We start from the raw sequence: 115343 nt of genomic DNA on the forward strand, positions 1-115343 counted from the left end.
TCGATTCCGCCTCTGGGCACCACTCTTTTTCCCATTATTCTGTTACTCAGCTCAGCACATTTTGCATTGCACAAAACACTCGTATGCCGGCGATAGCAAACGCGTATGGCATGTATTGTTGTGTGGTCGTTTAAGGCCGGGATGCAAGAACTTCGGAGAACAGCCAGCCATAGGTTAGGCTGGCACCCAGCCATAACATCAGGCTGGCCCACATTCCCGCCAGCGCGAGCAGCACACCAGGCACCAGCATTGCGGTGAGTAGCCATCTACGCTGACGTTGCGGAAGTGGCGAAAAGCCTTTGGCGGGGCTTGCGCCATGGCGTGCTAATTTTTGACGCCAACGCAATCGCTTTGGGTCGCGCAGGGCGAGCGCTGTTACGCTAAGCGCGCTGACGACGATGCTAAGCAGCAACATCATGGAGTGTTAACCTCCATGTCGCCGGTATCAATGAGGGGTTCCTCAGGCAACGCCTGGGTTTGACGCCATTCACGGCGAAGCAGCCAGGCCCCGCCAAGCAGTAGAGCAACATCCAAAACCACAACGGCCGTTAAACCAGCTGTGACTGCGCTTACCCAGCCCGGGCCGCCTAGCAACAAACGCAGCGCTACCAAGGCGCAAAGTCCTAGCCCCAAACTGATGACGAGTATACGCCGCACGCTGGTAACACAGCGAACGATGCCGGCAAGAATGCCGCTTAGCGCGAGGCAAAGACCGAAGGCCTTGAACATCAGCGGCTCAACTGCCCCAGCCAGCACACCAGCCTGCTGCAGCAAATAGACCGCCGCGGCGGCGACCAGTGCAAGGGGAAGCCCCCAAGCACTCCATAGTGTTGCCCGCAATAAATACTGCCATGTTTTCTGCTGCGCTCGGCGCTTAACCCATAGGGTCAGGCCACTAATACAGACATAGGCACCGGCAAACCCCAGAGCGAACCAGACCGTTTTCGACAACCAACCGGCAAAATTTCCAAAATGCAGCGGCCCCATTAGCGCAACCAGGTCACTGCCCAGCGAGGGCGATTGCCCCAAGGCCGGTTTTTCACCAAGATTTTCACCAGTCTGGGCGTCGAAGGAATAGCCTTTGGGTAGCAGCTCGCCCTCTGCTTGCCAGGGAAATACGCTAATGCGTGCGTCTTGCCTTCCCCAGTGGTCGACGGTTAAAAACCGCGTGCGATGCCCCGCCGCCCGAACGTCTTCCAACATGGTGTCGATATTCGCCATTTCGGCAGGGCGCGGGTCCTCGGCCGGAGGTAAGCCCTGAACAGTTTCGATAAGTTTTTCCTGGTCGCCGCCGAACGCCACCATGGCAATGGCGGGAATGGCAAAAGCGCCGGCCAGGCTATAGAAGCTGCCGGTAAACGCCAAAATAAACGCAAACGGCAGGTTCCAGGTGCTCGCCATCACATGGGCGTCTTTGTGACTGAGCACATCTCCACCGCGCCGGCGACGTAAAAACGCATCTTTAATAAGATGGCGGTGCATGGCAAAACCGGTGACGCAGGCGACTAATAAACTCAGACCAAGAATACCGGTTAACATCAGCCCCCAGGGCGAGGGCACATGCAGTTGCACATGCCATTCGACCAGAAAGTGTCCGAGCTTGCCGTAGTGGCTTTGCGCTTCGATCTCGCTCTGGGTGCCCTCAAAGCGCTGCAGTATGTCTCCACTTGCCGGGTCAAATACGAATAACACCCCCTCCTCTTCCGGGTGCTCTCCATCCTCTGCCTCAGCATGAGTGTGGAAAAAAGCACGGATACGACCGCCTGCGGTTGCAAAGACAATGAGCTCGTCGAGATATTCAGGCGCCACATCGGCGGCGGCCTTTCTCAACATAGCATCAGTGCCCAGTGGAAAGGTTTCAGGTATAGCGGCCGGCAGCGGCGAGGCCCAGTCATTTATGTCGTCGGCGAATACCGCGATCGTGCCGGTTAAGATCACCCAGTAGAGCAGCAGGCCGAAAATCACCGCGCCCCAGCCGTGAAGCGCCAGCATCGTTTGAGTCGTTTTTTGCTGTAGCTTTAGCATCGATTTCTCGCCGTTTATTGCTGCGCTTGCAGTAGGTGCTGCGCAATCAACGCCGCGTGCACGGCAGTCAATATGAAGATCACTACCGAAGCGCGGCCCAGCCGATCCAATACGCTATAAAAGAACAGCACTGCCCAGATCGCAGGCAGCAGCACTACCGGAATAACGAAGTTATTAACCTGTGCTTGCCCCTCGGGCAGCCAGAGAGAACTGCCAGCCATAATAATGAGCGTGGCAAGTAGTACCAGCGGCCCAGCCAACACAAACCGCCAGATTTTTTCAGTGCGCGTTCCCGCCATCACTCCCGTCTCTCTGCTTTTTCATCCCTAATTTGTCAGCGCGATGACTACGCCGCGCAGGCGCGAGTTGGCGCTGCAGCGCATTATAACGAGAACGATTTTCATTTGCCATTGAGGGGCGCGCATTTTCTTGCGCCTGCGCAGAAGTAGCAGTAACGGCACCACACCGCAGCCCTTTCGGCGTGGGAGAAAGGAAAATTCGATTAGTGGGATAGGGTTGGCGAGCGCCGTTTATTTAACTTGCTGCTTAGCCAGTTTTCTCGCCAGTGTGCGGCGATGCATACCGAGGCGGCGTGCGGTCTCAGAGATGTTAAAGTCGGTTTCAGCCAGCGTCTGGTGGATGCGTTCCCACTCCAGGGTTTTGATGGAGGTCGCACGCCCCGTCACTTTTATATCGGCGTTGCCTTCGGCATTGTTGAAAGCCGCTTCAATGTCATCGGTATTTGAGGGCTTGGCTAAGTAGTGGCAGGCGCCAAGTTTCACCGCCTCAACCGCCGTGGCAATGCTTGCATAGCCGGTGAGCACCACAATGAGCATATCGCTGTCGTGTTTGTGCAGGGCCTGTACACAGGCAAGACCCGAGGCCTCGCCGTCGAGCTTTAAGTCCACCACGGCGTAACCGGGAGAGACCTCTGCCAGCAGCGCTTCCACCTGTTCCAGGCGGGTGGCGTGGTGAACCTTATAGCCGCGGCGCTCAAATGAACGGCGGAGCGTGCGCGCAAACGCCTCGTCGTCTTCGACGAGCAACAAGGTTTTCTGATCGTGCTCGGCCTCAGCCATTGCATTAGTCCTCTTTTAACACCAGCGCATCGAGGGGGAGGCGAAGCATAACCTCCGCACCGCCCTCGTCAAGGTTGCGCGCCGCAAATACACCGCCCAACATCCTCGCTACGTTAAACACCAGAAACAGTCCCAATCCGCTACCTGGCCGCCCTTTAGTGGATTGATAGGGCTGGCCGAGGCGCTGGTAAACTTCTGCAGCAAAACCGGGGCCGTGGTCGCGCACCGCAATAATTAAGGTGTCGGCGTCGCGCTGTACGGTCAGCGCAATCCACTGCGGCGACGCTTCTAAAGCGTTATCCAGCAAATTACACACGGTTTGCTTGAGCACCGAGTCTGAGGCGATATCGACATCCTCGCCAAACTGGTTGTCGAAGCGCAACTCTCGGCTATTGCGTGTGCTGCGCCATTCATCGACCAGCTCATCAAAAAACTCACAAACGGTTGTCTCTACCGAGACTTCACCGCGCGTTTCGCCCGCCGACATGAGTATCCCGCTAACAATCTCCTTGCAGCGCTTAACCTGGGTTTGCATTTCGCCGATGTCATCACCCAGGTCAGCGGAATCGCGGAACACCGGCATGTGGCGCCAGTCGCCCAAAATAACGTCGATGGTCGCCAGCGGCGTTCCCAACTCGTGAGCCGCGCCGGAGGCGAGCAAACCCATTCGCAGAATATGCTCTTCCTCGGCGGCCCGCTGCCGCAAGTCGGCAAGGCGGGCGTCGTGTTCTCTATGAGTACGGGTAATACGGTTAACAAAGATCACCAACAAGGCTGCCGTCAGTACCACACAGATAAACATGCCCTGCACGTAAACGCTGTCGACACCGAGGTGGTAGTCCAGTGGCAAGCCAGCCAGTGGGTGGCCAACTTCCGCCAACCACAAAAAACACAGTGCGGCGACGCCCGCCAGTGTCCAGGCCAGTGGTGCCACCATCAGCACCGCCGCCAACCCCACTTGCAGTACATAAAGAAAGGCAAAGGGGTTGCTGACGCCGCCGCTCAGGTAGAGCTGAGCCGTGAGGGTGAACATGTCGACCAGCAGTCCGACAAATAACTCGCCGGCGTAGAGCTCGCGACCGAGACGCAAACTGATTTCGTACACCAGGTTGTAGGCCGCCAGACCCGCCAATACCCCACACATTTTTGCCAACGGCAGATCGACCCCCAAACTAAAATGAGTGACCAATATGGTAAATAGCTGCCCGAGCACCGCCAACCAGCGCAGCTGCACCAGTTGGCGCATATGTTTGCTGAGGGTTTCATTGTTGCGATAGCTGAGTAGCGACATGGCGGCCAACAGAGCGCCTGCCCTGGCCCGGGGGTGTGACATTCTAGGGTTTCTCCCACGCGGTGATAGCGGTCGTTATTATACGTAAGAGACGGCCATCCAGCTCTAGAGCGCGCCGGCCTGCTTAGCGGCGGCGCTTCGCCTCTCGATACAGCATAGCAGCCGCAGCCAAAACCATGGCGGCTAGCGCATACCAGGTCAAGGCGTACACCATGTGAGAGTTGTGAAAGGTGACAACCGTTAGCCCACTGACCGGGGCATTGGCGCCGGATTCCGCCGTTTTTGCATCGACGAAGTATGGCGCCAGCGGCACGTTCAAGGCGCTTGCCATTGCCTCGACATCCCGCGAATACCAGCGCTGTTGTTCGGGGAGGTTATCGCGCAGAAATGCGCCCTCCGGCTCAGTGAGCCTGAGCAAGCCCGTCACTTCCTGAGGCCCTTCCGGTGGTAAAGGTGCGCTCACGCCTTGATCGATATAGCCGCGATTCACCATCACCGTGCCGGCGTGCTCAGTGCGCAGCGGCGTCATCACCCAGTAGCCGCTGCCCAGTTCGGTTACAGCTTTGGCGAGCAGTGTCGCATCGCTAAGGTATTCGCCGCGAAGGCGAATGTGGCGGTATTCATCGCGGTCTCGATTGATGCCGGGCCAATCTGCAATGCCTGGCGCCGCTTGCGCAGCGGCGTCCACGCGAGCAGTGACGCGCTCAATCAGCCCAAGCTTCCATACCCGTCGCTCCAGTTGCCAGTTACCCAAGGCCACCAAGCCCGCCGCCGTTGCCAATGCAACCAGCATGGCAACGGAAAGAAAGAACTGATGGCGGCGCGACGTGGGGGAGGCAGCCATAAGCGCCTTACATCATCCCCGGCATCATGCGGACGTTCATGTTGTACATGACCCACAATGAGCCGAACAAAGTGATGAACAGCAGCACCGCTGTAAATAGTAGCGACAGCATATTCCAGCCGCCTTCGGACTGAAAATTCATGTGCAGGAAGTACACCATGTGCACCAGAATCTGCACAACGGCGAACCCGAGGATCACCATGGCAGTCGTGCTATTGGAGTCGAAGACATTGCCCATAACCAGCCAGAACGGAATGGCCGTGAGAAACACCGACGCCAAAAAGCCAATCATATAGCCGCTAAAGGACGCGTGCGGCAGCTCTTCGTGGTGTTCGTGATCGTGATGATCGCTCATGACATAGACCCCATCAGATAGACAAAGGTAAAGACACCAATCCAAATGACATCAAGGAAGTGCCAGAACATCGACAGACAAAATACCCGGCGGCGATTCGTTAAGGTCAGGCCGTGCTTAGACAGCTGCAGCAATAGCGTTACCAACCAAATCACACCAATGGTTACGTGCAAGCCGTGGGTACCGACCAATGCAAAGAAGGCGGTTAGAAACGCACTGCGCTGTGGGCCCGCTCCCTGATGAATCAGGTGGTAGAACTCATACAGCTCAACGCTTAAAAACGCCGTGCCCAACACGCCGGTGAGTGCCAGCCAAAGCAGTGTGCCCTGCAGCTTGTTCTGCTGCATTTGCAGCAGCGCAAAGCCGTAGGTGATCGACGACAGCAACAAGAAGGCGGTGTTGATCGCCACCAGCGGCAGGTCGAACAAGTCGGCACCAGTGGGGCCACCGGCAAAGCTTTGGCTCAGTACCCCATAGGTTGCAAACAGTGCCGCAAAGATGAGGCAGTCGCTCATCAGGTACAACCAGAAACCCAGCAGCGTACCGTTAGGCGCGTGGTGATCGCCGCGCACGAAAAACTCCAAGTCGCCGTTTTTCGTCGCAGCTGTGGCAGTGGGATGTGACATTAGGCTTTCACCTCACTTGCTTGCGTTTCGATGCGCGCCACCTCATCAGCGGGGATGTGGTAGTCGCGGTCGTAGTTAAAGGTATGCACGATGGTCGCCAGAATCAGCGCCACCAGCGACAGCGCCGCGGGCAGCCACATGTGCCAGATCAGGGTAAAGCCCAGCACCGTGCTGATACCGGCAATCACCACCCCTGCCGCCGTATTTTTCGGCATATGGATCGGTAAGAAGCCGTCTTGAGGCCGCTTCACACCGTTGGCCTTCATTTGCCACCAGGCGTCGTTGTCATGCACGCGCGGGGTAAAGGCAAAGTTGTACTGCGGCGGGGGCGACGTAGTCGACCACTCCAGCGTACGGCCATCCCAGGGGTCACCGGTTTCGTCGCGCAGTTGGTCGCGCTTGCGGTAGCTGAAATAGAACTGCAGCAGGAAGCAGATAATACCGATGCCGACTAACACGGCGCCCACCAGCGCGATCTGGAACCAGATCTGCAGCGACGGGTCGTCGAAGTGGCTCATGCGACGTGTGACACCCATCAGGCCCAATACGTACAGCGGCATAAAGGCCAGATAGAAACCGATAATCCAGAACCAGAAGGTCATCTTGCCCCAGAAGGGGTCCAGCTTGTATCCCGTTACTTTCGGGTACCAGTAGGCGATAGCCGCAAACACACCGAAGACCACACCACCGATAATCACATTGTGGAAGTGAGCAATCAGGAACAGGCTGTTGTGCAGTACAAAGTCAGCGGAAGGCACAGCCAACAGTACGCCCGTCATACCGCCGATAACAAAGGTCACCATAAAGCCGACCGTCCACAGCATGGGCACGTCAAACTTGATACGACCGCGATACATGGTAAACAGCCAGTTGAACACCTTGGCACCGGTCGGGATCGAGATGATCATGGTGGTGATGCCGAAGAAGCTATTCACCGTTGCCCCGCTTCCCATGGTGAAGAAGTGGTGCAGCCATACCAGGTAGGACAGGATGGTAATGACGACTGTCGCGTAGACCATCGACGAGTAACCGAACAGACGCTTGCCGCTGTAGGTCGCCACAATTTCTGAGAACACACCAAACAGTGGCAGGATCAGGATATAGACTTCGGGGTGACCCCAAATCCAGATTAGGTTCACGTACATCATGGCGTTACCGCCAAGGTCGTTGGTGAAGAAGTTAGTGTCGAGGTAGCGATCCATCGACAGCATCGCCAGCACCGCAGTCAGCACGGGGAAAGCCGCCACAATCAGGACGTTAGTGCACAGCGCTGTCCAGGTGAATACCGGCATTTTCATCATCGACATGCCCGGTGCCCGCATCTTCACGATAGTAACCACGAAGTTGACGCCCGACAGCAGTGTACCGACCCCGGCAATCTGCAGGGCCCAAATATAGTAGTCCACCCCCACGCCCGGGCTTTGCAGTATCCCGGTCAATGGCGGGTAGGCCAGCCAGCCCGATTTCGCGAACTCACCCACGAACAGTGACATCATCACCAGAATCGCGCCCGAGGCCGTCATCCAGAAGCTGAAGTTGTTAAGGAAGGGGAAGGCGACATCGCGGGCACCGATTTGCAGCGGCACGATGTAGTTCATAATGCCGACCACGAAGGGCATGGCCACGAAGAAGATCATAATCACGCCGTGGGCGGTGAAGATCTGGTCGTAGTGATCCGGCGGCAAATAGCCCATGGAATCACCAAACGCGATGGCCTGCTGGATACGCATCATGATCGCGTCGGCAAAGCCGCGCAGCATCATCACAATACCCAGAATCATATACATCACACCGATGCGTTTATGATCGATACTGGTAAACCATTCGGTCCACAAGTAGCCCCACAGCTTGGCGCGAGTAACCGCAACCAGCAGGGCAACACCACCAATCGCTACCATGGCGAAAGTCGCCACAATAATTGGGTCGTGGTAAGGAATGGCCTCCAGACTGAGTCGGCCAAAAATCATTTTACCTAGGTCGAACGTGTCAGACATGGGAATTACCGGCGCCCCAGGCGCTGTTCGGGTGAATGGAAGGGCTGCGCTGCAACCCGCTCAAAATGTGAGGCATCAATGCGCATGGTGATCTGCCTCGTGTTGACTGTGATCCTGATGACCGCTGTGGCCGCCCATCATGTCCTTCATGCACAGCGTGCCGGGATCAACGCAACGGTTAAGAATGGCGTCGTAGAGGCCAGGCATCACCGTGTTGAAGTAGCGAACCGGGTCATACTGACTGGGTTTCTCCAGCTCTTTGTACGCGGTACGGCTCAACTCGGTGCCCTCGTTTTTAACGGTGTCCAGCCACTGAGCAAAGCCTTCATCGGTCTTGCCGTGGAATTTAAAGCGCATACCGTTAAAGCCGGCACCGGAGTAGTTAGCGGAGAAACCGTCGTAGACGCCTTCCTCGTTAATAACCGCGTGCAACTGCGTTTCCATGCCGCCCATTGCGTAGATCTGGCCCGCCAGGGCCGGGATGAAAAACGAGTTCATCATCGTTGTTGCGGTGATCTTAAATTTGATCGGACGATCCAGAGGTGCCACCAGCTCGTTAACCGCCGCCACATCGTACTCGGGGTAGAAGAACAACCACTTCCAATCCATCGCGACCACTTCCACGATCAGCGGCTCCACACCGGCCGGGACCGGCTTGCCTTCATCCACGCGATCGAGCGGGCGGTAAGGGTCGAGTTGGTGAGTACTCACCCAGGTCATCGCGCCCAGGGCAATAATGATTGCCAGCGGCGCCGCCCAGATCACTAACTCCAAGTGCGTTGAGTGATCCCAGTCGGGCTGGTATGTTGCTTTTTTGTTCGACGCGCGATAGCGCCAAGCAAACAGCAGTGTCAGTGCAATGACGGGCACAACGATAATTAACATAAGTACCGTTGCCCAAATAATCAGATCAGCCTGCTGAGCGGCGATATCGCCCGAGGGCGACATAACAACCCAGTCGCAGCCACTGATCATTGCGACGCCCGCCGTCGCAGCTAATGATTTGATAAGGGTTTTGAACACTGTCATCGCTACACGCTTGTCCAGTTATTGCATTGGGTTGTGGACTGTACGTGAACGAATAGGGAGTGAGAATTGGACAATTTGTCCTATGTTCGCTTTCAAACAAAGCCGTTAGGCTTCGTGTCACTCAGAGTACTACGGGCGGAAAACACCTTCTGACTATGGCAAATTTAACAGCAAATACCTCAACAGCTGAGGACATGAAAACCCCAGCGGGACACTCTCCAGTCGCCCCCAGCGAGATAGCAGTGGGCGTCATTATTGGCAGAGCTTCCGAGCATTTTGACTTCTTCGTGTTCGGTATCGCCTGCGTGCTGGTCTTCCCGCATGTCTTCTTTCCTTTTACTGACTCGCTAAATGGCATGCTCTATGGCTTTGCCATTTTCGCTATGGCCTTCGTTGCTCGCCCCTTCGGCACCGCACTATTCATGGCCATTCAGCGCCGCTGGGGCCGAAGCGTTAAGCTAACCGTATCGCTCTTCCTGTTGGGAACCGCGACGGCGGGCATCGCCTTTTTGCCAAGCTACGCCAGCCTCGGTGGCAGCGCCATCTTCCTGCTTGCCGTGTTTCGAATCTTGCAGGGTTTTGCGTTGGGCGGCTCATGGGACGGCCTACCATCGCTGCTCGCATTGAATGCGCCCCCGGCTAAGCGCAACTGGTATACCATGTTCGGTCAGCTGGGTGCGCCTATCGGCTTCCTGCTTGCCAATGCATTGTTCTTGTACCTAACACTCAGCGTAAGCCAGGAAGATTTCCAAAACTGGGCGTGGCGCTACCCCTTCTTTGTCGCCTTCGCAATTAACGTTGTCGCCCTGTTCGCACGGCTGCGCCTAGTGCTCACCGAAGAGTACACACTGGCGATGGAAGAGAAAGAACTGGAGCCCGTCAGCACCAAGAAAATGCTCGATGAAGAAGGCCCAACGATCTTCCTCGGCGCCTTCGCCGCACTGGCCAGCTATGCCCTGTTCCACATTGTGACGATTTTCCCGCTGTCGTGGATCTCGCTGCAGAACTCTCAGGTCATCACCAATGTGCTGACCGTGCAAATCTTCGGTGGTGTGATCGGCGTTGTCGCAACCCTCGCCTCGGGCCTGATTGCCAGCCGCCTCGGTAAGCGAGCATTGGTTGCCTCGATGGCGGTGCTGATCGCTGCCTTCGCCGCCTTTGCCCCCGCACTACTTGGCGGCTCGGCGGGTGCGCAAAACGCCTTTATCCTGATCGGCTTTGCGCTGCTCGGTTTGTCATACGGCCAATCGTCGGGAACCGTTACCGACAACTTTGCCCCGCGCTTCCGCTATGCCGGTGCGGCACTGACTTCTGACTTCGCCTGGTTGTTCGGCGCAGCCTTTGCCCCGCTGATCGCCCTGGGGCTGTCTGTGCACTTCGGTTTGACCGCCGTGTCCGGCTACCTGCTCTCCGGTGCGCTAAGCACCCTGCTGGCACTTTATATCCTGCGCCGCCTCGCGACGAAGTAAGCCAGCTCCCTTTTAGGCTCTCGCCCCACTCCCCCGGGGTGGGGGCCTTGTTTAATATAGATAGCGCATTAAATATTCGCACTAGCCTGTATACACAGTAACAACTGCGGCTCCGCCCAAACCTATATTGTGTTGCAAGGCCGCTCGGGCATGGCTAACTTGTCGGCTACCCGCGCGACGGCGAAGCTGAGTTACAACTTCATAGCATTGCGCCAGTCCCGTCGCGCCAATGGGATGCCCCTTGGACATCAGGCCACCGGACGGATTAACGACCACGCTCCCGCCATAGCTGTTTTGCCCGTCGGCAACGAAGCGACTGGCTTCGCCCTCTCCGCACAAGCCCAGCGCCTCATAGCTGATGACTTCGTTAGTGGTAAAGCAGTCGTGCAACTCAACCAGATCCAGATCGTCTGGCCCGACGCCCGCCTGCTCATAGGCCAGCTGGCTGGCGGCCCGACTCATGCCCGCACCGACCAACTGCATGGGATCGTCCCAACTGCTGGCGGTATCCGTCGCCATGCCCTGCCCGGCAATTTCAATGGCCTGATCCACACCCCGCTGGCGGAGAAATTCGTCACTGCACAACAATGCTGCCGCCGCGCCGCAGGTCGGCGGGCAACACATCAACCGCGTCAGGTAGTTCATATACAGCGGCGGTCCGGCCATCACCTCATCTACGGTCAGCGGGGCATTGAACAGGGCAAGTGGATTCTTCGCGGCGTGACGCCGGGTCTTCACGGCCACCTCGGCGAACAGGCTGGGCTCGGCGCCGTATTTCTCAACATAGTGGTGCCCCGCCGCGCCAAAGCAACGCAGCGCCAACGGCCCGGTGGGATAGCCCATGGTATCGAGCGCATCGTCAAAGCGCTTGAACGGCGATTCGTGCTGGTCCCACTGGGAACTGATCGCACCGGGGAACATCTCCTCAAAGCCGAGCACCAGCACACATTCCGCACTGCCGGACTGGATCGCCTGCCGCGCCAGATAGAGCGCCGTCGAACCCGAAGCACAGTTATTGTTCACGTTAAAAATGGGGATGCCGCTCATGCCCGCATCGTAAATGGCGTGCTGTCCGCAGCAGCTATCGCCGTAGATATATCCGGCAAATGCCTGGTCAACATCGGCAAAACTGAATCCGGCATCCGTCAACGCCTTTTCGATAGCGGCTTTGGCCATCTGGCGATACGGTTGCTGACTGCCCGGTTTGGCAAACTTCACCATACCGACTCCGGCTACATAGGTTCTGGACACAGTGCCTCCTGTCGTCTGTAAAGAAAAAAGCGGCTCGACCGAGCCGCATCAATCACCACGAAAAGGGGAGTCTCCGTTGTGAATCAATAGTTGTAATCGAGCGCAATCGCCCAGGTTTTTGGCGCCGACACATAGCGGGTCACAATATCGCTGACCACCTGAGCGTGGGCGGTTGTTGCGTACTCATTGAAAATATTGCGACCGTAGAAGGTAAGCATCCACTCGCCGTCCGAACGCCCGAAGCGCAGCCGCGCATTGGTAATACCGAAGTCGTCGTGGGCAAAGAATGGATCGCCATCCAGTGTAGAGTTGGTCTCGTCCTTATAGCTGTAGTCCACCCCCACACCGGCCTCGTAGTTGCTGGCGACCGGCAGGCTGTAATCGACCAGGAAGGTATAGGTCAACTCAGGCGAGTAGTTAAACGACTGCCCCGTCACGTCGGTGGGTTCGCCCCGGGTATTAAAGGCGTTGGGAAATTCCTTTACCTCGGTTTCGATATACGCCGCCGCGGCCGACAGATACAGACCGTCGATGGGCGCGCCGGAGATATCAAATTCAATACCTCGCACCTCAGACGATGGGGCGTTCTGCAGCTGCGGCAGCGAGCCGAACAGCGGGTCCTGAATCCGCGAGAAAAGTTGCTTATCGCTGTAATCGTAGTAGAACAACGCTGTATTGAACTGCAAGCGTCGTTCGAAGTAATTCAGTTTCACCCCGATCTCATACGCGTCCACCTGCTCCTGCTTGGCTGGCTGGTACTGTCCCTGGTCGGTGGTATTGGTCACAGGGAAGCTACCGGATTTAAAACCGCGAGACCGCGAAAGATAAATCAATGTGTTGTCACTGGGTTCCCAGTCGAGCACTGCCCGCCAGGACAGACTATGTTCTTCCAACGTATCAGCGTAGGGCTCCAGGCTGCCGTCCTCAGCCAGTGAAATACACTCCCCCGGCGAGGTGGTATCAGGCAGCGTTCCCGCCAGCAACGCACGCTGCAAAGACAGCGCGGTAAACACCAGATTCACATTGATATTGTTGTCGCGTGCATCGTCGCCCAGACAGCCGGTAAAGTCGCGCTCCTCATCGGTATAGCGCGCACCCAGGCTCAGGCGGAAGGCGTTGCTGAGCTGCCATTCCATGTTGCCGAATGCCGACTGCGACTGATAATCCATATAGCCATAGCTGTAGTAGTAACTGCCCAGCAGGCTGATGTCGTCCAGCCCCGGCAAAGCCCCCACCAGCGGTACCACATAAAACACGCTGTTGTTATCGCTGGCGCCAAACAGGCGTACATCGCTGCCCTCTTCCTGCGGCGTGGTATGAACACCCGCGGTCCATTTAATGTCCCGCGAGAACAGCTCGCCGGTGCCGCTCAGGCGAAACTCAACATCCAGGTTTTCAATTTCGGAAAAAATGGTCGTTTCAATATGACGCTTATTATAAGACGATGAGGGAATTTCGGTGCCATCCGACTCAAACTTGTTGTACGAGACCAATAAAATCGCTTCCAGAGACTCAGTAAAAAAGGTCGATAATCTCAGGGCCGCCTGATAGAAGCTCTCATCGTTTTTAAAATCATAAGGTTTGCCGGTCACATCCACACAGGACGGATCCCCCTTACAGAATTCCATCACCCGCGGGTCGTCAGTATCCGGAATGTAGGGGTAGTTCTGCACATTAATCGAAGTGAGCAATTCACTCTGCGGGTTCTGAGCATTGAAATACACCGGCTGCCCCGCCTGTGCATCACTATTGTCTTTCCAGCCAGCCAGCATTAAACGTGCGTTGGTGTTATCGCTGAGATCCCAGTCCAGAATCCCCCGCAGCGAAAACTTGTCTTCTTCACCGTGGCGGTTGTCATGCTGGGTATTACTGTACTGCCAGGGTTCTTCCTGAAGAATATAACGACCTGCCAGCCGGTATTTGAAACTGTCGGTAATCGGCCCACTGACATAGGCTTCCAGGTCTTTTCTGTCCCAACGACCATACGAAGCGGTAAAACCTGTGGCGAATTCATCCGTGGGTTTTTCAGCAATATAGTTAATGGCGCCGCCAGTGGTGCTGCGCCCGTACAGCGTTCCCTGAGGACCTTTCAGTACTTCCACCCGCTGTACATCGAGGTTGGGGCCCTTCGACATAATGGAATACGGCATGCTGACTTCGTCGATATACACACCGGTTGTCGGGCTGGCAAAATAGGTGGAATCCGGAAAACCGACACCGCGAAGGGTGTATACCGGTGTTCCATAACCGCCATTGGACGCCGAGAATCCGGGTACAACGATATTCAGATCGCGGGTGTCGGTCACACCCAGCGTGTCGAGCTGCTCCCCATTGAGCGCCGTCACCGCAATCGGCACATCATTGAGGTTCTGCTCCCGGCGCTGTGCCGTGACCACCACTTCCTCCAGCAGACTGTTACGTGTTCTTGAGCGAGCTTCTCCGGCACCGTCCTGTGCCATCACCAGCAGAGGCTCTGCCAGCGCAAGCATTCCCGTTGTCAGTGTTATGGCTTTTGTCAGTTCTTTTTTATTTTTCAATGTTAACCATCCCGTTCTTATTAATATTATGAAAAATCGGGCGTACTACGATTCAACAGAATTCATGGGACTGTGTATCATCACCCAGCTTTTATAAGGACTGAAAGAGTAGCGCTAGAAAAGCTCGGCTTTTAACTACCCATTCGGGGAGTCCTTAAAAGCCCATAAGCAAACTCATATCCAGTGCTTCTTTTCTCGATAAAAATCGACAAAGAAATCGAGGCTGTCAGGGTTTCGCATGGAGCCACGGCTGGCGACCTCGTCGGCTTTGGCCCCCTTTAGAATTTTACGCACCGGCACCTCCAGTTTTTTGCCGGTCAGCGTGTAGGGAATGTCGGGGGCGGGAATAATCTCGTCGGGGACATGGCGGGGCGAGCAGGTAGTTTTCAGCTTGCGGGTGATCTCTTGCTTCAGCGCCTCATCACAGCGTTGCTGCGCAGTCATACTGATAAACAAGGGCATATAAAAACCGCCGTCTGCAGTTTCAATACACACCACCAGACTGTCGCTGACACCGTCCAGGGATTCCACTGCCTGATAGATCTCTGAGGTGCCAATGCGCACCCCAAAGCGGTTCAAGGTGGCATCGGAGCGACCGTAGATATAACAGCCACCGCGTTCATTGATTTTGATAAAGTCGCCGTGCCGCCAGACACCGGGAATCTCTTCAAAATACGAAGACCAGTAACGGCTGTTGTCGTCATCGCCAAGGAAGTACAGCGGCATAGACGGAAATGGTGTATCGCAGATCAGTTCGCCCACTTCATCAATCACCGGCTCTCCGCTGTCATTCAAGGCTTTTACCGACATGCCCAACGCCCGCGCCTGTATCTCGGCAGCGTAGACGGGCTGCGTCGGTGTGGCGGCAACAAAGGCACTGGCGATTTCAGTGCCGCCGCTCTGGGAGGTCACCCAAAGCTCGTTCTTCACATTCTGATAGAACCACGCAAAGGTTGAGGGGATGGACGGTGAGCCGCCGACCAGCACGGTGGTGAGCTTGTCCAGCGCATAGTGTTGTTTCGGCACCACCTGATTGCTCTCCATCAGTTGTACATAGGTCGGACTGGCACCGAAGTGACTGGCCTGACTCTGCTCTGCCAGCTTCCACAACATATCGGTTTGCGGATACACGGGGCTGCCATCGTAGAGAATGGCACCGGCACCGGTCAGCATCATCCCCACCACCAGATTGAACATGACCCAACCCGTGGTGGTGTAGAAGAAACTGTTATCGCCGGTCTTCAGGTTCATGTGGAAAGTCATGAACTTGAGCATTTCAATCAGCACGCCCACATGGGAGTGAGCGATGGCCTTGGGCAGGCCCGTTGTGCCGGAGGAAAACACAAACCACAGCGGGTGATCACAGGCGACCCGCTCAAACTGAAACACGGCCTCTCCCGGATCAGCGGCCGCCATCAAACCCGGCCAGTCGCTGACCTCGGCATCGGCTGTAAACGCGGGGCAGTCACCCAGCACATCCAGCCGCACTACCCGCTCCACAGAGGGCAACATCGCCAGCAGCTCAGACAGCATGGCCGTGCGATCAAAGCGTTTGCCGCCAAACTCATAACCGTCGCCAAAAAAGACCAGCCTGGGCTCAACCTGGCCCAGGCGGTCAAGAATCGCCTGAGTACCAAACTCAGGCGCCGCATTACTCCACACACCGCCAATGCTGATCACCGCCAACATGGCGACAACGGTCTCCGGTCGATTGGGCATCACCGCACTCACGCGGTCGCCGGGGCGAATCCCCCACTCGCGCAGCCTCGTTGCCACGCGGCGCACCTGCGATGCCAGCTCATCCCAACTCGTGACCTCCAGATCACGAGTTTCGGCCATAGCCGAAATTGCCGCATGGCTGCCCTTGTGGCGCAGGATATGTTCGGCAAAATTTACCCGACTGCCTTCAAACCAACGCACTCCGGGGCGAATCTGGCGATCGCTGAGTACGCGCTCGTAAGGCGTATCGCTGATCACCTCGAAGTAGTCCCACATCGCCGCCCAGAACGCCTCGGGCTGGGTGACCGACCACTGCCACAGTTCCTTATAGTTCTTGCACTGCAGGTGTTGCCGCTCGCCGAGCCAGTGCATCAGCGCGGTCATATTGCTGCTTTCAACAAACGCCGCGGACGGCTCCCAGAGTTTTCGCCCTTCGACAATCATGGGCACCTCCTAGGCCAAACCGCGCAGTTGCGTCAGCTTCTCCCGAACCTGCTCGGGCTCGACAAAGGCGGGCAGCTCCGCGTAATACCACGGCGCGTCACCAAGCTCATCCGAGGCCTCGGCAGACCAGAACGCCGCAGGCAGCGAGATAAGGTCCTTGCGCTGGCTGCTCATATCACCGCCGAGGCAATGCCAGTCACCTGCAGAGAAGCGCTCTGCAGTGGCCGTCACCGGGCAACGGAAAGCAAACTGCCAGTGATAGTTCGCCGCCACATTCATCAACGGCTGGTATAGCTCCACGGTCGCCCCCGCCGCCATGTCGGCATCAGACAGCGTGCTCACCACCCCCGCGATACCGGCCGCCTTGAGCTGTCGCACCGTATCAGCCAGGTAGACCGAGGTAGAGTCGATATCCAGATCGCTCAGCCCAGACACTTCTTCGCCGGGATTGGCGAGACCGTGGGCCCAAGCGATGAGCGCCGCATTGGACGGCAGTTCAATCAACAATTCGCAGGGCACCATCGCGCAGCAGGCGGCCACCAGTTCGCGCAGTTCCTGACGCATGTCTTCATTGGTCAGCAATTTCTTGATGGCATAGCGCACCCGGCGTTTGCCGGTCATGGTCTGCAGGACATGGGGATGGGCATCGACCCAGTAGTCGAGAAACCCCATCAGCGGCAGACTGAGGCGGTCAGCCGAAACAATGCCCTGGATTTTTTTGTAGTTCTCGGCAAATTCAATCGGGTTGTGCCATTGCAGCACCCGCCCCTGATTCAGAACATTTTCGGCAAATGCATGGGCATTCAGCCAGAGTTGGTGTGTATTCATGGCGTTGGATTCCAGCATGTTCATCCCGTCATTATTGTGATTGGCGTTGCGGTGCCCTGGGGCACCGACCGGACTAGCCCTGCAAAGCGTTTAGCTTCGCTTTCAATTCCTGAATCTCCACGTCTTTGGGATCAGGCAAAATAATCGGCGGCAGTTCACCGGGAAGCGCCTTGCCGAAAGGCCCGCAGTAGAGTTCCTTGGAGTCGTTCCAGGCACCGAAGAACGGCACGCCCTCGGGTGGCTGCGCCTTGACGCGGGTCGCCATAAACGCATCCCAACTGAGGCCCTTCTCAATACGCGCACGGCGTATGGCGTCGCGGCGCTCAGCCGTGGCGTCCAGGTCGGCAGCCAGGGTCTTCTCGTCGTAGACCAGCCCGTAAAGCGAACTGGCTGTGGTGTGACTGATCAGGCCTTCTTCAAGGTCTTTCACCACCAGCTCCGGATCGCGGTCCAGCACATCGCCGTAGCCGCCACCGCCGCCCTGACTGGTCATGAACAGCTCACCTTCCGGATACAGTTCAAAAGCCACCGCCATCGAATGACTGGTGTATTCGGCGCCTTCGATGGGCCGCTCATTCATGATGGTGGCCATGGACGCCTCGAACAGCTCCGGGGTTTCTTTCATCGTCTTGAACAGGTTTTTGCCACGTACCCGCGCCGTGCCATAGGTCGGACAGGCATAGCCGCCGAACAGCCCGAAGGTCGACGGGAAGTAGGACCCAGCGGTAAAGGTCTGGAAGCCGAAAGGCTGTTCACCGTAGCGCATCAGGCCGTATTCGTAGGCCGCGCCGCCGCGGAATTTGCCAAAGCCACAGTTGCCCGGCCAGATGCGTTTGGAAATTGCATAGATAAATGGCAGTTGCTCTTCCGCTTCTTCGCTCTCGCCGATATCCACATTGGCACCGAAACAGGGGGCGATGCTGTGTTCGCCGTCCTCATCGCACTTTGCGCCCCCGGCCATGCCGTTCAGGTCGCCGCACATATTGCCGCAGGAATCCTGATGCTGGTTGATGCCGCCGTAGATAATGGCGGCGGGCTGGTTAAACCATCCTGCCTTGGTTTTGCCGTACTGCTTGGGCGCACCGAAGTAGAGTTTGGCGAAGGCCAGTTCGGCAGCCGTCATGATTTTGAACATGGGCTGCACACACAGCGCCACCGGCACCTGATCGCTACAGTCGGGAATGGTGCCCGGATCGGTGATGAACTCGAAGCAGTCGATAATGGCCTGCGCACAAGGCATATCCGGCCAGATATGGTGGGCCAGGGTGATTGCCACACCCAGCACCTGCGTGCTGAGCAGACTGTTGATGGGACGGTTAAACAGCTCGGGCGAGCTGCCACGCAGATCGACGATGACCTTGTCACCCTTCACCGTGAAGTTGTACACCACCTTCATCAGCGCGGGTTCGCGCATGGTGTCATCAATGTAGAACTGGGTGCGCACAGTGCCGTCCGGCAGCTCGGCAATACGTCGACGCCCTTCGTCACGCATGAATTCCACATTGCTGCGCAGAAAGCCGATAACCGAATCAACGCCATAGCGAGCGATGTGTTCCTTGCCCCGGCGCTCGAGTCGGCAGCAGGCCGCCAGCCGCGCCTTGAGGTCGGCCAGCATGGTCTGAGGCTCGCGACAACTGTTCTGCAGAAAGGTCACCAGATCGGTTTTCAGCGCGTAATTTTCCACCACTTTCATGGGTGAACCGCGCAACCCTTCGTCCCAGGGAGATTCAATCATCGGCCCCATACCCCCGGGCACCCGCGCGCCGATTTCCCCTTCGTGCATCGCGCAGACACACCAGCTAACGATTTCGCCCTGATCAAAAATCGGCATGAACAGGTGCTGATCCGGGCTGTGAATACCACCGTAGTGGGCGTCGTTCAGCAGGAAACCATCGCCCTCTTTAATGCCCACGGTTTCATCCTGCTCGAAATATTTGCGAATGAAACGAATGGGGTAATGCAGACTTACGGTGAAGCCGGCCACACCGCGGGTCGAGGCCAGTGACAGGTCACCCGAGGCGGTGAAGTAACCGGTAGACATATCCGCGCACTGCGCCGCAGGTGAGGCCACCGTCATCTCGGCAATCTTGAAAGTCTCGTCCAGCGCGGCCCGCAAACCGGAGCGGATCTCGGCAAACAGATTATTGTCGACCTCGCCGGAGAGGACGCGCTCTTCGCGCTCGCTGCGCGGCGCCACATGGTGGTTGCGCTGAATTTCCGGATCGGGGCCGAGAAACGCCCGGTTCTTGCTGAGAAAGGTATTGACCAGCGTGCTCTCGTCGGCGGTATCCGGATTCAATGCGGGGGTATTCGTTGTCATGATGTTCTCCTGAGCCGACGGGCGACCGCCGGCTTCTTGTTGTTATTCGTCAGAGGGGGTATTGCGCAGAAACCACACCGCGCCCTGTGCTGCCGCGACATAGGTCCAGCCGGGCTCGACCAGGTACGTGGTTTCGCCGGGATTGACGATGGCGGGTCCATCGATCTGCACGCCGGGCTGCAGGGCCTCGATACCGTAGATCGGGGTGGCTACCGCACCGTCGGCGGCCTGGAAGTGACACTCCCGATGTGCCACCGGCGTCGGCGGCGCGATACGCTGCGCAGGAGGCGCAAGATCATCAAAGGTGACCGTGCCCAAATCCACCCGTGATACGACGCGAATGGTGGTGACCCACACTCCCGACTCGGGCGATACGATCTCCTTGCCGTAGCGTTTGCCGAAGTCGTCGTTCATCTGCTCAATGGCGGCCAGCACTTCGCCCGGTTTGCTCAGTCGGCGATTGTCCAGCGCGATACTGATTTCCATTTTCTGAATGCCATAGCGCATATCCAGTTCGAGCACGTACTGAATGTCCTCGTCCTTGAAGCCCTGACGCAGCAGATCCTGTCGCCCCTTTTCTTCCAGATCGGCAACCAGCGCGTTGAAAGCGTCGTACTGGTTGTACAACGAGCGAGTGTGCTTGTTGTAAAAACCCAGTGAGACGTTCTTCTCGTGGATGTGCATCTGGTCCAGCCCGGCACCACCACAGGCGGAGAACACGCTGCTGTATGGCGGCGCCAGAATGCGGCGAATGCCCGCCTTGTCGGCAATGCCGCAGCAGTGCAGCGGACCATTGCCGCCGTAGGCCAGAAAGACAAAGTCGCTGGCCTGATAACCGCCGCCATTGAGTTCGCGCACCAGTCCCGCCGCCATTTCGCTGTCGGCCATGGACTTGATCAGCAGAGCCGCGTCCACCTCGTCGATATCCATCTCGTCGCAGATATCTTCCAGCGCCTGATACGAGCGACGCTTATTCAACGGAATCGCGCCCTTGGCATAGTTCTCCGGATCGAGGTAGCCGAGGATCAGGTCGGCATCACTGACGGTGGGGTTCATACCGCCGCGGTCGTAGCAGGCCGGACCGGGGTCACTCCCCGCACTTTCCGGGCCGATGCGCACGGTGTCGAAGATGGGGTCGTAGCTGGCAATAGAGCCGCCCCCGGCCCCCAATGTCACCAGGTGCACCATCGGCAAGGTGACTCGCCAGCGATCAACCACCGGGCTGAAATCGTAGTGCTTGGTGCCGCCCTCGGTAATCAGACCGATATCGAAGGAAGTACCGCCCATATCGCCGCAGACAATATTCTGTACATCGCCCTGCAGGGCGAGCTGACCGGCGGCATGAATGCCGGCAACGGGGCCCGAGTGCAGGGTTTTCAGCGCATCGGTGGAGTTCAACTGCGCCATACCGCCGGAGTTATGCACCAACAGCATCGGCCGGTCGTAACCGTTTTCCCGCAGGTTCTGCTCCAGCGCGTTCATTGCGAAATACATGGCGGAATGCAGGAAGGCGTCGATAATGGCCGACGAGGTCCGCACGTATTCGCCCTTGCGCCCGACCACCTGATGGGAGAGCACCATGGGAATCGCGCCGAGCATTGAGGAGGGAAACTCCTCTTCGAAGATCTCCTGAATACGCAGCTCGTGCTCGGGGTTTTCCACCGAGTTGATCATGTTCACCACGATGGCCTGCACACCGGCATCCACCAGCTCCTTGAGCTTGTTGCGCACATCTTGCTCATCGAGGTCCATCAACACCTCGCCACGGTAGTTCATCCGCTGTTTGACGGTGCGAATCCGCGCAATGGGAACAATGGGATCGGGGCGCCGGGCACGGGACAGGTCGCGCGCTTTCTCATCCGGCAGACCATCGCCGTACCCGCGACCGCGTGAGATGGGAATGGTGCTATCGAAGCCGCTGGTGATCAGCAGGCCGACCTTGGGACCACGGCGCTCGATCAGCGCGTTAGTGCCCAGAGTGGTGGCGTAGCGCACAGAATCCACCGCCTGCAACAACTCGCGCCGGTCGACGTTAAGAATTTCGCAGGACTGATCCAGCGCATCATTAAAGCCCAATGCCAGATTGTGGTGACTGGTCAGTGCCTTGGTCTGTACAAAGCGGGAATCCCAACTGACAAAGCAGTCGGTGAAGGTACCGCCGATATCTACTGCAATACGTCTCATCTGCTCACCCCCTTATGCCTTGACGCTGCCAGCACTGCTGTCAGGCACACCGCGCCATTTCTCCCGCAGCGAGTCGATGTCCAACTCCAGATCGTGCAGGGGAGCGTGGCCGGGAACGGTGTATTCCACATCCATCATCACGCCACAGTTGGGGCAGTAAAATTCATAGATCACGCAGACTTCAGGGTCTGGCGAGAAGCAAAAACGATAGCGCTCTGGATCCAGCAGCGGCTCGTGAACTTCGCGGGGGTTGCGGTCGTGGATCAGCAAAAAATGCTTGTAGTTTTCTCGCGCAGAACCCAGCACATGATCACAGCGATTGCATTCCCACTGCTCTTCATTGAGGTCGACCCTGAGGTATTCGGTTGCCTGAACTTTCATTATTTTTCTCCTTATTCAGCTCGTCTGACGCTGGCTGGTCACGTTCAGCAAAATGTCGCGGTTGGCGGTGAAGCGGAAATCCCAGCCATCGGGCACGGCGCAGGTCCAGAAGGCTTCTTCCAGTACCGCCGGGCCACTGGCCTGTGCGCCGGCCTGCTGCTGTTCGACGCGATACACCGGCACCGCTTGTGTACTCTCTTGCGCGACCAGCAGTGAACGCTCGCCCTCGGGCACCGCTGTCATGGCCTGCAGGTCGGCCTGGTCGGCCAGACGGGCATGGTGAATCGCCTTCACGGCTCGCACGTTCAGCAACAGCCGCTCATCGGTCAGGGAGACATCAGCCAGTGACAACTCCGCCGTTATCGGCAGGTCTACCGCCCCCTGCTCGGTGTCGCACCAGGCTTCCAGGCGGCACTCTTCCGCCTCGTAACCCTCGGTGCGCATATCCCTGAGCACCCGGTCTTTGAGCACGTCAAAGGCACGGCTCAGAGCATCGCCGTCGCCACCATCAACGGTTTCAGAGGCGATATGCGCAATGTCGCTGAAGCCGATGCCATGCGCGCTGAACACAGCCGATAAGCGCGGAATCAGCACACTGGCAATGCCGGCACTTCTGGCGATGGCCGCCACGCCCATGGGGCCGCCGCCGCCAAAGGCCATGAGCACGGAGTCGTCGGTAATGTCGGTGTAGTCGCGAATGCCGTCGGCAATTTTTCCCGCCCAGGCATCCAGCATTTGCAGACAGGCGGAGGGCACATCCAGCCCCAGCGGCTCGGCAACGTGTTTGCGCACAGCGGCCTCGGCCTTGTCGGCGCGCAATGCCAGCTTGCCGCCGAAGTACGTCTTGGGATCGAGCAGCCCCATCAGTAGCAGCGCATCCGTGATGGTGGCCAGCTCGCCGCCCATGCCAAAGCAGGCCGGACCAGGCGCACCACCGACCGATTCCGGCCCGACACAAATCGCGCCGTTCTCCGCCCGAATAATCGAGCCACCGCCAACGCCGACGCTGACAATTTCCGCCAGCGGGTCGGCACAGCGCACGCCTTCAACCAGCCCGTAGCGGTTGTCGACAATGCGGTCGTTTTCAATCAGGCCGATATCGGTGGTAGTGCCGCCCACATCGATGGTGATTACCCGTTTGGCCTGGTAGTAGCGACTGTAAGCCAGCGCCCCCTCTGCACCGCCGCGGGGACCAGAGCTGTAGGTTTTCAGCGCCACCGTTTTTGCCACCCGCCCCGAGTAGCCATCGTTGCGATAGACCAACAGAGGGTTGCGCATGCGGTACTGAGAGAGATCGCCTTCGGTGTTGTAGAGAAAGCGCTCCATCGCCGGATGCAGAAACGCATTGAACAGCGAGGTCCACAGGCGGGTATTCGGATTGCTGTGACGGCACAGCGCACTGGCGTACAGGACGGGTACCGAGCCCAGCAGATGCCGGGGATAGGCGCGCAGCATCGCCTTGCGCAAAGCGCTCTCCTGCGCGGCATAATCCTCTCCGGTGTAGGCCACCACAATACGGCTGGCACCGCTTGCAGACAGACTGTTCACCGCATCGGTCAACGCCCGCTGAAAAACTTCACTTTCCGCATCGGCAGGGAGCACGGCTATGCGGTCACCCAGCAGCCCATCGAACAAGGCACGCTGCTGATCGTCGTCGCAGCACCAACTGCGGTCACCGCCGTTGAGCAACAGACCAAGCTTTGGCCCCTTACGTTCGACCAGCGCGTTTGTCCCCTGAGTAGTGGAGTAGCGGATATGGTCGGTGGATTGCAGCAGCGCCCGCAGATCTTCCTTGCCGTAAATGTCTTCCGAGACTTTTTTCAAGCCTTCAAAGAAGCACTTGCTGAGGTCATACGGCGTGGTAATGGTTTTGGTGTGATACGAGTTCTCACCATCCAGAACCCAGATATCGGTCAGGGTGCCGCCGTTATCAATATTGATGAGTTTTCCCATGCCATTTCTCTTTTTATTGGTTTATGTGGCCATTCTGGTGAAGCAGCCCATAGCGGACTACTACCCATACGAGCAGTTCTTGCTGCTGACGTTGCGGGAAATTATGCGAAGTCTAAAAAGGAACGAGCACTACCCTAACGGGTAGATGATTGCTCCCGACCTTTTGGGGTACAAAGGGGTATTCCTATAAATAATAATGAGTCACGAAAGGAGTCAAAGGCATGAGCCGACCCCAGTCCAGCCGTTACTGGCGCTTCGACACCCGCCCCGAATCTCTGGTCAATGCCCAAACATTCAGCCTGCAGGAGCGTGCCGTTGCGACTCCCGAAGAAGGTGAGCTGCTGGTCAGAAACCTGCTGATTTCCATGGATGCCACCAACCGCCTGTGGCTGGGGGAGCGCGAAGAGTTGTATATGGAGCCGATCGCCCTTGGCGACTGCATGAAGGCATTCTCCCTCTGCCAGGTGGTGGAATCGCGCAGCCGACTCTACCAGCCCGGGCAGCTCGTCACCGCACTGGGAGAATGGGCGGACTACTCCGTTCTGGACGCCACTCAGGTACAGCCGTTCACCGCGCCCGACGGACTGGCGCTGGACATGGCCTTTGGCATCATGGCCATCGCCGGACCAACGGCCTATCACGGGCTGCTCAATGTCGGCCAGCCCCGCCCCGGAGAAACCGTAGTGGTCACCGCGGCTTCTGGCGCGGTGGGTTGCCTCGCGGGGCAAATCGCCAAACTGAGTGGCTGTCGCGTTGTCGGCACTGCTGGCAGCGACGCCAAATGCCAGTGGCTGACCGATACCCTAGGCTTCGATGCTGCCGTGAACTACAAGCTCGATGACTTCGAGGCGCAACTCGCGGAAGCCTGTCCAAACGGCATCGACGTGCAGTTTGAAAATGTGGGCGGCGCCGTATTGGACAGCTGCCTGAAGCTGATGAACAACAACGGCCGGGTGGTCATTTGTGGTCTGATCTCCATGTATAACTCGGCAGAGAATGTTCCCGGCCCCTATATGTTTCACAACAGCATTATGAAGCGCCTGAAAATTGAGGGCTTTGTGATTCTGGACCACGCGGCCGATTTTCCGCGCATGCAGAGCTATCTGGCCCAGTGGCTACGTGACGGGCAGCTCAAGTTCCGGCTCAACTGTCAGCATGGGCTCGAAAAAGCGCCCGAGGCGCTGCGTTCGCTGTACACTGGGGATAATGACGGCAAAGTGATGGTGCAAATCGCCGAACCGGCGTAGTCGCCCCGTCCTCAGCCCCCGGTAAAAACAATAAAAAAGATCGCATTGCCATGTCCGCAAAGCCCAGCAGTCAACGCACACCCGTGTTCCAGCAAAAGTTTCAGGTCCCCGGCGGGGACCGCAAGCTGGTTTCCCGTGACGCCCTGATTCGCCGTATCCGTGACAACCCCTCTGTGCACTGTTTTCTGGTGCAGGCGCCGGCCGGACATGGCAAATCCACCCTCTTGCAGCAATTACTGCGCGACAGTGTGCAACGCGACATTCAAACCGCCTGGCTGAAACTCGACGACGCCGACAACGATCTCACCCGCTTGATGAACCACCTCAATCATCTGCTTTCTCAGCTTGAGGACGCCTGCCCCCCCACACACGAACAGGCGGCCGCCGCAACATCGCTGCCCAAGGGGCTCGCGGACCAGTTCAATAACCGGCTGCTGGAAATGGACCGGGATATTCACCTGTTTTTTGACGATTTTCAGGTCATCGATGAAGGCGAGGTCGAGGCCTTGTTTCGCAATATCATCATCAACCTGCCCGCCCGCGTTTGCGTGTTTATCGGCTCCCGCTCGCTGCCGCGTATCGGCATTCCGGAAATGCAGGTCAATCAGCAGGTCGAACTGATCCGCTACGACGAGCTCAAATTTTCACTGGACGAAACCCGCGAGTTTTTCACTACCGAGCAACGGCTTTCGCTGAGCAAGGAGGAGCTGTCGACGATATACAGCCGGACCGAAGGCTGGCCCGCGGCCCTGCAACTGTTTCGTCTGACACTTTCACGAATGCCGGTAAGGGAATCACTGAACAACCTCGAGTCTTACACGCCGTTCCAAATCACGGAATACCTGTCAAGCAATGTGCTTGCAAAGCAACCCAAAGATACCCAAGACTTCCTGCTAAGCTGTGCAATGCTTCCAAGACTGAATGCTGAGCTCTGCGAATACATAACTGGTAGAGCCGACAGTCAGTCACTATTGGAGCAAATAGAACAACAAGGCTTATTTCTTAATAACATTGACAATGAACGCTATTGGTTCCAGTTTCACTCGCTGTTTGCTCATTACCTGCATGAACTGATGCTAAAACGGTCGGTGAGCAGATACCGCAAGATTCACACTCGTGCAGCAGAATGGTCGATGGAGCACGGGCTATATGAAGATGCGATGCGTCACGCCCTCAATGCCAACAACTACCATCTTGCAACTCAGGCAATGGACACTTGGGCCAGTGAACAAATTACCAACGCCTTTCTGCATAGCGTCGAACGCTGGGCAGCACGACTACCCATTGATCACATTCGCGACTACCCGCAGCTAGCAGTAAAAATCACCTGGGCGCTGACGTTTCTGCGCCGCCGCAACAAGGTGCTGCCCTATCTGGAAATACTGCGCAATCTCGATGAGTCGCAGCTCGACAGCCAGTTCCGCACCGAGCGGCAGATAACCATGGCAGTGGTAGAAATGGCTTTAGACAATTTAGACCGTTGCTTTGCCGACGCCAGCATTATCAATACCGAGAATCACGAGGCGGAAGGCTTCTGGGCCTTCGAACTCGGCGCTGCCGCCAACATCCAGGCATTCAACGACATTGCCCATGGCAATTATACAGCCGCTCGCTACCATATCGCGCTGGGTCGCAACCACAGTCATGAGGGCAAAGCCCCGTTTCTCGCAGGTTACAATACCGCGTTGACCATCTTCAGTTGCTACCTGCAAGGGCGTGTCGGCGAAGCCTGCGAGCGCAGCATATCGGCACTAAAAGCAAGAGGGCTCGATATCGAGGACTCGTACGCACCGGTCGCGTCCGTTTGCTGCACTCTTTACCCATTGTATGAATGTGGCGACACAGACACAGCATTAAAAGTGTTCACGCAATATCGCAAAGAGATCGATACCGGTTTACTTTTAGATTTCGTAGCGGCAGCTTACCTTCCTATGATTCGACTTTACGATGCCGTCGGAGAAAAAACTGAGGCAGAGGCATTGCTGGAGTCGCTCGAAGACATCGGTATCACTGCAAACTGGCCCCGAGTAATTCAGCTTTGCCACTGGGAGTCTGTTCGCAGAGCTATTATTTTTGGCGACATTCAGAAAGCCAAACGTATCGCAGATAACATCATCCAGATAGAACAATCACAAAAACCTCGACCCTATCTAACATTTTCTGAAGCTTGTGAAGATCCCGGGCTGGGACGTTTGCGATTAGCCGTTTATCTCGGAGAGGACGATGCACTTGTTTCAAAACTGAATGACGCTATTGAAGAAGCTCAAGACAAAACACGAATTCCCAGAGAGCTAAAGTTACGGCTCTTGAAAGCGCTATGGAAATCTCGACAAGGAAAAAGTGATCTCGCCTATCAAGAGCTGAAAATAGCGCTCACTTTGGCATCAGACTATGGCTTCGTTCGCACCATTTTAGATGAGGGCCCCGAGTTAGTAGCTCTTATAAAATCGCACGAGGACATGCCCTGGCCTAGTAATATTAGGCAATATATAAACACAATCCTCTGCCACTGTACTCAAGCAAAAGGTCTCACGAAGGTAGAATCAGCGCCAATAAAAATTAAGGAACCACTAACTGAGAGAGAAATGCAAATACTCTTACTGCTATCAAAAGGTCAAACCAACAAGGGCATAGCACGCCAGCTATTCGTTTCCGAGAACACGGTTAAATTCCATCTTAAAAATATCTTCCACAAGCTACATGCAAAGACCCGCACCCAAGCGATCAGCAACGCATCGGCACTTGGCCTAACCTAAATACGTAATCAGACAGCTTCTCGCGTCAAATACTTAGCATCGTGATGTCAGTATTAAAAATCTGGAATCTAGTTGCTCGTAATTCCCATATAAGAATTAAACATACAACATCAGTGGAATATGCGCCGAGGACTATTTTTATTCAGTAACGACCTTCGTCTGCACGACAATGCAGCGCTGCGGCGCATTGCCAGTCAAGTAGACGAGTTGTTGCTCGTATATTGCCTGGACCCAGAGTTATTCCGGCCTCGGTTCTGTCAGACCCCGGCTCTGGGTAGCCACCGTCTGAAATTTATCCAGGAGAGTCTGCGCGACCTACAGGCGCAACTGGCCTCATTGGGCCAGCGGCTTACCATTGTCGAGGCGTCGGCAGGGCGCACGATTCCGGCGCTGGTCGAGCGCTACGACGTTGCAGTCATCGCGCAGGCGCAGGCCATCGGGCTGGATGAGCGCCGACAGTGGCAAGCCCTGCAACAACAGCTCCCCGACTGCCGTTTTATCGAGGCCAATAATCACTGTTTGTTTGAAGTCGACGATCTGCCGTTTTCCCTGGGCGGCCTGCCAGAAAGCTTTTCAAAATTTCGCCGCAAACTCGGCGACCAGCTTCCCAGCCCCGCGCTCGCCGCACCCGCTTCGCTTCCGCCGCCACCTGCCGATTGGCGCACCGAGAGCCACGCAGGTTACAGCGCCGCTGGTGAACAACGATTTATTGGCGGTGAAACGGCCGCCATCGCTCACTTGAAAAACTATTTTTCAACAGAGCTTCCCACCCAGTACAAAGCAACACGCAATGCACTGTGGGGGTGGGAGACCTCGACCAAGTTTTCTGCCTGGCTGGCAAACGGCTGCCTGTCGCCCAGGCGACTGCTCGATACGCTGATCGACTACGAGCAAAGCGTGCAGCGCAATGGCTCCACCGAGTGGATTTACGTTGAGTTGCTTTGGCGGGAGTACTTCCAGTTCTATGCCCTGCGCCACGGCGCAGACCTGTTTTCATTTTCAGGCATTAAGCACCAAAAACCGCTAACGAGCTTTTACCCACAACGCTTTCGCCAGTGGTGCGAGGGCACAACGCCCTACCCCATCGTTAATGCGTGTATGCGCGAGCTAAATGCCAGCGGCTATATGAGTAACCGAGGGCGGCAGATCGTCGCGAGTTGCTTCGTCCATGAGATGGGGCTGGACTGGCGCTACGGCGCGGCTTATTTTCAGCGCCAGCTTATCGATTACGACGTCGCCAGCAATTGGGGGAATTGGCAGTATCTGGCAGGTGTTGGCGCTGATCCGCGCGGACACCGACACTTTGATTTAACTAAGCAAACCGAACAGTTCGACCCCGATGGTGAATTCCGCCGTCACTGGCTCGGCGAGGACACCACCGCCGTCGAGCTCGACCATATCGATATCGTTGACTGGCCCATCCTGAGAGAGAGGCAATGAGCCGCGCCATTCAACTGGTGTGGTTAAAGCGCGACCTTCGCCTCAGCGACCACGCCCCCCTTGCCAACGCCTGCGCAGTGGGCGGGCCGGTACTACTTCTATACATTTTCGAACCGGAATTACTGGACGACCCGCACTATGATGAACGTCATTGGCGCTTTGTGTGGCAATCACTGGAATCCATGCAAACTGCGCTGAAACCCTTTGGCGGACACGTTCAGGTATTGTACGGCGAGCCACTGGCGATTTTTTCCGCTCTGCAGCAGCGCCTTACCATCGACACCGTTTTCAGCCACCAGGAAATCGGGCTGGCCTCCACGTTTGCTCGCGACCGTCGGCTTGCCGCGTTCTTCACCGCATCAAACATACACTGGCAGCAAAGCCCTAGCGGCGCTGTTCAGCGCGGCGCAACGCATCGGCACGGTTGGGACAGTCGATGGCAGAAAGTCATGCGCGCATCACCGGCCGCGCCGTCACTGAATAGCACCACATTTGCAGAACCACTGCAGCCAAACGGCTTTGACATGCAGCCACCGGCAGGCTGGACAAGCCCAAATGTCGCCTTTCAGCAGGGCGGTGCTGATGCCGCCTGGCAAACCCTGCACAGCTTCTTTGCGCACCGTGGCAAGGACTACTACCGCTCACTGTCCAGCCCTGAGCTGAGTCGCGCCGCCTGTTCCCGTCTGTCGCCATACTTGGCGTGGGGCTGCATTAGCCTGCGCGAGGTCTATCAATATTTACTCGCGCGCTGGCGCACGCCTGGCTGGTCTCGCAGCCATGTCGCCTTTTCCTCACGGCTTCACTGGCACTGCCACTTTATGCAGAAATTTGAAAGTGAATGTGAAATGGAGACGCGGCCACTCAATCGCGCCTACGAGGCGTTTCCATGGCGGGAGGGGGAAGACGCGGAGCGCGACCTGATCGCCTGGCAATCAGGTAAAACCGGCTATCCTTTAGTGGATGCCTGCATGCGCTGCCTGCAGGCCACCGGTTACATCAATTTTCGGATGCGCGCCATGTTAGTGAGCTTTCTCTGCCATCACCTACGGATCAATTGGACGCGGGGTAGCCAGCATTTGGCGTCACTCTTTCTGGATTTTGAGCCCGGCATTCACTACCCACAAATGCAAATGCAAGCTGGCGTTACCGGGATCAATACGCTGCGTATCTACAACCCTGTTAAACAATCCCAGGAGCACGACCCCGAGGGAACCTTTATTCGCCAGTGGTTGCCAGAGCTGGCAAACCTGCCCAGTCCCGTCATCCATCAACCGTGGCATATTCCACCGCTGGAGGCGGCCATGTATCACTTCACACCGGGCAAGGATTACCCACTACCCATCGTCGATATTAGCGTCAGCGGGAAAACAGCACGAAGCGTGTTCTGGCAGTGGCGCGCCCGTCCCGATGTTAAGCAAGAAGCCCAGCGTATCTTGGCCACGCATGTGCGCCCCAAACTCAACACCACCCCGACGAAGCGAGCCGGATAATGCGCCAGTATCAACGCCTGCGATTGATTCTCGGTGACCAACTGAACGCCAGCCACAGCTGGTACCGAGAGTATGACGATCAAACCCTTTACGTTATTACCGAGCTGCATCAGGAAGCCAGCTACTGCCGACACCACATTCAGAAACTGTGCGGCTTTTTCGCCGCCATGGAGCAGTTTGCCAATGCGCTAAAAAAAGCGGGCCACCATGTCCTGCACCTGAGCCTGGATGACACTGCAGAAGACGCCGATCTCAACGCCCTGCTGCAACGCTTATGCCGCCACTACGCGGTTTCACAGCTGGAGTATCAGCAACCTGACGAGTACCGGGTGCATCAGCAGTTACAAGCGCTGACACTAGAAAATGGCGTGCAGCATCACTGCGTAGACAGCGAGCACTTCATGCTGCCCTTTGCGGAACTGGGGCAGTATTTTACGGCAGGCAAAGCCCAGAAAATGGAATTTTTCTATCGTAAAATGCGCAAACGCTTTCACGTGTTAATGGACGGGGAAAACGGCGGTGAGCCCCGTGGCGGGCGGTGGAATTACGATGCAGATAACCGCAACAAGCTCAGCGCTGAGGACCTCGACGGTATCCCCGAGGCGCTGTGTTTTGCCAACCCCGTTGGGCCGATTCGCGAGCGCATTGCCCGCCATAACATCGCCAGCATCGGCCAGGGCGGTGACGAGCTTCCCTGGCCGATTACCCGCCAGCAGGCCCTGCAACTGCTCACGTATTTTTGTGAGCAGCTGCTGCCGAACTTCGGGCGCTTTCAAGACGCCATGACTGCACGTAGCGAGCACCGGTGGAGCCTTTACCACTCGCGCCTCGCCTTTGCGATGAACAGCAAGCTGTTGTCGCCAAAGCAGGTGATTGATGCATCTCTGAATGCCTTTGAGCGAAGCGATGGCGCGATAGACATTGCGCAAATCGAGGGTTTTATCCGCCAAATTTTAGGCTGGCGAGAATTTGTGCGCGGCGTTTATTGGGCAAATATGCCCGACTACGGCGAGCGCAATGCCCTGAATGCCCAGCGACCGCTGCCGCGTTGGTATTGGAACGGCGAGACACACATGCACTGCCTGAAGCAGGCAATAGACCAGTCGCTGACGCACGCCTACGCCCATCATATCCAACGCCTAATGGTCACCGGGAACTTTGCGCTGCTGGCTGGCATTCATCCCGATGCGGTCGACAGCTGGTACCTGGGCATTTATATCGATGCCCTGGAGTGGGTGGAAATGCCCAATACTCGCGGCATGAGCCAGTACGCCGATGGCGGCTTGGTGGCCAGTAAAGCCTACGCCGCAAGCGGTAACTATATGAACAAAATGAGCGACTACTGCGGCGACTGCCACTACAAGGTAAAAGAAAAGACGGGCGAGCGAAGCTGCCCTTTAAATAGCCTGTACTGGCATTTTATGCTGCGCCACCGCGAGAATTTTGCGCGCAACCCGAGGGTGGGCATGGTTTACAAAAGCTGGGATAAGATGGCTGATGACAAGCAACAAGCCGTGTTGCAACGCGCCGACTGGTGCCTGGAGAATATCGACACGCTATAGTGTTTGCACCTTTACACAGGAGCGCCACATGGAAGACAGCCAAGTACGCGACCAGCTCGCCTTAGAGCGCACCCTTCTCGCCAATGAACGCACGCTGCTTGCCTATTTGCGCAGCGCCCTCGCCTTCGCCGCTGCTGGTGCAGCCATCCTTCATTTCTACGCTCAACAAGCGCTGCTGGTCACCTTGGCATGGGGCTTAGTCGCCGCCGGCGCGGCCATCGGCATTTGGGGCGCCTACCGCTTTGCTCAAGTTCGCAGGCGCCTGCGCAATTAAACCAGGCGAACAATGAACAGCCCGGCGAGCAAGCAGGCGATCGCAACGCTGCTAAGGCAGCAGCGCAAACTGATATACCAGCTGGGTAAGCCATAGCGGTAATAGCGAAACAAGTCATAACACCAGAGAATACCGAGCAGAATGGCCAACGTAAGGTAGGCTTGCGCCATTGGCATCCACACCGTAAATGCCACCGCGATCGCCGCCGCCATTCCCAGCAAGGCATCGTTAAAGCGCGGCGCCGAAAAGGTCCCTCCCCAAAGCGTTCCCGCCATAAAAGCGGTGATAGCCACGCCATAACTGTGCAACGCCACCTGGCCGGTCAGGCCAGCCCAACTGCCGCCGACATACACTGCCCACAGCGCTGCAATAAACGGTATCGCACCCAGCGCACCTGCCAGCAGATAGCTGCGTTGCGCAATGCCTGTTGTCGCCATAAATCTTCTCCTCTTTCGTCAGTGATACGAAAAACAAGAAAAGCCCGGATTTATCGGCCAGAAACAAAAAAGCGCCCGAGGGCGGGCGCAAGCTGTGAAACGACCACCCGGGAGAGTGGTCACGCACTAATAGTGTTAGCGGTAGGGGACGGTCTGAAACAGCACATCGGTCAACTGAAAGGTGCCCGCGGGCTTTTGGTCAAAGGCTAATTTAATTGACGACAGCGCACTGAGGTCGACACCGGCATCGTGAATCACTTTGGCATCCAGTCGGAACGGCAGCATATTAATGACCGTCTTGGCTCCGGTATCGCGCGCCGATACCGTCAGCCCCGGCGGAAAATACAGCGCGTCGCTGTAGTCACTGGCGAGCAAGGTCACGGCGTTGCCAGACACATCGCTGAGCGTGAGATGCAGGTCCTGGCCGGTGGCATTTTCCGGCGTAACACTCACCCCCATACGCAGCGTCAGAAAGTCTGCCGCGCTGGCGTCCAGCCCCTCGGCGGGCAGGGCAAATTCAATACTGGCGCCCGTTCCCAGATAATTGGCAAACACCTGCGGCGCTTTAGAGATGGTTGACGGCGACGGGCAACGGTCTTCATTCATGCCCAGTAAGTCTTCCAAGCTACCGCCATTTGGCGCGCACCAGCCAGTAAAGGTGAAGCCGTCAAAAGTATTGGCGCCAAACTCGTTCATCAGTAACGAATCCTCACTGAGCGTCTTGTCGACGACGATCAGGTTTTCTGACGACTGATGAAAGGACAAATGCAGTCGCTCGTCACAGGTATCAACCCCCTCTGGACAGGCACTGGCGGGCGCGCTGTCCAAAGCGCTCCAATACCCGGCGAATTGCTCTTCACCGCCAGCGAAAAGGCGCAGGAAGCTGCTGATCAAAAACTCGCCATGGCGGCGTTGGTCACTGCGGCTAAAGCGGCCGCTTACCGGCGAGGCTTCCGTGCAATAGGGGTCAAAGCCATTCAGGGTGGCGTCATCGTTAAACCAAAAGTCGTTGTAGTAATTGTGGTTGGCGCCCATCGCGGTAAGCATGAACTGCGGCTGCGACACATCGTCGGCGTTGTAGCGAACATTGTCATACATATATACGCCGTGGAGGGTCGATACGTCGCCGTCACAGTAAGGTGACAGAGTGGCCCAGGCGGTATTGAGCGGCAGTTCGGAGTCAAAATCAGTAGGTGCTAGGGAGAACACCGCCTTTATGTCGTGGGGCTGGTCAAAATCGCTAGTGCGGCGAAATTGCGGGTCTTGGTTGTAGGTGATGGTTTTGGCAACCCCATTACCGCCCCGGGAGTGCCCCATCAGGCCGATGCGGCTGAGGTCTATGCTGTCGAGCAAAACGCTAAAGTCATTACCGGCCTCATCCTGGTGGTAGGCCGAGTCGGGCTGGGTGGCGATATCGCGGAAAATATCCAAGTGGTGCAATATCACTTCCGCTCGGGCGGTGATGCCCTGGTCGTTGGAACCGGAGTCCTGGGCGTTGATGTCATTCACATCCACCGACAGTACTACATAGCCGTGGGAGGCCATGGTGTCGGCGATATAGTCATAGCCTTTATCCGAGCGGATAGGCACTAAACCGTTTGCTTCGCAGTCCGTGCCAGAAGATTCGTCGCCACTGGCATCGCCAGTAGTCGAACACGTTGAGTGGCGGCCGTGCTGGAACAAAATCAGCGGAAAGCCGTCTTCGGGTATGTCACTGGCGCTGTCTACCACCGGGTAGTGAATCACGCCGAGAATATCCACCGGGTCGGCAAACTGGTCGACGCTGCTGCCGTCGCTATCATCAATATTGCGGGTGGCCATCACCGCGGCATATTGGTAATCGATGGGGCCGGCAATCTGGTAGGGGCCCTCCGTGTCAGCATCTGGCGCGGCACCATCAAAGCGGCTTTCAGAGAAAACCGGTGTTTCAACCACAGGTGGGGTGGGATCATCGACTACGCCTCCCTCTCCCCCTGCGCCCGATGAGCTTCCCGATCCGCCACAGGCGGTCAGTAACATCAGTGCACTACCTACGATCCACTTGCGAGGCGAATCAAAAGACGACGAATAAACCATGACACCACTCCTTACTGCTTTAAAGGATGACTTGCATCGGTGCCCTCCTGGCTTACGCTGCAAAAGTAGCCGCTGCATAACTCACTATCGCAGCGACGAATAACAACGTCGTTGCAGCTTTAATGCCAGCTTTTCAAAAATTAGTATTGCAGTGAAAGTCGGTGTTTTTTCGATCAATCGCGCATCTAACGCCCTTTTATAGGGCGCTGCGGGATGCATTCAGCGCGTAGTGCACCAGTAATGACCTCGCCAGTGCGCTCACTGGAAGCGGGTTTTCAACTTGCGGCCAACACCACATCAAGCTATAAGAAGCCGCCATTTTCATTGCAAACTCCGGTACACTTGAGCGCATGGATTCAAAACCTCAAAACGCAGAACTCCCCTTCGGCAGCGCGCCGCAATTTCGCTTGAAAGCGGGCTTGTTCCCGCTGACGCAACTCGATATCAGCGACTATGAGCACAGCTGCTTTGAGCAGCAGTTGCGCGCCAAAGCCGCTGAAGCGCCGGCCTTTTTCCAGCACACCCCGGTCGTGCTCAACCTAGAGCCCTACCAGGGCACGCTGGCGCCGCCCGTGCAGGAAATGGCCGCACTGTGCCGCGAGCATGGCTTGATTCCCGTCGCCCTGCGCAGCCCGGATGATGCAATACAGGAACAGGCGCGCGCTTGCGGCCTGGCCATCATGCCCGCTGGTCGCCCCGCTCGCGAAACTGCCGATACATCTGACACCTCCGGGGCTTCCGAGACCGCGGCGGCCAAAGCAGAGCCAGAGACCGCCGCGCCAACCAGCGAGGCACCCACCGCGCGGCCCAGCAAAGTGATCGACACGCCGATTCGCTCCGGCCAACAGGTTTACGCCGCCGGCGGCGACTTAATTGTGCTGTCGTCGGTATCAGCCGGCGCGGAAGTACTCGCCGATGGCAATATTCATGTTTACGGCGCACTCCGCGGACGCGCTCTGGCAGGTGTACGCGGTGACACTTCTGCACGAATATTTTGTCAGAGTTTGGAGGCCGAACTGGTATCTATCGCCGGAACCTTTAAGCTGGATGAAGATTTTCGCGGCCAGCATTGGAAGTCCGCCGCAAAGATTCGCCTCGACGAGCAAACATTAGAGATTCAACCACTCAGTTAATTGAAAGAAGGGCGCAACCCGCCCTGCCAACATATAAGGGAGCCTTGCTTTGGCCAAAATTATTGTCGTGACCTCCGGGAAGGGCGGCGTGGGTAAAACCACCAGCAGTGCCGCAATCAGCAGTGGCTTGGCGCTACGCGGCCACAAAACTGCCGTTATCGATTTTGATATTGGTTTGCGCAACCTCGACATTGTGATGAACTGCGAGCGCCGCGTTGTCTATGACTTTGTCAATGTGATCAACGGTGACGCAACGCTGCGCCAGGCACTGATTAAAGATAAGCGCGTCGACAATTTGTATATTCTCCCCGCCTCGCAAACCCGCGACAAAGATGCGCTGAGCATGGACGGTGTAGAGCGCGTACTTAAAGAGCTCGCCGACGACGGTTTTGAATACATTATTTGCGACTCACCCGCGGGCATTGAGCACGGTGCCTTTATGGCGCTGTACTTCGCCGACACCGCGATCGTGGTTGCCAACCCCGAGGTAAGCTCAGTGCGAGACTCCGACCGCATTCTCGGTATTCTGCAGAGCAAATCCCGCCGCGCTGAAAACGGCGAGCGCGTGGAAGAATACCTGCTACTCACCCGCTACAACCCGGAGCGCGTGGCCAAGGGCGAAATGCTGGCGGTGGAAGATGTCGAAGAAATTCTGGCAACCAAACTGCTGGGTGTTATCCCCGAGTCAGAAACCGTATTGAAGGCGTCAAACCAGGGTATTCCGGTTATTCACGACGACCAGAGCACGGCGGGGCAAGCCTATAGCGACGCCGTGGCACGCTTACTCGGCGAAGAGGTGGAGCAACGTTTTATTCACGCGGAACAAAAAGGCCTGTTCAAGCGCCTGTTCGGGAGGACTGCATGAGCATCCTGGACTTTTTCCGCAACAACAAAAAAGATACCGCCGCCGTCGCCAAAGAGCGGCTGCAAATCATTGTTGCTCACGAACGCAATCAACGGAACCAGCCCGACTATTTGCCAAAACTTCAGCAAGAGCTGCTGGAAGTGATACGCAAGTATGTTGATGTGAACCAGGATCAGGTCGAAGTGGCCTTGGACAATGCCGGCAACTGCTCGGTACTTGAGCTAAACATCACCCTGCCTGACCGCTAAGCCGTGCTGCGGGAATGACCAGCGCATTCCCGCCGCCGCTAACGTGGTGCAAAGGACTGCATATACGGATTCGCGCTGCTGCGCTGCACATGGATGTATCCGTGCTCGGTGAGTTCGTGACAGCTATTGCAGCCATCAATCAACTTATCAAACGCCGTGCTGGCTCGGCTGACATCGCCGCTATCGATTGCCGTTTCCAGCTTTAACACCAGCGGTTTAAGCGTACTGGCCGACAAGCGCCCTACCGGATAGTCGCCATAGCTTTCAATGTCACTGGCCTGCTTCACCGCCGCTTCCAGCTCGTGGGCATAAAAATCTGCCAGCGTCAGGTTGCTCGCATCCAGCGACAGCTGCAGTTTGTGCGCAAAGCGCTGCATATCGCCCATCACGGCAATCAGGTCAGGGCTTTCATTTGCCTGCAATAGCGAACTTCCCGACATAACCGTGCCGACGCACAGCCCTACTATCCATTTCTTCATTGGGCGCTTGTATCCTAAAAAATAAACGGCTGATGTTATACCAAAACGCGCAGAGGCGACTCCACTACTGCGGCGATTTGTCGCTATCGCCATGGGCCAACTCATCGTGTAGGAAGCCCATCTGCCGCGCGCGCTGCTCCCAGCGCTGACGCGCAAATACCTGCATATCGACCACTTCATCGGTTTCGTCGGTAATTTCAAAGCCCAGCAAGGTTTCCACCAAATCCTCGGTTGTTACCAAGCCGTGCAACTCGCCGTACTCGCCCACGGCCAATGCCATTTGTTTACCGGGTACCAGCATCTTTTGAATCATGCCGCGCAGCGGCAAGTTGTCGGGCACAATTAACAGTGGGCGCTGAAGGGTGTGCAGCACTGTGCCCGGCGCCTCGATCGCAGCGCGTAGAATTTCGTCTTTGCGCACGAAGGCGTATACGTTATCGGCCTGGTCGCGATAAATCGGAATACGGGAGAACGGCAGGCTGGGGTTTTCAGCCAGAACCTGCTCGGCGGTTTTGTCACCATCCAAACTAAAAATTACCGGCCGCGGGCTCATCACGTCGCGCACTTTTAGGCGACTGAAATGCAGCAAGCTGCGCACGGCGCGCGCTTCGCGCGGCGAGAACACTCCTTCCTCAACACCCAGCTCGGCAAGGGCGGCAAACTCGGCACGACTAACGGATGCAGCTTCTTCTTTCTGACTGAAAAAGATGGTTATCCACTGAGTAAGCCAGACCAGCGGCGACATCAAGCGCTGCACCCATTTCAAAATAAGCGCGCAGGCGGGTGCCAGCTGACGCCAGTAACGCGCGCCCAGCGTTTTGGGAATAATCTCGGAAAAGACCAGAATCAACAGGGTGAGTACCGCGGAGATCACCCCGAAATACACTTCGCCAAACAGTGCCGTGGCCTGCGCGCCCGCCCCCGCCGCGCCCACGGTGTGGGCGATGGTATTCAAACTGAGAATGGCCGCCAGAGGTTTGTCGATATCTTCTTTGCAGCGCTGCCACCAGGTCGCGGTGCGCTGACCACTGGCCAAGCCCGCCGCAATATAGGAGGAGTTAACACTTAACAACACAGCTTCGAGCAGTGAGCAGAGAAAAGACACGCCCAACGCCAAAAAAACATACAGCGCCAATATGGCCATTACGCTTACGCCTCATCGTGGTATCGATAGCGCTAACTGTGTCACAGCTTTCGCCGGACTTAAATCCTCTGCGCGAACAAAGTCGGCAAACAGCAGAGCCGTGCTTTAGCCATTCGCCGCCGGGCGCTGACCACCGCACAGAATGTCACTCACCAACTCGGTGTCCATATATTCCTTCAGCTCGATAATGCGCCCGTCTTTGAAACGAAAGAGAAAGTGGTAACGGTTGTGATAATGCTGACCAGAGCTGTGGTCGCCGCGACTCTCTGCCTCCACCGCAACGCGCTCACCCTCGGCAGTGGTCGCGGTGATCGTGAATTTAAGGCCATTCGGGAAGGCATCCAGTACGCCCACAGCGGACGTCGAGATTTCTTTCAGATTATAACGGCCGGAAATCAACGTTCGGCCCGAGGTCCACAGGGTCGCATCAGGGTGATAAAAGGCTAAAAAACCATCGGTGTCGCCCGCCGACAAACACTCAATAAAGCGGATGGCCCGCTGACGATTCTGTTCACTTAGCGACGTGTCTGCCACGCTACTCGCCCTCCTGTTTCTTTATTTTGGCCATTAGCCCCATCAGTGCCATGCGCATTTTAGAGGCTCTTGGGTAGCCAATATACTGGGTTAGAAACAGTACGGCCTCCTCCAATTGGGCCTCGTCCAGCTCCCCGCGTGTAAACGCCGACTGCGCCTGAATGGTGAAGGTCATGTCCTCTCCCTGGGCCGCTATTGCCCCCAGCAGCAACAGCCTGCGGTCGCGAATGCTTAGGGTATCGTTGTCCCACAGGTCGCCAAACAGCGAACCCAACATGAAGTCGAAAAAGCGGTCTTCACCTTCCTTGGGGGGCTCGGGCAGGGCATTGCAATACACTTCTTTAAACTTTTCGATACCGCGTTCACGTTTTGACTCTGTCATAGCAGCGCTCCTACACCCGCATAAACTGACCGCCGTCCACGTTTAATATGTGGCCGGTGATCCAAGAGGCTTTGTCGGACAACAAAAACAGTGCCGCATCGGCCATATCATCAGGCGTGCCGAGGCGACTCAGTGGCATTTGTTTGACCAGCTCGTCGGCATAGTCACCTGCGGTATTGCGCAAGCCCTGGGTCTCGGTGGGGCCGGGAGCGATGGCGTTGATGCGAATTTTTCGCCAGCCCAGCTCGTTGGCTAGCGAGCAGGTCAGGCCATTGAGTGCCAGTTTGGCAACGCCGTAAAAACCGATATTCATCCACGCCGCCGTGGAGGACTGGTTTACTATCGCCGAGCCTTCCGGCATGTGCGGGACGCAGGCACGCGCCATTAACAGGCTGCCGTGGACATTCACGCGCATGAAGGTATCGAGGTAGTCCATATCAACATTCATATAACCTTCGATCTTCATGTCGCCAAAGATCGCCGCATTGTTAATGAGGTAGTCGATCTCGCCGTAGGCAGATTTCGCTGCCTCCGCACAGGCAATACACGAGGCCTCATCACCTACGTCGGTGCGCACAAACATCGCCTCACCGCCGCCCTGCTGAATGTCGGCCACAACCCGCTCGCCTTGCTCGGCATTTAGCTCAGCGACCACGACCCGCATGCCCTCAGCGGCGCAGCGTTTGGCATAGCCTTCGCCAATTCCTTGCCCCGCCCCCGTAACCACCACTACTTTGTTGTGAAAACTCATTATTATTTTCTCGTTTTAATTGTAAATGCAGGGCCTAGGCCTGTTCTTCCGGTAGCTCTACACGCATGCCTTCAAGCGCGGGCGTCACCGGAATCTGGCAGCCCAGACGGCTGTTGGCGCGGCGATCAATCGCATTCTCCAACATGCTGTTTTCGCCATCACTGAGCGCCGGCATCTGGCTTTGCCATTCCTCGGGAATATAGCAGTGGCAGGTTGCACAGGAGCAAATCCCACCACACATCCCCTCGACACCGGGCACCATGTTCAAAGTGGCGCCCTCCATCAAACTCATCTGTTCATCGACATCGACTGCGTGTTCGGTGCCGTCGTGCTCAACATAGGTGATAGCAACCATTTCTCTCTCCTTTACAGGGTGACTTTTTCAACTGGCGTGCAAGGGCGAATTTCCAGCAAGTCCACCGACACCCCGCGCGGCATCGACAAACAGAACAGCAGTGCCTGTGCGACATGCTCCGCCTGCATACCGCTATCCATCCACGGCCCCTGACGGTGCCATTGCTGCACCGCCGCCTGCAGGCGCTCAAACGTCCAACCTGCAGCGAAATCCGTCATCGCGGCACCGGGGCGCAAAATACTGACGCCGACACCCGCCGGAGCAAGCTCACGGCGCAGGTCTCGGCTCAGCCGCTCAACAGCGGCCTTGCTGGCCGCGTAAAGCGACAGGCCCGCCATTTCGTCATGGTGCTGGGCACTAGCGCTGCTCACATTGATCAACCGGGGGTTGGCAGACTGCTTTAACAGGTGGGCGGCTGCGCGACTGCAATAAAGCGTCGCGGCAATATTGAGCTGCAACTGTTGATGAATCTCGTCGTCTTGCCAGTCTTCAACAAAGCCGGGGCGCGCCAGACCGGCGTTGTTCACCAACGCGTCCAGACCACCAAAATGGTGAGCGACCGTTTCTATTGCCGATTGCGCTTGCGCGCTGTCGGTAATATCGGCAGCAACCGCCAAGCTGCGCTCGCCCAGCTCATCACAGTGCTGCTGCAATAGGGCTTCACGGCGCGCGATCATACCCACCTTCGCACCGGCAGCAATCAGCGCCCGCGCCATCGCCAGGCCAAAGCCCGAGGAAGCCCCTGTTACCGCAACGACCCGACCGTTCAGAGAATTATTCATAGCCCCCTCCTACACGGCGATGGCAATGGTTTTGGTTTGCAGGTATTCCTCAAAGCCCTCCGGCCCCATTTCTCGCCCGACCCCGCTTTGCTTATAGCCGCCAAAAGGCGCATCGGGGCCGAGGAAGTTGCCACCATTGACATTGACCGTGCCACTGCGGATTTTCCGCGCAAACGCCAGGGCACGCTCTTCGCTGGCTGAGTACACCGAGCCCGATAAGCCGTAGATGGAGTCGTTGCACAAGTGCAGCGCCTCGGCTTCGTCGTCATAGGGGATGACCACCAATACCGGCCCGAATATTTCCTCTTGCGCGATACGCATATCATTGCGCACATCGCTGAATATGGTCGGCTCAACAAAGTAGCCAGCGCGTGTATGCGCGGGAATACCGCCCCCCAGTATCAGCCTCGCGCCTTCCTGTTTGCCCAGCTCAATATATTCCAACACCCGCTGACGCTGGCGCTCGCTAATCAGCGGCCCCTGCATTTCGCCACTGGTGTCATCACTGCCGTAAGACATGCCGCCTACATAGGCGCACAACAGTTCTTCGGCTTCGGCAAGACGACTGCGGGGCACTAACAAGCGAGTGGTAATCGCGCAGCCCTGACCACTGTGCGCGCAGATAGCCAGCGAGCCAAACAAGGCAGTGGGCAGGTCGGCGTCCTCGAGCAGCACCATTGCAGACTTGCCGCCCAGCTCCAAAAACACCCGTTTAACCGTATCCGCGGCATTGCGCATAACCTGCCTGCCCACCGCTGTGGAGCCAGTAAACGACACCACGTCGACACGCGGATCTCGGGTCATTGCATTGCCAATTTCGGCGGGGTCGCTAGCGGTGAGCACATTGAACACGCCGGGGGGCAGCTCGGCCTCGGCGGCAATGCGGCCAAGCAGAGATGCCGTCCACGGCGTTTCGGCAGCGGCTTTAAGTACCACCGTACAGCCCGCGGCCAGAGCCGGCAGGCACTTAGCCAGGTTAATTTGAATGGGAAAATTCCACGGTGAAATAGCCGCCACCACGCCCGCGGCCTCCTTCACCACAAGGCGCCGACTGCGAACGCCCATCACCTCGTATTCGCCGATATCCCGCTGCCAGGGGAAGGAAGCCATATACTCCACCGGCCAATTCGCCATCGCAATTGGCCCGTCGCACTGCGGGCCGTGAACGAAGAACTGGGTCGCCCCGGTTTCGTCGGCAACTGCTGCGCGCAGGGCGTCGCGATGGCGATTTAGGCCGTCCACAAAGCGCTGTAAACAGGCGCGGCGTGCGGCGTGATCCGTCGACCAGTCGCTGTGATCAAAGGCCCGCCGCGCGGCGTCAATCGCCTCATCGGCATCGCGCAAGCTGGCATCGGCGGCAACCCCGAGCACCGTCTCGGTCAAGGGGCTGATGTTCTCATACTGACGACCGCCCTCAGCGGGGCGCAGCTCGCCATTGATATACAAGCGGCTCTCGCCGTGACCTGGCTGCCGGGTATCAGCAACGCTCATGGTGACCTCCTATTATTGTTATTCGACGTCCGAGCGCGATATCGCCATAAAGACATCGTCGATATCGCGGCGCACCCTTTCAGTGAGCGGCAACGACACATTAAGCTGCGCCGCCAAGCTGAGGGCGTGATCCAGGTCTTTCTCCGCCAGCGCCGCGAAAGGGCCAAACACCGCTCGCATATCCTCATCACTGCAGGCGGCGCGCACGCCGTCACGACCGTCGATAAACTGCTTCATCATGGCGGTAATCACGCCATTGGCCTGCCCTACCTGATGCAGCGCATCGAGATCGGCACCGGCGCATTTGACCAATTGCGCCGCTTCAGAGATCGCCGAAAAAGCGGCATAGTTCATCAGGTTATTTGCCAGCTTCAGCACGGTTGCCTGCCCCGCCTCACCGGCATACACCACCGTTTTACTCGTACACGCAAACATCGCCTGACAGCGCGATACTGCCGCTTTACTGCCGCCGGCCATAATGCATAGCGTGGCATCCGCCGCTCCCGCCGCACCGCCGGTGATAGGGGCATCGACCAGCGCCAGCCCTCGCTCAGCGGCATCCGCGGCCCAGCGCACAACACCGTCTCGGGTAACAGTGCTGTGAATGGCAATAACGGTTTCGGGTGCAGCCACCGCAAAAATACCGGCCTCGCCATAGAGCAGTTGCTCAACGTCCGCGTCATCGCGCACGCACAGCGCGATCAGCGAGCAATTGCGAGCCAGTTCCTCCGCGCTTTCAACAACGCGGGCGCCCAGCGCCTGCATTTCTGCCAGGGGCGCGGGGTCGAGATCGAATACCGATAAGGCAAGATGCTGTGACGAGGCCTTGCGGGCAATATTGGCGCACATCGGTTTGCCAATATTCCCCAGACCAATAAAGCCGCACTGCACGGCGCTCATAGCTCGCCCGCCTGCCGCGGGCGAAAGCGCATTGGCAAAGTAGTAAAGCCGCGCACATTAGGGTTGTGAGTGCGGTCACTGCGCGACAGGTCCAATTCGTAATCGGGAATCGCCTTTAGCAGCTCCTCGAAGCATACCCTGACCTCCAAGCGCGCCAACGCCGAACCCAGGCAGGCGTGAATACCCACGCCGAAGGCCATGTGGTCGCGCGCTCCCCGGCATACATCGTAGACATCGGCATTTTCATAGCGCTCTTCGTCACGACTGGCGGAAATAATGCACAGCCCCACGCGCGCGCCAGCGGCAATCTTTTGTCCGCGAATCTCGATATCTTTCGTTACCGTTCGGCCGATCATTTGCGTGGATCCATCGAAACGCAGAGTCTCCTCTACCGCGTCGGCGATGCGGCTGGGATCGTCAATCAACAACTGGCGCTGCTGCGGGTGCTGCCACAAGCGGTAGCCCATATTGCCGATCAACTTGGTGGTGGTTTCGTTGCCGGCAACCGCCAGCAAAATGCCAAAACCAATGACATCGTCGTGAGTCATTTTGCCGTCTTTCTCAGCCTGTAAAACGCAGCTGAACATATCGTCGGGATCGAAGGGCTGCTCAGCCAATTGTCGGGACAGGTCGTCAAAATACTGGGCCAATTTAAAATAGGCGTTGACGTTCGCTTCGCTGATCTCGAACTGGCCATCTTCCCGGTAGATCAGCTCATCTGCCCAGGTGCGCACCGCGGCTTGATCCGCCTCGGGCACATGAATCATGGTAGAGATCACGTCCATTGGCAGAATGGCGCTGAAGTCCTGAATCAGGTCCATCTCCCCGCGCGCCAGATGAGACGCAATCAGCGAGCGGGCCTTTTGCCGCGTGTAGTCTTCAAGAGCAGCAATACGCTGGGGCACCATCAGCCCCGATAGCAGCTTGCGAATACGCGTATGGTCCGGCGGGTCCATATTAATAAACATGGGGTAGCCCGCCGACGCGCTTTGGTCTGACTCCAAGGCCGGGCCATTGATGCTGCTAAAGGTTTTAAAATCGCGGAATGCGTTAAAACAGTCTTCCCATTTGCTCAGCAGCCAAAAGCCATGCTCGGCGTTGTAGTAAACCGGCGCTTCGGCCCGCAAACGCTGGTAGTAGGGATAGGGATCTTCATGAACCGCATGGGAATAGGGATTGAACTCCACCGCCGCCATCGCGCACTCCTTATCATTATTATTGCCAAGTACGCTAGCACAGCCCTACACAAAAGGTAAATACACTAAATATATTTTAATAAATATGTGTTACATTAATTGACGCTACAGAATTCACAGGCGCCCAGGCCATGCCACAGACTTCAGCCGCACTCGAGCGGTTTCGCAACAACCCGCTAAAACAACTCAATGCCCTCAGCAATGACTGTGAACAAGCCACCATGCAGGGCTTAGCCGCCCAGGGGTTCACGAAATTAGCCATGCACTTCGCTGCGCCGATGAGCTTGCTGGGCCAACGCCCACACCGGCTCACCGAGCTAGCCCAGCGACTGGCAATGAGTAAACAGCTTTGCCTACAGAGCCTGCGCCCTTTGAGCGAGGCCGGGTATATCGCGCGCCAAGCCGACCCGCTCGACAAGCGCGCAAAGCTGATTGCCCTTAGCCCGCGCGGCAATCAGCTTATTGCTGCAGCAAACCAACAGTTGGCCGACGTCAATGAGCATTATGTGGCGCAGCTCGGCAGCACTGAGATGGCGTTTTTGAGCCGCTATGCTCAGCGGGTTTGCATTGAGATGGCCGTGCCCGGCTTTGAACCGAACCGGACTGACATTGATGAACAACTGCCTTTTTCGATGCTGATCGGCATGATCAACCGAAGCCTGCAGCGTCACCTGATGCAGGGCACCATTGCCCGCGGCCACCCACATTTGCAAATGACTCACGGCCAGGTGCTCGCCTGCCTGGCCCCAGAGGGCAGCAGTGTTGGCGAACTGGCACAGGCCAATGGCGTATCCAGCCAGGCCATTTCTCGCGTCGCACGCCAGCTTGATGAATTGGGCTATGTCGAGCGCCACAGTGACCCCACTGACGGACGCAGCCAGCGCCTTCACCTGACTGAAACGGGCGTTGAGTTAATAGACGATGCGGTATCAGTTATGACGGAACTAGAGCGACGCCTGCAACACCGCCTGGGTGACGGCGACTTCCAGCGCTTCTGCAAGGCCCTACAGACGCTTAGCGGCGCCGAACCGCAGGCTAGGGTGAATGTGGCGGCGCCGCTAAGCGTCCCCGAGTTGCTGACTTACGCGGCGGACTTACTGAATAAGGGCCGGCCGAGCGCCGACCTGAATGCCGCCGTCGAAAAACGCCTGGGAGGCGAAGCGCAAACGCAGCTGAATGAATTACTCCGCCTTGCTGTCGGGACTCCCGTAGGGTGAGAGTTTGTGCAATTGATCCAGGTAGACAAAGATTTTCGCGAAGTGGCGCGATGAGCGCCGCTGCCAGCGCAGCGCATCCAGATACAAATCGCCATTAACGGTATTCTCATTACCCGACGCAATTTCTGCCATCAGCGCTTCGCGGGCGGATTCGGTCTCGTCCTCGCAGCGCTCAGCAAACGCCGATGCAGCGCCGGCCACGTCATCAGACTCGTCTGTTAAGCGTTTTACGAGCTGCCGGCAACCGTCTTCAAAAACCACACCGGAGTGCAGTGGCGGCCCTTTTTTCTGCCAGCGCTGAGCCGTTTCCCGATCTGCCAAGCGCAGGTGCAGGCGCTGCATATGGTCAATGACGTGCATACACGCCAACAGGCGCTGCCAGCTGTCCGGCGTGTCGGGCCGCAAGTGAATATCGTCTACATAGCGTTGGCAGCGCTCAATGGCATCGTCAAGCTCGCGATGGCGCTCGGGCTTGGCTGATGGCTGGTCGCGCAGCAAACCAATGCAATATTGCAGCTGCGCTTCAACCAGTGAGCGCAAGCTGCGCCGTACAGCCTCCAGGGCAATCGCGGGGTCTTTCAATAATTGCTTATCCAAATGCCCAGTGAACTGCTCCTGTGCCTCCGGCACCAGCCAGAGCATGAACCGCGCAAACTGGCCCGCCAGTGGTAACACCAAAATAACGCCGAGCAGATTGAACAAGCTGTGAAACGCCACAAGGGCGACCTCAGCCTGCTGGTATATCGCCCCGGGCGCCCACCATTGCCAAAGCGCAACGTAGGGCAGCAGCATGAGAAAGGCGGCAATCCCGGTGAACACGTTGTACACCACATGGGAATAGCCCGTGCGCCGAGTTTCGGCTGAGCCGCCCAGGGTGGCAAACAGCGCCGTTGCAGTGGTGCCAACGTCCATACCAATTACCATCGCGGCCGCCTGTTCAAACTCCAAAGCGCCGCTGTGCACAGCGGTTAACGCGGTAGCCACGCCCGCACTGGAGGATTGGGTAATCAGCGTAATTAGCGCCCCCAGCAACAACAGCTGGAGACGCCCCAGCCAAGTATTCTCAGGAAAACTGTCCGGGGTAATCCGCCCCTCTAAGCCGGACATTCCCACTTGCATCGCGTCGATGCCAACAAAGATCAGGCCAAAACCCGCAAGTGCCAGCCCGGCGGCACGCCAGCGCCCCCGGCCAAACAATTGCGCCAGGGCGCCAGCGAGAATACAGGGCAACAACAGCGTATTCAGCTCGAGCTTGAAGCCCAGCAGGGCGACCATCCACCCCGTAACGGTGGTACCGAGGTTAGCGCCAAATATCACCCCAAGGGCCTGGGGATAGCTCAATAAGCCCGCGCCAACAAAGCCCACCGCCGCCACTGTTGTTGCGCTGGAAGACTGCAGAATTGCCGTGGTTGCTGCGCCGGTGAAGGCGCCACTAGTCGGGCTGCGGGTAAAGCGCGAAAGTGCCCGGTGAAGGGCATCGCCAGCCAGTGCTTTGAGGCCGTCGGTCATCAGGATAATGCCGACTAAAAACAGGCCGAGGCCGCCCGCTAATTCCATCCATTGGTTCACATTGAAACGCCTTTAAACGATCGCTGTATTTTGCCGATAACAACGCGCCATTTATTCCCCGTAATTTTACTTAGGGCCTAGGCACGGGCGAGTATCCGGTCGAGCTGATTAGCGAAGGCTTGTTTCTCACGCTGGCCATAGGCGCTTTGCCCGCCGCTCTGAATGCCGGAGGAGCGCAGCGTCTCCATAAAATCGCGCATATTGAGCCGACCGCGAATATTGTCAGCCGTGTAACGCTCACCCCTTGGGTTGAGAGCCATCGCGCCTTTCTCGATGACCTCGGCGGCCAGGGGAATATCACTCGTAATGACCAGGTCCCCCTCTTCACAACGGCGCACAATTTCATTGTCGGCAACATCAAAGCCAGCGCTCACCTGAACCGCGGTAATATGGGGGACCGGCGGCACTCTCAGCATTTGATTCGCCACGAGGGTTAAGGCGACCCCGGTGCGCTCGGCCGCTTTAAATAAGATGTCTCTGACCACCACCGGGCAGGCATCGGCGTCAACCCAGATTTTCATTTTGGCTTTCTCCGGCATTTCGTTATAGCGTGTCAGGCATCGCTTTGACCTGGCGCTCCGTACAGACACTGAGCACCTTGCTGTGGAAAGAAATTATGACGCGATTAACCCTATTTTACGATGGCCGATGCCCCTTGTGTGTCGCGGAAATGACGCGACTCGCCGCCCTGGACGGTCGCCGCGCACTGGCCTTTGAAGACATCAACGGCGAGGACTTTAGTCGCCGCTACCCCAGCATCGACCCCGTTGCGGCCAACCGCGTGTTACACGGCTGGGATGAAAACGGTTCGTTGTTACTTGGCCTGGATGTGAGCTGTCGCGCCTGGCAGCTGGTAGGAAAACACCGCTGGATGGCCGCACTGCGCTGGCCGCTTATTCGCCCCTTGGCAGACCTTGGCTATCGCGTGTTCGCTCGACACCGCTACTTCTTTTCCCAGCTGTTTACCGGCCAGCCACGCTGCACAGAGCGCTGCGCCATCATTGAACATCGCCGCCATGAACCCTAAACGCGCACTGGTGGTCGGCGGCAATAGCGCTATTGCGCAGGCGCTGATCCAAAAATTGCTGACCGACCAAGAATTGGATGACGTACACGTCTTTAGTCGCCACCCCAGCGCCGCTAAATGCGATGACCAGCGACTACACTGGCACTGCGGCGACTACAGCTCGGACAGCCTCGCTGCGTGGGCAGACTCCCTGGCGGAGCATAGCGGCGCCATCTCTCGCGTGTTTATTTTCAATGGCGTGCTACACGACGACGCCGGCCAACCTGAAAAGCGCCTCGAAGACATTAACGCCGACACACTGCTGTCGCGACTGCACAGCAATACCGTAACCCCCATGCTGGCTATTCAAGCGCTACTACCTGTGCTGCGCGGCCCTCAGCCCTGCGTGGTAGCCGTTCTCAGTGCCCGAATCGGCAGCATTGGCGATAACCAACTCGGTGGTTGGTACAGTTACCGCGCCTCCAAGGCAGCGTTGAACATGTTGTTAAAAACCGCCAGCATCGAATTCGCTCGCCGTGCTAAGAACCTGAAATTGCTGTCCTTCCACCCGGGCACGACCGACTCCCCCCTGTCAGCGCCCTTTCAGCGCCGCGTCCCAGACGGCAAGTTATTCACCCCTCAGTTCGTCGCCGAACGCCTGCTGGACCTCTGCTCCGCCCTTCCCCACGACGGCCAGCTCAGTTATATCGATTGGCAGGGAAAAGCCATCGACTGGTAACGGCCGTGGAAACTACGCATGTTCGACAGTGCAAGTGCACACTAGCATTACAGGTGTTATTGCCACGGCGTTATATGTACTGACGAGACAGGGAGTTCGGGTACCGCATAGCCGCGGCTTCCTTATTGGCCGGTGCTCAGGGAGCAGTCATGAACTTGTTCCTCCAAAAACTCCGTCGTCACAGCGCATCACGCCAACCTGCTGTGAGTCGCTCCCGCCGTTGGCTGCACCCACTGGCCAGCCTTGCCAGTTTCATTCTTATCGCCGTTGTTGCGGTATATATCGACCAGCTGAATAACCACAACCGCGAGTTGAACCACCGCGACGCCGTGCTGCGGGAAATGGGTTCCATCAGCGCTAAAGTAGAGAGTGACCTCAAGGGTGACCTCCAAGCAGCCAAAGCGATGGTGGCAGCCGTCCGCCAGCACCCGGATCTGAACCCCGATTATCTGGATAAATATTCCGAAAGCCTGCTCTCGGGTGAAAGCCGCATTCGCAGCGTTGCGGTATTTCGCGGTGTTATCGGCGCCTATGTCTACCCACTCAAAGGCAATGAGCCGGTGCTGGGGCTGGACTTAAGAACGCGGCCCGACCAACTCGCCGACATGATGAAGGTACACAGAACCGGCGGCGCTGTACTCTCGGGCCCTGTCGAATTGGTTCAAGGCGGCATGGCGCTGATTGCCCGTCTACCCGGTGGCCAGAGTCAAGGCGCTGGAGAGCCGATGACGGTGTCAGCTGTGATTGATATAGAGCAGCTGCTGCGTAGCAGTGGCCTGAGTGAGGCAGGCGAGCGATTACAGGTAGCCATACGCAAATACGGCCCCGAGGGTCGCTTAGGTAAAACCGTATTTGGCGACGCCGCGCTATTTAACGACCAGACCCGCGCGGTGACCACAGATATCCGACTACCGCTGGATGAGCGCTGGCAAATCGCCGCTGCCCCCGAGAGCGGCTGGCTACAAGTGAACCTGCTTGACCCCTTCCGGGTTGTTGTCGCATCGCTGGCACTAATCATTTTTTGCTTCCTAAGCATTATTTCGTGGCTGCTTGCCAAGCGCTATGAAAGCAACCAACTATTGGTTCAGCTGTTCGAGCTCTCGCCGATTGGCATTGCATTAAACGACTACGAAACAGGCAAATTCATCGCCGCCAATCAATCTCTGTGCAAAAGTTTAGGCTACCCTCATGAAAAGCTAACCGAGTTGCGCTACCAAGATATAACTCCCCAGGAATACATGTTGGATGACGAGGCGGCTTTCATTGTTCTCACAGAAACAGGCCGCCTGGGGCCCTATGAAAAGCAGCTTATCCGCGCCAATGGCGAGCCCCTGCCTATCGAAACCAACAGCATCTTATTCAGCGACTCGCAGGGTAAACCGCTAATCTGGTCAATGGTTGAGGACATTAGTGAGCGGATGCACGCCGCCCAGATAATGGACCGGCAGCAACAGATGTTTAACTCCATGAGCCAGCAAGCAAGGATCGGCGCCTGGGAGCTGGAGGTGGAGAGCGGCCAGCTCACATGGTCTGAGGTAACAAGGGAAATTTGTGGTGTACCAGCAAACTTTACCCCAACTGAAGAGGCGCTTCGCAGGGTGTTTCCTCAGGAAGAGATGTGGCACCTGCTACAGCATTTGATCCGACGCGCCATTGTTAATGGCCAGGCATTTAGCGAGGAAGTGAAGCTCACCACACAACAAGGCCGCGAACTGTGGATTCAGCTCACGGGCCACCCGGTACTGCACAAACAACGCTGCACACACATTTTCGGCTCACTTCAGGACATTGATGACCGCAAACGCGCAGCCGAAGCATTGATACGCGCCCGCGATGAAGCGGAGCAAGCCGCTCGCTCGAAAAGTGAGTTTTTGGCAACCATGAGCCACGAAATTCGCACCCCGATGAACGGCGTCCTCGGCATGCTGAATTTGCTGGCAAACTCCGAACTGGACTTCGAACAGGAGCGTCGGGTGAGCATTGCCCGCAGCAGCGCACATTCACTGCTCTCTCTCATCGACGATGTCCTGGACTTCTCCCGCATCGACGCCGGCAAAATGACTCTGGAAGACAGCAGTTTTGCGATACGCGAAGTCATCGAAGAAGTCTGCGAGAGTATGTCGTTGCGCGCACAGGAAAAAGGCCTGGAGCTCATTGTTGACCTTAGTGAGATCAACATAGACATGGTCTCAGGCGACGCCGCAAGGCTGCGCCAGGTCCTGACCAACTTACTTGGCAACGCACTAAAATTTACCGAAAGTGGCGAGATCGTTGTTCACGCCACGCTCACCGAGCATCAAAACCAATGGATATTTGACTGCTACGTTCGCGACACCGGCATCGGCATTGCCAGTGAAAAATTAGACAGCCTGTTTAGCGCATTCACCCAGGCGGATGCCAGCACCACGCGCCGCTACGGCGGCTCCGGACTTGGCCTGTCGATTAGTCAGAAAATCTGCCAAGCCATGAATGGCAGCATTGCCGTGAGCAGCAAGGAAAACAAAGGAAGCACCTTCCATGTCCAGGTGATGCTGAATTCATCCGCCGATGCGTCATTCGATGAGGCCTATGCATCGGGCAGGCATGTATGGTTGATAGAGGACAATATAAACAGCTGCAAAAGCCTGGAGCGTCAGCTGCTGCGCTGGGGCGCAAAAGTCTATTGCTCCACATCCAGTGAGTCGGCGCTCAACTCTGCCGAGAGTCATGATATTCCGCTGGAGAAAATCGACCTGGTTATTATCGACCGATACATGGATGGCCTAGATGGCACCGAGCTCGTTCAATTCCTGCGCCAGGAAGAACATCTAAGCAGCCAGCCTTTCGTATTGCTGAGCAAAATCAGTAGTCAGGGAACCGACGCCCACTTTCGCTCGCTGGGCTTCGATGCGTGGTATCCCAAACCCCTCACCACCAGTAATTTGCGCGAAGCACTAAAACTGGCGCCCCTGGGAAGCTACTTACAAAGCGATAGCAGCGACCGTACGCAGGAGGCACCGGCTAGCAGCCTATTACAAGGCAGGCGCGTGCTACTGGTCGAGGACAATGCGGTAAACCAAGAGGTAGTGCGCTGCCTGCTAGACGAGTTGGGCTTACAGGTCAGCATTGCCGATAACGGCAACAAGGCCATCGCTGCGCTGAAACACCAGCAGGACAAGCAAGCGCCGCCCTACTCGGCAATTTTAATGGACTGTCAGATGCCGGAAATGGATGGTTACGAGTGCACTCGCCAAATCCGTGCAGGTCTGGCAGGCGAAGCGGCACGCGAGTTACCCATTATCGCGTTGACGGCCAATGCCCTCAGTGGCGACCGGGAAAAATGCAGCGCCGCCGGTATGGATGACTACCTCAGCAAACCGATTGACCCCGACCGGCTGCATAAAAAATTGCTCAGCTGGTTGCACGCCTCGCGCAGCGACGACCCTGCCAACCCCGCATCAAAGAATCATACAGAGGCGCTGTGGAATGCCGACAAAGCACTGGAAGGAGTCATGGGGCAGGAGCGGACCCTGAATAAAATGCTGTTGATGTTCAACGAGTACAGCATTGCGCAACAGCAGGCATTACGCAGCGCAGTCACCGCAGCAGATACCGCAGAAATTGCCCGTATCAGCCGCGCACTGAAGGGCAGTAGCGGACAGCTGCAAGGCGACGCACTGCGCGAGCTGGCCTCATCACTGGAACTTGCCGCCAGCAATAAGGACTGGGAAAAAATCCACTATTTCTATCCCCAGCTCCACCAGTGCTGGCTGCAGCTATGCGCGTGCTTTGAACAATATCTGCTACGCAACACCAACAAAAGTCGCGCGCTAATAGAGGGTTAACCGCCGCGCCGACGTATAATGTAGGCATGACCAGCAACGTTCTCACCGCTGCTAAAGGCGCCGACCTACTGCAGAACATCGACCAGCTACTCAGCCAGCACGAAGCATTGTGGCGCGCCGGCGCGACCGCCGAGCCAGCGCCGCACTACGACGAGCTGTTCCTCGCGCTTCGCACACTCTCGGTAGAGGATGTTGCTCAGCTTCAGAGCGATGACCTTATGCTCTTGGAGCGATTGTCGCCACACTTTGCTGATGCCGAAGACATTCTCGCCATTCTGTCTTACTTTACGCCGCCCATCGCGCCACCACATATCGAGCCGCCCAGCGGCATTGGTGGTAGAAAGTGGCAGCAAATACAGGCTTTTTGTGGTGGGCTAGCATCACTGTCGGGAAACGTGATCGAGTGGTGTTCCGGAAAAGGCTACCTCGGCCAGGCACTGCGATTCCACCCGCAACACGCACCCTCGTCTGTCATCGGCCTGGAAATTGATAGCGATCTTGTTGCCAGTGGCAACCACAGGCACACCAACACCCATCAACGCATTGTGCGCTGCGATGTATTGAGCGAACAGGCAGAGTCGTTTGTGGCCGACGCCAACGCCATCATTGCACTGCACGCCTGCGGAGGGCTCCACCAACGCATGCTGAAAGTTGCCGCGACGACGAGCACCGCGCAGATTGCCCTCGCCCCGTGCTGCTACCACCGGTTTATTGAGCAGTACGCGCCACTGTCCAAGGCCGTTAACAACTCGCCCCTCTCAATCACAACACAAGATTTGCGCCTGGCGGTTCGACAAACCGTCACGGCCCGGCGCGGTGAAACGCAGGCGCGACGACAACTTCACCACTGGTGGCTTGCAAGCCAACAACTTTCCCAGCAACAGGGGATAGCGCTGGACCAATACCGCGCCCTGCCCCACAGTGCTGCCAAAAAAGGGTTTAGCTACTTTGTAGAACAACAATGCGCCGCCAATGGCATTGCAACACTCGACATGAGCGACGCTGATACCGCCCTGACGCACGCAGCAGGCCTGCAGCTTGCGCAAGAGCAGCGCGGCCTCGCTGCCATGCTATTCAGGCGGCTGCTGGAATTGCGCTGTGTGTTAGACAGCGCCCTATTCCTGTGTGAGCAGGACTACCACGTTACGCTCAGTGTCTTTTGCCCGAGTACAACCACCCCAAGAAACTTTTTATTATCTGCCCGGCGCAAGAACGAAAGCTAAGCATCAAAGAGCTTAGTCACGTAAATAGACCCCGCTATTCCCGTAGCCATCCACCACTGCCACCTGCACGATGTCCGCTCCAATGTCCACGCTTGAGCGAGGCACCGCACGGCTATCGATCGTCCAGCGATCTGTTAGGTCTTCGGTATTGCCGAAACTGTCGACGGCAATAATCGACGAAATTTTGCGAATTGGCGCGGCCTGATCTTCTCGGACAAAGGGGTCGATAACACGGCGAGTATCAGGTAGCACGGGGTAGTGCAGCGTTAAGCTACCCTGCTCTTCCATCAGGGCGAGGTTTGTCGCAGGACTGACCTCAAAAGCCAGCGAGGCCAGGTGGTAATCCTCCCCAGCTAGCGAGGGCGACAATGCTGAACCCGATACGACAAATCGGTAGTTTCCAGCCGGCCAGTCTAAGGGCGCTTCGAAATCGACAAGCCAAATGTGTCTACCGCTGCTCAAGCGGTACTTTAGCTGCATTTCAAAGAAGGTATTGAGGGCATCGCCATTCGCGCGGGTAACCGACTGCCATGCGCCGTTACGCTCTACTTGCATCAGCACTGAGGGCGTACCTAGAACAGGATCCCCTCCCTCAAAAACAAACTCAGTTCGCTCAAACCGAGATATGGATCGCGGTTGAGAAATACTGCTACCCGCTAGCATGCTGGGCAAGGCTTGCGCATTGACTTGCGAATCATAGTGCTGGCGGTAGTGCTCATAGCGCACAACCAGCTCATCAATCGGCGCCGCGCTGCGGTCTCGAAGCGACTCGAGTAGCTCCACCGTTACATCAAGAAAGCGCTCGCCCTGCTTCCAGCCCCAAAAAGTCGTGGTAGATTCCGCGCCTCCCAATGTTGCCCAGTCCTCCTCTTCGGGCGGCAAGATATAGCCAATATGGTCACCGGCATAACCCCATATAAAGGTGTCGTCGTAGCGATAGCGTTCCCCACCTCCCACTTCAGCAGCCGCATCGAGTAATCGCAGGCCGTATTCAGTAAGCGGTTCACCCGGCTGCATCAACAGTGTCAGCTCGCCAACTTTTTGAGCGGCAATGATCGTGTCCTGCGGGTAAAACGAGGCGTTTTCGGCAACGCCATTGTCGGCGAGGTCGTAGGCATCTGGCGGCGGTGAAGGCAGGCAATACGGAATCTGCTCGGGCAGGCCATTCCCCTCATAGCCCGGCACGTCTTTCAGACCAGCACCAACGAAGGGGACCGCAATGTCGTTGCCGCACTGCCCCGCACCCCAGGCGTAGGGAAACTCCTCAGGGCGATAACCCAGCCTGTCGCGATCAAGGATAATCCGCTTAGACACACTGCGAAGATCAGGGGATAGCTGGAACTGTTCAATGCTGTCGGCTATCACTTTTATTTGCGGAGCAAGCCGGCGCCCATAGCTTTCAATACGCTGCAGCTTATTGCGATGAATATTACTGCGCGGACTGATATCGCCGGCCGCATTCTGCACCAACATCGCCAGTGGCAACGCCATCAGTTGCTCGGTTGCTCTTTCTACTGACGCCAGCACATCCCCTGAGAAATATTGATTCTCCACGTCAAAAGCAATGCCGTGAGCCGCCCAATTGATAATTACCGCCATGGGCTCAGGCTCAGTGTTATCCAAGGCATCGATGCGAATCACACCAAGGCGGCGGTGAAGCGCTTGCAACCTATCCTCGTCGTAGCTGGGTAAACGCCCACGACGAAAGCCGTTCATTCCCAGCGCTTCCTGAGCACTACCGTGGCCAATACGCGCCAAGCGCATATTGTCATCGTCCAATGCCGTCACCACTACCGTTGCCAATTGCGCAACGACTCGGCGGTAGACTTCGTGCTGGTACAGATCCATCGCCAACCAAAAATAGCGTGCAGAGTGGTTAGCGAGTGCCCCAGGCCCATCGTGGCTGTGAGTCGCAGAGAGTACTAAGCCATCACCAAGCGCGATTCCCGTTTGCCGTTGCACTTCGGCTTTTACATCTTCGGCAAGTTCGTTAAGTGCGCCGATGAAATCGGTTTTCAAAAATACGATGTAGTCGCGACCATCGTGCAGGGCAATGGCTTTGGCAACCAGTGAATCGTAGTAGCCTCGGCTCGGCGGCGAATAACTTGCGTAGGGTGAATGAGCCGCACGCAACTCATCGGGCAAAGGCGCCAGAGGAGGACAGCTTTCAGGGTGGTCGGGCTCGCAGCCGTCAGCCATGTATGGAATGAAGTCGACCAGCTCATCAAAGAATGTTTGATAATCACCTGAGGCAAAGCCTTCGGCCCCGGGGATATAGTCGCCAGCAACAGGCGGCCTTAGGTAGCCACCTAGCGGAGTACCAACGGGAATATCAATCGCCACCTTGGCGATACCTGCACGCAGCGGCATAACCGAGTGAACCTGCGGCTGCGCTTTGGCCTGCGGCTGCGGCTGCTCGAGCCCCGCCTCAGCCCCCACAGCCATCATCACTTGACGCAGCGCATTGGCTGAATTTTCTTGCAGGCCAGCTAATACCGCATCTCCCGCCTTTTGGAACTCGCCATCGCGCATGTGCTCAACGGCCGCACTGAAAGCGCGGGTATCGATAGGCAAAGTCTCACCGCCAACTACCACTGGTTCGCCGACAATAGTCACGGGGGCAGGTAACGGTGGGCAGCCTGCCGGCCCCCGTACCTCCCGCGCTATCCACGTATCGAGTAACTGTCCTTGGCTATGTAGAAAGTGCGATTTTTGACATTTTGCATGGGGCGCCGCACGAGGGTAGCCATGGGGGTCGAAATCATCCCCCCTGGGCGCGACATTACCGATAGGCGGGCTTTGTGTTTTCCCTTCATCGAGCTCAATAAAACCAGACTTACTGCTGCGGCAAGCTCCCTGGCAACTGCCGCTGTCGTAACCCTCGCCATCTCGCCCAGCGAGCGCGAAGCCCCAAAATGCATCGACGTCTGGGTCGCGCTCTGCAAAGAACGCCTCTCGAGAGGCAAAGGTATATGTTGCGTTGTCGCCTGGGCGACGCGGGTAAATATCAGCGACCTCAACGCCAATGGTTCGCGCCATCACCTGGGCGCTCCAGTGGGTAACTTGGTGGTCCGCAAAAGCCGGTTGCAGCAGGACTTGATTGTCAGGCCCATTCAAGGCGCTATTGTCGGCGATATGGTGGGCATACCCATTATTTTCAGACCGATCCCATAGCATCTGGATGAGTGCAAACCCTAAGTCGCGATCCAAGTCATCCTGGTAGGAGAGATAGAGAGGCGTAGCGTAGGACGGCAAGCCACCCGGCTCGTATTCTGCGTCAAAATCAACGCTGCGCCTCAGCAGGGTTGAGTAGTTCATGCCGACGACACCAAATACTCCGCGTTGCACATCCTTGGACATTGCAACGATCGGCCCTCCGGTGATCCCGCCTTGCGAGTTGCCGTCGTAGAAGATCTCTCTATGATCGAAAACAGGCCGGCCCTTGGCATCCTGAAATACGGCCTCTGCCGCAAAACCAGCCGGGTGACGCATAGCCCTGGCAAGGAATAGAAAATTCAACAGCCCCTGTTGGGAAGCATCTGGAATCACCGCAAAATTGGATAAATCTACCAGCGCCGCCAAAACATTAGGAACATCCCCTGTCGAGAAGCCGAACAGGTCGACACCACAAAACAGGAAATTGTATTCACGACTGAAATTCGGCACGTGATCGTATGTCACCGCCTGGTGGCCGTCCAATAAGCCATGGCCGTATATCCCACCCCTTGCTGGGTTTTCCGAGCTGGCTTGCTCAGGGATTTGGCAGGTAAATCGCGTTGTCATTTCACCGAGACTGTCGGGTAAGCCATCCCCGTAGCTCGCCCCGGCGGCGTCGAAGGCGGGCGCATCGAGCGGGTCAAAGTACAGTCGGTTGGGCTGCACTGAGCCACCATCTGCAATACCCACTCCCTCAAACAAGGTCTCGCAAGCTTCGCGCATTTCCTCCGGGAGCTGCACACACAATTGCTCGGCATAGATGCTGAGCTGGTCCAGTGGTGCGGGATCGGTGGGAATAACAAAACTCGGCACGGTGATCGTGCCCTCGATACGCCTAGCAATCCCTTCTCTGGGATTCTCCGTAACTTTGTCGATCGTGTAATCTGGCGCTAGACCTAAATCGGTGATGTTCCCCTGGGCGTCTTCGAGCTGACCGAGCTGTTTAAATGCTTCATCACGCATATGGCGTAATCTGCCCACATTGTTTTCCGCACTGGCAACGGTAAAGTCCCACGCTAGGTACAGCTCATCATCGATACCTACCCCCGCTTGCAGCAAAACGGGACGGACGTTTTCATCCCACTGCTGACACCGCGCTGACAACACTGGAACGCCAGCGGCTTTACTATCTCGACAGGCCCGGAAAGCGGCTTGTGCCCTGAGATAGGGGTCGCCGTTTTGCTGGCTTGGCAAGCGTTTCAAAACAACAACATATCTCTGCCCTTCATCAAAATTCCGTGCGGGCCGGATGAGCAGCGCCGCTCGTTTTTCTGCCAAGGGGCTGCTATTTTCCACACCCTCACTGGGTAGCAGTAAGCCGGCGTTCAAATCCACCTCTGCCCACACCGGGTGTAGTTCGCCACTATCAGCATTGATTACCAATACAGAAGACTGATCGACCTCCAGTGACTCAGACAAATGCGTTAGTCGAGGCGCACCGGGTACCGTGCCATCGTCATTGCTTTGCAGGTTCGGCACGTATGTCATGATCATTTGCCCTGGCGAGAAACCATCGTTTCGGTTCCATTCCCTCGGGTCAATCGGCTTTCCAGCGATATTCCTCGGCATTGCGAGAGGATTGAAGTCCACTCGGCGCCCACTACCACCACGGGAAACGGATTGCGGGCTGCCATTGCTGGCGGGGACAGTAAAATGATCGCTTGGGAAAGGAAACAGACAGTGGGCGGGATCAAGCAGATCACAGCCGCGCGCGGTGGCCTCAATCAGTTCGCCAATAGCAGGCAGGTCATCATTATTATTGCTACCTCCACTGCCGAAAGCCGCACATACACCCGGGGCTAATCCGCTATCAATACAGCTGTCATAGATAGGTATCTCCGGGTCTATCTGGCTGCAAAGCGGTTCGGCGTCAGCGCCGCCTTGCTCGCGACAGCGCGCGGCGTATTCGCGCTGAATATAGTCGACTCGAAACCCGGCCATACTCAGCAAACAACGCTCGGAGTCGGCCCCTTCAGTTGAACACGCCGCTAAATATGGCGGTAAATATGCATCGGCTTGGTCCGCCTTATCAAACAGCGGCAGGTAGCCCTGCATTCGCAGTAGCGGCGCCGTGAGTGGCCCCAGGGACACGAACTCCTCATAGCCAGTGAATGGTACCAACATACCGGCGTCACCCGAGGCATCCACATAACTGAACTCTTCTTCGGGGATAATATAGCCAAAGCTATTTTGCGTGAGCCCGAGCAGCATAGTGTGCGCATTTTGCGACGCCAGAGAGCGAATAAATTCGCCAAATGTTCCGGTTGTTTCACCTGGAATCGTGACAATCTCCAGGCCACTCTCTTCACCACCCAAGGTAATTCGAGTCACATCGGTCGTGGCGTAGGGCGTTGCCTGCGGCAGGTATTGAGCTTGCGCCCCAAGCTCTGGCGGCAGCTGCTCATTTACACCAGTGAAATCATAATACTGGTTAAAAGCGCCCAGCCCGCCTGCTGCGACAAAAACCGGATTGGTAACTGGCAGCACGACTTGCTGACTTTGCACACGCAAGCCGCTGCGAATTTCTCGAATGGCCTCGTCGCCCTGTACCGCAGCGGCCATGCCCTCTCCTCGACAGTGAACGCGACCATAGTCTGGCGATGCATCGCCATAGCCCTGTGGCTCACATCCGGGGCGGCTGCCCGACGCCGAAGCATCGGCAATCGGGCCATTGAAATACAGCGCGGTACCGCCCTCTTTTTCCAGCCAATCCGTCACTCCGAGGGGGTAGTCGGGATGGGGAATACGAGGGTCTTCATTGATAGCAGTCGGATGGGCATTGAACTGCATAAGATAGCCAATATTTTCACCGCTGCGCGCATCGATCGCCGTCAATAGGGTGGCAAGGGTGTCGCTATCAATGTCTGGATCCGTCTGCTTGGGACGGCGGTAATTATTAAACTCTGCAAGTTCTGCCGTCTTCACTGTCACAGCAACTTCTGTCGCGGCTTGTTTGGCTTCCTGTGCCGCCAGTGACGCCTGTCGGTACAAGGTATTGTGAATCCAGTCCTTGGGCACACCGCCCCACAGGCCTTGAAGATCTGCACCCGCATGGCTATGCGTCTGGCCGAATACGACATTGTCCTCAGATATACCAGACGCTTGTGCGACCACCTCGCGCATTTCCTGTTGAATAATATTCCCGGCGCCGACCGCATCAACAACCACAAACATCACTTGCTCAGCAGCATTTTCACCCTCTGCAGGCTGCTCGACATACATGGCGCGCACCCAACTGCGCTCAACACATTGCGAGGTGTCAAAGGTCTCGGGGTCGTAGCGACTCTGTTCAGACAACAAGCATGGCTGCTCTGCTGGTGCTGTAAGGCTTTCCCCAAACCCACCAAAGGGATCAGGTTGATTCTGCAGTGGGTTAATACCAAAGCCGCCGAGATTAAACTTCTGTAGATGCCGCGTTTCCCCCAACCGAGGTTCATCAATACCTGCAATGTGTTCAACACTCGGATCAATAGCCTGCTTCGAGGCGCCAATGCGCAACCGCCCACGGAGGAATTCATCGTCATAGATGGTTGCTATCGCTTCAGCGACATCGACCCTTGCAAATTCTGCGCGACTAACCGTTACCCTAAAGCGCTCATGCTCTTCCAATACCTCGTCATTAACGACCGGCACCGCAGCGACGTAGTCGGTTACTCCCACTGGGATCTCAACATTCTGCGGGGCATGCGCAAAATCACTGTCCGAGGTTGTGATATCAGTGAAAACCAGCTCGACAACCACTCGGACAGGGCTTGCCTGACTTAAGTGCAACGGCAGCAAAAGTGCACCGCTGTTTTCATCAGCCGCAGCATCATCAATGCTCAACCTAGGCCTTTGGCTTTCGGAGCACCCCTGCAGGAGTTCGCCGTCATCATCGGGTGTTGCAGGGCATACATCTAGCTCATCGGCGGTGCCGTCGTTGTCGTCATCGGAGTCAGCGTTGTCACCGATACCGTCGCCATCGGCATCACCGGTCTCTTGCGGATTATTGGGAAATGCATCATCGGCATTGTGAACACCGTCGCCGTCACGGTCGTCATCGCTATTGTCGCCTACCCCGTCACCATCCAGGTCGGCAGACTCAGTAGCATCTAGGGGAAACTGGTCATTGCCGTCAGCAACACCGTCACCATCAGTATCCGCATCATTCGGGCGGGTGCCGATAGCGGCCTCTTCTTCATCGCTTAGGCCATCATTATCGTCATCGCTGTCACACACATCGCCATGACCATCATCGTCATTGTCTTGCTGCGAACCATTAGATAAAGATGGGCAATTATCCCGTGCATCGGGGACACCATCCCCGTCGCGATCAACTCTTGCCGCTTCATTGCTACAACCAAATTCATCCACGGAGATACCAAACCCAGTGCGGGGGCAACGGTCGCGATAATCACTAATGCCATCGGCATCACTGTCAGCACCGGCATCACCATTGTATTGACCATCAGCTATGTCCCGCTCGGTGAGCGCTAAATGTCGCCGGGCGAGCTCTTCAGAAACCAACTCTCGCACTCCGTTGCCATTGGCAGTTCGCGCCCAGCTGGCAACCGACGTGGAGTGGAAATCGCTACGTTTAAAATCTGAGGGGTCAGCGGTCAAATCAGCCGCGCCATCGCGTACTCGCTGCGAAATGTAGATGCCATTCTCGGGAATACCATCGGCGTCCAACGTGAGGAAAAACCGCGCCAAATTCACCGCTGAGATATCATCTCCAGCGCTCAATGCAAGCATGCTAATGATCGGTGCTCCGCGGACACTACCCAAAGAAATTCCGCCGATGCGAAAGTGGATCACCTCTTGCTTGAAATACAGAAACCCGCCGCTGCTGTCAGTCAAGGATTCCCGATCATCAGAGGAACGCCGATACAGTACTCCGCCCACTGGAGAGTCAACCAACTGACCATAGAGTTCACTTTCGGGCGCCGAAGAGCGGCCACCGCCCCCGCCACCACAGGCAAACATAAAGAAAGAAACGACGGTCAGTAGACCAACTCGGCAAACAACGCGCATTACGGCACCTCCTTGGCAATGCAACACGGGTTCTTCTGCCTAGGTATTTGAGGCTGGACCACGATGAGGGCGTAGTGACGGTCGTTCCACGTGTTGCGATATAGCTCTCTCAAACGCGGGCGCTGGAGAGCACTTTTTTATTAGGAATAAGGAAGTTACTGGCTACAACAGAGGTGGCACAAGCGCATCGGTGACAACGCGCAAATACACAACTTATAAAAAATAGGAACTAATTGATAAAATTCAAAAGCTTAACGGCGAGCACCCCAAATGCACAAAAACCAACAGAGGGGCATTAGCGGCAGTTGGTTCAAATAATCAAACTAGCAGACTTAGTGGCGCGGCGCTTATCTGGCCGTGTAATCTTGACTAACTGCCCGCCCATCACCATTCGCTTGCAGATAGCGCTGACTATCCACCCACCCCTTCTCGGTATAAAAACCCCAGTCGCGGATTTTCGGTCCGGTCAAAAACACTGTGACGCTATCGGCTGAAAGCAGGTCCAGACGATGCGGCGCGCGAGACATTCTGGCGGTGACCGAGCCGGGCTCTAGCACACGTGTCTTGCTGGGAAGGGTCTCAGATATGCGCCCTCGCAACACAACTGAGATATTGAATAGCCAGGGGTGGTCATGGAGATGACTGTCGGGATCATCTTCTTGGACATGGTGAAGGTATACATTGAACAAGCGGTTTTTAGGCAGCAGGTGCCAGCGCGTTAGGTAGCGCTCACCAATGCGCTTTGAAGGAGATGTGTCCATACGGCGTTCAGCTCGTCGCTGCATGGCGGAGAGTAATGCTTGAGGTAACTTCATCAACTGCAGGCCAGTATACGGTCAATCACGAGAGCAAATTATAACAGCCGCCGGGGCATCAGACATTGTCCAGCGCTTGCAGCAAGGGTTGAAGTGCTGCACTGCTATCGTAGTCACTGCGCTCCCCGCGCATTAGCGCTGCTTCGGTCAACGCGGCCAGCAGCATTCTGGCGTAGAGTTCTCTATCGCTGTCGGACAGCTCACGCTCCGGCCACATCTCGTCAAGACGTCGCTGGGCCTCCAGCACCACAGCACTGCGGCGCAGTCGTTCGCGACCAAGAATGTGGGGCGCGTCCAACAGCACGACCTGTACAAAGCCCGGCTGGTCGCAGAGAGCCATAAAACGCTGCCATGATTCTGCCAGCCCGGCGTCGCCCCCATTTTCCGACGGCGCCTGAAGCGTCGCGAGCAGTTCTGCCTCGTAAGACTCGGTGACCGCTTCGAAGAGTGCTTCCTTGTTGCCAAAGTAGTGATAGATGGGTCGGATAGTTGTTCCGGCCTCTCGGGCAATATCCTCCAACGCTGTGGTGGAATAGCCTTTTTCACCGAATTGTTGACGAGCACAGGCTAGGACTTTTGACTGGGTTTCTTCCCGTCGCTGGGCCTGCGTGCGGCGCTGTTTTTGAACCAATACTCTACCCTCTTAATAGCGGAGCACAGTGTAGCTTGCTTTTTGCAAAGATGATATGTAGCGTTATTACATATAATTATTTGATCGAGTCTGCCATGAATCCGACCAACCCCTCCCTCGACAGCCGCACTTCGCTGGAAAAGTGTTTCTCCCCCGCCAAGATCAATGGCCTCGAGTTAAAAAACCGGCTTATTAAAGCAGGCACCTTCGAAAATATGACCCCGTTGGGCGTCCCTGGCTCGACGTTAAGTGCGTTTCACCAGCGCCTGGCGGATGGCGGCATTGCCATGACAACACTCGGCTATTGTGCGGTGACCGCCGACGGCCGACTCAATGAAAATATGATGTATATGCACGAGGGCATCCGCGCGCCCCTCACGTCGCTGATTCATTCATTGCATGAGCGCGGCACTGCAGTGTCTGGGCAAATGGGGCACTGCGGCGGCTTTTCCAAGAACCGCGAGCTACAACGCCGCCGGCCGCTGGGCCCCAGCTTCGCGATTAATGGCTTGGGCCTAAGTCAGGGCATGTTCTTCGCCGATGCGATGTCCATCCAGGATATCGATGAGATGGTGGATCAGTACCGCGATGCAGCGCAATTTATGAAGTCTGTGGGTTTCGACGCGCTGGAGATCCACTTTGGCCACGGCTATGGCCTTTGCCAATTTATCAGTCCAAAAACCAATAAGCGTAAAGATGAATATGGCGGCAGTTTGGAAAACCGCATGCGACTGCCACTGCGGGTACTTGCTGCGGTTCGCGAAGCGGTTGGCGACGCCTTTCCTATACTCGGCAAGATCAGTATGTCAGAGGGCGTGCGCGGCGGGATTCATTACGATGACTCGGTTGTAATTAGTCAAATGCTCGACCAGGCCGGTATTGATGCCATTGTCTGCAGCGGCGGCACCAGCACGATGAACCCAATGCTGATGTTCCGTGGCGATAATATGCTGCCCACAATGCTTGCGACAGAGAAAAGCCTGTTGATGCGGCTTATTCTACGGTTGGCAGGAAAGTCGATGTTTCGCGATTATCCCTACACGGACCTCTATTTTCTCGAGCAAGCAAAGCGCATTCGCGAGGCCGTTAATTGCCAGCTAGTGTACATTGGCGGCGCAACCGGGAATGATAATTTCGCCGACTTAATGGATGCGGGCTTTGACTTTATTCAGCTTGGACGGAGCTTATTGAGCGACCCCGAATTACCGAATCGCTGCGCGCGCGATGCCGGCTTTAAGAGTCGCTGCGTTCACTGCAACGAATGCGTGGGAACCATCGAGAGTCCCCAGGGTATTCACTGCACCCGTTACTGAGGATGTCAGCCCCGCTTATTAGCAGCGACGGCATAGATAAATACGGGTAGCGCCAGTAGCGGAATCGTCCCCGGAATATAGAAACCGTAGACAATGAACGCCTCCAAGGCGGTTTCGGGGACGATTAAGCGCTTGGTAACAAACAAGGCATTGATCAGCGGCCCGATGATATTTGCGTAGCAGCCGACAATTAGCCCCCAGCGCGCCGCGCTAAGCACACTACCCTCGCGGTATATTGCCGGCCAAGCAGCGGCAATGGCAATGACCAACAAACCGTTCAGCAGCCCCTCCATGTGCGCGAAGCGCCACACGCCGTAGGCAGGCGCGTCCTGAGGCCCCGTCGCGGCAACTGAAAATCCAATTCCCGCCAAAAGCCCTAAAAAAAGGATAATCAGGCCGTGAAATAAAACTTGCCGCTGTTGCTGAGCACCCATGTTATCAATCCTTATTTTTGTTATCTCAGGCGTAAACTGTGTAGTGATGGGCAATGGTAGCGGTAAACACTTCGGGGGGAATCGTCCGTTCCTATGACTCACCGCAAGGGGCAACTTCCAGAGAAGATATGCGTTGTTTGCAACCGTTCCTTTTCATGGAGGAAGAAGTGGCAGCGCGACTGGCCTTCGGTCAGGTATTGTTCAGAGCGGTGTCGGCGGTCGAAAACACAGGCTACTCAGAGAAAAACACATCCAGACGAAATGTTAAGCTAGCCTCGGCATCCCAGCCCTCATCTCGCGCAAAATACAACTCGGGGCTGACCGTGAAATACACCCAGTCCTCGTGTATTTGGTTACGGTAGTTCGCGCCGAAAAAATACGCCGTCAGGCGACTGCGGTGCTCATTGTTTGCAAAGCCACCCAGGCGGTATTCCATCGACTCGCGTTCATTGATGCGGTACGACAGCGACAACAGCTGGACGTTTTCAAAAAAATCGTTCCGATCCTCAAACTCCAATCCAGTGAAGTAGCGCAGACGGTAACGCTCTCCCAGCGGCCGACTCATCGTATATTCCGTCGACTCCCCCCAACCCTTATCACGGAACCACCAAAACTCCTGCTGGAACTCACGCTGCCACTCGCCCCAATCGGAAAATGGCCGTCTCAAGCGAAGGCGAGCAAAGGGCACCAGTGGGGTTCGCACACGAATACCAATACGGGCACTCCGCTTCCAATGGTGCCACTCTGACAGAGGGGATATTTCAAGACCGGTAACCGACTCTTCGCGGCTCGGGCGCTCGCCGCTTGAGCCGCCACGCACCCGCTCTTCTAAGGGGTTGTTTGCATCGGCATCACTATTAAAGAACAGCTTCGTCTTTCGCTTTGTATTGGGCAGGTCCACCTTCGCACGAAGGCGTACATCGCTCTCTAGCTCCCCTCGCTCGCCAATAGTCTGCCTCAGCTGCAGTTTTAGATAGCTCTCGTTGCTGTAATCTTCTGCGGTATCTTCATTGCTCAAATAGCGATCGACGCTTTCAGCGAAAACCACCCAATTCTCCGACCATTGATCCCTGGTCGCTTCCGCACTTTCCATTGTCCGTTCGATAAAGCTCGGGGGCGAAGGGGCTTGCAACGGCTCTGCCACCACCACTGCTGCAGCGCTGCAGAACAGGAAGGTGAGCAGGATATACAACGCGGTTTTCAAAAAGGTATTCCTCGCGGCCATACCCTGACTATAGCGGCCGCTTCGCCTGTCGGCATCGTCCAGGCAAAAAAAAGGCACCTTACGGTGCCTTCAACGAATCATGTTAGTTATCAGATGTCGTCTTTCAACGCCGCCTGACGAGCCAACTCGCGATCCATAAACTTAATCCACTGCGACGCATAGCCTTTTGACCGCTCGTCTTTCAACGCTTGTTTGAAAGCTTTACGCGCACCTTCATAGTTCTGCAAGTTAAAGCGGGCCATACCAAGCACAAGGTTCGCAGTATCTGGACGCTTTAGATTACCTTTCTTAAAGGCATTTTCTATCGCTTTCGCAGCCTTTTCGAACTCGTCGTTGTCTAGGTAGATGCTACCTAAGCGTGACCACAGCTCGCCCTTATCAGACTTGGCTGCGGCTTGCTCCATTACCGGAATCGCACGCTTAACTTCTTGCGACTGGCGCCATGAGTTGCCAAGCAGCTCAAGGTTTTTGGAGGTAGCAGGAATCTCACCCGACTTAATACCTTTATCCAATACCTTCGCTGCTTTGTATGGCACTTCCTGAGAAAGGAACAAGTAAGCCATATTGATCAGCTCTTTGTCTTTCTCCAGCAAGCCTTGCTCATAGGCCGCTTCCATGGTGGCGGTTGCCGCCATTTCGCGCTTCTGCTCGTTATACATGGCAGAAAGTTGCAGCCAGTAGGCCTTCTTCTGATAGTGCTTCAGGGTCTCTTCAAGAATATCAACAACCTTGTTAATGTTGTTTTTCTCATAGTAGAGGTAGCGCTGAAGCCCCCACCACTGCTCCTTGGGTACCTTGCCACGAGACTGGTAATCGTTAATCGCGACTTCAATGTACTTGAGTGCGCGATTCAGATCTTTCAGCTGGTAGTAACCTTGGGCAAGCAATGCATAAGCACCGGCACCGGGGTCTTCCTGCAGCTCTTCTTTCGCCTTAAACCACTCAAGCAGCACTTTCACGCCGTTTTTGTAGTCTTCTTTAACAAAGTAAAGCTGGGCGATGGTGTATTTGGTATTTAGCTCCATCGCCTCAGGAATATCAGGCTGCTTTACAACATTACGGTAGGCCGTTAACGCCTGCTCATACTTCTCTTGCGTGAAGTAAATGAACGCGTACATGTTGTAGAGGTTTGCCAGCTCGTAGCTATTAAGTGAGCCCCGACCTTCTTTGTCACGAAGGGCATCGAGCAATTTAATGGCTTCAGAGTAGCGCTTCTCGTCGGCAGCAACCTGCGCTTCGTTCAGCTTTTCAAAGATTTTTGCGCGGATCGCCGGCGTGCGACGCGTGCTGCGGCGCGGCTTTTCCTTTTCCGCTGCGTGGACGACATTTACGCCGTCCATTTGCAGAGCAGGAGCTACCAGATTACTAGCAACCGGGGTCGCCAGCACTGCAGCCACACCCAAGCTGAGGGAACATGCCAGCTTGACCAGCACCGGGCGCACGACTTTTGTGCTCACGTGATAATCAGACATCATTTCTCCAACTCAAAGGTGAAGCGGTTCTGGATCCCCGGCACTTCGATCGGCTCGCCATCTACCACCCGAGGCTTATATTTAAACTTCTGGGCAGCTTTGATTGATGAGCGTTCGAAGTAACCCGGAGGGCTACAATCCACGGGGGCGATATCGCGCGTGGTACCGGCTTTCGTTACGGTGTACTCAACCGTACAGTAGCCTTCAACACCTCGGCTTTGCGCGCGGCGCGGATAAATTGGCGCAACTTTAACGATAGGCAGATATTCACCATCGGACGCCGACAAACCACCAGCAGTGTTGGTCATTTGCAGGCTCTGTTGAGGCGCCATATTAACGACCTCAATGTCCGGGTTCACATCTTCCATCTCCGGTTGTTCCATATCCGGCGGCGGCTCTTCCGGTTGCTTAGGCTTATCCGGCTTTGCGTCTTTCATTGTTTCGATTTCGGTGTCCGGCATCTGAATGTCGGCCAACTTAGTACGCGGCTTTTCGTCCAACGTCTTGTCAGCTGACTCGATCAGATATGGCATTATGATGAACAGCGCTGCTGTCACCACAAATGCCAATGCGGCACCGATCAGGAGTCGAATATTCATAATTGATCAGCTGTCTTCAGTGGCCAATGAAACATCGTATACGCCGGCCGCTCGGCTGGCGTCGATAACCGCAGTAACCGTTTCGGTATTCGAGGCTTTATCAGCCTGAATAACAACAGCACCTTTGGGGTTCTCGGCATGCATACGCTCAACAACCGAGCGCACTGCTCGTTTGTCGACACGACGCTTGTCGATCCAGATTTCATTAGTACCAGTAACAGCAATCAGAATATTCACATTTTCTTTCTTGCTGGCCGTTGAGGCCTCGGGGCGATTCACCTCGACACCGGCTTCTTTGATAAACGACGCTGTGACGATAAAGAAGATCAACATGATGAAGACCACGTCGAGCATCGGCGTCAGGTCGATCTCGGAGGAATTTTCCTCTGCACCTGCTTTGCTATGCTTTCTCATAACTGTTCTCTTAATGATCGGTTGTCAGATGGTCTTCCAAAAGCTCGCTTTCGCGCTCCGCAATACCTTTTATATAGGTATTGATGAATACGCCTGACAGAGCGGCAACCATTCCAGCCATCGTCGGAATTGTTGCTTTTGAAACACCGCCGGCCATCGATTTAGCATCGCCACCACCGGTCACTGCCATGATATTAAAGACCTCGATCATCCCTGTGACCGTGCCCAACAGACCCAGCAGCGGACAAAGCGCCACCATGGTCTGAATCATTGGCAGACTCGCGTTGATCTGCAGAGAAACCTCTGAGATCAACTTTTCGCGAATCTGCTTGGCATTCCAGGATTTGCGCTCACTGCGCGCTTCCCAGGTGTTGATAGCGTTGTTCACGTCTTTCGACAGCCCGAACTTGTAATACCAAACCCGTTCAATAGCGAGAGTCCACATGACGAAGGTCAGGAGGGCGATGTAGTTCAGTACAGGCCCACCGGCTTCCATAAATCGCCGTATGATCTCGATCCATTCATTCAGTTGGTACATCGCTTAGTTACCCCGCGCGCCCTTCTGTGTGTTCGGCGATAATGCCAGTCGATTGCTCATCAAGCACGTGCAGGATTTTCTTAGCGCGGCCGCTAACAAACGTGTGCAGCAGTACAGTCGGGATGGCGACAACCAGACCCAGTACGGTCGTTACCAGAGCACCAGAGATACCACCGGCCATTGCCTTCGGATCGCCCGCACCAAAGATGGTGATAGCTTGGAAGGTGATGATCATACCGGTTACGGTACCCAGAAGACCCAGCAGCGGTGCTACCGCAGCGATGATCTTCAGCAAGTTCAGAGAGCGCTCCAAACGTGGTGTTTCTTTCAGAATGGCTTCTGACAGTTTCAGCTCCAGTGTCTCCGCATCCATACTTGGATTGTCTTCGTGTACTTTCAGAACACGGCCGAGGCTGTTGTTGTCATTAGCAGTTTTGCTCTTAAGCTGGCTGTTGACCTTCATATCTTCGATGGTCAGAACAATCAGGCGCCAGATAGCGATCAGCATAGCCAATACACCTACTGCGGTGATTACATAACCAACCACACCACCTTGGTGCCAGCGCTCAGTCAGCGTTGGGCTATCGATCAGTGCAGCAAGGTATGAACCGCCTGAAGGACCAGTGGGGTCAACACCGAAAGGCGTTACGCCTGAAGTTGTTGATGCCAGCTCGTTAGCCCAACCCATGTAGGGGCCTTTAGGCTGACGCGCCAACACAGCAACAGTGCCATTTTCTGAAATGTACTGCAGGTATTCGCCGTCGCTGTTTACGAGGTTGAAGGTACCAACACGCACGACTTCTTGCTGCGTTTTCTCACCAGCAGCCGTCGTCACTTCAGTTTGGAATTTCACCACTCGGCCTGACTCAGTCATTTCGCGCTGAAGTTCAAACCAAATACGCTCAATCTCTTCGATGCTGGGCAGCTCTTCAGCGCCTGACATCTTCGCGATCAGGTCATCAACGAACTGCTCACGATTGGGGAATTGAACACTGATGATCGACGTCTGAAAGTTAGAACGCAGGTCGCCGGCGGTAGAAGTCAGGTGACCAAACAGCTCGGTCAACGTACCCAAACGCTCTTTCAGCTGACGCTGTTTCTCGGTCAGAACGGTTTCGTTTTCTTCGAAGGTGTTTTCCAGCTCAGAAGAGCGCTTCTCTTCATCGGCCAGAGTTTTTTCAGCTTCTTTCAGCATTTTCTGCTGGTCGTAGCGAGCGTTTTTGAAACGCTGCTCGCGAGCTTTTTGCTCACGCGCGTCGCTGGCGCGACCTTGCTTAACCATTTGCAGCAGTTCATCCAGTGACTTGGCTTCTTGAGCCATCACAGGGCTTGATGCCAGAGCGATAGTGCCACCGATAGCCAGTACGGCAGCTTTCAACAGATTACGTTTCATTATTTAGCAGCCTCCGGAGCCGGAATCGGGAGTTTCATGATATCGATGGACGCCTGCTTACGAGCAATACGCAAGCCTTTCTGGATAGCGCCACGGTAGTCGCCAGCATCCAGTTCAGTCCATGTGCCTTGGGTTTTGTCCCAAGCGCCCGACACTTTGCCATCGGTAGTTTGGTAAAGCAGACCGATGCGGCCAATACGGAGGAAGTTAACATCGCGCTCAGCACCGTTGACGGTCGCTACGCCTTTGTAGCTGTCAATTTTGCGGCCGTACTCGTTCTCGATTTTGTAGGCTTCAAGAACCTGACGGAATTTTTCAGCGATGGTGATATCAGAGCGATCCAGGTTGTTGCGCAGGAATTCGATACGCTCTTTGCGCTCCTCGAGGTGGAAAGGAACATCCAACTCAACGAATTGCTCCAGGCCGTCGATCATACGCTGAATCAGCGGGTCGATTTGGCGCTGAATGATAGTTGCTTCGTCAACCGCTTTTTCCAGGCTTGCGATACGACGCAATTGGCCAGCGATCTGTTTTTCCAAACGCGCGTTGTAGACGCGAAGGCCGTCGACCTGCTTCATCACTGTTTTGTAGTCTTGAAGCAAATCGCCAGTTTCTGCAGCCAGGCGGTCAATACGAACCTGAGAAGCCTTGGCAGACTTGGTGCGCTGTTCGCCAACTTTGACGATAGCACTCACAGGAATAAGGGGTTTAGCGGGCTTTGCGGGCGCAGCAGCGGCATCTTGCTCAGCTGAATAAGCAGACGATGCAGCCAGCACACCTGCAGTCGCGGCGACCGCCAGCGCGATTGATTTCAATCGATGCATTTTCATGGGAATTGCTTTTCCTATTTGGGACGTTTAGTGAAAGCAGAGCTTATTATCTTCTGTCAGCCGTACGGCCAGTCGCAAGACCGTGCTTTCATACAGCGGGACTTATTTTAATCACGGGCTTTCGCAAGAATCAACGAGAAAGCTAAATGTTTCGTAATATAAAAGTTAGGGAAAATGCGTAAGGAATAATTGTTACCGATACGTAGTTTATGGTAACAATTTCGAACCACCAAGTAACACTCTCGCAATGAAAGTGACTAGCACATCCCTTTTGAAAACACCAACAAATCCCTTACCGGACGCGGCGCTGATAATTGACGAAGGCATAGGCTGGGGCACCTTCTTCCGCAGCGAAGTTTTGCCTGGACACCTCACCCCAGTCCCGCTCATCGAGCTCGGGGTAAAAGGCATCGCCATCGACCTCTGCGGCCACTTCCGTGACGTAAACGCGGTCGACACTACTCAAGCTCTGACGGTATAGCGTCTCACCGCCGATAACGAAAATCTCATCAAGACCATCGCGCTCAGCGCTTTCACGAGCAACATCCAGCGCGTCTTCAAGTGATGCACAAACCTTGGCACCCGTCGCACCGTAGCCTTGCTGGCGAGTCACAACAATATTTTCACGCCCAGGCAACGGGCGGCCGATAGACTCCCAGGTTTTGCGACCCATGATAATGGGCTTGCCCATAGTCAGCGCTTTAAAGTGCTTCAAGTCGGCAGGCAGATGCCACGGCAAGCGGTTTTCTACTCCAATGACGCGCTGGCGATTCAAGGCGACAATGTGTGCAACAGCTATCGGCATTAACACATCCTTTTATATAGCAATGGGAGCCTTGATGGCTGGGTGGGGGTCATAGCCTTCGAACTCGAAGTCGGCAAAGTCATAATCGAAAATCGACGCCGGACGACGATTTATGCGCAGCGTTGGCCGCGCGCGAGGCTGGCGACGCAATTGCTCTTCGACAATCTCATCGGTGAGATGGTTTTGATAGAGGTGGCAGTCACCGAAGGTGTGCACAAACTCACCAACATCCAAATCGCACTGCTGCGCAATCATATGTGTCAGCAGGGCATAGCTGGCGATATTAAAAGGCACCCCGAGGAATAAATCGGCGCTGCGCTGGTAGAGCTGGCAAGACAAGCGGCCATTGGCGACATAAAACTGGAACAAGGTGTGGCATGGCGGCAACGCGGCACGCCCAGCACGCACATTGTCCTGAGGGCTCACCGACTCGTCGGGAAGGTCAGCAGGGTTCCAGGCATTCACCAGCAAACGCCGCGAGTCCGGTTTGCGACGGATCATATCCACCACTTCACTAATCTGGTCAATGGTCGACCCATCAGGGCAGGCCCAGCTTCGCCACTGTTTGCCATAGATCGGCCCCAGGTCGCCATCCTCCAGCGCCCACTCATCCCAGATCGTCACCCCTCGCTCTCGCAGCCAGTTGTTGTCACAACTGCCATTTAAGAACCAAATCAACTCATAAATAATGCTGCGAAGGTGCACCTTCTTGGTGGTTAACAACGGAAAGCCCGCCTGCAGATCAAAGCGCAGCTGGCGACCAAATACCGAGCGCGTTCCCACTCCGGTGCGGTCACCTTTATCCACACCGTTGTCACGCACATCGCGCAATAAATCTAAATACTGTTGCATAACCCTATCCTTGCACTCTGTCTCGGCGGTAGGCGTAGATCAACACCCCCAAGCCCACCGCAATCATCGGCAGCGACAATAACTGCCCACGCGTTACCCAGCCAAGCGCATCGAAGCCGATATGGCCATCTGGCTCGCGGAAAAACTCCACGACAAATCTGAAAATCCCGTAGCACAGTACAAAGAGTGCGCCGGGCGCCAACCGGGGGCGCTGCTTGCGGGTATAGAGGAACACGATCAAAAACAGCAACACGCCCTCTAACGCAAACTGGTAAAGCTGCGACGGGTGGCGCGGCAACTGACTGGGGTCGCGCGGAAAGACCATCCCGATCGCACTGTCGGTTGGCCGCCCCCAGAGCTCCTGACCGATGAAGTTGCCAATGCGCCCAAGCCCCAAACCTATGGGAACCAAGGGAGCAATAAAGTCCCACAGCGCATAGATCGACACATCAATACGCTTGGCGTAGATCGCAATGGCAAGCACGACACCCAAGAACCCGCCATGAAACGCCATACCCCCTTCCCAAATACGGAAAAGCCAAAGCGGGTCAGCGAGAAATTGCTCGAAATTGTAAAACACCACATAGCCAAACCGGCCACCGAGAATAACCCCCAGCGCCCCATAGAAAATCAGATCTTCCAACTGATCCTCCTTCAACGGACTCCAGGGCTGTCTGCAGCGCATTTTGCCGATGTACCAAGCCGCGGCAAAACCCGCTAAGTACATCAGGCCGTACCAATGTATCGCCAGTGGCCCCAGCTGAACGGCAACAGGGTCGATGTCTGGATGCCTGAGCATATTAAAGAGCTCCGTATATAAAGTGGCTGCCAACGGCGAGCAGAAATAACGCAAAACCTTGCTTTAGCCGACGAGCAGGTAGTTTCTGAGCCAGATTAGCGCCCAATTTAGCGCAGGGGGTACTGCACAGGATGATTGCAAGCAATGCCGGCCAATACACAAAACCACTAGACCACTCAGGCAGCGCTGAGTGCCCATAACCGGCAACAATATTTGTCAGCGCACCGACAATGGCAATGGGTAAACCGCAGGCTGCGGACGTTGCCACCGCGCGCTGCATCTTCACATTGCACCATGTGAGAAAGGGCACGGTGAGTGAGCCACCACCGATGCCAAACAGCGCCGATAAGAAACCGATAAAACCGCCGGCCAGCGCCGTTTGCGGGCGAGCCGGCAACTGCCGGTCGGCGGGTGGTGATAAGCCAAATGCCATTTGCGCAGCAATCAACAGAGCAAAAATACCAAACACTAACTTGAGGCGCTCACCGGGCAGGGAGGCCGCAAGGGCAACACCGCCCACTACGCCAATCGCAATACCGGGTGCCAGTAGCCGCCAGGTTGGCCAATCAACGTTGCCGTGACGCTGATGCGCCCTTACGGAGCTCACAGAAGTGAATACAATGCTGGCCAGCGATGTCCCCACCGCCAGCTGAACCGCAACCAGCGATGACACCCCCTGCAGCGCAAAGCAGTAGATCAGCGCCGGCACTATCACCAGGCCGCCGCCCACCCCAAACAGACCCGCAGACAGGCCTGCTAGCGCACCAACAGCGAGATAGATAAGAACAACGGTCACGCCAGCTCTCCGCCACAAAGCCTGCTATTATGGACAGCCCTGATTTCAAGTGCCACCCGCCATGTGTTTAATTTTACTGTCTTGGCAACAACAGTCAGCGCGCCCCCTGATCGTCGCCGCAAACCGAGACGAATTTTTTGAGCGCCCCACTCTCCCAGCGCACTTTTGGCCAGAGTCACCCCACATTCTGGCCGGCAGGGATCAGCAATTTGGCGGCAGCTGGCTGGGTTTAAGCACCAACGGGCGCTTCGCCGCCATTACCAACTTACGCAATCGGGACGTCGGCGATCAAAGCCGCGGCGAGCTGGTTCGCCGCTTCCTCGATAGCAGCGAGCGCTGCTCAACGTTTTTCGATGAATTAGAGACAGAGAAATACCAGTACCGCCCCTTCAACTTTATCGCATTTGACGGCAGCACCCTGGCTCACAGCGACAATGTCTCTTCGGGCTGGAACAACTTAGAAGCGGGGATACACTGTATTGGCAACATCCCACACACGGCGCACAGCGCAAAAACGGATCAGGCGCTCGCCGCCTTCAAGCCGTTAGCGGCAGGGCACGACGACCCAACACCCTTGCTGACATTCATGCAAGACGACAGCCCCACTGTCGACAGTGACGACGAGCTACAAAAGATGTTGTCCTGCCGCTTTGTGCGAAGCTCAGTCTACGGCACCCGTTCCACTAGCATCGTTTTTGTTCGCAAAGGCGGCGCGGAGCTGTGGGAGCAAGGTTACGACAGCGAACAGCGCCCGGCCGAACTTCGCCACTTTCAGGTGTAATGCTCAGGCTCGCGGGCAAGCATTCAGGGCCCGGGGGGCAATAACTTTTCCATCCCGGATTCGGCCAGCGCGCTGCGCAATAAGGCGCGGACTTCATCAGCCGTATCGGCAGCCATCGCGGTTGTTAGCAGGTTTTTCAAGTCACTCATCGTCGACGCTCTAACCACCGCTTTTACACGCAGCAAGCTGTTATCGTTCATCGAGAGCATGTCGTAGCCCATCGCGGTCAATAGCAGCACCGCTCCGGGGTCGCCTGCCAGCTCGCCACAAATACCCACCGGCTTACCTTCGGCATGCGCGGCATCCACTACATTCAGCAAGCTGCCCAGCACTGCTGGGTGGTAGGCGTGATAGAGATCAGCCACGCGGGTATTATTGCGATCCACCGCCAGCAAGTATTGCGTCAGGTCATTCGAGCCGACCGACAGGAAATCGACACGACGGGCAAGTTGACGGGCTTGGTACACCGCCGCGGGCACCTCCACCATCACGCCAATAGGGGGCAGGCTGATATCCCAACCATCCTCAACCAGCTCATCATAAGCGCGACGCACCAGCACCAGGGCCTCATCCACCTCTTGGACGTTGCTGATCATCGGCAACATGATGCGAAGGTTATCCAGCCCCGAGCTCGCCTTGAGCATCGCCCTGACTTGCACCAGAAATATTTCGGGGTGGTCCAACGTAACGCGAATGCCGCGCCATCCTAGAAAAGGATTTTCCTCGTCAATCGGGAAGTATGGCAGCGCCTTGTCGCCACCAATATCCAGGGTGCGCATGGTGACCGGTAGCGGTGCAAACGCTAGTAATTGCTCGCGATAAATAATCCGCTGCTCTTCTTCACTGGGGAAGCGTTCTCGCAATAGGAAAGGAATTTCTGTTCGATACAGGCCAACGCCCTCTGCCCCGCGATCGAGCGAGCGCGCGACATCCGCCATCAAACCGGTGTTCACCCACAGCGGCATGCGATGGCCATCACGCGTTTCGCTCGGCAAGTCACGAAGTGCCTCCAGTCCTTGGCTCAGCGCCTGATCCTCTTCAAGCAAGGCCCGAAAATGCTCAGAGACTTCCGGCGTTGGGTTGTAGTGTACATAGCCGCTGTAACCATCAACGACCAGGCTGGCATGCTCTATCTGGGTATAGGGCAAATCGCTTGCCCCCATCACCGTGGGGATACCCATCGCTCGCGCGAGAATCGCAACATGGGAGTTGCTGGAGCCTCTCACCGACACCATGCCCACCAGCTTTTCTCTGGGAACCTCCCCAAGCATCGACGCCGTTAGTTCTTCGCCGACCAGGATTGTGTCAGCGGGGTAATCGGTATCGCGCTCGTTACTCGCCTGCAAGTAACTCAACACCCGCCGCCCAAGGTCTTTAATGTCGGTTGCGCGATCTTTGAAATACGGGTCGTCCATCATTTCAAAGGTGTTGATGTGGCCACTGACAACCTGAGCCAACGCCCCCTGCGCCCACTCGCCCTCGCGAATTTTTGCCTCCACTTCAGACAGCCAGACGCCGTCATCGAGAATTCGCAGATAGACATCGAACAATGCCAATTCTTCCGGAGACAGTTGCCCGACAAGCTTGCCGCTGAGCTCGCGAATATCGACGCGCACCGCATCGAGCGCCGCCTCAAAGGCCCGCAGCTCTGCGTCGGCGTCCTCGCTGCGGCGCTGAGGCACCGAATGCAACTCAGCACTGGGAACGATCACTACCGCGCGACCAATGGCCACGCCCGGCGCACCCGCGATCCCTTTAAACAAGGCAGAAGCGGTCACAGAATCTTGCGTCTTTGAAATTGAACCGGTTGCTCGCGCATGGGCCAACACACCTGCCAACTGCGCGGACATGGTGACCAAAAACGCCTCTTCTTCTTCGTCGAAGCGGCGGCTATCCTTCTGCTGCACAACCAACACCCCCAGCACTTCGCGCTGGTGGATAATGGGTGCCCCCAGGAAAGAGTGGTATTGCTCTTCACCAATACCCGGTAGCAATAAAAAGTTGGGGTGTTTCTCGGCGTGGTCGAGGTTCAGCGGCTCCTCGCGGCGCGCCACCTGGCCGACCAACCCCTCGTCGGCCGCCAGGCTCGCTTTCCCGATTAAATCTGGGTTGAGGCCTTGGTTCGCCATAAAGATGAGACGACCACTCTCGGGGTTGCGAAGGTAGACCGTGCACACCTCGGTGCCCATCACCTCAGCAATGCGCTCGACAATAATATCCAGCGCTGCCTGCAGATTACCCGCCGCATTAACCGCCTGAACTATTCCTCGCAGCGCCGCCAGCATCAGCTTGAATGACTCCCTTGGGTATCTCGCAGTAGACGAACATGCCTGCCCGCCAGCTCTTTCATCGCGCGGCGGTACACTTCACGCTTAAAGGCCACCACCTGGCCGAGTGGATACCAGTAGCTCACCCACTGCCAATAATCAAACTCTGGCTTGCGGCCACAATTAAAGCGGATATCGGCCTCATTACCGACCATTCGCAACAAAAACCACTTTTGCTTCTGACCGATACACAGCGGCTTATTGTCTTTACGAATCAGCCGTTTGGGCAATCGGTAGCGCAACCAACCGCGCGTGCAAGCGAGAATTTCAACATCGCTTTCTCTCAGGCCAACCTCTTCATACAGCTCGCGGTACAGGGCCTGCTCTGGGGTTTCGCCGTCGTTAATCCCACCCTGGGGAAATTGCCAGGCGCTCTGACCAACACGGCGCGCCCACAACACCTGACCGCAGTCATTGGCGATAACAATGCCAACGTTGGGACGAAATCCATCCGAATCAATCACATGCTCACCTGTGTTAACGTTTTTTTCTAATTTGATCTATTGTTCCACAAATTCGTGGAGCTGGGAATTCGCCCCAGCGGCTGCAAATTCGCGCAGTGCTGCCAATGCCAGAGCAGACAAGGCAAAAGCCGATGCAAAAGCCACGCCGAGAAGCTATGCTTGCCGTTTTTGCAGTCACGCCCAGCCAGTGGGCCTAGTTAAGTAAGGGTTTACGATGACCTTGGCGATATTCGACCTCGACAACACCCTGATTGCCGGTGACAGTGATCACGCCTGGGGGGAATTCCTCGTCGAGCGGGGCCTCGTGGATGGTGACGAACACCGTCGGCGCAATGATGAATTCTATCAACAATACCAACAGGGTGGCCTCGACATCGAAGCCTACCTGCGCTTCGCCCTTGCCCCCATCGCCGGGAAATCACCGGCAGAGCTATCCGCCCTGCATCAAGACTTTATGGCGAGTTACATTGCCCCCATGCGCCTGCCGCGAGCACAGGCTCTGATCGACAAGCATCGCCAGCAGGGGCATTGCCTAATGATTATTACCGCCACTAACCGCTTTGTCACCGAGCCCATTGCGCGCGCCATGGGCATTAAGGTGATGTTAGCCAGCGAGCCTGAGCTCCGCGATGGACGCTACACCGGAGACAGCACCGATATACCGTGTTTCCAAGCAGGCAAGGTTGTGCGCCTGCAGCGCTGGCTACGCGAAAATGGCGAGACGCTCACAGGCAGTTATTTTTACAGTGACTCCCACAACGACCTACCCTTGCTGAAGCACGTCGACAACCCCGTGGCTGTCGACCCCGACGATACCTTGCGCGCCGCCGCCGAAGAAGCCGGCTGGCCAATTGTGAGTTTACGCTGAGCAAAAAAACGGCGGCACACGCTATTGCGAGGCCGCCGTCATCGCGTAGAAGGCGAGATTAGCCTTCACATTGTGCGTCGTAATCGTCGTTGCTAAGCAGGTTATCCAGCTCGCTAACGTCGCTGGGCTTCAAGCGGAAGAACCAACCGTCGCTGTAGGGGTATTCGTTTACCGTTTCGGGGCTTTCTTCAAGCGCGTCGTTCACGGCAACGACTTCGCCCGACACCGGCGCGTAAATGTCAGAAGCCGCTTTCACTGACTCGACCACCGCCGCCTCTTCACCGGCACCATATTCCGCGCCCACTTCTGGCAGCTCTACGAAGACTACGTCGCCGAGCGAGTCCTGCGCGTGATGGGTGATGCCCACAGTAACAGTGCCGTCTTCTTCCAAGCGAGCCCACTCATGGCTGCTGGCATACTTCAGTTCGCTGGGGGTGTTGCTCATGGAGCGCTCCTGGCTGACAAGGGATATTTGCAGCGCATTTTACCGCCGCTGCCGGCAAATACAAAGGCCTCAGCGCCCGCGACTGGCACGAATGCTTAACATCACCGGTATTAAACCCGCCAATACCAGCGTCAGCGCTGGCAACGCCGCCAACTGCCACTGTCCTTCAGCCGTCATTTCAAATATCCGCACCGCCAAGGTGTCCCAGCCAAATGGCCGCAACAACAGCGTGGCAGGCATTTCTTTCATCACATCGACAAACACCAACACCAGAGCCGTCAACACGCCCGGGCGCAACATCGGCAGATAAACCTCCCAAAGCAGGCGCCAATTCCCCGCGCCCAGGGTTCTGGCCACCTCGGGCAAACTCGGTTTTACTCGCTCTAACGCCGAGTCCAGCGGGCCACTGGCGACCGCCAAAAAACGAATCCAGTAAGCGGCCAGTAGGGTCAGCACGGTTCCCATCAACAGGGGCCTGGGGTCGAGCCCCAGCCACGCTTGAAGCGGCAGCAGCCACTGTCGATCAAGCCAACTGAATGACAGCATAATCCCCACTGCCAACACTGACCCGGGCAACGCATAGCCCAGCTGCGCGGCGGCAAAGATGCTACCCCAGCGACCGCGACTGAAACGGCGGCAAAAGGCCAGCAGTAGCGCCAGGGTAACGGTCAGCGCAGCAGCCATGGCAGCCAACCAAAGGGAGTGACCAAGCAGGGCAAAAAAACGCGATGTCAGCTGGCTTACCCCCTCGCCCACGGCCCAGTCCAGCAATTGCAGCATGGGCAATACAAAGGCAAACGCCAAAATCAACGCGCAATAAGCGCTCACCAGGCCAGCTAACACCGGCGGCAGCGGAAAGCGTCTTAGGTGCTGCAGCTTCGCCCCCTGAACAAACAGCCCGTGTCCACGCGAGCGCCGCTCAGCAAACAGCGTCACGCCAACGAAAAGTAGCAGTAACGATGCCAACTGCGCAGCAGCTTGCAGACTAAAGAAGCCGAACCAAGACTTGTAGATGGCGGTGGTAAAGGTGTCGTAATTAAACACCGCAACCGTGCCAAAATCTGCGAGGGTTTCCATTAATGCCAAGCCCACACCGGCAGCAATTGCCGGTCGCGCCATCGGCAGTGCCACTCGGAAAAAGGCTTGGCGACTGGTGCAACCCAATACTCGTGCCACTTCCAGCGTCTCGCTACTTTGAGACAGAAAGGCGCTGCGCGCCAGCATGTAAACGTAGGGGTACAAGACCAGGGAAAATACGATAATTACACTGGCCCGATTGCGCACATCGATGCCCCAACCGGCGCCTAACAGCTCCCGCAGTTGCGTCTGCAATGGGCCGCCAAAGTCGAACACTCCCAGTACAACGAAGGCCATAACATAGGCGGGCACTGCCAGCGGCAACATCAACAACCATTCAAATGCCGCGCGCCCAGGAAACTGACACATGACCGTGAACCACGCCAGACTGACGCCGATCACCGAGACCAAAACACCGACACCAAACATCAGGAACAGGGTATTTGCCACCAGGCGGGGCAATTGCGTATCAACCAGATGCTGCCATATCTCGACTTCCGGGCTTAACCAGCTGCTCGCCAATACCACAACGGGCACCAGCACCGCGCAGACCAGCGCCACCCCCGCCACCCTGAGTAGCCACAGTGGCGTCGGCCGCAAGCGCCGCTGATTCGCCACGCGGGCACGCTGGGCAAGTTGCATCTAGCGGTAACCCACGCGGTCCATCATTCGGATAGCTTCCGCCTGCAAGCGACCCGCTTCCACAACGGGGACTTGATCAGCCTTAAAATCGCCCCAGTGCTGAAGCAGGGATGAAGGAGGCGTGTTGCGATTCACCGGAAATTCCTGATTCAACTCTGCAAACGCATGCTGAGCGTCCGCCTCGGACAACCATTCCAACAATGACATCGCCAATGCTTTTTGCTTGCTGGCCGCAGTCACGCCAGCACCGGAGATATTAACGTGCACACCGCGGTTAAACGGCGCTTCACCGGTTTGGTTCGCCCAAAACAGATCCACCGGCAAGGAGGGATCATCTGCCTTCATGCGCGCCAGGTAGTAGGTATTCACAATACCCACATCGCACTGACCGGCGGCAATGGCCTCAATTACTTTGTTATCACTGGAGAAGGGCGGCACCGCCAAATTATCAACCCAAGCCGCCAATACCCGCTCGGTGTTCTCAGCACCATCGGCGCTAATCATCGTGGCAACCAGCGACTGGTTGTACACCTTCTTTGCCGTGCGCAAGCACAGGCGCCCCGCCCACTGCGGCTCTGCAAGCGCCTCATAACTACTCAACGCCTCGGGCTTTACACGCTCACTCGAGTACACAATGGTGCGGGCGCGAATGGAGAGCCCCGTCCAGCGACCCTCTGGGTCACGCAGAGATTCAGGCACATTATTGTTTAGCACCGACGACGTCTGAGCAGCCAACAAGCCCTGCTGCGCGGCTTGCCAGAGATTGCCAACATCAACCGTTACCAAAATATCAGCCGGCGTATTCTCTCCCTCGGCACGCAAGCGCGCCAGCAGCGGCCCGGCAGAGTCCGTCACGTAGCGAATATTCACGCCCGTCTCAGCAGTATATTGGTCGAAAATCGGTTTAATCAGCTGCTCTATGCGCGAGCTGTAAACAACCAATTCAGGCCCAGAGGGCTCTTCGCTTCGGCCACAGGCCACCAAAGAAAGTAACAAGCTAAACACTAGCGCCGAGCGAAATATCATAATGGGCAGGTCCTTAACGGTAAGAAGGCAAGAAATCTTCAGCATCAATGATAATAATTATCATTTAATGACTCAAGTTTTACTTCTCGGGGAAATGGGTCAGCGACGCGCCAGCCCCATCGCGCGAGCAACAATCTGGCGCTTGATAGGCACTGCTCGATCTAACCAGCTCATGCCCGCATTTCTCAACAGGCGCAATGGCAGGGCTTGGCTGGCAAACAGATTTTGAAAGCCTTCCATCGCCGCCATCATCGCCAGGTTTTCACCCTTGCGTCGCCGTTGATAACGCGACAGCAGCAGCTCATCAGAGAGTGGCAGGCCGCGCGCCAAGGCACGCTGACATTCTTCGGCGAGAACCTCGGCATCGGCGAAGCCCAAATTAATTCCCTGCCCAGCCAGCGGGTGAATGGTGTGCGCGGCATCGCCAATAAGGGCGATACCCTGCTGAAAATAGCGCTGAGCGTGGCGCTGGCGCAGCGGGAAACGGACGCGCCGGCTGGCCGCATTGATACGCCCGAGCCTTCCTTCAAAATGCTGGGCCAGCGCCAGGCAAAAGGCGTCGTCATCCATCGCCATTAGCGTATCGGCCAGCTCGGGCTTTGCCGACCAGACGATTGAACTAAAGTTTTGCGCGCCATCGCGGTCGGGCAGAGGCAAAAATGCCAGCGGCCCCTCTGGCAGAAAACGCTGCCACGCCGTAGCGCGATGGGGCTTTTCGGTCTCCACGGTACACACAATCGCGTGGTGCTGATAATCCCACTCGCGGGTTTGAAAACCACCCCAGTCACGCAAACGCGAATTGGCGCCGTCTGCAGCAACAATCAACGGCGCCTGCAATAGCCGCCCGTCATTTAACTGCAACTGCCCTTGATCACCACTTCGCACCCAGGCCGCAACAGGACTGTTAAACAGCAGGCGCACGCGGCTGTCTCGCAAACGGTTGTGCAGCGCAGCGGTTACCAAGCGATTCTCGGCAATATGCCCCAGGGCCAACTCACCGACCTCATCGGCCGAAAAATGAATTTCACCGGTGCCCTCAGCATCCCAAACAACCATTTCCTGATAGGGGCACACCCGCCTTTCTACCACCGCAGACCACGCTCCCAGCCGCTGTAGGAAGCGACGCGACGCGTCAGTCAGCGCACTGACTCTGGCGTCATAGTCCATTACGGTTTCATCAAGCGGCGGCCACCCTTCGCGCTCTGGCTGGGCATCGATCACGACAATATCCAGCGGCTGTTCCGCCATCGCCAGCGCGAAGGCAGCACCGGCCAGCCCGGCACCGACCACAATAATGTCAAATTTTTCCAGTCGGTCTGTCACAGCGGCAGCTCCATGTCTCGGCCTTTTATCACACCCGCAGCGCGCGCGGTAAAGCGCGACTTTATCGGCTTGCTGGCATCGAGCATGACCAGCCCCATATTCCTCGCCAGGCTCAGTACAGGCTGACGGTTACTAAATAGTTTGGTTAAGCGGTCAGAGAACAAGGTCGTCACCTGCTGGTCGGTATGCTGACTGCGCAAATAGCCCTGCAAGACCGACAGCTCACCCGCACTGAGTCCCTGTGCAACCGCTGCGGCAACACGCTGGGCCAGCGCATCGGCGTCGCGCAGGGCGAGGTTAAAGCCCTGCCCTGCCACGGGGTGAAGTGAATGCGCAGCGTTGCCCATCACCACAATATTTCGCCGTACTTGTTCCTCAGCAAAACTGAGGCGAAGCGGGAAGGCCACGCGCTGTCCCACTTTTAGCAAGCGACCTAAACGGTGGCCAAACTGCTGCTGCAAGCGCGCCAGAAAGACCTCATCAGTCCAATTCATCGCCGCGTCGGCGTCATCCTCGGGAAAGGTCCATACCAAGGCAGAGCGCGACTGACCTTGCTCGTCTGGCAATAGCGGCAACATCGCGATAGGCCCTTCGGCAGTGAAGCGCTCGTAGGCGGTTCCGCCATGCGGCAGCTCGGTGGCGATATTGGCGATCACGGCCGTTTGCGCATATTCATCAACACGGCGATGAATCCCCAGGCGCTGGCACAGTCCCGAATCGGCCCCGTCGGCGATGACCAGCAAAGACGCGCTGCAGGATGTTTCCCCGCCCTCGGCTTGTAAATCCAGCTGCACTTTGGCGGCCATTGGCGTTACCGCCTCGACACTGGCCGGGGAGATAAACTGTACATTGGTATGACGCCGCAGATGGTTAAGCAGTACATTGCCCAGCCACGCGTTCTCAATAACATAGCCCAGCGCGGGCCACTCCAGCTCACCGCAATGCATCAGCGCACTGCCAAAATGGCCGCGATCAGACACCTGGATATTCAGAATATCGGCAACGTGGTTCTCCAGCGTCGACCAAAGCTCCAGGTTTTCAAAAATTTGTCGGCTGCCGTATGACAGTGCGGTGGACCTGGCATCAAAACTGGGTCGATAACTCGGCCCCGTGTCGCTAAGCGGAGGCAGGGGAAAGCTCTCAACCACGGCAATTTTTAACTGGCCCTGGCTGTGTTTGTGCAAGCTCAGGGCAAGGCTGGCGCCAACCATGCCGCCACCGGCAATCAGCACATCGTAGTCAACGTCCATCGCCCGCCTCCGCCATCAGGGCTTCGATGTCTTCAACCGACTTAGGCACTGACGCCGTCAGCACCTCACAGCCGGACTTACTCACCACCACATCGTCTTCAATACGAATGCCAATCCCGCGCCAACGCGGCTCGACGGCGTCGTTGTCGGGGGCAACATAAATACCCGGCTCAATGGTTAACACCATACCTTCTTCGAGCACCCGCCATTCGCCGCCGACCTTGTAATCACCCACATCGTGCACATCCATACCGAGCCAATGCCCAGCCCGGTGCATATAAAATGGCTTATAGGCCTCGGTTTCTATCAGCTCAGACAAATCACCCGTTAACAGCCCGAGCCTCAACAGGCCTTCGGTAATCACCTTCACTGTCGCTTCATGTGGCTGATTCCAATGATTACCCGGCTGCGTGGCTTCTATTGCCGCCAATTGCGCTTCCAGTACCACCTCGTAAAGGGCGCGCTGTTCATCATTGAAGCGGCCATTGGCCGGAAAAGTACGCGTGATATCCGCGGCGTAACCCTCGAGCTCACAACCCGCATCAATCAGCACCAACTCGCCATCGCGGATCACGCTGTTGTTTTCCACGTAATGCAAGATGCAGCCGTTTTTCCCCGCACCGACAATACTGCTGTAGGCTGGGAAGCGCGCGCCGGCCATTGCAAATTCATGCTGAATTTCGGCTTCAAGCTGGTATTCATAAACCCCGGGGCGGCAGTAACGCATCGCTCGGCAGTGAGCCTTTGCAGATATCTCGCCAGCGCGACGCATAATCCGCAATTCCGCCGCGCTCTTATACAAACGCATATCGTGGAGCAAGTGGTCGAGGTCGAGAAACTCGCCTGGTGGCTGGGCGCCGCTGCGCACTTTGGAGCGAATAACATTGACCCAGTTCATAACCTGCTGATCAAATTCTGCGTGCCGCCCCATCGCGTAGTAAACACGCTGCCGACCTTCGATTAGCCCGGGTAAAATATCGTCGATATCCGCAATGGGGAACGCATCATCGGCGCCATATTCCGAGCAGGCGCCCTCGGGGCCAGCGCGATACCCGTCCCACAGCTCCATGGCGGGGTCGCGCTCGCGGCAAAACAGAATGTATTCACCCTGCGGGCGCCCCGGCAACAACACCAATACTGCCTCGGGCTCGTCGAATCCGCTCAGATAAAAGAAGTCGCTGTCCTGCCGAAAGGGGTAGTCGGAGTCTCGGCTTCGCGTGCGCAACGACGCCGACGGCACAATGGCAATGCTACCCGGCTCGAGCAGGGCCATTAAATTCTTACGGCGACGCGCAAATTCCTGCTTACTGATGCTCATAGTGTCCCTGATGTGTATGATCTTGAGGAGCTTATCACAGCTGTTTTTACGGGAAATTGATCTACTCGGTTGTCAGTGCAATCGCTCGCCCTTGGGCTTCTTCGTCGCCGGGGTGGCGGCGTTACACTCAAGAAAAATGGTCATCGCCACGACTCGCACATACTCGCAGATCTCCACGTAGTCTTGCTCGCCGTCTTCATCGTCGGCCTGATCAGCAGAAATTTGCGCAATGGCCGCCAAGTCGCTCAATGCCTCGCGGCTCTCTTTAGACAGCGCATCCAAGGCATCACCCTCGCTCTGCCGCTGCTTGCCGGCCATCGCAAAGCCAGTGAGAAAACCCTGCACCCACTGACCGAGGCTGACAATGCGCTGCCCCAAATCCAGCTCGTCTCCCGGCAGCATCAACTGCAGTGCCAAGTCCTCACTGCCCAGTGCTTCCAGCGCGCTCTTATAAACGCCGAATAAGGCATCGGCATCGTCAGGGTTGGGCATCTCGATATCCAGCAGCTCCGTACAGTGCTTTAACCACGCCTGGCGCTCGACTCGCCCACCCACAGACAAAAAGCCAACGGCATAGCCGTGGAGCTCCGCCGGGGGCTGCAAAGCACCTAAATTAAGGAATAGATTAGCGAGATCATCGTGGTCAAACTCGTTAGACATTGCGCATTCCAAGGGCATCAAAGACTGGAGGCGCATGGTAGCGCTGATCCGCCGCAAAATCGAATACCCGCCGCGGTTCACACCGCCGCGTATAACCGTTGACCGAGCGCTGGCACCCACTCTACTATGACGACATCATTCCCGGCCGTGGAACTAGGCAATAATGGACGATCGACAGCTGCAGGTTTTGGAACGAAAAGTCGATGAGCTCATCCAACTGTGCGAACAATTGGATGCAGAGAACCGCACTCTCAAATCCGAAACACAAAACTGGAAGATTGAGCGCGAAGCGCTGATCGAAAAAACCGACACGGCCCGGGCAAAAGTCGACGCGATGATCCAGCGCCTGCGCGCATTGGAAAAAGAATGCTGATGACTCGCCCCAGCCACATGGAGACGACAAGGTGAGCAAAGAAACGGTCATCGTTAAAATTCTCGACAAGGAGTATCAGGTTGCCTGCCCGAGTGACGAGCAAACAGGCTTGCTGGAAGCGGCCCGCTACCTCGACCAGCAGATGCGCCAAATACGCAACTCCGGAAAAATTATTGGCCTGGAGCGCATCGCCGTGATGGCCGCACTAAACATTGCCTACGAGCTACGCGAAGCCAGCAAAAGCGGCGTCAGCACGGAGCAAGAGGCCACAGTAAGCAAGCGCATTACCGATAAAATTGACGACACCCTCAACCGCTGCCGCCAACTCGATATCGGCTAACCACCCTGTTAAGCGCGTGGGCCTATCGGTATACTGTGAATTCCTGGGATATGCGCTAGGCCGTCAGACCCCTGAGCCGATGCTTTAAAACCCGGAGCGAACCAGCCAGTATTTGTGTGCATGTCCGCGTGACGGAAAGCCTAAAAATGCTGCGGTAAGTTCCACCTTGAACCGCTGGGTTCAAGGGCCACGCGGCCGGCGGTATCCTGGGTCCTACCTTTTCAGGCAGCGCCTTCAACCACAACCCGCCTTCACTATGGATGCATCGAGCAAAAACCAGCTCCGCCAACGTCTTCGGCAACAACGGCGCGACCTACCGGTCGCCACTCAACGGCGTGCTGCCAAGCGCCTGCTTCAACAGCTGAGGAAACTACCCGAATTCCGGCGCGCTCGACATATTGCTCTGTACAGTGCCAGTGACGGCGAAATCTCCACCAACGAGGTGCTTCGCTACTGCCAGCAACGCGGCAAGGTGTGCTATTTACCGGTTATTCACCGAGACACCAAACAGGCGCAAATGCGTTTCCATCGCCACGCCCCAGGGCAAACCCTGCGCAGCAACACCTTTAACATCCCCGAACCCAATGCCCTGCGCCGCCGACAGATAGACCCTGCCCGCCTCGATATGATGCTGCTACCACTGGTCGGTTTCGATCGCCGGGGCAATCGCTTGGGCATGGGCGGCGGCTACTACGACCGAGCGCTGGCCTTTAAACAGCGCCGCAATACGGCAAACACGCCCCTACTGATCGGCCTGGCCCACCATCTACAGGAAGTGGAGCGCTTACCGATACAGCACTGGGATATCCCCCTCGACTGGGTCGCCACCGACCGCGAAATTTTTGCCGCGCGTTAACTGAGAAACTGCTGGTACGCGAGGTTGTCGGTCTCTTCATGGAAGGGGTACGCCAGTTTGTCGAGAAAAGCCTCCACCGCTTTCCGCTCAGACTTATCCGCTTGCAGGCCCACCAACACCCGGCCGTAAGCCGCGCCGTGATTGCGGTAGTGAAAGAGCGAAATATTCCAGCGATTACCCAAACGTGTCAGGAAATTCATCAAGGCGCCGGGGCGCTCAGGGAATTCAAACCGATACAGCAATTCATTGGCGACCGCGCTGGGGCGATGACCACCGACCATATGGCGGATATGTAGCTTGGCCATCTCGTTGTCGGTCATGTCTTCGACCCGGTAGTCCAACTTGCGCAAGGATTCGACGACCTCCGTCCGCCCTTGCCCGCCGGCCGCAACGGCAACGCCAACAAAAATTTGCGCGTCGCGATCGTCGCCATAGCGGTAGTTGAACTCAGTGATATTGCGCTTACCCAGGGCAGCACAGAATTTTTTGAAGCTCCCGGGCTGCTCGGGAATGGTGACACTCAAGATCGCCTCGCGCTGTTCACCAATTTCTGTGCGCTCCGAGATATAGCGCAAGCGATCGAAATTGGTGTTCGCGCCACTGTCAATCGCCAACAGCGTCTGGCCTTCACAGCCGTGCTGTTCAACATATTTCTTAAGACCGGCGAGCGCCAGTGCCCCTGCGGGCTCGGCAATCGAGCGGGTATCGTCAAAGATATCCTTGATCGCTGCGCAAATTTCATCGGTATTTGCCGTGACAACCTCATCGACGGTTTTACGCAGTACCCGGAAGGTTTCCTTGCCGATTTGTGCCACAGCAACGCCGTCGGCGAAAATCCCGACCTCTTTCAAGCGCACTCGACGCTGCTTTTCCAGAGCGACTTTTAGGCAGGCGGCATCTTCGGGCTCCACCGCAATAACGCGGACATCCGGGCGTACATATTTGATGTAGGCCGCCACCCCAGCAGCGAGACCGCCGCCACCTACCGGCACGAATACCGCGTCGAGCGGCCCGGTAACTTGCCGCAAGATTTCCATGCCAACGGTGCCCTGCCCCGCAATAACATCGGGGTCGTCATAGGGGTGGACATACACCATGCCTTTTTCCTGCACGAGCTTTTGGGCATAGGCCGAAGCCTCATCGTAGGTGTCCCCGTGTAACACCACCTTGCCACCGCGCGAACGCACCGCATCCACTTTGATCTGCGGTGTGGTTTTAGGCATCACAATTGTTGCCTTCACCCCCAGCTTTAGCGCTGACAGCGCCAAGCCCTGAGCGTGGTTTCCCGCCGACGCGGCCACCACGCCCTGGCGGCGCTCGGCCTCACTGAGATTGACCATTTTGTTATAGGCGCCGCGCAACTTGAACGAAAACACCGGCTGTAAGTCCTCGCGCTTGAGCAGCACGGTGTTATTCAGTCTTTTCGACAGCAGACGTGCCTCGTCCACAGGCGACTCGATAGCAACATCGTAGACCCGGGCATCGAGAATTTTCTTGATGTAACTCTGTGGCATGTTGTCGGAGACTCCAATTGCGGCCTGCTGGCGGGATGATCGTATACCAAACGGCAAGTCTAACGCGTCGCTGCGCGCTCCACCATGCTGCGAGCAATTCAGAGGCACAAAAAAGCCCGCCGTAGCGGGCTTTAATTCACTCGGCTGCTCTTATCCGCCGAGGCGCCAACCAAACCGCACCTGCGCCGACGACGCCTGCGGCTCGCCGCCGAGAGTCTCCGGAGTAAAGCTACACTTCATAATCGCCTCTAGCGCTGCATTATCCAATCGCTCTACGCCACTGCTCTGCTGCACCTCTCCACTGACGACCTGCCCCTGCGCATCGATGGCAAATGTCATCGTCACCGTGCCTTCCTGCTTCAAGCGGATCGACGCACGGGGATAACGCGGCTTGCGGCAACTACTCCAATCCACGCTTGCCGGGATGCGCTCGGCATTTGCCTTGGGTTTAGGTTTTGCAGCCACTTTCGGAGCGACGGGTGCCGCGGGCTTAGCCTGAGCGGCCAAGGCCTTTTTACGGGCCAATTCAGCCTGCCGGGCGCGCTGCTCAGCCGCCTCTGCCGCTTCCTTGGCTGCCTCTGCCGCCGCTTGCGCCTGAGCGAGCGCCATCGCCTGCTCTTCCAGCACCGCACTCTGCTCTTGCTGTCGCAAGGCCTGTTCACGCTGGTTGAAGGTTTGCTCTAAACGCTGTTCCCATGCAAGCAGGACATCCTGCTCATCATCCGCCAGCTCGGCATCTGCCAGCGAGGCAAATACCTGCACCGTTTCAACGGTTGCCGACTCATCGGCAGCGCCATCCCCCAAGCTCATTAACCACGCTGCCAGACCCGCCGCTGCGCACACGGCAAACAGCACCACAGCAATAAACATTTCCGCCGACTGCACCAAACTTTTCTTTGGTGCACTGCTGGCCGATACGTCGCTATTCATCATTGTATTCATTATTGTCGTTATCTCTGCAGCATCAGGCGGTCAAACCAAACAAGCGACCAATACGCTTGAATACCCCGCGGCGGTCACTGGCTGGCTCTGGCGCTTTTTCAGCAGCCAGACGCAGTGTCTGCTCTGGATTCTTTTGCAAAATATCGAAGCGCCGCACCGCCAAATTAACACTGCCGCGCAGCATGCCCTCGCTAATAGGCTTGCTCAGGAATCGGTAGATTTGCCCGCGATTGATCAATTCAATGCCCAAGCCAGCATCAGCTCGCGAGGTTAGTACTATCGCCACCAGTGACGGATGATGCTGGCGCAAAGCGGTCAGCAGGTGCGTCACGCTCTCGCCACCAATAGACAGCTCGGTGATGATCACGCCGATATTTTCTGACTCCAGCGCTTCAAGTGCGCCGTCCAGATCAACCGCGGTAAATACCGGGCGATCTTTGTGCAATACACGCTGCAGAACGTCGCGGGTGGTGCTGTCTTCGTCCAGCACCAGAATGCCCGTTTCACTACGAAGCGCCTCCGGCCCTGCGGCGATATCAACCACCGTTTTCGCAGCGGGAGCGGACGGCTCAGGCGCATCGGCGGTTTCGCCCGGCGCAGCGGCCTCAACTCCTGGCTGAGCCTCATCGGAAGCTTCTTCAGCCTCGCTGTGATTCAGCTCAGCACTGACATCCTCAGCCACATCCACCTCTGAGGCCTTCACCGCCGCAGCGATGGTGTCGCGCAATTCGTTATTCGACCAAGGCTTGTTGATGAAACGGAAAATTTCGCCGTCATTTATCGCACCCAATATGGCGCTTAAATCCGAGTAGCCGGTCAGCAATACGCGGATCGCTCTCGGCCGGAGCTCGCGCGCTGTGCGCAGAACCTCGACACCCGTCATTTCCGGCATACGTTGATCAGAGACGATAACATCGACATCTTCTTGCTCTAACAATGCCACCGCGTCCGCGCCACAATTGGCGGTAAACACTTGGTAGCGACTGCGAAACAAAGCCTTTAGGGCGACGAGAATTCTCGGCTCGTCATCCACGAATAAAATCTTTGCCTTACTTTCAATGCCTTCAGTCATCACGTACTCCTCAAACCGCGCTGTCACTGAGAATAATGCTGTCTTCGGTCACAACGGCTTGTTCTGGAACGGCCTTGCCCGCTATGGGCAGGCTGACAACAAACTCGGTCCCAACACCCGGCTCCGACTCCACTGAGATGCGGCCGCCGTGGTCTTCGATAATGCGGAACACGATGGACAAGCCAAGGCCCGTGCCTTCACCGACAGGCTTGGTAGTAAAGAAGGGCTCAAAGATATGCGCGGCGGTTTCGGCATCCATACCGCAGCCACTGTCGCGCACGCGCACCACGGCATTGTCGCCGTCAACAGCGGTGCTGAGTGTCAGGGTTCCCTTTCCATCCATCGCCTGAGCGGCATTATTGATTAAATTCAGAAATACTTGGTTTAACTGAGACGGCGCACAACTAATATCGGGTAGCTCGCCAAAGTCGCGCTGAACGTCCAGGTCTTTGATTTGGTTTTGGCAAATCTTCAAGGAGGTTTCTATCCCCTCGTTCAGGTCGAAGAGCTCGGTTTGCGAGCGATCTACCCGGCTGAAGTTTTTCAGGCTCATAACCAGTTCAGCAATTTGTTCTAAGCCGTATTGAGCATCGCCCAATAGCATGTCGAACTCGCCGCGGCTTTCCTCATCGATAACATCCTCCATGGAGGACACCAACTCCCGCACAATTGACACGTTGCTGTTGGCGTAGCCGAGGGGCGTATTAATTTCGTGGGCGACACCCGCCACCATTTGACCCAAGGAGGCCATTTTTTCAGATTGGATCAGTTGCGCCTGCTGCAGGCGCAAGTCTTCCAAGGCGGTGCTTAAATCACGGGTGCGCTCGGCGACGATGCCTTCCAGGTTGATATTGGCATCCTGCAGTTCCATGTTCACTTGGTCCAGCTCTTGGAATGAGCCGCGCAAACGCCAGGCGATCAAACCAAAGGCCAGCAGCAGCGCTGCCGCGTAGACAGCCAGGGTTTGGCGGTTGCGATCTGCCGCTGCCTGCAACTGAGAAAAGTGGTTCTCATAGCGCGTCTTGAGCGTTGCCAGTGCACCGGCAGCGCCGGCTTCTGCGATCTCGTCCAGTTGCTGATTCAACTCATCTCGAGTGAAGCGCAGACCGTCCACCGTATCGAGCAATTGCGAAAGCGCAGCCAATGCCTCGGTATCCTCCAGAGCACTGGCCTGAACCGCAATACTTGCGCTCAACTGGTCTAGCAGCTCAGCGTTTTCTGCTGTTGAAATAATGCTGTACTGAGTCGCCTCGCGAATCAGCCGCTTGATGTCGCGCCCGAGGGCGGCTTCCGACTCTATCGCCGGTGCGCTGAGCACCGAAACACCACCGCTGCGCATCGCCGCGAACAGTAGGCGCAAGCGACGCAGCGTTTCCTGGTAGGGCTCCAATGCATCCAACTTGGCTTTCGTGCTGCGCAGGAAGTCGTTTAACGCGCGGTCCACAAGCGGCGCCTGCCCCTTGAGACCCGCCTGACCAAAACCGATCTGGCGCGACTGCTCATCGAAACGCTCCGCAGCGGCCAACATGGCCAGCGGCTCACTTTCTAACTGCAGCGGTGCACGTACGATGGCCCGATTGAGCTGTCGATCTGCGGTGTTTACGGCTTCTAACTGCTCCATGCGTACCACATGCAGCCCGGTTTCCAGCGGTGTTCTCAAGGTAACCCACAACAAATAGCCCAGCACGGTAAACGCCAGCAAAATAGCCAGCGGCGCAAACACGCGCTGAATACCCAGTTGGCTCACTGCTGATGTTGTCGACCCTCGAACCGCTCCTTCTTTTATTTTTCTTATTCGGCTCATGCCGTCTCCTAAAGCAACCCTTCTCCCGGGAATCCCGGAAGTACCGGCTTGGCCAGCCAGTACTACTCTAACGACCGATTTTGTTGTTTCTATAGTCTTGCTAGAGTCGCCATTTTTATGATGTGTAATAGGTTGGCGATCGTCGAGGATAAAAGCTCATCACCAAAATGTCTAGGCGCCCGGAACCACCTTGCCGCTCGCATTCGCCACGGCGCAGTTTTATACTTGCCGCTCTCCGTTCTCAGCGCAGCGAATCCACCATGAATCAGCAGCAATTGAAAGAAGCCGTGGCCGCAGCGGCCATTGAGCGCGTTAAGCCCGCCATCCTCGACGGCGAAATCATCGGTATTGGTACCGGCTCAACCGCCAACTGCTTCATCGACCAGCTCGCCGTCCTAAAAGATGACATAAAAGCGACCGTAGCCAGCTCTGAAGCCTCAGCACAGCGGCTGCGCAGCCACGGCATTGAAGTGGTTGAGTTAAATAGCTGCGGTCAAATTGCGGTCTACGTGGACGGCGCGGATGAGAGCAACCCGCGCCTTGAATTGATCAAAGGCGGCGGCGCCGCACTCACCCGAGAGAAAATCGTCGCGGCAGCGAGCAAGCAATTCATCTGCATCGCTGACGAAAGTAAATTGGTCGACCAACTGGGCGCCTTTCCCCTGCCGATTGAAGTTATTCCGATGGCGCGCAGCTATGTGGCCCGCGAGCTGCTGAAGATGGGTGGCAATCCGGTCTACCGCGAAGGCGTTGTCACCGACAACGGCAATGTGATCATCGATCTCTACGACTTTATGATCGCCACCCCACAAAAAACGGAAGAAACCATCAACGGTATCACTGGCGTTGTCACCAACGGCCTGTTTGCCCTGCGGCCCGCCGACGTACTGCTGCTTGGCACCGCCGACGGCGTTAAGACGCTACAGCGCGAGGACTAGGGGCAACGATGTTTAACAATATTCTGGTTATCTGTATCGGTAATATTTGCCGCAGCCCAAGCGCGGAATACATGCTGCGTCAGAAGCTCGCCGAGGTGAAACCCAATATCACCATTCACTCGGCCGGCCTTGGCGCGCTGGTGGATAAAGGCATCGACGACACCGCAGCGGCACTGCTCAGCGAACACGGCATCGACCCCAGCGGCCACCGTGCTCGCCAAGTCGACCGCGACATGCTGACCCAGGCCGACCTCATCCTCACCATGGAATCGCGACATATTCGCGGCATCAATAAAATTGCTCCACAAGTTGGCGGCAAAACGTTTTTATTGGGTAAATGGTCGGAAAATCAAGAAGTGCCCGACCCTTATCGCAAGAGCCGGGAAGCCTTTGAGCACGTCTATAAACTGCTAGACCAATTCACAGACGATTGGTTGAAGTATTTATAGCGTATCGCGCTAGGGGTGTGAGGCCTTAACGCTTTCCAACATGCGCTTAACGGGCTGCACTTGGTTCATTGTATAAAAGTGGATACCCGGTGCGCCGCCCTCCATCAGAATCTGGCACATTTCCGTCACATACTCTTCACCGAAGGCAGCAATGCTCTCCAGATCCTGGCCATAGCCATCGAGTTTGCGCGCCAGCCAACGGGGAATTTCAGCGCCGCAGTTGCGTGAAAAGCGCGCCAAATTCGCATAGTTGGTGATCGGCATAATGCCCGGGTAGATCGGCTTATCGATACCGGCCTTTTCGCAGGCATCCAAAAAGTAGAAATACGCGTCGGCATTAAAGAAGTACTGGGTAATGGCGCTGTTTGCGCCGGCATCCAGCTTTTCTTTTAAGTACGCCACATCCTGCTCGTAACTCGGCGCGTCGGGATGAACCTCCGGGTAGGCAGCAACTTCTAACTCGAAATGGTCGCCGGTGTGCTTGCGGATGAACTCGACGAGTTCGCGGGCATACACTAAGCGCGTTGCCCCCATTCCGGAGGGAATATCACCGCGCAATGCGACGATGCGACGCACACCCGCCTGGCGATACTGTTCAACCAGTGCCAAAACCTCCTCTTCCTCGTCACCACCAAAAGACAAGTGAGGGGCGACATCAATGCCCGCCGCCTTGGCATCGAGCACGATGCCCCGGGTATTGTCTCGGGTAGATCCGCCCGCACCATAGGTGACGGAAAAGAAGTCTGGCGCCAGACTATTCAACTCATTGCGGGTGGCAACAAGCTTTTCGCGACCGGCTTCGGTCTTGGGTGGAAAAAATTCAAAACTGTAGCGATTGGCCATGCACACATCCGCTTATTATCTGTCACGCGTATTAACGCCCCGCGCCCAACAGGCGGCGCGGGGTAAACGGCAGCGGCGAAACCGCCACCTCGGGCTTAGTACTTGTAGCTGTCCGGCTTGAAGGGGCCGTCAACGCTCACACCGATGTAGTCGGCCTGATCCGCTTTGAGTTTGGTGATCACGCCACCAAAGCCCGCCACCATGTGCGCGGCAACCTCTTCGTCCAGCTTCTTAGGCAGCACCTCAACGGTGATAGCAGCTTCGCGCAGCTCTTTTTCTAGATCGGCAAAGCGGCGCTCGTACAGGTAAATTTGCGCCAGTACCTGGTTGGCAAACGAACCATCCATAATGCGGCTGGGGTGGCCAGTGGCGTTACCCAAGTTAACCAGGCGACCCTCTGAAAGCAGGATCAAGTGATCGTTGCTAGCGCGGTCGCGATACACAACGTGCACCTGCGGCTTGATCTCATCCCACTGCCAATTTTCACGCATGTAGGCCGTGTCGATTTCATTGTCGAAGTGACCAATGTTGCACACTACGCAGCGGTTCTTCAGCGCCGCCAGCATATTCGCATCGCAAACGTTCACGTTACCGGTTGTCGTTACCAGCAGGTCGGTAGTGCCCAGCAGTTCGCTATTGATGCTGCTTGCCTCACCCGTGTTCACACCATTGATGTAAGGCGACACCACTTCAAAACCATCCATACAAGCCTGCATGGCGCAGATGGGATCGATTTCCGTCACTTTTACGATCATGCCTTCCTGACGCAGTGATTGCGCAGAACCTTTACCAACATCACCGTAGCCAATAACCAGCGCTTTTTTGCCCGACAGCAGATGATCTGTAGCGCGCTTGATCGCATCATTTAAGCTGTGGCGACAACCGTATTTGTTGTCATTCTTCGACTTGGTCACCGAGTCATTGACGTTGATCGCGGGCACTTTCAGCTCGCCCTTTTTCAACATATCTTGCAGGCGGTGAACCCCTGTGGTGGTTTCTTCAGTGATACCGTGGATCTTGTCGAGCATCGCCGGGTACTTCTCGTGGAGAATACCGGTCAGGTCGCCGCCATCGTCGAGTACCATGTTGGCATCCCAGGGCTGACCGTCTTTCAAAATGGTCTGCTCAATGCACCACTCATACTCTTCCTCGGTTTCACCCTTCCAAGCGAAAACAGGAATGCCGGCCGCGGCGATCGCCGCTGCAGCGTGATCCTGAGTGGAGAAAATATTGCACGACGACCAACGTACTTCCGCGCCGAGAGCGGTGAGTGTTTCGATCAACACCCCGGTTTGAATGGTCATATGAATACAACCGAGAATTTTGGCACCCACCAAGGGCTTGCTATCGCCATATTTTTCGCGCAAAGACATCAGCGCAGGCATTTCACCTTCTGCGATACTCAGTTCTTTGCGACCCCATTCGGCCAGGCTGATATCGGCAACTTTATAGTCGCTGAAATTTTCTACTGCAGTTACTGTGGCAGTCATATTGCTATCCTCAAATTAATTTCGCGAGTGGCTTTGCTTCTTACACCGCCGCTTTCAGCGCCTCGGCGCGATCGGTTTTTTCCCAGCTGAAGGCCGTGCTGGTTTCGCTGCGGGCTTCACCGTTTTCTGTCCATTGGTACGTATGCTCGTATGGCTCCCGACCAAAATGGCCGTAGGCCGCTGTGGGCTGATACATGGGGTGAGCCAAGTCCAGCATATTGGTAATGCCGTAGGGGCGCAGGTCGAATACCTGGCGCACTGCCGCCACCAATTTTTCATCACTGACTTTGCCGGTGCCGAAGGTGTTCACCGAAATCGAGGTCGGCTCCGCGACACCAATCGCATAGCTCACTTGAATCTCGCAGCGGTCAGCCAGACCCGCGGCGACAATATTCTTCGCCACGTACCGGCCAGCATAGGCCGCACTGCGGTCCACTTTGGAAGGGTCCTTACCCGAGAAGGCACCACCGCCGTGACGCGCCATACCGCCGTAGGTATCAACAATGATTTTACGCCCCGTCAGCCCACAGTCACCCACTGGGCCACCGATCACGAAATTGCCAGTGGGGTTGATGTGGAATTGCGTACCGGCGTGCAACAAATTGGCAGGCAACACATGCTTGATAATCTCTTCACGCACGGCTTCCTGAAGATCAGCCTGGCTGATATCAGGGTTGTGCTGGGTCGACAACACAACGGCATCCACGGCCACCGGCACGCCGTTCTCGTAACGCAAGGTCACCTGACTTTTTGCATCGGGGCGCAACCACGGCAGCACACCGTTTTTGCGCAGATAAGCCTGGCGCTCAACCAAGCGGTGGGAATAAAACAGCGGTGCAGGCATCAGGTGCTCGGTTTCGTTAGTGGCGTAGCCGAACATCAACCCTTGGTCGCCCGCGCCCTGATCTTCAGGCTTGGCGCGATCCACCCCCTGATTAATATCGACTGACTGCTTGCCAATGGCATTTAGTACGGCACAACTGGCGCCATCAAAACCCACATCGGAGCTGTTGTAGCCAATGCCGGTAATAACGTCGCGAATAATATCTTCCAGATCCACGTAGCACGAGGTGGTGACTTCTCCGGCAACCACTGCCATACCCGTTTTAACCAGGGTCTCTACGGCAACCCGGGCATGCTTGTCACGCGCGATGATCGCGTCGAGCACCGCATCAGAGATTTGATCGGCAAGTTTGTCTGGGTGTCCTTCCGATACCGACTCGGAGGTGAACAGGCTGTATTCAGACATTGATAGTCTTCCTCATTGTAATGGCCCTGTGGCCAGCTCGTTATTTCTTGCCCGGCTTTATAAACTGCCGAACTTGCACGCGAAAACCGTTTAACTGGGCCAGGTAAACTGACGGCCCCTCTTCCAAGCCGCAGGCCAACGCCCACTCACTTAATTCTTCCTGCGCGATGCCCAGCCACAGATCACCGCAGGCCTCTCTGGCCCAGTTTTGATCGTGAGGGCAGAGTTCAGCCAGGCAAAATACCCCGCCCGGACTCAACATGCGCTGTACGTCGTTAAAAATATCTGACGGCGAAGGCACATGGTGGAGCACCATATTGGCCACCACACAATCGGCTTCACCCTCGGGCAAACGCCGGCTGCGGCTGTCGCCCAGCACAAACTCTATGCCGTTGAGCCCTTTGTCAGCAGCGGCGGTGCGCGCTTTGTCCAGCATCGGCTCACTGTTATCAAGCGCGATCACCCGCGCGTAACGGCCGGCCAGTTCAGCCAGAAAATCGCCCTCTCCCGGCCCGATCTCGACCGCCAGGCGCCCACCCTCGGGCTGACTGGCCCGCAACAGCTCGGCGCAACTTGGGCCGTATACGCTGTAGGCGACCATTTGCTCTTGCTGCTCACCGAACTCACCGGCGTGCTCAGCGAAAAATGCTCGCGAGCGCTCCGCCCGCTCGGCGACCACTTTTTCTAGCTGCCGCTGTTGCCCCGCATCCAAGACCAGCTGCTCGGCAGCATTGAGCACCGCGGTGTGCAGCTCGGCCACACTGGCGTGCTCGGCCTGCCAATTGCGGCGGTAAAACAAGCTATTACCTTCGCGACGACGAACAACCAAGCCCGCAGCGGCGAGTATTTTTAAATGGTGGCTCATGCCCGACTGGCGAACATCTAAAATCTGGCACAGCTCCTGAACGCTGTAGGCATCGCGACTCAACACACGCAGCACTTGCAGACGCAAGTTATCGGCTCCCGCCTTGCAGAGCTGGAGAACCATGGCGCCGATAGCCGGCGCGCTCGGTGTTGCAGGGAGAGACTCAGAGGAATCTGCCGCCACCACATTGCAAGAGTGTGCATCCATGGCGAGGCAGTGTAGCAGCCTTAATGGCTATATCAAAATATTTTGATATAGATTTCCATTTGGTAATTATTGCACCAGCGGCCTCGGCATTGGCGCCGCAGAGGGGAGGGAGTGCCGCAGGATTCGCCACACCACTTGACCAAACTGTCGCGGCAGCGAGCCGGTATTGTAGTGCTGACCATATTTCTGACATATCGCCCGCAGCTCTACCGACATTTCCTCGTAACGGTGGGCCGGCACAGTGGGAAACATATGGTGCTCGATCTGGTGACTAAGATTGCCTGACAAGATATGGAACAGCTTGCCACCACTGAGGTTCGACGAGCCTCGCAACTGACGCAAGTACCATTCCGCTCGGCTCTCGTTATCCAACACCGAGCGCTCAAACACCTCGGCATCAGCGGTAAAGTGGCCGCAGAAAATGATCATAAATGTCCAAAGGTTGCGGATCAGGTTGGCAACCAAATTACCGCTCAATACCGTTAGGAAAAACGGCCCGGCAAGCAGCGGGAAAAACACATAGTCTTTAAGCAGTTGACGCCGAGTCTTCTTCCAGAGCGGTCGCAGCTCCTCCTTTAACTGCGACCAGGACTTCCGCCCCTTGGCGACCTTGCCCAGCTGCAGCTCCTGAATTGCCACGCCCCACTGAAACAACAGCGCCAGCAATACCGCGAATACCGACTGAAACAGGTAGGAAAAATGCCAACGCTGCTCGGGGAAGAGCCGCAGCAGGCCGTAGCCCACGTCATCATCAAGCCCCTTGATGTTGGTGTAACTGTGATGCTTGTAGTTGTGGCTCTCGCGCCAGTTGTCTGACGTGCCGACGATATCCCACTCATACGTCGCGCCGCGCAGCGCAGGTTCGTTCATGAAGTCGTATTGGCCGTGCATCACATTGTGGCCAATTTCCATGTTCTCCAGAATTTTTGCCACACCCAGCAATACGGTGCCCAGTATCCATGCGGGCGGGAAAACGCCGATAAACAGCAGCCCTCGCCCCACGACCTCCATGTATTGCTGCACGCGAATCAAGCGGCGAATATAGCGGGCATCGCGCTCGCCCACGTCGGCGATCGCGCGCTTTTGCAATCCGTCGACGGCCTCGCCAAACGCGGTTAATTCCTCTGGGCTCAGCGCCCGACTTTTCCCTTGACTCACAACGCTCACCTATATGTCCAATTCGATGTTGCTGTTTGCGCGGCTGACGCACAGGCGCACAGACCCCGCCCCGCGAAGCTGCTCACCGTTTAACTGATTTTGACTTTCCCCACTGCGCTGACCACAGCTGCAGCTGTTGCAAATACCCATGCGGCAACCGTGAGGAGGCTGGTGCCCCGCCTCCTCTAGCGCGTCGAGTAATGACTGTTGAGAAGAAACCGTGATCGTTTGCCCACTGCGAGTTAATGAGACCTCAAAGAAACGCTCCTCGGCCACCGCCTCGTCGAGCCGTTGCGGCGGACTAAATGCCTCGGCATAAAAACCACCCGCCACGTCAGAAAATAGCTCGCGAGCCGCTCCCACAAACGCACTGCCACCACAGGCAAATACACTGGCATTTGGATACCGTTCACACAGCGGCGCCGCCACCTCCGGGCTCAGACGCCCAGTCGAATAAAGCGATGAGGAATCACCGGCGTTGCAAAACCGCCTCACGGAAAACTGGGGGTGCGTCTGGCAGAGCGCGCCCAGTTCCTCGGTAAAGCAGAAACGCTCGACCTGCTTCTCCCAATACCACAGCTCGCCCCGAAGCGCGTCACCGCGCCTTGCCTGCTCGGCAATCAGGTTATAGATCGCGGTAATACCACTACCCGCCGCGAGAAACAGCTGCGCCGACGCCCCTGCCAAACCCTCCGCGAGTTCGCCATAGGGCTGGCTTAGCTCAAGCACATCGCCCACGCGCAAGTGATCGTGTATGTGATTGCTGACAAGCCCGCCCGGCTCGCGACGCACCGAGATGCTGACACAACCACCCTCAGCGGGGCGCGACAGACTGTAACTACGGGTGCAGAGGCGGCCGTCAATCTCGACAGACACATTCACGTGCTGACCAGGCTCTGCCGATTGAAAATTACGGTTTGGCCGCAGCGCGATACTCAGCGTCTCTGCGCCTTCCACGCGCAGGCCATGCACGCGGGCAAATACCCGCCGCCACGCCGTAATGCTGCCGAACTCTCGAGCCCAGAAATCAAATTGCGACTCGCTTATCAGCGCCCCTAGCATTCCTGCCACACGCGGCATGCGCTCAGGGAAACTATTCAAAGAAGAAACCACACTCGCCATTGCTTTCATCCGGTGGTGAATTTTCGACCAATATACACGTGTATTTATAAGTGTCAATACAAGTGTATATTCATGTGTATATTTACTTGTATATACGAACGTCAAACAACGCACTAGAATGAGCACTTCAGGCCAGCAGAGCCAACCGCGAACACGGCAGAGACATGGGTATCAGAACACGACGCAAGAACAAGCAGGAAGCCGAGACCAGCAGTCGCCGGACACAGGTTACCGCGCAAGATTTAATGGATGCCGCCGTGCGGCTGCTGGGTACTCACCGCAGCGTTTCCACGCTGAGCCTTAGGGAAATTGCGAGAGAAGCCGGGATCGCCCCCAACAGTTTTTACCGTCACTTTCGCGATGTTGATGAGTTGACGGTTGCGCTTATTGATCAGGCAGGGCGCGCCTTACGCGGTATTATCCGCGAAGCGCGACAGCGGCTTTCCATGGAGCGCAGTGCAATTCGCACGTCGGTCGAGGCGTTTATGGACCAGCTCGACGCCGATGAAAAATACTTGCAGGTGCTGCTGCGCGAGATGTCCACGGGCTCGGACGCCTTCCGCCAAGCCGTCGAACGGGAACTCACCTATTTTGAGGACGAATTGCGCGACGAGCTTGAGCGCATGGAGAAACTCACTGGCCACGCCACCTTTGAACCTGCGCTCACCGCAAAGGCCATCACCCGCCTGGTTGTGGCCATGGGCGCCAGTGCCGCCAGCCAGTCGCTTGACCAGCGCGCCGAGCTCATCGACCAAACGGTCATCATGATTCGCATGATCATGGTCGGCTCACAAGCGATGGCAAAGAAAGCTTAGGCCCCTCGACAGCCCCCAAGCCAATACAAAAAAGGAGCCTTTCGGCTCCTTTTTCATTCTTGCTACTTGCTAATTGGGGTCAGCACAATCGGCAAATCATCAACCGGCTTCGGCAGTGGCACGGTTTGCATCTTGTCGCTGAAGTTATCCGCCAGGCGGAACTCGTAACGGCGCAAGAACTGGTGGAGGAAATTCTTCACCTGCATCAGCGCAAAGTGCATACCGATACACTTGTGGCCGCCGCCACCAAAGCCAACAAAGCTAAAGCTGTGACGCTTGTGCTCATTGCGCGGCTCCAGCCAGCGGTCGATATCGAACTTAAGCGGAGCGTCCCAGTATTCACCCATGCGGTGGGTATGCTGCGGCGCCATAAACAAAATGGTGTTCGCAGGAATTTTAAATCCGCCCAGCTCACACTCATTGATAGTGCGACGCTGCATCATCATCACCGAGGGGTGCAAGCGCAATGCCTCTTTGGTCGCCGCTTCAGCAAGTGGCATTTTCTCCAGGTCTTCATACTCCATGAAGTCCTTGTCGATTGCCTGGGCTTCCTCGCGCAGACGCTGCTGCAACTCGGGGTTTTGACCCAGGTGGAACAGCAAGTGGCTGAGTGCGCTGGTCGTTGTATCGTGGGCAGCAAAGAGCAGGAAGCTCATGTGCGCAACGATATCCTCATCAGAGAAGTACTCCCCTTCTTCAGTCTTTTCCTTGGTGAAGAAGGTAAAGGTATCGATGCCATTACCCGCACGACGCTCGCCAATCAGCTTGCCGAAGAACTCCTTGAGGAAGCGCTCCGCTTTTTTACCTTTCGCGTATTTGGTGCCGGGGATTTCTTTGGTGATGATACCCATTAAGCCATCGGCAATATCCAAGAACGCGGTATTCAGCTCATCGGCTCGGGCGTCGTCTTTGTCCAGGCCAACGAAAATTTCCGAGGCTACGTCCAGCAGCGTTTGCTTAATGGCAGGGAAGAACAGCATTTCCTTGTTCTTGCCCCACGCTTCAACCGCCTCGCCAATCATCGGCCCCATCGTGCCGATATAGCCTTTCATCGCGTCATTTTTGAAGGCCGTTTGCATCATACGACGCTGAAAACGGTGCTCCTCGTGGTCGCGCAGCAATAGCGCACCCTTATAGAAGCGCCCGAGAGAGCCCATGTAACCCATCTCGGCAGAGAAATTTTTATCGCGATCCAGGTAAACCTCTTTATAGAGGTCGGGGCCAACCAGCAGTACGCCTTTAAAGCCCGCCAGACCGAAGCGAGAAACTGGTCCGAACTCCTTGTATTGTTTATCGATCGTGCCGTAGAGGTCTTTCACCAATGGAAAGGTGTGACCAATAATCGGCCACCCAAACGAGCCGGGAATGTGATCCAACTTGTCGTTATTGGGAGCGAGTTTGTAATCCGTATTGACTGCTGTGGCCATGCTTCTGCCCTCCGAAGGGGGTCCGTGTAGTGAATTATTTTGGAAGTCATCATAGAAGCCAGCTCGATACATATCAAGCGTTCGATATGAAATATTCGTCATCTTCAGGTATAGTTCCGCTCAGCGACAATTGAGCACACCCAGAGGTACGCCCCACAGTGAGGAAAGTAGACCACGACAGCCGCCGCGAGGAAGTCGCCGAAGCGGCCGCGAGACTCATTGCCAGCAAGGGGCTCGAGGCACTCACCACCCGCGCACTGGCAAAGTCACTGGGGTGCTCCATCGGCGTGCTCTCGCACTACTTCAGCAGCAAAGAAGAAATTGTGATTGCGGCGTTTCGCTGGGCAGACCAGCGCATTGACCTGCGCATGCAAGAGGCCAGTATCCAGCAGGACAACCTGAGCCTGGATCAGTTCTTCCCCATCATCAAGGCAGGCCTCCCCCTAGACGAGGAGTCCGACCTCGAGTGGCGGGTGCGCTTAAATTTGCACACCTTCGCCCTCACCCACAACGATAGCCTGCAGGCCGAGCTGGAAAAGAACACACAGAACCGCGAATTAATGCAAGGGATGATCACCTCGCTGCAGGCGCAGGGTGAATTGCGCGACGATGTCAGCGCAGAAGACATCACCAATATCGCCTTTGACCTGGTGATCGGCATGGCCAAGAACCTGGTGATGAGGCCCTTCAACGAGCGGGAAGAGCGGTCGGCCTATCTGTTTAGAATGATTGAACAGCTGCGCCCGGAGAAACGCCGCCCGGACGCAGCCAGCGCTTAAGCGCGGCTTTTCTCGATAACCTCGGCCGCGTACCACTGCAGCATTGCCACTTTCTCGTCGACCGTTTTGTCGTCAGGCTCAGAGGCATAGACATCGCGGAAGGCAACCAACACCTCATCAACGCCGATATCCTCCAAGCGTTTAATGCCATCGGCACTGTAGGCCTCAGCAGTCATAGCTTGAAACTCGAAGGGCAGATGATCGCGACCATACTCAACGCGAAATTCATTGATTTGATCGATCATTGCCTTGATCGAGTCTAAATCACCACCGGCCGCAATCCAGCCATCACCCAGGCGAGCCGCGCGGCGCAGTGCAGGCTTAGAGTGACCACCGACAAGAATCGGGGGGCGCTCGCTCGGCACGGGGCACAGCTTAATTTCCGGCAGATCGAAGATTTCACCCTGATAACCAAAATACTCGCCGCTCATCAGGCCGTTGATGATCTCAATCATTTCGTCCATGCGCTTACCCCGGCGCTCCCAGGGGACATTGGTGACTTCGAAGTCTTCGGCCCAGGGGCTAATACCGACACCGTAGCCAAAGCGGTTACCGCTGAGAATAGCCAGCGTCGACAACGACTTAGCGATAAGCGCTGGCTCGTGAACAGCCAGTTTGTGCACTGAGGTTGTGAAGCGAATATTTTCGGTTTTCGCTGCCAGGTGAGCCGCTAGCAGAAAGGGCTCCATAAAGGGAACACCATCGAGGAACTCTCGGCTACCGTCGTTGTTATAGGGGTACTTAGAGCTCGCTTCTTTGGGATAGCAAATGCTGTCAGGCATGGTGATGGTGTCGAAACCCAGCTTCTCCGCTTCAATACTCAGCGGCACATACTGTTCAACCGGACACATACTGTGGTGGTAGGCAAACTTCATGGTGGCATCCTTCTTTGCTTATTGTTCCCCGCCGATGCGGTATCGATCTTCACTATAGTGTGGCGAGTTCGCCGCCTATAACCTCCGAACGGACGAGTTTACGTATTGGTATGGCGACTGGAGGCAGGCAGGCTGAGGATAGTTGCTGGCGGTATAAGCTCGCAAACCGCCAGCGCCAAGCCATCGCCCACGAAACAGGCGCTGTTTTTTGCTAAGCTAAGGCGCTATACCACCGCCGCATGCAAGGAATATGACACTGACCGCTGTTAAAGACACCCGAAGCCACCGCACACGTGACAGCCTTATTCGCGCGGCCGAAAGGCTCTTTGCCGAACAGGGTGTAGATGGCGTCTCGATCAATACCATTACCCGCGCCGCCGGCCAAGCCAACCGCAATGCGGTGCAGTACCATTTCGGCAATAAAAATGGCCTGCTACAGGCGATTTTCGACAAGCACGGCCCCGCCCTTGCCGAGCGCCGCGCCGAATTGGCGGACCAAATGCTGGCTGACGGTGTTGCCACGCCACAACTGGTTGCCACCGCCATTGTTCAACCGCTGATCGAGAAGCTGGACGACAGCGACGGCGGCGAAGCCTATATCCACATCAGTGCCGAACTGATTGCCACCAATACCCTGGGCTACGACTTGGCGGATAAGCACTCCCTGCAGTTGGCGCGGGAAACTAAAATCGCAAAGCTGGCAGCGCAGGAACTTACCGAGCTCCCCCCCGAAATTGCCCAGCAGCGCATTTTATTGATGAACGTACTCGGCTTTCACGGCGTGTCCGACCATGCGCGGGTGCGCAAAAACACGGGGTTTAACCCACTGATCCGCGACACGGACTTCATGGCCAGCAACCTTATTGACAGTATGGCGGCCATCCTGGAAGCGCCACCGTCGCAGCACAGCCTGGACATTCTGGCCAAGCGGCGACAAACCACCCAGCACGGCGCCCCGTCATGCGCCTAACCTTTCTCGGCACCAGCGCCGGCACCCCCACTCGGCACCGCAATGTCACCGGCCTGGCACTGGCCATCGACGACGCCCGCGATTGGTACCTGTTCGACTGCGGTGAGGGCACTCAGCACCAAATACAGCACACGCGATACAGCAGCGCCAAATTGCGCGCCATCTTCATCACCCACGTGCACGGCGACCACTGTTACGGGCTGCCAGGCCTGATCGCCAGCGCTAACATGAGTGGCCGCAAAGCCCCCCTAACCATTTGCGCGCCCGACGGTATCGAACAATTTATACGCGCCACCTTCCTGCACACCGACATACGGGAACTGCGCTTTCCCTTGGAATTTGTGCGTAGCGATGCGCCGGACTTCCATTTTGACGATGGCCATCTGCGGGTCAGCGCTCACGCGCTGTCTCACCGCGTCCCCTGCTTTGCCTACCGCGCCGAGGAAGTCCCACCCCGCCACCTGATTGAAGAAACGTTAGACGCCAAGGGAATTCCCAGAGGGCCGCTGTGGAACCGACTGCAAAAAGGGGAAAACATCGTCTTGGATGACGGCCGCGCCGTGCTCGCCGACGATGTTAGCCAGCCGGCCTGGTCACCGCGCAGCGTTATAGTCGGCGGTGACAACGACCAACCCGCCCTGCTACACGACGCCATGTGCAACAGCGACGCCATGATCCACGAGGCAACGTTTACCGAGGACGTTCTGGCCCGGGTGGGACCGCAATACATGCACAGCACGGCGGCCATGGTGGCCAAAGCCGCCGAGCGCAGCGAACTGCCGCACCTACTGCTAACGCATTTCAGCCAACGCTATCGCCTCAAGGGTGGGGAAAGCGTTGAACACAGCATCGACGACCTGCGCAAAGAAGCGCGCCAGCACTACAGCGGCACATTGATCATGGCCGAAGACATGGAGAGCTATCAGCTGGAAAAAAACCGCGACATAACGCCGCTTTCAACCGACCCTAAAAGGCCCTAGGGCATCGCCTCTAGCGCAGCACGCTGGCGCTCCTGCTCTTCGCGAAACCACTGTTTGTTGTGCTCACCGGGCACAAGCAAGGTCGGTGGCGGCGTTTGCGAGAAGGCAGCCAAACTTGCCGCGACAACATCCTCCGCGTTCGACCAATACTCCTCGGGAATCGAGCGTTTATCAAAGCCCGCCAGCGCCTCACGCCCGTGAAAGTCGCTGTGGGTGTAACCGGGGCACAGGCACTGCACGGCAATACCGTGACGGTGATTTTCCTTGGCAAGAGACTGACTAAACGCCACCAAAAACGCTTTTGAAGCGCCGTATACCGCAGCGCCTTTCATCGGGATCAAACCCGCCATGGAAGCAACATTAATCACCCGCCCGCGACCGAGTTCCTGCATGTAGGGCAGCGCGCCACGGCACAGCGACACACTCGCCTGACAATGCAGGGCCAGCATCTCCAACTCAGTGTCGAGGTCACTGTCCACCAGCGCATTGTCGGTGGTGAATCCGGCATTGTTAATCAGAATGGTCACCGGGCCTTTTTGCCGGATGGCCTCCATCACTTCGGCCACGCCCAGCGGCTTGCAAAGATCGACGGCAATACAGTGAATCTCACAGTCGACGCTGGCCAGGCTCTCGGCAACACGCGACAGTTTTTCTGCGTCGCGCGCCACAAGAATCATTGATGAGCACTGCGGAGCGAGCGCCTGCGCGAAGGCTCGGCCAATTCCGGCAGAGGCGCCGGTAATTAATGCAATATCGGAATTATTCGCGCTGGCCATAGTCCATCTCTTAACATTGTTCAGGGCGTGAATTCTGCACTGAAGGCGCGCCGAGGGGAAGTCGAATCCCGGGAACGCGAGTTACCAAGTGTTCATGTCAGCACGACGGCAACACACCCCAACAGGAGGCAATATGCGCAACTATCTCACCTGCTACGCCGCCGGCAGCCTCGGCGGCTTGGCCAACAGCCTGGCGCTTTGGCTTTGCGGTCTGTACGGACTAACCGCCGCCGCGGGGGTCAATATTTCGCCACCACTAACGCCGGAATGGCTCTACCCGCGCCTGGTGTGGGGAGGCCTGTGGGGCCTGCTATTCGCCCTGCCGCTCTTCAGCGGAGCGTGGTTGCGTCGCGCCTTGCTGATCAGCCTCGCCCCCAGCGCCGTCCAGCTTTTCATTATTTTTCCGTATCACTCTCCGTACGGCCAAGCGGGGCTTGCCCTCGGCACGCTAACGCCCGTTTTTGTGCTGGCATTCAACGCGGTATGGGCAATTACCTGCGCGCTTAGCTTGCGCCTGACTCGTTAAAATGAAGAGCCGGGCTGCTGCAAGAATTCCAGCTCTTCGGCGCTGGACGCTCGCCCAAGAACGGCATTGCGGTGAGGGTAGCGGCCGAAGCGCTCGATAATATCGGCGTGCTGGCGAGCAAAACGAAGATTATTCTCCACGCCCAGCGCCTCGTAGAGGGCAAGAGACTGCCGCTGAATCAGTTTCGATTCACTGTGCATATACGGCATGTATAAGAACGCCCGCTGTTGCTCATCGAGAGTGCGATCTGCACCGCCGGCAATGGCCTCTTGCGCCAATACCAGCGCTAGCGGGTCACATTGAAACGACTGCGGGCGGTCGCGATAAATATTGCGGGAAAACTGATCCAGTACAATGACCTCGGCCAAACGCCCCAGCGGCTGGTCACGCCACTTATATAGCTCGGCGGCCGCCGCAGCACGGTGACATTCACCAAATCGTTTGGCGATTAGCGAATCCAAATCTGCCGACTTGGCGAACCACTGACCGGGTGTCAATTCATCAAACCAAAATTCTATTACCGCTTGCCACGTTGTCACCGAACGCCCTCCGTTACATAACATGCCGCCATCCTCTGCTGCCAAGCCGCAGACAGCAAATATAAAATGCATAGGCACAGCGTTGCGCCTGTTGCGACTCATTAACTTACTGCAGAGGCAGCCCAATTACTGTTAACGAGCCACCAACAGCGGACAGTTAGCCACAAGGGCTGCTAAAATGCCGTCGAAAATTCCCTCAGCTGGAGAGCACCCGATGGCCAAGGCAAAGGCGGTTAATTTTGAATCTGCCCTCAAAGAACTCGAAACTCTCGTGCAAACGATGGAATCTGGCGAGTTGAGCCTGGAAGAGTCGCTGAAAGCCTTCGAGCTGGGCATGAGCTTGAGTAAAGACTGTCAGCAGGCGCTTGCCGATGCTGAGCTTAAGGTGCAACAACTCACTGCTGACCTCGACGCTACGGACCCCGCCTAATGCCCTTTGACACCTATCTTCAGCAATGTCAGTCGCGGCTACAGCGCGCGCTGCCGGAGCACCTGGCCCAGGCATTTAGTGAGTTCAGCGATCACGATGCCAGCGAGCAGCTGGCCCGCCTGACCGAGGCCAGCCAATACAGCATTATGAATGGTGGCAAACGCGTGCGCGCCACACTGGTCTATGCCACCGCGCAAACCTTACAGGCCGACATCGACGACGCCACATTGGACAGCATTGCCTGCGCCATTGAGATGATCCATGCCTACTCCCTGGTTCACGACGACTTGCCCGCCATGGACGACGACGACCTGCGCCGCGGCAAGCCCACTTGCCATATCGCCTACGACGAGGCCACGGCCATTCTTGTTGGCGACGGCTTGCAAAGCCGCGCCTTTGAACTGATCGCCGAGCTTCCTCTCCCTGCCACACACTGCGTGGCGATGGTCAAGCTTCTGGCGGCCGCCAGTGGCCCGCGCGGCATGGTCGGTGGACAAGCTATCGACCTCGCGAACGTTAATCGCAGCCTCGATCTGCACACACTGCAAACCATGCACCAGCTCAAGACCGGCGCGCTCATCCGAGCGGCTATCGGCCTGGCCGCCCTGGCCTGCGGAGCCAGCGCGTCACAGCAGCAACAACTGGACGATTATGGCAAAGCCGTCGGCCTGGCCTTCCAGGTGCAGGACGACATCCTCGACATAGAGAGCGACACAGCGACATTGGGCAAAACCCAGGGCGCCGATATCTCGCTAAACAAGCCGACCTTCCCCAGCCTGCTCGGCCTCGATGGCGCCAAGGACCTCGCTCGGCAGCTCCACCAGCAAGCCGTGGCAGCACTGAGCAGCTTTGGCGATCACAGCGACGCCCTGCACCAACTTTCCAACTATATTATTGAGCGGCAACACTAAGCGGGCCATCAATATTGGCCGCTAACAACGTATAGTACCGCGCGAACACCGTGTCGCAGGCCGACAATTGGTTTACAATTGCCCCCTTTTTCGCCGCTTTGGGTCAGAAATTGATGTTCCAGAAAATTCCCTCGCAGCCACCGTCAACGCCCTTACTCGATGGCATCGCCGACCCGGACGACCTGCGCGGCTTGGAAGAACAGCAACTCCGTCAGCTCGCCTACGAACTCCGCGAGTACCTGTTGTATTCGGTTGGTCAAACCGGCGGACATTTTGGCGCTGGCCTGGGCGTTGTCGAACTCACCATCGCGCTGCACTACATTTACAACACCCCCAAAGACCGCCTGGTCTGGGATGTCGGTCACCAGTGCTATCCGCATAAAATATTAACTGGCCGGCGCGAGCGCATGAATACCATGCGCAAAGCAGGTGGTTTAGCGGGCTTCCCCAAACGCGAGGAAAGCCCCTTTGACACCTTCGGCGTCGGGCATTCCAGCACCAGCATTAGCGCCGCCCTGGGCATGGCCATTGCTGCCCGACAACAGGGCATCGACCGGCGCACCGTTGCGGTCATTGGCGACGGCGCTATGACCGCGGGCATGGCCTTTGAGGCCATCACCCACGCCAGCCACACCGGTGCCAATATGCTGGTGGTGCTGAACGACAACCAGATGTCGATTTCGAAAAACACGGGCGGGCTGAACACGTATTTTTCTAAGATCTGGGCATCGAAAACCTACAACCAGATCCGCAGTGGCGGTAAATCCGTGTTGGAGAAATTCCCCGGCCCGGCAAAAGATATTGCTGCCCGCCTGGAAGAGTACATGAAGGGGATGGTCTCTCCTGCCACGCTATTTGAAGAGCTGGGCTTCAACTACATTGGCCCCATCGACGGTCACGACCTAGATGTACTTGTTCCCACTTTGCGCAATCTTCGCGAGCTCGACGGCCCGCAAATGCTGCATATCATGACGAAAAAGGGCAAGGGCTTTGCCCCGGCCGAGAAAGACCCGGTAGGCTTTCACGCTATTTCGAAAATCGAGGCCGACACCCCCGCCGCAAGCAAAAAACCGGCGGCCCCTGTTAGCAAACCCAAATACCAAGATATTTTTGGTCAATGGCTGTGCGACCAAGCCGAGGCCTGCGACAAACTGGTGGGCATCACGCCGGCAATGTGCGAAGGCTCTGGAATGGTTGCCTTCTCAGAGCGCTATGCAGAGCGCTTTTACGATGTTGCGATCGCTGAGCAACACGCCGTTACCCTCGCGGCCGGTATGGCCTGTGACGGCTTGAAGCCGGTTGTCGCAATTTATTCAACGTTTCTACAGCGCGCCTACGACCAACTGATCCACGATGTTGCCCTGCAAAATCTCGATGTGACCTTCGGCATCGACCGAGCGGGCCTGGTCGGAGAGGATGGCCCCACCCACGCAGGTGCCTTTGATCTCAGCTTCTTACGCTGCATTCCCAACATGGTCGTGATGGCGCCCGCCGACGAAAACGAAACCCGGCAACTGCTTCATACCGCCTATCACTACCCAGGGCCAGCGGCTGTGCGCTACCCCCGCGGCACCGGCCCAGGAGTTATACCAGCCACAGAGATGGCGGCCCTGGAGATCGGCAAAGGTCGAAAAATACGCGAAGGTGGCGAGGTCGCGATTCTGAGTTTTGGCACACTTTTAACAGCTGCCCAGGAAGCAGGAGAAAAGCTCAACGCTAGCGTTGCAGATATGCGCTTCGTTAAACCACTGGATACCGAGTTAATTGACCAGCTCGCTGCGACGCACTCGCTGATCGTCACCGTTGAAGAAAATGTGATCGCTGGTGGCGCAGGCAGTGCGGTAACGGAATACCTGCATCAGCGCGGCGTGAACGTCGCAGTATTGCAGCTCGGCCTGCCCGACACCTTCGTCGACCACGGCAACCACCTTACTCTGCTCAGCCAGCTCGGTCTGGACGCCGAGGGCATCGCCCAAAGCATTCAACAGCAGCTGCAAAGCTGAACTAGCGCGCGGCGACTTCCGGCATAGCCGGCCTCGCCGGTAAGGTCTCCCCCTCAACGGGCTCAGTAATCGCCAGGCGCGCCTGCAAGCGCTGGTAAAGGCTGTCGAGGTGCTGCTCATAGGAGCGCAACGGCATAAATGCGCTTGGCAGGTACGACTCAAGATCAGCGATCGCCCAGCGCTCAACCAAGCCCTGGCTCTGCAAATACAGCAACGATCGCAAGTGGCTTCCGCGAATCACCGAATTCGCCGGGCGCAAGCCGATTACCGGTTTGTGCATTGCCACCGCCTCGCTCACCATGCTCAAACTATCTT

Annotated in this window: 103 protein-coding genes and 1 other RNA gene (1 of these 104 cut by a window edge); 33 read left to right on the plus strand and 71 right to left on the minus strand. The window is 56.5% G+C overall.

Annotation, left to right across the window (positions count from 1 at the left end; translation table 11 throughout):
- Positions 1-130: 130 nt before the first annotated feature.
- The 10 genes from B3K78_RS16320 to cyoA all read right to left on the minus strand — a co-directional run bounded on the left by B3K78_RS16320 (position 131) and on the right by cyoA (position 9243).
- Complete coding sequence (locus B3K78_RS16320; protein WP_286696282.1) at positions 131-418, minus strand: hypothetical protein; 288 nt, start codon at positions 416-418, stop codon at positions 131-133.
- Complete coding sequence (locus B3K78_RS16325; protein ID WP_286696283.1) at positions 415-2025, minus strand: PepSY-associated TM helix domain-containing protein; 1611 nt, start codon at positions 2023-2025, stop codon at positions 415-417. The genes B3K78_RS16320 and B3K78_RS16325 overlap by 4 nt, the downstream gene beginning before the upstream one ends.
- 14 nt (positions 2026-2039) lie before the next feature.
- On the minus strand, positions 2040-2324 hold the full coding sequence (locus tag B3K78_RS16330; RefSeq protein ID WP_204994614.1) for a hypothetical protein: 285 nt from the start codon (positions 2322-2324) through the stop codon (positions 2040-2042).
- 231 nt (positions 2325-2555) lie between these two features.
- Positions 2556-3104 carry a response regulator transcription factor gene (locus B3K78_RS16335; RefSeq protein ID WP_027873093.1) on the minus strand — a complete coding sequence of 183 codons (549 nt, stop codon included), beginning with the start codon at positions 3102-3104 and terminating at the stop codon, positions 2556-2558.
- Positions 3105-3108: 4 nt separating this feature from the next.
- The gene (locus B3K78_RS16340; protein WP_204994616.1) at positions 3109-4437 is read right to left on the minus strand and encodes an ATP-binding protein; all 1329 of its coding nucleotides are present in this window, start codon (positions 4435-4437) and stop codon (positions 3109-3111) included.
- 82 nt (positions 4438-4519) lie between these two features.
- Complete coding sequence (locus B3K78_RS16345) at positions 4520-5239, minus strand: SURF1 family protein (protein WP_286696284.1); 720 nt, start codon at positions 5237-5239, stop codon at positions 4520-4522.
- Between the two features lie 7 nt (positions 5240-5246).
- Positions 5247-5594, minus strand: a complete 348-nt coding sequence (gene cyoD / locus B3K78_RS16350; protein ID WP_027873096.1) for a cytochrome o ubiquinol oxidase subunit IV — start codon at positions 5592-5594, stop codon at positions 5247-5249.
- Complete coding sequence (gene cyoC / locus B3K78_RS16355) at positions 5591-6220, minus strand: cytochrome o ubiquinol oxidase subunit III (RefSeq protein WP_204994618.1); 630 nt, start codon at positions 6218-6220, stop codon at positions 5591-5593. The genes cyoD and cyoC overlap by 4 nt, the downstream gene beginning before the upstream one ends.
- Positions 6220-8214 (minus strand): cytochrome o ubiquinol oxidase subunit I, encoded by a 1995-nt coding sequence (cyoB, locus tag B3K78_RS16360; protein WP_349676126.1) that lies wholly within the window; start codon positions 8212-8214, stop codon positions 6220-6222. The genes cyoC and cyoB overlap by 1 nt, the downstream gene beginning before the upstream one ends.
- A 75-nt stretch (positions 8215-8289) precedes the next feature.
- On the minus strand, positions 8290-9243 hold the full coding sequence (cyoA, locus tag B3K78_RS16365) for a ubiquinol oxidase subunit II (protein WP_286696285.1): 954 nt from the start codon (positions 9241-9243) through the stop codon (positions 8290-8292).
- 194 nt (positions 9244-9437) lie between these two features.
- Here cyoA and B3K78_RS16370 point away from each other — a divergent pair, with 194 nt between their 5' ends.
- A complete protein-coding gene (locus tag B3K78_RS16370; RefSeq protein WP_286696286.1) occupies positions 9438-10712 on the plus strand; it encodes an MFS transporter in 1275 nt (424 codons plus the stop codon).
- An 81-nt stretch (positions 10713-10793) separates the two neighbouring features.
- Here the strand turns inward: B3K78_RS16370 and B3K78_RS16375 are convergent, their stop codons facing one another.
- The 8 genes from B3K78_RS16375 to B3K78_RS16410 form a co-directional block, all read right to left on the minus strand.
- Complete coding sequence (locus B3K78_RS16375) at positions 10794-11963, minus strand: lipid-transfer protein (protein ID WP_286696287.1); 1170 nt, start codon at positions 11961-11963, stop codon at positions 10794-10796.
- Positions 11964-12046: 83 nt separating this feature from the next.
- Complete coding sequence (locus B3K78_RS16380; RefSeq protein ID WP_286696288.1) at positions 12047-14500, minus strand: TonB-dependent receptor; 2454 nt, start codon at positions 14498-14500, stop codon at positions 12047-12049.
- Positions 14501-14674: 174 nt separating this feature from the next.
- Positions 14675-16663: an acetoacetate--CoA ligase gene (locus B3K78_RS16385; protein WP_286696289.1), complete on the minus strand. Its 1989-nt coding sequence runs from the start codon at positions 16661-16663 to the stop codon at positions 14675-14677.
- Positions 16664-16672: 9 nt separating this feature from the next.
- On the minus strand, positions 16673-17491 hold the full coding sequence (locus B3K78_RS16390) for a hypothetical protein (RefSeq protein WP_286696290.1): 819 nt from the start codon (positions 17489-17491) through the stop codon (positions 16673-16675).
- 73 nt (positions 17492-17564) lie between these two features.
- Positions 17565-19811 carry a hydantoinase B/oxoprolinase family protein gene (locus B3K78_RS16395; protein WP_286696291.1) on the minus strand — a complete coding sequence of 749 codons (2247 nt, stop codon included), beginning with the start codon at positions 19809-19811 and terminating at the stop codon, positions 17565-17567.
- Between the two features lie 42 nt (positions 19812-19853).
- Entirely contained in the window at positions 19854-21995 is a 2142-nt protein-coding gene (locus tag B3K78_RS16400; RefSeq protein WP_273035969.1) for a hydantoinase/oxoprolinase family protein, read from the minus strand.
- Positions 21996-22007: 12 nt separating this feature from the next.
- Complete coding sequence (locus tag B3K78_RS16405; RefSeq protein ID WP_286696292.1) at positions 22008-22376, minus strand: acetone carboxylase subunit gamma; 369 nt, start codon at positions 22374-22376, stop codon at positions 22008-22010.
- 15 nt (positions 22377-22391) lie between these two features.
- Positions 22392-24329, minus strand: coding sequence for a hydantoinase/oxoprolinase family protein (locus tag B3K78_RS16410; RefSeq protein WP_286696293.1), 1938 nt, complete (start codon positions 24327-24329; stop codon positions 22392-22394).
- A 221-nt stretch (positions 24330-24550) separates the two neighbouring features.
- Here B3K78_RS16410 and B3K78_RS16415 point away from each other — a divergent pair, with 221 nt between their 5' ends.
- The 6 genes from B3K78_RS16415 to B3K78_RS16440 all read left to right on the plus strand — a co-directional run bounded on the left by B3K78_RS16415 (position 24551) and on the right by B3K78_RS16440 (position 33098).
- Positions 24551-25576, plus strand: coding sequence for an NADP-dependent oxidoreductase (locus B3K78_RS16415; RefSeq protein ID WP_286696294.1), 1026 nt, complete (start codon positions 24551-24553; stop codon positions 25574-25576).
- A 50-nt stretch (positions 25577-25626) separates the two neighbouring features.
- Complete coding sequence (locus B3K78_RS16420) at positions 25627-28332, plus strand: winged helix-turn-helix domain-containing protein (RefSeq protein WP_286696295.1); 2706 nt, start codon at positions 25627-25629, stop codon at positions 28330-28332.
- A 120-nt stretch (positions 28333-28452) separates the two neighbouring features.
- The gene (locus tag B3K78_RS16425; protein ID WP_286696296.1) at positions 28453-29772 is read left to right on the plus strand and encodes a DASH family cryptochrome; all 1320 of its coding nucleotides are present in this window, start codon (positions 28453-28455) and stop codon (positions 29770-29772) included.
- Positions 29769-31262 (plus strand): FAD-binding domain-containing protein, encoded by a 1494-nt coding sequence (locus B3K78_RS16430; protein ID WP_286696297.1) that lies wholly within the window; start codon positions 29769-29771, stop codon positions 31260-31262. The genes B3K78_RS16425 and B3K78_RS16430 overlap by 4 nt, the downstream gene beginning before the upstream one ends.
- On the plus strand, positions 31262-32824 hold the full coding sequence (locus B3K78_RS16435; protein WP_286696298.1) for a cryptochrome/photolyase family protein: 1563 nt from the start codon (positions 31262-31264) through the stop codon (positions 32822-32824). Before B3K78_RS16430 ends, B3K78_RS16435 begins: the two co-directional genes overlap by 1 nt.
- Positions 32825-32852: 28 nt before the next feature.
- On the plus strand, positions 32853-33098 hold the full coding sequence (locus tag B3K78_RS16440) for a DUF202 domain-containing protein (RefSeq protein ID WP_286696299.1): 246 nt from the start codon (positions 32853-32855) through the stop codon (positions 33096-33098).
- Here the strand turns inward: B3K78_RS16440 and B3K78_RS16445 are convergent.
- Together B3K78_RS16445 and B3K78_RS16450 are read right to left on the minus strand one after the other, a co-directional pair.
- Entirely contained in the window at positions 33095-33535 is a 441-nt protein-coding gene (locus B3K78_RS16445) for a DUF3429 domain-containing protein (protein WP_286696300.1), read from the minus strand. The genes B3K78_RS16440 and B3K78_RS16445 overlap by 4 nt on opposite strands.
- Before the next feature lie 135 nt (positions 33536-33670).
- On the minus strand, positions 33671-35611 hold the full coding sequence (locus B3K78_RS16450; RefSeq protein WP_286696301.1) for an alpha/beta hydrolase: 1941 nt from the start codon (positions 35609-35611) through the stop codon (positions 33671-33673).
- A gap of 350 nt (positions 35612-35961) precedes the next feature.
- On the opposite strand from B3K78_RS16450, the gene minC reads away from it, so the two are divergent.
- Genes minC through minE form a run of 3 tightly spaced genes read left to right on the plus strand, consistent with a single transcriptional unit; the run spans position 35962 to position 37857 of the window.
- Positions 35962-36744, plus strand: coding sequence for a septum site-determining protein MinC (gene minC, locus B3K78_RS16455; protein ID WP_286696302.1), 783 nt, complete (start codon positions 35962-35964; stop codon positions 36742-36744).
- Between the two features lie 49 nt (positions 36745-36793).
- Positions 36794-37609: a septum site-determining protein MinD gene (minD, locus tag B3K78_RS16460; RefSeq protein WP_286696303.1), complete on the plus strand. Its 816-nt coding sequence runs from the start codon at positions 36794-36796 to the stop codon at positions 37607-37609.
- Positions 37606-37857 carry a cell division topological specificity factor MinE gene (gene minE, locus B3K78_RS16465; RefSeq protein ID WP_027873106.1) on the plus strand — a complete coding sequence of 84 codons (252 nt, stop codon included), beginning with the start codon at positions 37606-37608 and terminating at the stop codon, positions 37855-37857. Before minD ends, minE begins: the two co-directional genes overlap by 4 nt.
- Before the next feature lie 38 nt (positions 37858-37895).
- Here minE and B3K78_RS16470 read toward each other — a convergent pair whose 3' ends face one another.
- The 10 genes from B3K78_RS16470 to B3K78_RS16515 form a co-directional block, all read right to left on the minus strand.
- On the minus strand, positions 37896-38336 hold the full coding sequence (locus tag B3K78_RS16470; protein ID WP_204994629.1) for a hypothetical protein: 441 nt from the start codon (positions 38334-38336) through the stop codon (positions 37896-37898).
- A 64-nt stretch (positions 38337-38400) separates the two neighbouring features.
- The gene (locus B3K78_RS16475) at positions 38401-39480 is read right to left on the minus strand and encodes a CNNM domain-containing protein (protein ID WP_204994630.1); all 1080 of its coding nucleotides are present in this window, start codon (positions 39478-39480) and stop codon (positions 38401-38403) included.
- 105 nt (positions 39481-39585) lie between these two features.
- Positions 39586-40014, minus strand: a complete 429-nt coding sequence (locus B3K78_RS16480; protein ID WP_286696304.1) for a nuclear transport factor 2 family protein — start codon at positions 40012-40014, stop codon at positions 39586-39588.
- Between the two features lies 1 nt (position 40015).
- The gene (locus B3K78_RS16485; protein ID WP_204994631.1) at positions 40016-40396 is read right to left on the minus strand and encodes a carboxymuconolactone decarboxylase family protein; all 381 of its coding nucleotides are present in this window, start codon (positions 40394-40396) and stop codon (positions 40016-40018) included.
- A 10-nt stretch (positions 40397-40406) separates the two neighbouring features.
- Complete coding sequence (locus B3K78_RS16490; RefSeq protein WP_286696305.1) at positions 40407-41147, minus strand: SDR family oxidoreductase; 741 nt, start codon at positions 41145-41147, stop codon at positions 40407-40409.
- Positions 41148-41181: 34 nt separating this feature from the next.
- Complete coding sequence (locus tag B3K78_RS16495) at positions 41182-41502, minus strand: 2Fe-2S iron-sulfur cluster-binding protein (RefSeq protein WP_204994633.1); 321 nt, start codon at positions 41500-41502, stop codon at positions 41182-41184.
- Positions 41503-41513: 11 nt separating this feature from the next.
- On the minus strand, positions 41514-42284 hold the full coding sequence (locus B3K78_RS16500) for an SDR family oxidoreductase (RefSeq protein ID WP_286696306.1): 771 nt from the start codon (positions 42282-42284) through the stop codon (positions 41514-41516).
- 9 nt (positions 42285-42293) lie between these two features.
- Positions 42294-43775 (minus strand): aldehyde dehydrogenase family protein, encoded by a 1482-nt coding sequence (locus B3K78_RS16505; protein WP_286696307.1) that lies wholly within the window; start codon positions 43773-43775, stop codon positions 42294-42296.
- Positions 43776-43793: 18 nt separating this feature from the next.
- Complete coding sequence (locus tag B3K78_RS16510) at positions 43794-44675, minus strand: NAD(P)-dependent oxidoreductase (RefSeq protein ID WP_286696308.1); 882 nt, start codon at positions 44673-44675, stop codon at positions 43794-43796.
- Positions 44672-45871, minus strand: coding sequence for a cytochrome P450 (locus B3K78_RS16515; protein WP_286696309.1), 1200 nt, complete (start codon positions 45869-45871; stop codon positions 44672-44674). The genes B3K78_RS16510 and B3K78_RS16515 overlap by 4 nt, the downstream gene beginning before the upstream one ends.
- A 131-nt stretch (positions 45872-46002) precedes the next feature.
- Here B3K78_RS16515 and B3K78_RS16520 point away from each other — a divergent pair, with 131 nt between their 5' ends.
- Positions 46003-47088, plus strand: a complete 1086-nt coding sequence (locus tag B3K78_RS16520) for a MarR family winged helix-turn-helix transcriptional regulator (protein ID WP_286696310.1) — start codon at positions 46003-46005, stop codon at positions 47086-47088.
- On the opposite strand, the gene B3K78_RS16525 is transcribed toward B3K78_RS16520, so the two are convergent.
- Positions 47053-48657 carry a Na/Pi cotransporter family protein gene (locus tag B3K78_RS16525; RefSeq protein WP_286696311.1) on the minus strand — a complete coding sequence of 535 codons (1605 nt, stop codon included), beginning with the start codon at positions 48655-48657 and terminating at the stop codon, positions 47053-47055. The genes B3K78_RS16520 and B3K78_RS16525 overlap by 36 nt on opposite strands.
- Positions 48658-48734: 77 nt before the next feature.
- Complete coding sequence (locus tag B3K78_RS16530) at positions 48735-49178, minus strand: YaiI/YqxD family protein (RefSeq protein WP_204994640.1); 444 nt, start codon at positions 49176-49178, stop codon at positions 48735-48737.
- A 95-nt stretch (positions 49179-49273) separates the two neighbouring features.
- Here B3K78_RS16530 and B3K78_RS16535 point away from each other — a divergent pair, with 95 nt between their 5' ends.
- The 4 genes from B3K78_RS16535 to B3K78_RS16550 all read left to right on the plus strand — a co-directional run bounded on the left by B3K78_RS16535 (position 49274) and on the right by B3K78_RS16550 (position 55449).
- Positions 49274-49684: a thiol-disulfide oxidoreductase DCC family protein gene (locus B3K78_RS16535; protein WP_286696312.1), complete on the plus strand. Its 411-nt coding sequence runs from the start codon at positions 49274-49276 to the stop codon at positions 49682-49684.
- Entirely contained in the window at positions 49674-50402 is a 729-nt protein-coding gene (locus tag B3K78_RS16540) for an SDR family NAD(P)-dependent oxidoreductase (RefSeq protein WP_286696313.1), read from the plus strand. The genes B3K78_RS16535 and B3K78_RS16540 overlap by 11 nt, the downstream gene beginning before the upstream one ends.
- Positions 50403-50551: 149 nt before the next feature.
- Positions 50552-54226 carry a response regulator gene (locus B3K78_RS16545; RefSeq protein ID WP_286696314.1) on the plus strand — a complete coding sequence of 1225 codons (3675 nt, stop codon included), beginning with the start codon at positions 50552-50554 and terminating at the stop codon, positions 54224-54226.
- Between the two features lie 26 nt (positions 54227-54252).
- Positions 54253-55449: a methyltransferase gene (locus B3K78_RS16550; RefSeq protein ID WP_286696315.1), complete on the plus strand. Its 1197-nt coding sequence runs from the start codon at positions 54253-54255 to the stop codon at positions 55447-55449.
- 12 nt (positions 55450-55461) lie between these two features.
- Here B3K78_RS16550 and B3K78_RS16555 read toward each other — a convergent pair whose 3' ends face one another.
- The 3 genes from B3K78_RS16555 to B3K78_RS16565 all read right to left on the minus strand — a co-directional run bounded on the left by B3K78_RS16555 (position 55462) and on the right by B3K78_RS16565 (position 65124).
- Positions 55462-63678: a thrombospondin type 3 repeat-containing protein gene (locus tag B3K78_RS16555; protein ID WP_286696316.1), complete on the minus strand. Its 8217-nt coding sequence runs from the start codon at positions 63676-63678 to the stop codon at positions 55462-55464.
- A 347-nt stretch (positions 63679-64025) separates the two neighbouring features.
- Complete coding sequence (locus B3K78_RS16560; protein ID WP_286696317.1) at positions 64026-64493, minus strand: hypothetical protein; 468 nt, start codon at positions 64491-64493, stop codon at positions 64026-64028.
- 58 nt (positions 64494-64551) lie between these two features.
- On the minus strand, positions 64552-65124 hold the full coding sequence (locus B3K78_RS16565; protein ID WP_204994646.1) for a TetR/AcrR family transcriptional regulator: 573 nt from the start codon (positions 65122-65124) through the stop codon (positions 64552-64554).
- A gap of 95 nt (positions 65125-65219) precedes the next feature.
- On the opposite strand from B3K78_RS16565, the gene B3K78_RS16570 reads away from it, so the two are divergent.
- Positions 65220-66437 (plus strand): NADH:flavin oxidoreductase, encoded by a 1218-nt coding sequence (locus B3K78_RS16570; RefSeq protein WP_286696318.1) that lies wholly within the window; start codon positions 65220-65222, stop codon positions 66435-66437.
- A 5-nt stretch (positions 66438-66442) separates the two neighbouring features.
- Here B3K78_RS16570 and B3K78_RS16575 read toward each other — a convergent pair whose 3' ends face one another.
- A complete protein-coding gene (locus tag B3K78_RS16575; protein ID WP_204994648.1) occupies positions 66443-66871 on the minus strand; it encodes a styrene oxide isomerase in 429 nt (142 codons plus the stop codon).
- A 93-nt stretch (positions 66872-66964) separates the two neighbouring features.
- Between B3K78_RS16575 and B3K78_RS16580 the strand changes: the two genes are divergently transcribed.
- On the plus strand, positions 66965-67144 hold the full coding sequence (locus B3K78_RS16580) for a DUF2256 domain-containing protein (RefSeq protein ID WP_204994649.1): 180 nt from the start codon (positions 66965-66967) through the stop codon (positions 67142-67144).
- Here B3K78_RS16580 and B3K78_RS16585 read toward each other — a convergent pair.
- From B3K78_RS16585 to B3K78_RS16635, 11 genes are all read right to left on the minus strand, one after another.
- Positions 67104-68075: a hypothetical protein gene (locus B3K78_RS16585; protein WP_286696319.1), complete on the minus strand. Its 972-nt coding sequence runs from the start codon at positions 68073-68075 to the stop codon at positions 67104-67106. The genes B3K78_RS16580 and B3K78_RS16585 overlap by 41 nt on opposite strands.
- Positions 68076-68185: 110 nt before the next feature.
- Positions 68186-69568, minus strand: a complete 1383-nt coding sequence (locus B3K78_RS16590) for a tetratricopeptide repeat protein (protein ID WP_286696320.1) — start codon at positions 69566-69568, stop codon at positions 68186-68188.
- Positions 69568-70167: an energy transducer TonB gene (locus B3K78_RS16595; RefSeq protein WP_027873127.1), complete on the minus strand. Its 600-nt coding sequence runs from the start codon at positions 70165-70167 to the stop codon at positions 69568-69570. The genes B3K78_RS16590 and B3K78_RS16595 overlap by 1 nt, the downstream gene beginning before the upstream one ends.
- Positions 70168-70173: 6 nt before the next feature.
- The gene (locus B3K78_RS16600; RefSeq protein WP_027873128.1) at positions 70174-70581 is read right to left on the minus strand and encodes an ExbD/TolR family protein; all 408 of its coding nucleotides are present in this window, start codon (positions 70579-70581) and stop codon (positions 70174-70176) included.
- Between the two features lie 10 nt (positions 70582-70591).
- A complete protein-coding gene (locus B3K78_RS16605) occupies positions 70592-71119 on the minus strand; it encodes a MotA/TolQ/ExbB proton channel family protein (RefSeq protein WP_027873129.1) in 528 nt (175 codons plus the stop codon).
- Between the two features lie 7 nt (positions 71120-71126).
- Positions 71127-72512, minus strand: a complete 1386-nt coding sequence (locus B3K78_RS16610) for a MotA/TolQ/ExbB proton channel family protein (RefSeq protein WP_286696321.1) — start codon at positions 72510-72512, stop codon at positions 71127-71129.
- Positions 72512-73342, minus strand: coding sequence for a DUF3450 domain-containing protein (locus tag B3K78_RS16615; RefSeq protein WP_027873131.1), 831 nt, complete (start codon positions 73340-73342; stop codon positions 72512-72514). The genes B3K78_RS16610 and B3K78_RS16615 overlap by 1 nt, the downstream gene beginning before the upstream one ends.
- Positions 73343-73634: 292 nt before the next feature.
- The gene (locus B3K78_RS16620; protein WP_286696322.1) at positions 73635-74147 is read right to left on the minus strand and encodes a dihydrofolate reductase; all 513 of its coding nucleotides are present in this window, start codon (positions 74145-74147) and stop codon (positions 73635-73637) included.
- Positions 74148-74159: 12 nt separating this feature from the next.
- Positions 74160-74999: a thymidylate synthase gene (locus B3K78_RS16625; protein ID WP_204994655.1), complete on the minus strand. Its 840-nt coding sequence runs from the start codon at positions 74997-74999 to the stop codon at positions 74160-74162.
- Positions 75000-75003: 4 nt separating this feature from the next.
- On the minus strand, positions 75004-75798 hold the full coding sequence (gene lgt / locus B3K78_RS16630) for a prolipoprotein diacylglyceryl transferase (protein ID WP_204994656.1): 795 nt from the start codon (positions 75796-75798) through the stop codon (positions 75004-75006).
- Between the two features lies 1 nt (position 75799).
- Positions 75800-76594 (minus strand): sulfite exporter TauE/SafE family protein, encoded by a 795-nt coding sequence (locus B3K78_RS16635; RefSeq protein ID WP_286696323.1) that lies wholly within the window; start codon positions 76592-76594, stop codon positions 75800-75802.
- 61 nt (positions 76595-76655) lie between these two features.
- On the opposite strand from B3K78_RS16635, the gene B3K78_RS16640 reads away from it, so the two are divergent.
- Entirely contained in the window at positions 76656-77375 is a 720-nt protein-coding gene (locus tag B3K78_RS16640; protein WP_286696324.1) for an NRDE family protein, read from the plus strand.
- 23 nt (positions 77376-77398) lie between these two features.
- Here the strand turns inward: B3K78_RS16640 and ptsP are convergent, their stop codons facing one another.
- Together ptsP and rppH are read right to left on the minus strand one after the other, a co-directional pair.
- A complete protein-coding gene (ptsP, locus tag B3K78_RS16645; RefSeq protein ID WP_204994659.1) occupies positions 77399-79660 on the minus strand; it encodes a phosphoenolpyruvate--protein phosphotransferase in 2262 nt (753 codons plus the stop codon).
- On the minus strand, positions 79660-80166 hold the full coding sequence (gene rppH / locus B3K78_RS16650; RefSeq protein ID WP_204994660.1) for an RNA pyrophosphohydrolase: 507 nt from the start codon (positions 80164-80166) through the stop codon (positions 79660-79662). The genes ptsP and rppH overlap by 1 nt, the downstream gene beginning before the upstream one ends.
- A 214-nt stretch (positions 80167-80380) precedes the next feature.
- Between rppH and B3K78_RS16655 the strand changes: the two genes are divergently transcribed.
- On the plus strand, positions 80381-81034 hold the full coding sequence (locus tag B3K78_RS16655) for a histidinol-phosphatase (RefSeq protein ID WP_286696325.1): 654 nt from the start codon (positions 80381-80383) through the stop codon (positions 81032-81034).
- A 58-nt stretch (positions 81035-81092) separates the two neighbouring features.
- Here the strand turns inward: B3K78_RS16655 and gcvH are convergent, their stop codons facing one another.
- From gcvH to B3K78_RS16690, 7 genes are all read right to left on the minus strand, one after another.
- The gene (gene gcvH / locus B3K78_RS16660; RefSeq protein WP_204994662.1) at positions 81093-81479 is read right to left on the minus strand and encodes a glycine cleavage system protein GcvH; all 387 of its coding nucleotides are present in this window, start codon (positions 81477-81479) and stop codon (positions 81093-81095) included.
- A gap of 69 nt (positions 81480-81548) precedes the next feature.
- Positions 81549-83198: an ABC transporter permease gene (locus B3K78_RS16665; protein ID WP_286696326.1), complete on the minus strand. Its 1650-nt coding sequence runs from the start codon at positions 83196-83198 to the stop codon at positions 81549-81551.
- A complete protein-coding gene (locus tag B3K78_RS16670) occupies positions 83199-84224 on the minus strand; it encodes an extracellular solute-binding protein (RefSeq protein WP_204994664.1) in 1026 nt (341 codons plus the stop codon).
- 99 nt (positions 84225-84323) lie between these two features.
- Positions 84324-85547, minus strand: coding sequence for an FAD-dependent monooxygenase (locus tag B3K78_RS16675; protein ID WP_286696327.1), 1224 nt, complete (start codon positions 85545-85547; stop codon positions 84324-84326).
- A complete protein-coding gene (gene ubiH / locus B3K78_RS16680) occupies positions 85544-86797 on the minus strand; it encodes a 2-octaprenyl-6-methoxyphenyl hydroxylase (protein WP_286696328.1) in 1254 nt (417 codons plus the stop codon). Before ubiH ends, B3K78_RS16675 begins: the two co-directional genes overlap by 4 nt.
- The gene (gene pepP, locus B3K78_RS16685) at positions 86787-88115 is read right to left on the minus strand and encodes a Xaa-Pro aminopeptidase (RefSeq protein ID WP_204994667.1); all 1329 of its coding nucleotides are present in this window, start codon (positions 88113-88115) and stop codon (positions 86787-86789) included. The genes ubiH and pepP overlap by 11 nt, the downstream gene beginning before the upstream one ends.
- A gap of 72 nt (positions 88116-88187) precedes the next feature.
- Positions 88188-88775 carry a UPF0149 family protein gene (locus B3K78_RS16690; protein ID WP_204994668.1) on the minus strand — a complete coding sequence of 196 codons (588 nt, stop codon included), beginning with the start codon at positions 88773-88775 and terminating at the stop codon, positions 88188-88190.
- A gap of 163 nt (positions 88776-88938) precedes the next feature.
- Here B3K78_RS16690 and B3K78_RS16695 point away from each other — a divergent pair, with 163 nt between their 5' ends.
- The 4 genes from B3K78_RS16695 (at position 88939) to B3K78_RS16710 (ending at position 90344) form a co-directional block, all read left to right on the plus strand.
- Positions 88939-89148 carry a TIGR02449 family protein gene (locus B3K78_RS16695; protein WP_027873145.1) on the plus strand — a complete coding sequence of 70 codons (210 nt, stop codon included), beginning with the start codon at positions 88939-88941 and terminating at the stop codon, positions 89146-89148.
- 31 nt (positions 89149-89179) lie between these two features.
- The gene (locus tag B3K78_RS16700) at positions 89180-89488 is read left to right on the plus strand and encodes a cell division protein ZapA (protein ID WP_204994669.1); all 309 of its coding nucleotides are present in this window, start codon (positions 89180-89182) and stop codon (positions 89486-89488) included.
- A gap of 37 nt (positions 89489-89525) precedes the next feature.
- Positions 89526-89705, plus strand: a non-coding RNA gene (gene ssrS / locus B3K78_RS16705) — 6S RNA.
- Between the two features lie 39 nt (positions 89706-89744).
- A complete protein-coding gene (locus B3K78_RS16710; RefSeq protein ID WP_286696329.1) occupies positions 89745-90344 on the plus strand; it encodes a 5-formyltetrahydrofolate cyclo-ligase in 600 nt (199 codons plus the stop codon).
- On the opposite strand, the gene ilvA is transcribed toward B3K78_RS16710, so the two are convergent.
- The 4 genes from ilvA to B3K78_RS16730 form a co-directional block, all read right to left on the minus strand.
- The gene (ilvA, locus tag B3K78_RS16715; protein WP_286696349.1) at positions 90341-91876 is read right to left on the minus strand and encodes a threonine ammonia-lyase, biosynthetic; all 1536 of its coding nucleotides are present in this window, start codon (positions 91874-91876) and stop codon (positions 90341-90343) included. The two genes, B3K78_RS16710 and ilvA, sit on opposite strands and share 4 nt — an antisense overlap.
- A gap of 132 nt (positions 91877-92008) precedes the next feature.
- A complete protein-coding gene (locus B3K78_RS16720) occupies positions 92009-92800 on the minus strand; it encodes an energy transducer TonB (protein ID WP_204994672.1) in 792 nt (263 codons plus the stop codon).
- Positions 92801-92822: 22 nt separating this feature from the next.
- Positions 92823-93872, minus strand: a complete 1050-nt coding sequence (locus B3K78_RS16725) for a response regulator (protein ID WP_286696330.1) — start codon at positions 93870-93872, stop codon at positions 92823-92825.
- A gap of 10 nt (positions 93873-93882) precedes the next feature.
- Entirely contained in the window at positions 93883-95676 is a 1794-nt protein-coding gene (locus tag B3K78_RS16730; protein WP_286696331.1) for a sensor histidine kinase, read from the minus strand.
- Between the two features lie 260 nt (positions 95677-95936).
- Here B3K78_RS16730 and rpiA point away from each other — a divergent pair, with 260 nt between their 5' ends.
- Together rpiA and B3K78_RS16740 are read left to right on the plus strand one after the other, a co-directional pair.
- Positions 95937-96614 carry a ribose-5-phosphate isomerase RpiA gene (gene rpiA, locus B3K78_RS16735; RefSeq protein WP_286696332.1) on the plus strand — a complete coding sequence of 226 codons (678 nt, stop codon included), beginning with the start codon at positions 95937-95939 and terminating at the stop codon, positions 96612-96614.
- Positions 96615-96622: 8 nt separating this feature from the next.
- Positions 96623-97063, plus strand: a complete 441-nt coding sequence (locus B3K78_RS16740; protein ID WP_286696333.1) for a low molecular weight protein-tyrosine-phosphatase — start codon at positions 96623-96625, stop codon at positions 97061-97063.
- A gap of 9 nt (positions 97064-97072) precedes the next feature.
- Here the strand turns inward: B3K78_RS16740 and metF are convergent, their stop codons facing one another.
- From metF to B3K78_RS16770, 6 genes are all read right to left on the minus strand, one after another.
- Positions 97073-97906 (minus strand): methylenetetrahydrofolate reductase [NAD(P)H], encoded by an 834-nt coding sequence (metF, locus tag B3K78_RS16745; protein ID WP_204994677.1) that lies wholly within the window; start codon positions 97904-97906, stop codon positions 97073-97075.
- A gap of 95 nt (positions 97907-98001) precedes the next feature.
- Positions 98002-99396 (minus strand): adenosylhomocysteinase, encoded by a 1395-nt coding sequence (gene ahcY / locus B3K78_RS16750; protein ID WP_286696334.1) that lies wholly within the window; start codon positions 99394-99396, stop codon positions 98002-98004.
- 40 nt (positions 99397-99436) lie between these two features.
- The gene (gene metK, locus B3K78_RS16755; protein WP_204994679.1) at positions 99437-100645 is read right to left on the minus strand and encodes a methionine adenosyltransferase; all 1209 of its coding nucleotides are present in this window, start codon (positions 100643-100645) and stop codon (positions 99437-99439) included.
- 40 nt (positions 100646-100685) lie between these two features.
- Positions 100686-101717: an ArsR/SmtB family transcription factor gene (locus B3K78_RS16760; protein WP_286696335.1), complete on the minus strand. Its 1032-nt coding sequence runs from the start codon at positions 101715-101717 to the stop codon at positions 100686-100688.
- A 66-nt stretch (positions 101718-101783) separates the two neighbouring features.
- Positions 101784-102875 carry a fatty acid desaturase family protein gene (locus B3K78_RS16765; protein WP_286696336.1) on the minus strand — a complete coding sequence of 364 codons (1092 nt, stop codon included), beginning with the start codon at positions 102873-102875 and terminating at the stop codon, positions 101784-101786.
- A 9-nt stretch (positions 102876-102884) separates the two neighbouring features.
- A complete protein-coding gene (locus B3K78_RS16770) occupies positions 102885-103997 on the minus strand; it encodes a flavin reductase family protein (RefSeq protein ID WP_286696337.1) in 1113 nt (370 codons plus the stop codon).
- A 164-nt stretch (positions 103998-104161) separates the two neighbouring features.
- On the opposite strand from B3K78_RS16770, the gene fabR reads away from it, so the two are divergent.
- On the plus strand, positions 104162-104812 hold the full coding sequence (gene fabR / locus B3K78_RS16775; RefSeq protein WP_204994682.1) for an HTH-type transcriptional repressor FabR: 651 nt from the start codon (positions 104162-104164) through the stop codon (positions 104810-104812).
- 62 nt (positions 104813-104874) lie between these two features.
- On the opposite strand, the gene B3K78_RS16780 is transcribed toward fabR, so the two are convergent.
- Positions 104875-106239, minus strand: coding sequence for a cytochrome P450 (locus B3K78_RS16780; protein ID WP_286696338.1), 1365 nt, complete (start codon positions 106237-106239; stop codon positions 104875-104877).
- Positions 106240-106397: 158 nt separating this feature from the next.
- Between B3K78_RS16780 and B3K78_RS16785 the strand changes: the two genes are divergently transcribed.
- Positions 106398-107018, plus strand: a complete 621-nt coding sequence (locus B3K78_RS16785; RefSeq protein ID WP_204994684.1) for a TetR/AcrR family transcriptional regulator — start codon at positions 106398-106400, stop codon at positions 107016-107018.
- On the opposite strand, the gene B3K78_RS16790 is transcribed toward B3K78_RS16785, so the two are convergent.
- Positions 107015-107893 (minus strand): TIGR03619 family F420-dependent LLM class oxidoreductase, encoded by an 879-nt coding sequence (locus B3K78_RS16790; RefSeq protein WP_204994685.1) that lies wholly within the window; start codon positions 107891-107893, stop codon positions 107015-107017. The genes B3K78_RS16785 and B3K78_RS16790 overlap by 4 nt on opposite strands.
- A gap of 250 nt (positions 107894-108143) precedes the next feature.
- On the opposite strand from B3K78_RS16790, the gene B3K78_RS16795 reads away from it, so the two are divergent.
- Both B3K78_RS16795 and B3K78_RS16800 read left to right on the plus strand, forming a co-directional pair.
- A complete protein-coding gene (locus B3K78_RS16795) occupies positions 108144-108863 on the plus strand; it encodes a TetR/AcrR family transcriptional regulator (protein ID WP_286696339.1) in 720 nt (239 codons plus the stop codon).
- Positions 108854-109843, plus strand: a complete 990-nt coding sequence (locus B3K78_RS16800) for a ribonuclease Z (protein WP_286696340.1) — start codon at positions 108854-108856, stop codon at positions 109841-109843. The genes B3K78_RS16795 and B3K78_RS16800 overlap by 10 nt, the downstream gene beginning before the upstream one ends.
- On the opposite strand, the gene B3K78_RS16805 is transcribed toward B3K78_RS16800, so the two are convergent.
- Positions 109840-110619, minus strand: a complete 780-nt coding sequence (locus B3K78_RS16805) for an SDR family NAD(P)-dependent oxidoreductase (protein WP_286696341.1) — start codon at positions 110617-110619, stop codon at positions 109840-109842. The two genes, B3K78_RS16800 and B3K78_RS16805, sit on opposite strands and share 4 nt — an antisense overlap.
- 133 nt (positions 110620-110752) lie before the next feature.
- Here B3K78_RS16805 and B3K78_RS16810 point away from each other — a divergent pair, with 133 nt between their 5' ends.
- On the plus strand, positions 110753-111145 hold the full coding sequence (locus B3K78_RS16810) for a hypothetical protein (protein ID WP_286696342.1): 393 nt from the start codon (positions 110753-110755) through the stop codon (positions 111143-111145).
- Here B3K78_RS16810 and B3K78_RS16815 read toward each other — a convergent pair.
- Entirely contained in the window at positions 111142-111684 is a 543-nt protein-coding gene (locus tag B3K78_RS16815; RefSeq protein WP_286696343.1) for a DUF924 family protein, read from the minus strand. The genes B3K78_RS16810 and B3K78_RS16815 overlap by 4 nt on opposite strands.
- A 214-nt stretch (positions 111685-111898) precedes the next feature.
- On the opposite strand from B3K78_RS16815, the gene B3K78_RS16820 reads away from it, so the two are divergent.
- From B3K78_RS16820 to dxs, 3 genes are all read left to right on the plus strand, one after another.
- Positions 111899-112114 carry an exodeoxyribonuclease VII small subunit gene (locus B3K78_RS16820; protein WP_027873163.1) on the plus strand — a complete coding sequence of 72 codons (216 nt, stop codon included), beginning with the start codon at positions 111899-111901 and terminating at the stop codon, positions 112112-112114.
- Entirely contained in the window at positions 112114-113025 is a 912-nt protein-coding gene (locus tag B3K78_RS16825; RefSeq protein ID WP_204994691.1) for a polyprenyl synthetase family protein, read from the plus strand. The genes B3K78_RS16820 and B3K78_RS16825 overlap by 1 nt, the downstream gene beginning before the upstream one ends.
- Before the next feature lie 113 nt (positions 113026-113138).
- On the plus strand, positions 113139-115028 hold the full coding sequence (gene dxs / locus B3K78_RS16830; protein WP_286696344.1) for a 1-deoxy-D-xylulose-5-phosphate synthase: 1890 nt from the start codon (positions 113139-113141) through the stop codon (positions 115026-115028).
- A gap of 1 nt (position 115029) precedes the next feature.
- On the opposite strand, the gene B3K78_RS16835 is transcribed toward dxs, so the two are convergent.
- Positions 115030-115343: the final stretch of an ELM1/GtrOC1 family putative glycosyltransferase gene (locus tag B3K78_RS16835; RefSeq protein WP_286696345.1), read on the minus strand. The gene runs 778 nt beyond the window's last position; 314 of the gene's 1092 nt are visible here — the last part of the coding sequence; its start codon lies beyond the right edge, outside the window; the stop codon is at positions 115030-115032.

Source organism: Spongiibacter sp. UBA1325 (assembly GCF_002306875.1).
GTDB classification, from domain to species: Bacteria; Pseudomonadota; Gammaproteobacteria; order Pseudomonadales; family Spongiibacteraceae; genus Spongiibacter; species Spongiibacter marinus.

Coding starts and splice junctions, on each gene's coding strand:
- B3K78_RS16395 (WP_286696291.1), bottom strand. CDS start 19,811: ATGACAACGAATACCCCCGCATTGAATCCGGATACCGCCGACGAGAGC.
- minE (WP_027873106.1), top strand. CDS start 37,606: ATGAGCATCCTGGACTTTTTCCGCAACAACAAAAAAGATACCGCCGCC.
- B3K78_RS16325 (WP_286696283.1), bottom strand. CDS start 2,025: ATGCTAAAGCTACAGCAAAAAACGACTCAAACGATGCTGGCGCTTCAC.
- B3K78_RS16445 (WP_286696300.1), bottom strand. CDS start 33,535: ATGGCGACAACAGGCATTGCGCAACGCAGCTATCTGCTGGCAGGTGCG.
- cyoD (WP_027873096.1), bottom strand. CDS start 5,594: ATGAGCGATCATCACGATCACGAACACCACGAAGAGCTGCCGCACGCG.
- B3K78_RS16370 (WP_286696286.1), top strand. CDS start 9,438: ATGAAAACCCCAGCGGGACACTCTCCAGTCGCCCCCAGCGAGATAGCA.
- metF (WP_204994677.1), bottom strand. CDS start 97,906: ATGGCCAATCGCTACAGTTTTGAATTTTTTCCACCCAAGACCGAAGCC.
- B3K78_RS16780 (WP_286696338.1), bottom strand. CDS start 106,239: ATGGCCACAGCAGTCAATACGGATTACAAACTCGCTCCCAATAACGAC.
- B3K78_RS16485 (WP_204994631.1), bottom strand. CDS start 40,396: ATGACAGAGTCAAAACGTGAACGCGGTATCGAAAAGTTTAAAGAAGTG.
- lgt (WP_204994656.1), bottom strand. CDS start 75,798: ATGCTCAGGCATCCAGACATCGACCCTGTTGCCGTTCAGCTGGGGCCA.
- cyoB (WP_349676126.1), bottom strand. CDS start 8,214: ATGTCTGACACGTTCGACCTAGGTAAAATGATTTTTGGCCGACTCAGT.
- B3K78_RS16580 (WP_204994649.1), top strand. CDS start 66,965: ATGACTCACCGCAAGGGGCAACTTCCAGAGAAGATATGCGTTGTTTGC.
- ptsP (WP_204994659.1), bottom strand. CDS start 79,660: ATGCTGGCGGCGCTGCGAGGAATAGTTCAGGCGGTTAATGCGGCGGGT.
- rpiA (WP_286696332.1), top strand. CDS start 95,937: ATGAATCAGCAGCAATTGAAAGAAGCCGTGGCCGCAGCGGCCATTGAG.
- B3K78_RS16450 (WP_286696301.1), bottom strand. CDS start 35,611: ATGGTTTATTCGTCGTCTTTTGATTCGCCTCGCAAGTGGATCGTAGGT.
- ubiH (WP_286696328.1), bottom strand. CDS start 86,797: ATGGACGTTGACTACGATGTGCTGATTGCCGGTGGCGGCATGGTTGGC.
- B3K78_RS16615 (WP_027873131.1), bottom strand. CDS start 73,342: ATGAAAATGCATCGATTGAAATCAATCGCGCTGGCGGTCGCCGCGACT.
- B3K78_RS16530 (WP_204994640.1), bottom strand. CDS start 49,178: ATGAAAATCTGGGTTGACGCCGATGCCTGCCCGGTGGTGGTCAGAGAC.
- B3K78_RS16710 (WP_286696329.1), top strand. CDS start 89,745: ATGGATGCATCGAGCAAAAACCAGCTCCGCCAACGTCTTCGGCAACAA.
- B3K78_RS16470 (WP_204994629.1), bottom strand. CDS start 38,336: ATGAAGAAATGGATAGTAGGGCTGTGCGTCGGCACGGTTATGTCGGGA.
- B3K78_RS16515 (WP_286696309.1), bottom strand. CDS start 45,871: ATGGCGGCGGTGGAGTTCAATCCCTATTCCCATGCGGTTCATGAAGAT.
- B3K78_RS16810 (WP_286696342.1), top strand. CDS start 110,753: ATGCGCAACTATCTCACCTGCTACGCCGCCGGCAGCCTCGGCGGCTTG.
- metK (WP_204994679.1), bottom strand. CDS start 100,645: ATGTCTGAATACAGCCTGTTCACCTCCGAGTCGGTATCGGAAGGACAC.
- B3K78_RS16670 (WP_204994664.1), bottom strand. CDS start 84,224: ATGATATTTCGCTCGGCGCTAGTGTTTAGCTTGTTACTTTCTTTGGTG.
- B3K78_RS16340 (WP_204994616.1), bottom strand. CDS start 4,437: ATGTCACACCCCCGGGCCAGGGCAGGCGCTCTGTTGGCCGCCATGTCG.
- B3K78_RS16570 (WP_286696318.1), top strand. CDS start 65,220: ATGAATCCGACCAACCCCTCCCTCGACAGCCGCACTTCGCTGGAAAAG.
- B3K78_RS16330 (WP_204994614.1), bottom strand. CDS start 2,324: ATGGCGGGAACGCGCACTGAAAAAATCTGGCGGTTTGTGTTGGCTGGG.
- B3K78_RS16400 (WP_273035969.1), bottom strand. CDS start 21,995: ATGAGACGTATTGCAGTAGATATCGGCGGTACCTTCACCGACTGCTTT.
- B3K78_RS16320 (WP_286696282.1), bottom strand. CDS start 418: ATGATGTTGCTGCTTAGCATCGTCGTCAGCGCGCTTAGCGTAACAGCG.
- gcvH (WP_204994662.1), bottom strand. CDS start 81,479: ATGAGCAACACCCCCAGCGAACTGAAGTATGCCAGCAGCCATGAGTGG.
- B3K78_RS16500 (WP_286696306.1), bottom strand. CDS start 42,284: ATGAATAATTCTCTGAACGGTCGGGTCGTTGCGGTAACAGGGGCTTCC.
- B3K78_RS16440 (WP_286696299.1), top strand. CDS start 32,853: ATGGAAGACAGCCAAGTACGCGACCAGCTCGCCTTAGAGCGCACCCTT.
- B3K78_RS16725 (WP_286696330.1), bottom strand. CDS start 93,872: ATGACTGAAGGCATTGAAAGTAAGGCAAAGATTTTATTCGTGGATGAC.
- B3K78_RS16555 (WP_286696316.1), bottom strand. CDS start 63,678: ATGCGCGTTGTTTGCCGAGTTGGTCTACTGACCGTCGTTTCTTTCTTT.
- B3K78_RS16405 (WP_286696292.1), bottom strand. CDS start 22,376: ATGAAAGTTCAGGCAACCGAATACCTCAGGGTCGACCTCAATGAAGAG.
- B3K78_RS16655 (WP_286696325.1), top strand. CDS start 80,381: ATGACCTTGGCGATATTCGACCTCGACAACACCCTGATTGCCGGTGAC.
- B3K78_RS16425 (WP_286696296.1), top strand. CDS start 28,453: ATGCGCCGAGGACTATTTTTATTCAGTAACGACCTTCGTCTGCACGAC.
- B3K78_RS16535 (WP_286696312.1), top strand. CDS start 49,274: ATGACGCGATTAACCCTATTTTACGATGGCCGATGCCCCTTGTGTGTC.
- B3K78_RS16620 (WP_286696322.1), bottom strand. CDS start 74,147: ATGCCGATAGCTGTTGCACACATTGTCGCCTTGAATCGCCAGCGCGTC.
- B3K78_RS16590 (WP_286696320.1), bottom strand. CDS start 69,568: ATGTCTGATTATCACGTGAGCACAAAAGTCGTGCGCCCGGTGCTGGTC.
- B3K78_RS16730 (WP_286696331.1), bottom strand. CDS start 95,676: ATGAGCCGAATAAGAAAAATAAAAGAAGGAGCGGTTCGAGGGTCGACA.
- B3K78_RS16740 (WP_286696333.1), top strand. CDS start 96,623: ATGTTTAACAATATTCTGGTTATCTGTATCGGTAATATTTGCCGCAGC.
- B3K78_RS16345 (WP_286696284.1), bottom strand. CDS start 5,239: ATGGCTGCCTCCCCCACGTCGCGCCGCCATCAGTTCTTTCTTTCCGTT.
- B3K78_RS16520 (WP_286696310.1), top strand. CDS start 46,003: ATGCCACAGACTTCAGCCGCACTCGAGCGGTTTCGCAACAACCCGCTA.
- B3K78_RS16335 (WP_027873093.1), bottom strand. CDS start 3,104: ATGGCTGAGGCCGAGCACGATCAGAAAACCTTGTTGCTCGTCGAAGAC.
- B3K78_RS16820 (WP_027873163.1), top strand. CDS start 111,899: ATGGCCAAGGCAAAGGCGGTTAATTTTGAATCTGCCCTCAAAGAACTC.
- pepP (WP_204994667.1), bottom strand. CDS start 88,115: ATGAGCATCAGTAAGCAGGAATTTGCGCGTCGCCGTAAGAATTTAATG.
- B3K78_RS16385 (WP_286696289.1), bottom strand. CDS start 16,663: ATGATTGTCGAAGGGCGAAAACTCTGGGAGCCGTCCGCGGCGTTTGTT.
- B3K78_RS16545 (WP_286696314.1), top strand. CDS start 50,552: ATGAACTTGTTCCTCCAAAAACTCCGTCGTCACAGCGCATCACGCCAA.
- dxs (WP_286696344.1), top strand. CDS start 113,139: ATGTTCCAGAAAATTCCCTCGCAGCCACCGTCAACGCCCTTACTCGAT.
- B3K78_RS16540 (WP_286696313.1), top strand. CDS start 49,674: ATGAACCCTAAACGCGCACTGGTGGTCGGCGGCAATAGCGCTATTGCG.
- B3K78_RS16770 (WP_286696337.1), bottom strand. CDS start 103,997: ATGGCGAGTGTGGTTTCTTCTTTGAATAGTTTCCCTGAGCGCATGCCG.
- B3K78_RS16505 (WP_286696307.1), bottom strand. CDS start 43,775: ATGAGCGTTGCTGATACCCGGCAGCCAGGTCACGGCGAGAGCCGCTTG.
- B3K78_RS16805 (WP_286696341.1), bottom strand. CDS start 110,619: ATGGCCAGCGCGAATAATTCCGATATTGCATTAATTACCGGCGCCTCT.
- B3K78_RS16600 (WP_027873128.1), bottom strand. CDS start 70,581: ATGAGAAAGCATAGCAAAGCAGGTGCAGAGGAAAATTCCTCCGAGATC.
- B3K78_RS16390 (WP_286696290.1), bottom strand. CDS start 17,491: ATGAATACACACCAACTCTGGCTGAATGCCCATGCATTTGCCGAAAAT.
- B3K78_RS16420 (WP_286696295.1), top strand. CDS start 25,627: ATGTCCGCAAAGCCCAGCAGTCAACGCACACCCGTGTTCCAGCAAAAG.
- B3K78_RS16690 (WP_204994668.1), bottom strand. CDS start 88,775: ATGTCTAACGAGTTTGACCACGATGATCTCGCTAATCTATTCCTTAAT.
- B3K78_RS16790 (WP_204994685.1), bottom strand. CDS start 107,893: ATGAAGTTTGCCTACCACCACAGTATGTGTCCGGTTGAACAGTATGTG.
- B3K78_RS16510 (WP_286696308.1), bottom strand. CDS start 44,675: ATGAGCGCCGTGCAGTGCGGCTTTATTGGTCTGGGGAATATTGGCAAA.
- fabR (WP_204994682.1), top strand. CDS start 104,162: ATGGGTATCAGAACACGACGCAAGAACAAGCAGGAAGCCGAGACCAGC.
- B3K78_RS16640 (WP_286696324.1), top strand. CDS start 76,656: ATGTGTTTAATTTTACTGTCTTGGCAACAACAGTCAGCGCGCCCCCTG.
- cyoA (WP_286696285.1), bottom strand. CDS start 9,243: ATGACAGTGTTCAAAACCCTTATCAAATCATTAGCTGCGACGGCGGGC.
- B3K78_RS16625 (WP_204994655.1), bottom strand. CDS start 74,999: ATGCAACAGTATTTAGATTTATTGCGCGATGTGCGTGACAACGGTGTG.
- B3K78_RS16410 (WP_286696293.1), bottom strand. CDS start 24,329: ATGGGAAAACTCATCAATATTGATAACGGCGGCACCCTGACCGATATC.
- B3K78_RS16430 (WP_286696297.1), top strand. CDS start 29,769: ATGAGCCGCGCCATTCAACTGGTGTGGTTAAAGCGCGACCTTCGCCTC.
- B3K78_RS16575 (WP_204994648.1), bottom strand. CDS start 66,871: ATGGGTGCTCAGCAACAGCGGCAAGTTTTATTTCACGGCCTGATTATC.
- B3K78_RS16595 (WP_027873127.1), bottom strand. CDS start 70,167: ATGAATATTCGACTCCTGATCGGTGCCGCATTGGCATTTGTGGTGACA.
- B3K78_RS16490 (WP_286696305.1), bottom strand. CDS start 41,147: ATGAGTTTTCACAACAAAGTAGTGGTGGTTACGGGGGCGGGGCAAGGA.
- B3K78_RS16610 (WP_286696321.1), bottom strand. CDS start 72,512: ATGAAACGTAATCTGTTGAAAGCTGCCGTACTGGCTATCGGTGGCACT.
- cyoC (WP_204994618.1), bottom strand. CDS start 6,220: ATGTCACATCCCACTGCCACAGCTGCGACGAAAAACGGCGACTTGGAG.
- B3K78_RS16560 (WP_286696317.1), bottom strand. CDS start 64,493: ATGAAGTTACCTCAAGCATTACTCTCCGCCATGCAGCGACGAGCTGAA.
- B3K78_RS16435 (WP_286696298.1), top strand. CDS start 31,262: ATGCGCCAGTATCAACGCCTGCGATTGATTCTCGGTGACCAACTGAAC.
- B3K78_RS16760 (WP_286696335.1), bottom strand. CDS start 101,717: ATGGATGCACACTCTTGCAATGTGGTGGCGGCAGATTCCTCTGAGTCT.
- B3K78_RS16825 (WP_204994691.1), top strand. CDS start 112,114: ATGCCCTTTGACACCTATCTTCAGCAATGTCAGTCGCGGCTACAGCGC.
- ahcY (WP_286696334.1), bottom strand. CDS start 99,396: ATGACTGCCACAGTAACTGCAGTAGAAAATTTCAGCGACTATAAAGTT.
- B3K78_RS16795 (WP_286696339.1), top strand. CDS start 108,144: ATGACACTGACCGCTGTTAAAGACACCCGAAGCCACCGCACACGTGAC.
- B3K78_RS16550 (WP_286696315.1), top strand. CDS start 54,253: ATGACCAGCAACGTTCTCACCGCTGCTAAAGGCGCCGACCTACTGCAG.
- B3K78_RS16800 (WP_286696340.1), top strand. CDS start 108,854: ATGCGCCTAACCTTTCTCGGCACCAGCGCCGGCACCCCCACTCGGCAC.
- B3K78_RS16605 (WP_027873129.1), bottom strand. CDS start 71,119: ATGTACCAACTGAATGAATGGATCGAGATCATACGGCGATTTATGGAA.
- B3K78_RS16695 (WP_027873145.1), top strand. CDS start 88,939: ATGGACGATCGACAGCTGCAGGTTTTGGAACGAAAAGTCGATGAGCTC.
- B3K78_RS16475 (WP_204994630.1), bottom strand. CDS start 39,480: ATGGCCATATTGGCGCTGTATGTTTTTTTGGCGTTGGGCGTGTCTTTT.
- B3K78_RS16415 (WP_286696294.1), top strand. CDS start 24,551: ATGAGCCGACCCCAGTCCAGCCGTTACTGGCGCTTCGACACCCGCCCC.
- B3K78_RS16495 (WP_204994633.1), bottom strand. CDS start 41,502: ATGGTTGCTATCACCTATGTTGAGCACGACGGCACCGAACACGCAGTC.
- minC (WP_286696302.1), top strand. CDS start 35,962: ATGGATTCAAAACCTCAAAACGCAGAACTCCCCTTCGGCAGCGCGCCG.
- B3K78_RS16720 (WP_204994672.1), bottom strand. CDS start 92,800: ATGAATACAATGATGAATAGCGACGTATCGGCCAGCAGTGCACCAAAG.
- B3K78_RS16665 (WP_286696326.1), bottom strand. CDS start 83,198: ATGCAACTTGCCCAGCGTGCCCGCGTGGCGAATCAGCGGCGCTTGCGG.